Here is a 115,343-nt window from a genome sequence, read left to right as displayed (position 1 = left end):
CGTGCATGACAGCCTTGTCATAGAGGGCACGCAAAGGGACGGTGGCCGATTGGATAAAACCCAATACGCCGGCTTCGCACATCTGTTTGTAGAACAAGGCCGGGACATCCTCTTTCAATGGCAGCAGCGGGTTGTCGGTATTGTTGCGCCAGTTATCCTCCATGATCTGGCGGTTCTTTTTGGCCGTTTCGTTGTTTTCGGAAATGATGGCGGCACGGATGGAGTCGCCTTTGGCGGAACGGTCGACCGGCCAGCCGACATTCTTCCCGTTGATCAGCACCCAAGCCCCTTTTAGTTGTCCTTTCATGCGGTCGAACTCGCTTTGGGTAAGCGGTTCCTGTAAGACATGTCCGCGTTGTACACCCTTTGTTCCGGCGGTGTAGGAGGGAGTGACGAAATGCAGTTCCATCCCGTTTTCTCCCAACAGTTTGCCGAACCACGGTCCTCGGTTGAAGCCGACCGGCAGCGTGCCGGCCTCTTGTAGTTCTACTTCCAGTCCCCATTCCGTAAATTTCGAGGCAACCCATTCAACTGCATTATCGTATGCGTTCGAGCCGATCACACGGCCGCCGATGCGGTTGGTGAGTACATCTAAATGATCCATCACTTGATTATCCGTTTGACCGATTTCGATGATTTTGTTTACAGCTGCGTCCTGTGCCATGACCGAATGAACAGTCATGCAAGCCATCGAAGCCCAAATAAGTAAAGTCCGTTTCATATTGTGTGTTTTTATGGTAATGCAAATTAAGATATAAAAAGCGTCTGCTCCAAATCTCCGCAAAGGTAAAAGTAGGCTTCAGGCAGGAATGACAACGTGTGTAAGGTCCCATTGTTATCTTCATCACGTTGCCGTTTAGGTTTCTTAATAAGGTAAATGCGAGGTGTATTCTTAGATTATACTTACTTTTGTATTTGAAACAGAAATAGGAATATGATATTTTACTTTACTGGAACTGGAAACTCTCTTTGGGTGGCAAAGGCTCTGAGTGAGGCGCTGGGAGAACCGTTGGTTTCAATTGCAGATGAACTGCATAAGGAAAAGGATGGTTGGGTCTATCCGGTTCGTCCGGATGAAAAGATATTGTTTGTCTATCCTGTGCATTCCTGGGGACCGGCAGTGTCTGTTACCCATTTCATCTCTCGTCTGACTTTAAACGGATATACTGGACAATCGGTCTATTCCATTTCTACCTGTGGAGATGAATGCGGATATACAGATCGACTGATCGGGAAAGCTTTGGAAAAAAGAGCGATATCGCTAACGGCAGCATACTCTGTCATTATGCCGAACAACTATATCTTGCTGCCTGGTTTCGATGTAGACGACAAAGATGTGGAGGAACGGAAACTGCAGGATGCCCCGGCACGTGTGGCCGAGATTATCGAAGCGATCCGGGAGCATGGGCAGGACGCTTTGTATCATACAGGAAGCATGCCCGGTTTGAAAAGCTACTGGATTTATCCTCTTTTTGCCCATCTGGCTATCGGAAGTAATTCTTTCCGGGTGACGGATGCTTGTATTTCCTGTGGGTTATGTGAACGGATTTGTCCGACCGGAACGATCAGCATGCAGGCAGGGAAGCCTGTTTGGACGGATACCTGTGTGCAGTGTGTCGCTTGCATCCACCGCTGTCCGGTTCGTGCGATCGAATATGGAAAGGGAACGCTGAAAAAAGGGCGATATCATCACCCTGAGATTAAATAATAAACGAAACAGATAAAAATGAAACGATTAGTAGCGACAGCCCTGGTGGCCCTGATGTTGGCGAGTTGCCAGGAAGCACCGAAAGGTTATGTGATAAATGGAGAAGTGACCGGCAGGACGGAAGGGAAAGTCTATCTCAAGTCCTTCCGGAATAAGATGTTTTTTGATGTCGATACGGCAGAATTAAAAGAGGGAAAATTTACTTTTAAGGGAGAAGTGGATCAGCCTTTATTGTTTGGTCTGGCAACAGAAGATATGAATTATCCGGTTCAGTTCTTTGTCGAAAATACGAATATGGATGTGAGGATAAGTAATGACGGCGAAACGATTACGGTCCGTAATTCTCCTGTCAATACAATCTTTCAGGAGAATGCCGAGAAGGTTTTTGAAGAAGGGTATGACATAGACAGTCTGATCACCAAGTATCCGGCTTCGCCTGCCGCCGCTTTTTATCTGTATCGTTACTTCACTTACCAGTTGCCGCTGGATGAACTGAAAGCGACTCGTGCCAAGATTTCTTCCGAACTGGCCGGTTGTCCGTATGTAAAAGATTTGGATGGTATTATCAAGCAGTTGGAAAATGTGCAGATAGGGAAGGTGGCTCCTGAATTTTCGTTGCCAGATACGGCGGGAGTATCTGTTTCGCTTTCTGATTTCAGAGGTAAATATGTACTGTTGGATTTCTGGGCATCCTGGTGTCCTCCTTGTCGTCGCGAGAATCCGAATGTGGTAAAGGCGTTTAATGAATATAAAGATAAAAACTTTACGATTGTGGGGATTTCCCTGGATAAGGATAAAAGCAAGTGGATGAAAGCGATTGCCGACGATAATCTGGCTTGGACACATCTTTCCGATTTGAAATATTGGGATTCGGAAATTCCGGCTCTTTACGGGGTTCGTGGTATTCCGGCCAATGTCCTGCTAGATCCTGATGGAGTGATTGTCGCTAAAAACATAACTGGCGAGGATTTGCACAAAAAACTGAAAGAAGTAATCAAATAAACGATGTGGAAGTACGGTTTTCTGACTTTGTTCCTTCTTTTCTGTCTTTGTCTTTCGGCGACAGAAAAGAAGGATTTCGAAAAAGCGGAGCGTAAACAGTGTCCGATTGGCAAAAAGAATGGCAGCGGATTGAGTCTATTATCCGTTCTATGGAACTTTCCTTGCCGGATTACGATGCCGATTGCAAAGAAATAGAAGACCGTCTGGACCGGGGAGAATATGTGGAACATCACAGCAAGGTTTTCGAAGAATCCTATTCGCCGCATTATCGTATAATCAGCAGGCAAATATTTGAAAAGGAGTTACGGCCCTTGCTGTGAAAAAACGAGTTTACTCTTCGTCTTCCGGATCCTCGAAGTCAAACTCGAAATCAAATCCATCGTTCATCATCCCCAGATCGGTAAACTGCTCCAGTGCGCGACGGTCTTTCTTGGTCGGACGGCCTAAGCCGCGTGCACGGTCTACGAATCCGGATATGCGGTTCATTTCCAATATTTCGTATTGGTCGGGAGTAGTGACGTTTTCCAGATAATCAGGCACCAGTTTGGCTCCCATACGGCGTTCTGTTAAATCGAGTACCTTGAAGGAAAAGGTGATAGGTGGCTTTCGTACCTGAATCACTTCTCCGACTTTGATCATACGGGAAGGTTTTACATTGACTCCGTTTATCATCACCCTGTTTTTCTTGCAAGCCTCGGCTGCTATGGTACGTGTCTTGAATATGCGGGTGGCCCACATCCATTTGTCTATACGGACTTCATTCATAAACTGTAGACAAGGAACTATTATTTATTTATTATTGTATTGGTTCATTGTATTCTGTACGCCGGCCAGGCAGAAGCTTTTGATGATTTCTACCGCCCGTTTTATCTTTTCCGGCATTTCCTGGAGCTCTTCCGGTGGGAACTTGCCAAGCACATAGTTGATCTGTCCTCCACGAGGGAAATTACTGCCGATACCGAAACGAAGGCGGCTGTATTCTTGTGTGCCTAACAACTGTTGGATGTTTTTCAATCCGTTGTGTCCGGCATCGCTGCCTTTCGGTTTCAGGCGGAGTGTCCCGAAGGGGAGTGCCAGATCGTCCACTATGACTAACAGATTCTCTACCGGAATGTTTTCTTTCTGCAACCAGTAGCGGACGGCATTGCCGCTCAGGTTCATGAATGTGTTCGGCTTCAGTATGATCAACTCACAGTTCTTGATACGCATCCGTGCAATTGCACCGTAACGTTCTTCCGTGAAAGGAACTCCGGCATCTTCTACCAATGCATTTACAACGCGGAATCCGATGTTATGGCGGGTTCCTAAATATTCGGAACCGATATTTCCAAGTCCTGTTATCAGATATTTCATTGTTATGTTGTTTTTTAGTATATAACAAAGGGAAGAATACTCTGTTGAATATTCTCCCCTTACATTATTTAGGAATAATAATTTTATTATGCCTTAGCCTGAGCACCACGAGCGGCACGAGTCAACTGAACGGCGCAAACAACAGCGTTCTTGGCGTTCATCAGTTCAAGGCCTTCGAAGTGTAATGCACCAACCTGCATAGTCTTGCCTAATCCCAGGTGATCGACATTGATAAACAATTTCTCAGGAATTGCTGTGTAAAGGGCTTTTACTTTCAACTTTCTCATCTGCAAGTTCAGTTTACCACCGGCTTTAACACCTTCGGCGTGACCTTCCAGAACAACCGGAACTTCCATTACTACCGGTTTGTTTTCTGACACTTCCAAGAAGTCCATGTGCAGGATAGCGTCGGTTACAGGCTGGAACTGGATATCTTTAACGATAGCCATTGTCTTCTTGCCGTCAATCGTCAGTTCAACAACAAAAATTTCAGGGCTGTAAACCAAGTTACGAACACTGTCTTTTGTGATAGTGAAATGAGATACTTTTTCGCCGCCGTACAGTACAGCAGGAATTTCGTTGTTTTTACGCATAGCTTTCAAAGCTCTCTTCTGGTCTGCAGAAGTAGCGGCTACTTCTCTTGACTTTCCTTCTAATTGAAATGTCTTCATTTTGTTTTAATTTTTGTGTTACTCAAAATTAGATGTTTATGCTTTCTAATTTCCCATCACACGTACGGGGGTTAAAAGCGGTGCAAAGGTACGATTTATATTTATATCTGCAAAATCTTGTCTGCATGAATTTTCAGTTCCATAGGCATGAAACTGAAATTCCCTCGGCATGGAACGGAAGTTTCATAGGCATGGAATAGGAGTTTCATCGGTATGAAACTAAAAGTGCATGCCGGTTCAGAACCGGATTCCTTTTTGCCGGAGCAAGATTTCCGTATCGTCCCAAAGTTGTTTTTGCTGTGCATGATGCCGGATGCGTTCTGACACATTCCTCTTTTTGCAATTGGCATAGCAACAACCGTTTTTATCTTTCGCTTCATCCGAAAGAGCCAGATGGATGGCGGTCGCCGCGCCTTGGGCCGGTGTTTTGATAAAGGGGCGGAACAAGATATCGGTAAGCGGGTCGAACCAAGCTTGCATCGTGATCATGTTCGTACTGACGATTCCCGGGTCCGAGGCATTTATGGTGATGTCTTTGTCTTGCAGCCGTTCGGCAAACTCTTGGGTGAACAATAACAGCGCCAGTTTGGTATTGCTATAGACCGGAATGCGGAAAAAGCGTCCGTTCCTTCCTTTTTCAAAGAAGTCCGGTTCGATCCGGCCGATGGCATACGTGCAGGACACTGTATTTACAATACGGCATCCTGGTTGCATCAATGGTAATAACTGGCGGGTGAGCATGTAGGGAGCCACATAATTGACGCTTACGATTGTCTCCAACCCGTCTTCGGTTTTGCGTACCGGAGTTGTCAGGATGCCGGCATTGTTCATCAGGCGGCTGACGGGACGTCCTTCTTTTAATAACTGACCGGTGAAATTGTTTACGGATGAAAGGGATGCGAGATCGATTCTTCGCACTTCTATCTGGGTGTTACCGGTTTCTTGCCGGATCCGGGTGCATACGGGGACGGCTTTTTCCGGATCGAGGCAAGCCATAATCACCGGATAGCCTTCTTTTGCGAGGGCTGCCGTGATTACTTGTCCCATGCCTCCGTCGGCACCGGTTATGATGGCTAATCCTTTTTCCATTACTTATATTCTAATTTCTCTATTTCTTTGACAATGCTTTTGGGCAAGTTCTGAATATGTTTGTGGCATGCCATTTCGATGGAATACATGCGAGCGATGCAATAGTTGCTATGTCCGCAGTCACAACGGGCATGTTCGTCTTCCTTCATTTTGTTTACGAATGACGGATCGTTCAGCAAGGCACGTGCCATACTCACGAATTCGAAACCGTCGTTCAAGACCTCGTCTATCTTCTCGCGTGAGATCAGACCGCCTACATAGACAAGTGGCATTTTCAATGCCGCCCTGAATTTTAGGGCATCTTCCAGGAAGTAAGCCTCTTTGAACGGCTCAGACGGGATCATGAACCGTCCGGCCATTTTGACTCCGAGCGGTAGCCAGCCGAAAGGCATATAATGCGTCATCGTATGAATCGGCATGGAACCCCGCATCACATACATCGGGGCACGGCTGACGAAGCCACCGCTAAGGATCAAAGCGTGTGCTCCGCATTCGTTCTGCAGGGTACGAGCCACTTCAAGTGTCTCATCAAGCTCCATTCCTCCTTTGAAGCCGTCGCGCATATTCATCTTTACCAACACTGCCATATCCTGACCGGCAGCTTTCATCACTTCGTCCATGCACATTTTCATAAAGCGCATCCGGTTTTGCAAGCTACCGCCATATTCGTCTTTCCGATGATTGGTATAGGGAGAAAGAAACTGGCTGATCAGATAGCCGTGACCGGCATGTATTTCCACTGCATCCATTCCGGCTTCGCGCGCCAGATGAACTGCTTGTCCGAACGCTTTTGCCATAGCTGTGATTTCGGAAGGTTTCATTCCACGGACAAGGGTAGGGGAATAGATATTGAAACCGCTGGATGCGGAGATAGGCCTGCACCCGCAGATGTTTTTGTGAGACATGTTTCCGCAATGTCCGAGTTGTACGGAGGCAGCCGCCCCTTCTTTGTGGATGGCATCGGTGATGCGTTTTAATCCGGGGATGATATCTGGGCGCATCCAGAGCTGACGTTCGAAAGAAAGTCCGCTTTGCGTAACAGCCGCATAGGCCAAAGTCGTCATACCGATCCCGCCGGAGGCAACCGATTTATGGTAGTCATACAACATGTCGGAAGGCGCGTTTCCTGGGCACATGCTTTCAAATGCAGCCGCCCGTATTGTCCGGTTTCTCAGGGTCAACGGCCCGATTTTACCGGGAGTGAACAGTATAGATTCTTTTTCCATATCTATTATGAGTTAATCATTCAATATATAAAAGGAATAACCCGTTTACGGTTTTCCAGTTCGTTACCAAACATCGCTTTGTATTTATGGTAGATGGTGTTTGCGCGAGGTACAAGGTTTGCAAATGTCCACCAAGCGAAAACAGCTCCGCTTGCACTCCAGGTCAGGATTGCAAATCCGCACCATTCCACGATTTCGCCAAAGTAGTTGGCTGATGTCACATATTTGAACAGGCCTTTTTTAGGCAGATAATGGTTCGTGTCGCCAGGCTTTCTGAGGTGGCGGACAATATGGTCTGACTGGATATTGATTGCCATGCCGGTGAAGAACAAGATTGTCCCGACTATAAATTGAGGGCTGTGCAGCCAGCTTTTCGTATACATATCCTGCGGTGCTAAGTAGAAAATCCATTCTCCCTGCATATAACCGTTCAGGAGGTTAAAGGTGATTCCCATAAGCATGATGCCTGCCGGCATTTTACTTTTGCCTTTTATCAACAGAGGAAAAATAAAAGATCGTTGGAAATAATGCAGTTCGAAAAATAAGAATATCAGGAACGGTACTGTCTCGAACTGTCGTTCTGATCCGTTCCATAACAAAAACATGACGATAAAAACCGGCGCTTCCATGCAAATCCAAGCGATCTTGTTCGGTATCGGAACCCCCCATTTTTTATCGAACAACATTCCATAACCGGCTTCGACGAAATAAAGGGCTATGAAGACTATGGCGGCGATAGCTGCCATAACAATTAGAAATAAGGTGAAATGTTCAATTGTCATTTTCGTGTGTTGATAATTTATAACCTTTTCCGTGAACGTTTATAATCCTGATGGTAGGATCATCTTGCAATAGTTTGCGTAATTTGGTGATATAAACATCCATGCTGCGGGCGCTGAAATAGTTATCGCTTCTCCATATGATCTGCAGGGCGTGCATCCTGTCTACCATATTGTTTGCGTGTTGGCACAGCAACGTAAGCAAATCGGCCTCTTTGGTTGTCAGCTTGGTTGTTTTGCCTTCTATGGACAAGATCTGTTTTTGCAAGTCGAATTTGAATTTTCCGAAAATATAAGTCCTGACCTCTTTCTTGCGTTGGGGCTGGTAACGGCTTTGTACTGCTTTAATCCGGGCTTGTAAGATATCTGTGTCAAGAGGTTTGCGTATCACATCGTCTGCATGGAACGAAAACAGCAATGCTATTTCTTCTCTCGTCGGATGTTCACACAAGAAAACGACAGGGATGATATTTTCCGAACTTTTGATCATGGCTGCCAATGTCCGTGTTTCTTTCGTGTCTATATCGTGGTTGATAATACAGAGTGTGAAATTTCTGGAAAGGAATCCCTCATATGCCGCTTCTTCCTGATCGAATACTTGTGAGTTGTATCCAATAGCTTTTATATAGTCCTGGATGATAACTCCCTGATTATAGTCTTTGCTGAAAATGAGAATGTTAAAAAGATCGTTCATTATGTTATTAAATTGTTTTTTCGATGTTCCAGACAAAAGCACGTAATCCTTGCGCTTCCGTCTTCTGATCCATCTGATGAAGTATCTCCAGAAAATGGTCGACTTTTTCGTCATCGACCATTGCCAGGATTGCCGAGTTCAGTGTCGGCCAGGCGTGACTTCCATAATGGGGCTCGCCGGTCTTACTTCCACGTCCCTGTACTTCGTTCCAGTATGTGAAGCCCCGGATATTGTTTCGGTCCATCACATTCAGGATCATTTCGTAATATGCTTGATTAAATGATACAAATATAGCTTTCATATTAACTTATTCCTAATTATTATTTATTCTTTTTTAGAAGATATTCCATTTTTTGCCATCTTGCGGCGTCTGCGCCGGACTCCGTTTCCGGCAAATACACTGTATACGACCGGTACGATTACCAGGGTGATCAACGTTGATACCGAAAGTCCCCATGCTACTGTCATACCCATCGAACGCCACATTTCCGAGCCTTCGCCTGTTCCGACAGCCATCGGGATCATACCCAATACGGTAGTCAAAGTGGTCATCAATACAGGGCGGAGACGGGATTTTCCGGCAGTCACTACTGCGGTCAGGATTCCCATTCCTCTTTCCCGGCAGAGGATCGTGTAGTCGATCAGCACGATACCGTTCTTGACAACGATCCCCATCAGCATAATCAGGCCGATCAATGCCATAACGCCCAATGGGGTCTGTGTGATTGCCAGTCCCAAAATTATACCGGTGAAGGCGAAAGGAATGGAGAACATGATGACGAACGGGTCTGTCAGCGATTCGAACTGAGCAGCCATTACGATAAATACCAAAATGATGATCAGGATCATCAGGATTGTCAGGTCGAAGAAGGTGTCCATCTGGTCTTCGTATGTTCCTCCTAACTGCCAGCTGACATCCGAAGGTATATCCATTTCCTTCAGTTGATTCCGGGCAGCTGTTACGATATCGCTCATGGCTGCACCTTTTCCGACTACTGCCGATACGGTGATGACACGTTCACGGTCTTTGCGTTCAATGGTCGGAGGCGTCATTCGTTCTACTACTTTACCCAGGTCGCGGATACGGATTCCCTGACCGGCATTGTTATAAACCAGGATATTCTCGATGTCTTCAACCGACTGACGGAATTCTGGTGCGTAGCGTACTTTTATATCATACTCGTCACCGTCTTCGCGATATTTGGAAGCGATAGAGCCGTTGATACGGTTACGCAAAGCCATAGCAGCCGTTGTGATATTCAATCCGTTGATCGCCAGCTTTTCCCGGTCGAAATCAACTTGATATTCGGGTATGTAGTCCTCACGGCTGATGTTGACTTGTGAGCAACCTTTTACCTTACGCATCCTTTCGGCCAGTTCGGCGGCTACGGCATCGGTCCGGCCGAAATCGAAACCATAAATCTCGATGTCGACAGCGTTCTGTCCGCCCATACCTTCTTCCTGTCCGCCTTCGATCACCTTGAAGGTCTTGATCTCCGGATATTTTGCCAGGTCCTTACGCATCTCTTCACAGATTTCAACCATACCGCGTTCACGATCGCCGACACTCAGCATATTGATGTAATAGTCGATAATATGTGTTCCGTTATTACTCAATTGAGCCCAGGTATTATCGGAATCGGCTTGCCCCTCGGTGAAGTTACTGGTTTTTATTTCCGGATATTTCTGTCGGAACAGTTCGTCGATTTCAAGCGCCAGCTTACGGGTGATATCTTGGCGGGTCCCGACCGGTAACTCGATGTGAACACTGATCTGTGCGTTATCCTGAGTCGGGAAGAATTCCGTCTTGATAGTTGGAACCAATAGCATACTTCCCGCAAAGATCAAAGTCGCACCGAATATGACCGTTTTCCTGTGGCGTACTGCCCAATAAAGAAAACTGGAATAGCCACGGTCCAGCGCATCCAATGCCTTTTCGATCGGTGTGAAGAACAAGGTGTACAAGCGGCCTTTTTTAGGATTCTGCCTGAGTAGTAGAGAACTCAACATCGGAGTCAGGGTCAAAGCACCGACTGTCGAAACGATCATGATGATACTGACGATCCACCCCAACTGTTTGAACAGAATACCCGCCATACCTGTCACCATTGTCAGGGGTAGGAACACGGCCAACATGGTCAGGGTTGAGGCGATTACAGAGATGGCCACTTCGTTTGTAGCATGTACGGCCGCTTGTTTCGGGGCACTACCTCTTTCGATATGGGTAGTAATGTTTTCCAGCACCACAATCGCGTCATCCACAACCATACCGATAGCAATAGAGAGTGAACTCAGCGAGATAATATTCAGTGTATTGCCGGATGCAAGCAAGTAAGCGAACGAGGCTATCAACGAGATCGGAATGGTCAAAATAATGATAAATGTCGCTCTCCATCGTCCGAGGAATACGAACACCACTAACATAACGATAATGAAGGTGATGAAAATGGTTTCTTTCAGACTGTCGATTGTATTCAAAATGTTAGTGGAGGTATCCATGATTACCCCTAACTTGACATCTGAAGGAAGGCTTTTTTGAATTTCCGGCAACTTCTGATGAACCTTCTTGGCTATGTTCACCGAGTTGGCTCCCGATTGTTTTTGGATAACGATCATGCCGCCTTTTTTACCGTTATTGTAAGTCTCTTGGGCACGCTCTTCGATGCTGTCTTCAATGCGGGCAACATCACGCAGATAGATAGTCTTGTTATCTTTATGACCGATCACAAGATCGTCCATCTGATGCGCATCCGTAAATTCACCTTGTACACGGAGCGCATAGGCGTTGGAACCGATATCCACGCTGCCGCCTGGAGTGTTCCTGTTTTCCTGTGCGATGATAGCGGATATTCCTTCGATTGAAACTCCGTATGCTTCCAGTTTGTACGGATCACAATAGACTTGTATTTCACGTGCCGGCGTACCGGAAATGGAAACCGCTCCTACACCGCTGATACGTGCAAGCGGGTTCGATACCTTATCGTCCAGAATCTTGTACAGGGCGTTCGTGCTCTCTTCCGCCGTAACCGAAAGGATGATAATCGGTATATCGTTCGTCCCGAATTTGAAGATAATGGGATTGTCCACATCATCCGGCAGCATTGGCTCGGCAACGTCCAGTTTGTCGCGCACGTCGTTTGTCGCCACATCGATATCCGTACCATAGTCGAATTCTAGTGTGATGATCGAGATGTTTTCACGTGACTGTGACGTGATGTGTTTCAGGTCGCTGACACTGTTCAGCACGTTCTCCAACGGTTTGGAGACGTTCATTTCGATATCCGCAGCGCTGGCGCCGGCATAGGAGGTCATGACCATGATCGTGTTTGTCTCGATCTCTGGCAGCAGGTCCACTGATAATCTGGTTAATGAAAAAAGACCGAAGATCACGATTGCCACAAAGACAAGGGCAGTCGTAACCGGCTTTTTTACCGCTGTTGCATATAAGCTCATAATGTTTGTCTCTTACTTTTCGATTTCTACTTCCATTCCGTTGTTTAGGCGGCTTTGACCGGATATTACAACCTGGTCGCCACTGTTTACCCCTGAAATGACTTCATATTTGTTTCCCATACGGCGTCCTAACTCTACTTTCTCGTAGTAAACTTTACCGTCTTTGTATACATATATATAGCGGTCTCCTGCACCGGACTGTTTTACGATGGCGAGATCCGGAGCGACCACATGGTTTTGTGTCCCGAAACCGATCGTCACGCGGGCGAACATCCCCGGACGGACACGTTCGTCATTGTTGTCGATTTTGATTTCGACAGGGAATGTGCGTGTATTCGGATCGATAGTCGGGTAAACCAGGCTGACTTTTCCTTTGAAAACTTCGTCTCCATATACATCTAACCGGATGTCGACATCTTTTCCCTTTTTTACTTTCGTGAAAAGACTTTCGGATACGTTGATCAACAGTTTGACCGGACGAATCTGTTCTACGGTGAAGATCGGCGAACCTCCGCTATACATATCGCCGCTATCATAGTTGCGGGCAGTGACGATACCGGTGATCGGACTCAATAACTGTGTGTTTTCCTGCAAATTCTTGTAGGTCGCACGGCTTACGTCTAATTGTGTTTTCTGTGCATCCCAGGCTGATTTGGAAGCACCGCCTACTTTGTACAGTTCATCAATACGTTTGAACTCCAGTTCCTGGTTATCCAATTGTATTTTTGTCTGTTTGAGGTTTGTCTCATCCATCTTGACCAAGAGTTGACCTGCTTTTACATGATCGCCGACTTCTGCAAACAGTTTCTCTATGCGCACTGGGTTTTGTGGGGCGATGTTATTCGAAATATTGGCTTCTACTGTTGCTGTAAATTCACTGATCTGCTCCACATCTTGTGCGGAAACAGTTTCTATTCTCACAATGGCTTTGTTGCTGACGGTTTCCGTTTGTGCCGAATCTTTCTTTTCCCCTGAACAGGATAGCAACAAAGATAAAATGAAGAGTGATATAAAGTGTTGTCTTTTATTTGTTTCCATTTTGTGATATTTTTATTCAATGTCTATTTTTTGTTTTTTAAAACTCTTGCTGGCCTAATACCTTTTCCAAGTCAGCTTTTGCTACCATATAGTCGTAAATAGCTTGGTTGAAATTCAGTTTGGCCTGTGTCAATGCTAATTCCGAATCGTTCATTTCTAACAGAGTCCCGGCTCCTGTGTCGTATCGTTTCTGTGAGATCATATATCCCCGTTCGGCTTGCTCTACTCCCTTTTGTGAAGCGTCGAAACGTTTGACGCAGGTATTCATATTATCTATATACTGCTTGATTGCCAGTTGCAGGTTTCGCTGTGTATCCTCTCTTTGCAGGCTCAACTGTTCGATCGAATTTCTTGTTTGTTTGATCTTATAGAACTTGCTGCCGCCAGAGAAAATCGGAATGGAGAGTGAAACACCGACCATCGAGTAGGGGTTCCACATATAGTCTTTGAACTTGAAGTCGTTGTTCATGGCTGTCCACTGATATAGTCCAGTGAGCGACAGTGTCGGCAGATAATCGAACTTTTGCATGATCAGTGTCTTTTCCAGTTGCTTGGCTTGTAAATCCATCTGTTTCAAATCTGTATTATTAGCCAGGGTTGTGTCTGTGGAAAGAAAATCGCCGAATAGATCTTTTTCAAAGTCGGTCAATTGTCCTTCACATTCGATATTTATGTCCAGATCCATGCCTAATAATGCTTTCAATTGCCATTTGGCAAGAACTAGTGCGTTTTCTGCCTGCAACATATTGGGTTCGCTGTTCTTTACGGTAACATTGGCGCGTATCAGGTCATATTCGGCAACGGTTCCCTGTTCAAACTTATGCTTGATATCCAGGTAATTTTCCATTGCGTTGTCATAGCTTTCCTTAAATACGCGGTATGAATCGTTGGCAAGAAGCACGCCGTAATACCCTTTCTTTACCTGGTTGACCATAGCAATTTTGGAAGAACGTGCCTGTTCGATAGCCAATTCCACATCGACAGCCGAGATGCTTAGGCTTTTCCAAAGAGCGGCGTTGACAATCGGCATAGAGGCGTTGAAACCGAGATTCCAGTTATTATCACGTCCTACTTCGATCCCTTCATCCATATTCGGCATGTCTTCCATGCCTGGTATTTCGGTACTTCCCATGTCGAAGCCGTCCATATACATCACCTGTTTTTTCAAAGTTCGATTATAGTCGGCAGCAAAACTTACTTGGGGAAATAGGGCGGCATATGAACCTTTCTGTGCATATTTTTTTTTCTGGATTTCCTTGTTAGCCACTTTTACAATGGGATTTTCGCTCAGCGCGATCTCAAGAGCTTTCTCTATATCGAGAACGAGCGTGTCTTGAGCTTTTACGGTGGTGAAGGCCAGAGAGGGGAGTAACATTATCACTACCCACATCATCTTTTTGGTAATTATGATTTGTCTCATTTAAAATAAGTAAATTTGATTTTTAATAAAATCGTTTGTTCAATCTAATTGCTTCTGTTTATATTTCAACAAGTAACGATCTAAAATGGCAATGCCTTTTTCTGTAGAGATTCCCCGAAGGAAGGTATAAAGAATCGTATTGAACACTTCGGACACGGAATGGTTGGAAAGGGCTTTGGACGGACGGATCATTTTTGCCTGCTCTTTCGCCAGTAAAGCTACAATCTCAAAGTTAATATTCGGTTGAAAAACACCTTCTTTAGCCCCTCGTGACAGTAGTTTTATACATTTTTTCAAAAAGCGGGACTTTTCTTCTTCCGTTTTTTGTAATGCTTTCGGATAACGTTTCAGATCATCATAGAACTTCCGGTTAAACCAGCGAGGCCGTCTCATAAGTTCTTCATAAAAAAGCAAAGCGACTTCTAAGGCTGTTATCGGCTCGGATTCAAGTCGCTTCATGGATAGCCTCATTTTAGTATAACTCAGGTTTATACATTCTGTTAGCAGAGTCTCCTTATCTTCGAAGAGCTCATAAAGAGTCCGTTTGGATATACTCGCGTTATGAGCGATATCATCCATACTGACATTCTTGATCCCGTGTTCCGAAAATAAGTCGAATGCCGTTAACATTATTTGTTCTTTTATGACCATCGATTTTAATGATTACTTTTTATACGATCAGATATTGCAAAGGTCTGTCTAATTTGGAAAACTAAAAAGGTTTATTCTGTTACGGAATTAGTCGAAAACGAATAAAAGGAACCTTTCTTATTCCTGAAAAACCGTTATTCATTGGTAAAAAATGAAACATTTTTCTGTTTGTTGAAAAAATGTTTACCTTTGCAAGTACACGATTAGTAAATATGTAAAGATGGAAAAACTTCCTTTAATAGAATTGGCGGAACTGAATAAGAGTATTATTTTCCGTGATAGTTTTCAGGATATTTTTTCGATTGCGGATCTGGACGGAGGTATGGATATCGGAGATCCCGACTCGCCTGAGCGTTTTGCTCCGATGCGGTTAAATGCGCTTTTGATGGTGTTGACTTTTGAAGGGACACTTGAAATCCATCTGGATTATGTTTCTTACATTGTCAAACCGAACAGTTTCATAACGATCATGCCTACGCATGCACTCCAACTTGATAGGATCGGTAAAGATTTTAAAGGTCGCTTGCTGATTGCGTCTAAGGAGTTTTTGAACGATTGTAATCCTGGTGGAGGTAACCGGACTCAGGCTATAGCGAACTATATGGAGATCCGTAAGAATCCTTGTACGGAACTGGAACCGGAAGAAACAGCGAAACTGGCCGGTAGCATGCAGGTTATACGGGAGAAGATGAGGGAACGTACTCATTTTTATCAGAAGGAGTTAGTACAGAATGCCTTTATTGGTTTCTTGCTGGACTTAGGGAATATAATGTTAAGCAAGAAAGATCGTTTGATCCGACCGACCCTTTCTCGTAAAGAAGAGCTGTTCGAACAATTCCTGCAATTATTGTTTGAGCATTGTAAGGAGCAGCATGTGGTTACATTCTATGCTGAAAGGTTATTTATTACGCCACAATATCTGTCATTGATTCTGAAGGAGTTGACGGGTAAATCCGCTAATAAGTGGATAGATGATGCCCTGATTGTCGAAGCGAAAATTCTTTTGAAAGCGCCTCAGGCGACTGTCCAGCAGGTGGCGGATATACTTCATTTTTCCGACCAGTCGACTTTTGGAAAATTCTTTAAGAAACATATGGGAATTTCTCCGATGGAGTACCGTAAATCCTGAAGCGGGTGGTACTCCATTTTTCTCTTATCTTTTACTGAACTTATACCAGTTGATCAATTCGGAAATACCATAGATCAAGCAAGCAACTCCGAAAATCACAAATGTGTTGGCGGCTGCTCCGAATGGGTAGGCGAGGATCATGACCCCTGTTATTAAAATTAGGGATGGTATGATATAAAAAACATAGGAAACGGTACTCCATTTGCGGGCAGAAACCAGTGAAATCAGTTGCTGTGCACCTGCAAGAACCAGTAAAGCCCCTAAAACATACATTAATATGCTAACGAAAAATTGCGGCATGATTACCAACCATGCTCCGAACAGAATACTGCCTGCTCCGTCGATCGGAAACATTGGACTCGGCTCTCCTTCTACTTTTTCACGGGTGAAATAATTTAAGAGCGAGAATAAGCCGGGTATGATAAAACAGATACCGATCGTTATCACCAAGTAAGTAACAGCCGCTTCCGGCCAAAGAACCAATACAAGTCCCAATACGATCGCAAATATGCAACGCAGGACTGAACCATTTAAACTTTTCATCTTATATGTATTTTATACTTTTCTTTAATATAACAACGAAGATACACTATTTTCTTTGGAATGAAAATAAAAATAAATGATACGTTCTTTTTTCAATTGACAAAATGTTATCGCCCTGCTGTGAAAATCTATTTATCAAAAAACAGCTATTCCACTGGATTATAATCAGAAACAGTGCATAAAATCTCCTCAAACAAGGCAGATAAACAGCTCCACATCCCCGTTCCGGTTTCACGCAGACCCGGGTCTCCACCTCCTCCACACCCGGATCTCCCATACCCTTCCACCCGGGTCTGAAGAAACTTTTCAAGTTGTTTTCGGTAAAAAAGTAGCTTGTCTTCATGAAAAAACGAGCCTTTTTTATCTACTTTGTATCAGCTTTTGAACATATCTGTTGTTTTATAAAAGTCTGGTATATAATACTTTATTGCTTTTTGACCATGATGGTTATGATAGATGAATGATAGTTGAAAATAGGAACTGTCATGGAATAACATGCTGTTTTACAAGTATATGAATTTAATTATGATAGTATGATAGTTGTTTTTTAAACAAAACTTTTATATAGAGCTCTGTTTTCGTTACATCCGTTTGATGTACCTTTTTTAAGTTTGTTCGTTTCTATATGAAGAGGATCAGCTTCCTTTTGCTGTCAAAAGGACAAAAGATGTTTTTCTCTCTCCCCTTGTTATATGAATGAAATTATGTAACTTTGCAGTTTTGAAATGCGAGTGTGCAATTAAAAGATAATTAAAATATTACTATCGTGGCAGATACAAAGTACATCTTCGTTACGGGCGGCGTGGTCTCTTCATTGGGTAAGGGAATTATTGCCGCATCATTGGGTAAACTACTTCAGGCAAGAGGTTATAAAGTTACCATTCAGAAATTTGATCCCTATATCAATATCGATCCAGGTACGTTGAACCCATACGAACATGGGGAATGCTATGTTACCGTAGACGGACATGAAGCGGATTTGGATCTCGGACACTACGAGCGTTTCTTGAATGTTCAGACGACCCGTGCAAATAATATCACTACAGGCCGCATTTATCAGAGCGTTATTAACAAAGAACGTAAAGGGGATTACCTGGGAAAGACTGTGCAGGTGGTGCCTCATATCACGGACGAGATCAAGCGCAATGTGAAATTGCTGGGAAATAAATACAAATTTGATTTCGTGATCACTGAAATCGGAGGTACGGTCGGTGATATCGAATCTCTTCCGTTTATCGAAAGCGTGCGCCAGTTGAAATGGGAATTGGGAAAGAATTGTATATGCGTACATCTTACTTATGTACCTTATATCGCGGCTGCAAAAGAATACAAGACCAAACCGACACAGCATTCTGTAAAACAACTGCAGGAGCTGGGTATTCAGCCAGATGTTCTGGTATTGCGTACTGAACATGAGTTGAGTGCCAATTTGTTAAGTAAAGTGGCCCTTTTCTGTAATGTAGCACAGGATGCCGTCATACAGTCTATTGATGTTCCGACGATTTACGAAGTTCCGTTGGTATTGCAGCGCCAGAAGATGGACGAGGTGATCCTGCGTAAGGTAGGACTGGAAGTCGGACCGACACCCGAGATGAAGCCTTGGCATCAGTTCTTGCAACGTAAGGTTGATGCTACTGAAACTGTAAGGATCGGCTTAGTCGGTAAATATGTCGAACTGCAGGATGCTTATAAGTCGATCGACGAATCTCTGTTGCAGGCCGCTATTTATAATGATCGTAAGTTGGATTTGCATTTGTTCCATTCTGAAAAATTGAATGATGGTAATGCCGCCGAATTGTTGAAAGATATGGACGGAATCCTGATTGCTCCGGGATTTGGACAGCGTGGTATTGAAGGAAAATTTGCCGCATTGAAATATGCTCGTGAAAACGATGTCCCTTGCCTGGGTATTTGTTTGGGCATGCAGTGCATGGTGATTGAATTTGCCCGTAATGTAATGGGACTGGCGGAAGCCAACTCGACAGAAATGGAACCAAATACCCCATATAAAGTGATCGACCTGATGGAAGAGCAGAAGAACGTAACCAATATGGGCGGTTCTATGCGTCTGGGAGCATACGACTGTATATTGAAGAAAGGGTCTAAGGCTTATGAAGCGTATGGACAGACACACATCCAGGAGCGCCATCGACATCGTTTTGAATTTAATAGCGAATATCGCGATAAGTTCGAGGCAGCCGGCATGATGTGTGTAGGTGAAAATCCTGAATCGAACTTGGTTGAAGTCGTTGAGATTCCAGCATTGAAATGGTTTGTGGGGGTTCAGTTCCATCCGGAATATAACAGTACGGTCGTTAATCCTAATCCTCTTTTCGTTAGCTTTATAAAAGCTGCAGTTGAAAATAAAAAATAAAAATTATAGATGGATAAAAACACGATAATAGGTTTCCTGCTTATTGGAGTTGTCTTAATTGTATTTACCTGGTTGAACCAGCCTACGCCGGAGCAGATAGAAGCACAGCGCCGGATGCAGGATTCGATAGCCCGGATAGAATATGCAAAGCAGCTGGAACAGCAGAAAGAATTGAATAGAGAAGCAAAAGCGGACGACGAACTGGCCGGTTTGCCCGATTCTGTACGGCTTGCCCGTTTACAGAACACGTTTGGCGTTTTCGCCGATGCAATGATTGGAGAGGAGGGTTCCACTGTTTTGGAAAACGAGCTGATTGAAGTCCGTTTGGCCAATAAGGGAGGGCGTATTGGATATGTCCGCCTGAAAAAATACGATAATTATAAAGGTGAACCTTTAGTGCTTTTCGATGAAAAGGACTCGAAGTTCGATTTTACATTGGTTACGGCTGATAATCGCGTGGTAAATACCGGTGATTTGTATTTTACCCCTGTAAAAGGAAATGACCGGAACAGTATTACCATGCGTCTGAATACGGGCGAAGGCAGCCATCTGGATTTTATGTATACCTTAAAACCTGATGATTATATGTTGCAGTTCTCCATTAAGGGAACCGGCCTGAATGGTGTACTGTCGCCAGGTACGACTGCATTGGACTTGTTGTGGCAACAAAAAATAATCCAGCAGGAAAAGGGGCGTAAGTTTGAAGACCGTTATGCAACGGTATATTATAAATTTATGGCCGATGATGTGGAGTACCTGAGCGAAACCAAGAACGACAGCAAACAATTGTCTAACCGGTTGAAATGGGTTGCCTATAAAGACATGTATTTTTCTTCTATCCTGATCGCCGGAAACGAAGGATTCGAGTCGACAACTATCGATTCGAAGATGTTGCCTGAAGACGGTTCTTTCCTGAAAGAGTATAAGACGACGACTTCCGTACCTTTCGACTTGAAGGGTAACGAAGCGACGGATATGCGTTTCTATTTTGGTCCCAATCAGTTCTCTCTGTTGAAATCTTACGATGATGATGTAGAGAAAGCCGACCAACTGGATCTGGAAAAGATCGTTCCGCTGGGATGGGGTATTTTCCGTTGGGTGAACCAGTATTTCGTCATTCCGTTGTTTAATTTCCTCGGACAATTTATTCATAGCTACGGCTTGTTGATCTTCCTGCTGACGGTTATCGTAAAATTGATTCTGTTTCCGTTGACGTATAAGTCTTATATGTCATCGGCCAAAATGCGTGTATTGCGCCCGCAGGTAGAAGAGCTCAATGCTAAATACCCGGGACAGGATAAGGCGGTAGAGCGTCAGCGTGCGATCATGGAACTGTATAGCCGTGCCGGAGCGAGTCCGATGGCAGGATGTGTTCCGATGTTGTTACAGATGCCGATCCTGGTCGCTCTGTTCATGTTCTTTCCGTCGGCTATAGAATTGCGTCACCAGAGTTTCCTTTGGGCACACGACTTGTCTACTTATGATGCGATTGTAAGCTGGAATACATATATTCCTATTATTACACCGTACTTCGGAAATCATATCAGTTTGTTCTGTTTGTTGATGACCGTAACGAACATCATATATACGAAGTTCAATATGGATCAGACGAACACTGGACAGCAGCAGATGCCGGGCATGAAGGCGATGATGTACATGATGCCGCTGATGATGTTGGTATTCTTCAATCAGTATGCATCCGGTTTGACCTACTATTACTTCATCTCCACATTGATCACGATTTTGCAAACTGTAATTTTCCGTTATACGATTAACGAAGATAAGCTGTTGGCCAAGTTGGAAGAAAACAAGAAAAAGCCGATGAAGAAGTCTGGTTTCATGAAACGTTTGGAAGAAGCCCAGAAAGCTCAACAGGCCCAGTTGGAAAGACAGAAACAACAGCGGGAGAATAACCGTCGCCGTTGAGAAGTCGAATCTGATGGGATAAAAAGAATGCCGGTTGCTCTCCAAAGCAACCGGCATTCCTTTTTATGCGGATGCCGATTCATTAGTCGGTTGATACTCCCTATTTTTCAAGAAGGCCAATGCCTTTTCCATATCCTCTGGCGTGTCGATACCGATTGTTTCCTGCTGGGTAATTCCAACTTTAATCTTGTAGCCGTTTTCTAGCCAGCGCAGTTGTTCCAGGCTTTCAGCCAGTTCCAGAGGGGATTGGGGTAAATGGGTAATTTCTTTGAGTGTGTCGGCGCGGTAAGCATATAGCCCGATATGTTTGTAATAGGTATGATTCGGCAGCCATTCGGTATATTTCCTGCCTCTCATGTAAGGAATGATCGAACGGCTAAAGTACATAGCCTCATTCTTCTTGTTCAAAACTACTTTCGGTGAATTGGCGTTGAATAAGGTCGTTTCGAAATCATCATCCGGGCGAAATGGTTTTACCAGGGTGGCGATTTGGATGCTGTCATCGATGAAACATGCTTTTAGTATTTCGATCTGTTCCGGTTGGATAAAAGGTTCGTCGCCTTGTATGTTAACAACCACATCGTATCCATCTCCGATTTTACAATACGCTTCATAACAACGATCCGTACCGCTTTTGTGTTGGTCGGATGTCATGATGACATTGCCGCCGAAAGCTTGGACGGCTGCTTCTATACGGTTATCGTCCGTAGCTACGCAAACTGAATCAAGCACATTTTGGACTTGTTCGTATACCCGTTGGATCATCGGCTTGCCTGCCAAATCGGCAAGTGGCTTCCCCGGAAAGCGGGTAGAGGCGTAGCGTGCAGGAATTATTCCTATAAACTTCATGATCTATGAATTATAATTTATGATTTATGAAATTATCAATTGTTCACCGTTTTTCCTTCGCTTAACTGAACGACTTTTTCATGTTCTCCAACAATCCATACAATATCCCCCTCTTCAAAAACAGTTGAAGGAGATGGGTTTTTGATGGAAGAGGAACCTCGTTCGATACCGATGACCAGACAGGCAGACCTGTCCCGTATGCCTGATTCCAGAATTGTACGCCCGATCAGATGGGATCCTTCGGCGATGGTGAATTGTTCCATATTGACTTCATGCGTCGTCTGCTCCTTGTCGGTTTGGGCCTTTTTATATCGCTCGACCAGATATTGGCGGAAATGTTCAAGATCGACATCTGCACCGACTACTACCAATTTGTCAAATGGATAGAGACGTTCTTCTCCTCCGGGAATATTAATCCGCTGTTCTCCCCGAATGATCGTTACGATGTTGACATTGCATTTCTGGCGGAAGTTGAGTTCCTTCAAGGTTTTTCCCATGCTGGGGGAGTTCTGCTTTACTTCAAAATCGGCTAAATGAAGGTCGCGTTCCAACAGGTGGTTGGCAAACCGTTGGTTGATCGGAGCTTTCCGCTCGTTCTCCAATTCACGTGCGGAGAGGTTACTGAAAAAATGTCGTTCCATCAGGATGGATTGTCTTTTCAGCCGTTTGGATAAAATGACAATAACGATGACAGTTGCTGCGATCGCCAGTACGATACCGACTGTGGCATTCAACAAACGGGCGACGGGCAGCATGACTAGGCCGATACATAATATAATACGCAAAATGACCAATGAAACCAATGGTCCCCGGTTGTACTTGCTGTCCAGCCATAATTGTTGGAATTCGGCGGAATGGTTCTTCTTCATCATGATCGCACGCAGCATGGGAGCTATTAGTAGCAGGATCAGAACGAGTGAGATGCCCGCTCCCCGTATGCCCGGAAGTTCTTTCATGATAAAAGGAGCTATGAACTGAAGCCAGATAAAGATCAGGACAAGGGTAACGGCTGTATAAGTGCCGACTATGCGGATCAGCGCCTTCAACAGTTTATTCCAGGCGCTTTTCTGATGTATGGTATTGGAACCGGAAGAATAACGTTCGAGAAATTTCATCCATGACTTCGGTATGATCCGGTCGGCAACCCGGCATGCAGGTTCTGCCATACGAATCATGTAGGGCGTAAAGAAAGTCGTGACAACTGAAACCGCTACGACAATAGGATAGAGGAAATTATCGGTTACCCCTAATGACAGCCCCAACGATGCAATGATAAAAGCAAATTCGCCTATTTGAGCGAGAGAAAAACCAGATTGTATGGCAATCTTGACCGGTTGTCCAGAAAGCAAGACCCCGAAGCTGGCAAATAATATTTGTCCGGTCATTACGACCAACGTGAGAATCAGGATCGGAATTTTGTATTCCCACAGCAATGCCGGATCGATCAACATCCCGACAGAGACAAAGAATATAGCTCCAAAAAGATCTTTTACTGGTTTGATAATATGTTCGATATGTTCCGCATCAATGGTTTCTGCCAAGATAGATCCCATGACGAAAGCTCCCAAAGCGGAAGAAAAACCAGCTTTCGTGGCAATGATAACCATTCCGAGGCATAATCCCAGGCTGACGATCAACAAGGTCTCGTCATTCAGGAAAGTCCTGGCTTTTTTTAGAAAAGAGGGAATTAGATAAATGCCGATAACAAAACAGAAAAGCAAAAAGACTCCCAGTTTGATCACACTGTTGAGCAGTTCCATTCCCTCTACGTGTTTACTGACTGCCAATGTAGACAGTAAAACCATTAGTAAAACGGCAAACAGATCTTCGACAACAAGGATTCCGAAGACCACTCCGGCAAACCTCTGATTGCGTAGTCCCATATCGTCGAACGCTTTGAAAATAATGGTTGTAGACGACATGGAAAGCATTCCTCCGAGGAAAAGGCTGTTCATATGTCCCCAACCTAAAGATAATCCGGTAGTATAGCCAAGTGTCATCATGCCTATCACGATGGTAATAGCTCCGATCACAGCTGTTCCGCCGACTTTCATCAGCTTTTTGAAACTAAAGTCGAGTCCTAAAGCGAATAAGAGGAAGATTACGCCTATATCCGCCCAGATACGGATACTTTCTATATTCGTGACAGTCGGTATTTGAGTGATAGACGGACCGGCAAGAATTCCGGCTACGATATATCCGAGTACGACCGGTTGCTTTAACCATTTGAAAAGCAAGGTGACCAATCCCGCTGAAATCAGTATGACAGCAAGATCCGATATAAGAGAAGGTATTTGAGACATGCTTTCATTGTTTTTTCTGTTGGCAAAGTTATGTATTTATTTTAATTTTGCCGATCTAAAAAATTGCCAAAATGAAGAAGATGCATCCGATAGAAGCGTTGATAGAGCAGGGGGAACACCAACAACTTGATTTTAAATTCGAAGTGAGCGACAGTAAGAAGATTGCGCGTACGCTGAGTGCTTTTGCCAATACCGACGGTGGACGTCTCCTGATCGGTGTGAAAGATAACGGGAATATCTCCGGTGTCCGAAGCGAAGAAGAATATTATATGATTGAAGCGGCCTCCAAGATGTATACCCGCCCGGAAGTCCCCTTTGAGGCGACACGCTGGGAGGTGAACGGCAAAACGGTTCTTGAGGTGTACATCGCCCCCAGTTTGGATAAACCGCATACCGCTCCCGATAAGGATGATAAGTTTAAAGCCTACATAAGGGTCGCCGATGAAAATATTTTGGCAAATGAAGTGTTGGTGCTTGCCTGGCAGAAAAAGCATAAACCGGACGGGACTTTATTGAAGATAAGCAAACCTGTGGAACGTTTGTTTGCTTATCTGGATGATCATCCCCATATCAATATCAGCCAGTTTTGCCGGATCGGGCGGATCAATTATTATACCGCGAAAAACATTCTGAGCGATCTCCTGGCCATGAACACCTTGCAATACCTTGTAATAGACAAGCATATCTTATATCAACGCGTCCCTGCGTAGAAAGTGCCAAAACGGCCGTGTCTTAAAGGTTTTCCACATACACTTGTGCATTCTCAAAACGGACAACTTTGACCTTGTCCCCTTTCTCTATAAAGCCTGATTCGGAAATCCCGTCATAAAATACTCCGTCGACCGACACTTTCCCGGAAGGACGCAATACGGTTGCGGCTGTACCTTCTTTCCCGACTAACGAAGATAAATCAGGGGATGATATCGCATTTTCCAAATCTGTATTTAGCGCGACTTTCCGGAACATTCCCCGGTGTCCGATTTTATTAGACAGCCAGATCATCAGGCTGAAGCCTGTCACTAATCCGACCAGGACTGTCAATGTCGCTTTCCCGATCTCTTTTCCGCTGACTCCTTCGAAATCGAAATGATCGTTGTTCAGTAAGCCCATGACTAGGCCGCCGATAATCAATATGATACCGCTAATTCCGGCAACCCCGAATCCCGGAATGATGAAGATTTCCACTGCGAGCAATAGAATGCCGATGATAAAAACCAGAATCTCCCAGTTTGCCGCCAGCCCATCTATATAGAGTGGTGCAAAGTAGAGGATTGCCGCCAGCAGGGAGGCAGCAGAAGGGAAGCCCAGTCCTGGCGTTTGCATTTCAAAATAAATACCGCCGATGATAATAATGATCAAAATAGACTGAAAAATAGGATTCATCAAAAATCCTTTTAAATCGTCCTGCCAACTAGGGATATAACTTTTCATTTTGTAATCTTTATATCCCAAATATTGCGTGATTACTTCATCCGGATTTTCTGCTATACCGTCGCAATATCCCCACTTTTGAGCCTCCTGTGCTGTGAAAGTAAGGACTTTTCCTGTGTCTATCAGATTTGGAATGGCAACCCGTTCGTCTACCATCGCTTCGGCTATCAACGGGTCTCGTTTCCATTTGTATAAGGTGTCGTTTTTTTGGACGATTGTATCTTGTCCATGCGCTTCGGCTGTCGAACGCATCATGGAACGCATATAGGATTGGTATTTGTCTGGCATTGCTTCCCCTGTTGGGTTCACGACGGTGGCTGCCCCGATATTTGCACCTTTCCGCATATAAATTTTTTTACATGCGATGGAAATGAGCGCCCCAGCAGAAGCCGCATTGTTGTCGATGAAGACATAGACAGGGATGGGGTTGTACAAAATAGCCGTACGCATCGAGTCTGCAGCATCTACCTGGCCGCCGTATGTGTTCATATGGATCAGGACGGCGTCTGCACCCAAAGCGTAGGCTTCCGCTAAACCATTGCTAAGATACAGGCGTGTGGTGTTGCTTATCTCTTTTTTTATATCGATTTTATATATTAGCGGGTGCAAGGTGTCTGCCGCTGATATAAATGGAGCTATCAGAACCAATATGATAGCTAAAAAAAGTCCTAAATTTTTCTTCATTTTATATTATTCTCCATCTCTTTTACATGTTGTACGAATTTGTAACATACATGTTGTGAATTTTGTATTTTAGTTGTTGCAAAACTTGTAAATACTGCTCATTTTCAATACTGTTTGTTATAAATGTATTAAGTTACGATTTTTAATATTAATAATCATCAAACCGCATTGTATTTAAAATATTATTCCTACATTTGTAATGTCCTTCAATGGTGAAGGATAATGCCAAACCGGTATTAAACATATAAAAAAATAAGTAATATGAATGCGTTGCAATTTCAGAAAAAATTATTGAGCATGCAAGAAAACATGATGAATTTTGCATTAATGCTCACCGCAAATCGGGATGACGCCCAGGATTTGATGCAAGACACAACGCTGAAAGTTTTGGACAATCAGGAAAAGTTTGTAGATAATATTAATTTCAAAGGAAGGGTCTTAACTGTGATGCGTAATATCTTCATAAATAACTACCATAAAATCGTTCGTACACAGACTGTCGTTGACCAGGGTGTCGACCTGTATAATCTGGATGTAGTGAATGACTCAGGTTTTGATTCTCCTGACGGTGCTTATCAAATCAAAGAGATAACAAAAGCGATAAACAGCCTGAACGATGAGTTGAAAATCCCGTTCTCCATGTTTTTGAGTGGTTACAAGTATAATGAAATTGCAGAGAAGCTATGTGTACCTCTGGGAACGGTTAAAAGCCGTATCTTCTTCGCTCGTCAGGAATTGCAGAAAGTCTTGAAAGATTTTCATCGAAGTTGAGGTGAAGTTTAAAATAAATATGTGAAAAAATAAACGGGAGTATCCAAGGGGTGCTCCCGTTTATTTTTATTACTTTTGGCTCAAAATTTTAAACGGAAATGAGAAGTTTTGCAAGTGATAACAATTCGGGTGTTCATCCTTTGGTGATGGATGCCGTGATAAAGGCGAACGATAACCATGCTGTAGGATATGGTGACGATCCCTGGACAGCAGCAGCTACTGCGAAAATTAAAGAAGTGTTTGGCGAAATGGCATCGCCTTTTTTTGTTTTTAACGGAACAGGGGCGAATACTGTAGCTTTGCAGGCTGTGACACGTCCGTTCAATAGTATTTTGTGCGCTGAAACAGCTCATATCAATGTGGACGAGTGTGGTGCTCCTGCCCGTATGACTGGTTGTGCTATCGTGACGATTCCGGCTCCGGACGGAAAACTGACGCCGGAATTGATCAAACCTCGTCTGCATAATTTCGGTGTCTGCCATCATTCGCAACCGAAAGCTGTTTATATTTCACAGGTTTCCGAGTTGGGGACGATTTATACGATCGAGGAGGTCAAAGCGATTGCTGATCTGTTGCATTCTTATAACATGTATCTGCATATGGACGGTGCACGTTTGGCGAATGCCTGTGCTTATCTGAATTGTTCGATGCGGGAGGTGACCGTCGATGCCGGGGTGGATATCCTGAGTTTCGGGGGAACTAAGAATGGGATGATGATGGGAGAGGCTGTGGTTTCTTTCCGTCCTGAGATAACTGAGAATTTGCAGTATTTCAGAAAGCAATCTGCTCAATTGGCTTCCAAACTGCGTTATCTTTCCTGCCAGTTTATTCCTTATCTGGAAAATGACCTGTGGTTGGAAAACGCACGGAAAGCAAATAGTAGCGCTTATCGCTTGGCTGAAGCTTTGAAAAAATATCCGCAGATACGGTTTACCCAGAAAGTAGAATCCAACCAGCTTTTCTTTACCATTCCCACGGAACCGCTGAAGAAGTTGCAAGAAAAATATTTCTTCTATATGTGGAATGAGGAAATCAATGAAGCCCGATTTGTCACTTCGTGGGACACGACGGAAGAGGATATTGACGATATGATACGGACGTTGGACGTCGTGTTTGGTTGACGGCTACCCCTATGGGTTTCCTGATGAGGATTTATCTTGCCGGACTCATGGAAAGTTGTTACTTTTGTGGCCTAATCTATAAATCCGGCGATAAAATGAAACAGGCGGTTTGGTTGGCGGCGGCATTGATGATGTTGTTGCCATTGGGAAAAGTCTACTCGAAGGAGAGAAGCGAGCGCGAGAATAATACTTTGCGCATTATGAGTTATAACATCCGTAACGGTAGAGGAATGGACGATGTGACCGACTTTCGGCGTACGGCGGCAGTGATCAATAAAGTTTGTCCCGATGTCGTGGCAGTACAGGAGATCGACAGTGTGACAGGCCGTAGTGGAGGAAAAGACGTCTTGCAGGAAATTGCCGGCCTCACCCTGATGCATCATATGTATGCTCCGGCAATTGATTACGATGGAGGGAAATATGGTATCGGCATGTTGAGCAAGGAGAAGCCTCTTGGCTATCGTTATCTGCCCCTGCCTGGAAGGGAAGAAGCCCGTGCGCTGCTTGTCGTAGAATTTGAAAAGTATATTTATTGCTGTACGCACCTTTCGCTGACCGAGGAAGACCGGATGCTTTCCTTGCCGGTCATCAGACAGGTGGCGGCTTCGGCAAACAAGCCTTTCTTCATAGCCGGCGATATGAATGCGCATCCCGGTTCGGAGTTTATCCGGCAACTGCAGAACGATTTTGTGATCCTGACGGATACGAAGAAGCCGACTTTCCCGGCGAATAACCCCGACGAAACTATTGACTATATTGCGGCCTATGCGAAAGATACGACTGCCTTTACCCGCATCTCATCCCGTGTATGGGATGAGCCGGCCGCTTCCGACCACCGCCCGATCATCACGGATATTATCTTCAATCAGCCTGCGGGCAAGATATTCCGTACGGAGCCCTATCTGCAAAATCCTGTAGGAAATGGAATTACGGTCATGTGGCAGACTACCGTCCCGACTTATAGCTGGGTGGAATACGGAACCGATAAGGAACACCTGCAGAAGGCTCGTACGATCGTGGATGGGCAGGTGATCTGCAACGATCTGCAAAATAAAATCAGACTGGACGGACTGGAACCGGGAAAAACCTATTATTACCGGGTTTGTTCGCAGGAAATCATGCTCTATCATGCTTATAAGAAGGTGTTCGGCGAAACTGCCGTTTCCGATTTCCATACTTTTACCTTGCCTACTACGACGGACACCGATTTTACGGCCATTATATTCAACGACCTGCATAAACATTCCGAGACTTTGCAGGCACTGTATAAGCAGGTGAAGGATTTGAAATATGATTTTGTCGTTTTCAATGGTGACTGCATCGATGATCCGGCCAATCATGACGAGGCTACCTGTTTCCTCAGTGAGCTGAACGAAACGGTCGGAGCCGACCGGGTGCCTGTGTTCTATATCCGTGGCAACCATGAGATACGCAATGCCTATTCGATCGGCCTGCGCAGTCTTTTCGACTATGTGGGCGATAAAACCTACGGCGCTTTCAACTGGGGCGATACGCGTATCGTCATGCTGGATTGCGGTGAAGACAAACCGGATACGCATTGGGTCTATTATGGGCTGAATGATTTTTCAGACCTGCGTAAGGCACAGGTGGGTTTCCTCAAGGAAGAGTTGGCGTCCAGAGCCTTCAAGAAAGCCTCTAAGCGGGTGCTGATCCATCATGTTCCCATCTTTGGGAAAGGAGAGGACTATGATTCGTATAATCCTTGCCGGGACGAGTGGGGAGCGATCCTTGAGAAAGCACCGTTCGCTGTCAGTATCAATGCGCATACTCATCGTTTCGCTTATATCCCTGAAGGTGCTGACGGAAACAACTATCCTGTCGTAGTGGGTGGCGGTTACCGGATGGATGGAGCTACGGTGATGATTTTGCAGAAGAAAGGGAAGGAGATGACTCTTCGTGTGCTGAATGCTAAAGGAGAAACATTAAAAGAACTGAATTTATAATAGACGAATAGTAAAGATATGAAACTAAACCTGGAAGAGCAGGAAGAAACGATTGAACCGGTCGAAAAGACCGATCTGATTTATGGTATAGACGACCGTCCCCCTTTTAAGGAAGCCCTGTTTGCCGCTTTACAACATTTGCTGGCGATCTTTGTGGCGATCATTACGCCCCCGTTGATTATTGCCGGAGCCTTGAAGCTGGATCTCGAAACAACCGGTTTTCTGGTTTCGATGGCACTCTTTGCATCTGGCGTCTCGACATTCATACAGTGTCGCCGGATTGGTCCGGTAGGGGCGAAGTTGCTTTGTATCCAAGGAACGAGTTTTTCTTTCATCGGTCCGATCATAACGGCCGGACTGGCAGGAGGATTGCCCCTTATATTCGGGGCGTGTATTGCGGCAGCCCCGATCGAGATGGTAATCAGCCGGACATTCAAGTATATGCGTTCTATCATAACTCCACTGGTATCGGGCATCGTGGTGCTGCTGATCGGACTTAGCTTGATCAAGGTTGGAGTCGTTTCATGTGGCGGCGGCTATGGTGCGATGGATAACGGGACGTTCGGGAGCATCCGGAATATAGGGGTGGCGGCGACAGTGTTGCTGAGTGTCCTGTTCTTTAACCGTTGCAAGAACAAGTATCTTCGTATGAGTTCGATCGTATTGGGGTTGTGCATCGGTTATGCGCTGGCCTATTTTCTCGGCATGGTCGATATGGCGGCGGCTTCTTCGCAAAGCCTGATGGGATTCAATATCCCGATGCCTTTCAAATATGGGTTGGATCTGAATTTCTCCGCCTTTGTCGCTATCGGCCTGGTGTATCTGATTACGGCGATCGAAGCTACCGGCGATGTGACGGCCAACTCGATGATCTCAGGAAAGTCAATAGAAGGAGAGGACTATCTGAAGCGTGTTTCGGGCGGCGTGCTGGCGGATGGGGTGAACTCCTTTATTGCTGGGATTTTCAATTCTTTCCCCAATTCGATCTTTGCGCAGAATAACGGTATTATCCAGCTGACGGGAGTTGCCAGCCGGAATGTCGGATATTATATCGCCGGTATGTTGGTGCTGTTAGGGCTGTTCCCTGTTGTCGGTGTTGTCTTTTCCTTGATGCCTGACCCGGTGTTGGGTGGGGCGACCTTATTGATGTTCGGTACGGTTGCGGCTGCCGGCATACGGATTATCGCTTCGCAGGAAATCAATCGGAAGGCTACTTTGGTTTTGGCGGTCAGCCTCTCGCTTGGCTTGGGAGTGGAGCTGATGCCGGATATCCTGAATACGGCGCCGGAAGCTGTAAAGGGTATTTTTTCGTCCGGGATCACAACCGGTGGACTTGCCGCTATTTTTGCAAATGTATTGATACGAGTCAAAGAAGATAAAACAGAATAAAAATGGAATTACTAAAACAACGTATTCTGCAGGATGGCAGATGTTTTCCGGGAGGGATTTTAAAGGTTGACAGCTTTATTAACCATCAGATGGATCCCATGTTGCTTTATAAGGTGGCAGAAGAATTTATTTATCGTTTCCGAGATGCGGATATCAATAAGATCGTGACGATAGAAGCAAGTGGTATCGCTCCGGCGATTATGGTGGGATACATCATGCATCTGCCTGTCGTTTTTATCAAGAAAAAACAACCGAAGACGATGGAGAATATGTTGTCTACCGTTGTCCATTCGTTTACGAAAGACCGCGATTACACGGTGTGTATCAGTAACAACTTTCTGACTGCCGATGACCGTATCCTCTTTATTGACGACTTTCTGGCATATGGCAATGCCGCAATGGGCGTGCTCGACCTGGTGAAACAGTCTGGCGCCAAGCTGGAAGGAATGGGCTTTATCATCGAAAAAGCTTTCCAGAAGGGACGCGATGTGCTGAACGAAGCGGACGTGCGTGTAGAAAGCCTTGCCATTATCGACAGCCTGGAAAACTGCACGATCACCATCCGCTAATGATTTAAGCCGTTGGGAGATTACGGCAGCGTGAAACGCATGCATGCCGTATTCTTCATGATCGGTAAACTCAGTATCTTTTCAGGAGGCAGTTTCTCCAGCTGCACGATGATGGCACGGTTGAAGCCTCCATGCCCGATCGCCAGGATCCGCTTTCCCGGAAACTCCTTTTTCAGGAAGTCGACAAAATCTCCCGCTCTTTTGTATAGGGCTTCTATAGTCTCCACGCTTTCCGGCAGTGTCGTAAAATCCATCTCATCCGCTACTTTCCCGGTATATATGCCCCAATCCATTTCGCGAAGAAGAGGAGTCGCCACCGGCTGCAATCCTTTCTGCCGGGCGACGGCCATTGCTGTGTCGTAGCTACGTGCGAGGTCGCTGCACACGATCACGTCCAGCTCCTCCTTGTCCAGCGTTTCTGCTAATGCTTTGGCCTGCTGCTTGCCCAGTTCCGACAGATGGCCGGGGAGCTGGCCTTGCATAATATGCAATTTGTTTTCTTCCGTCTCGCCGTGGCGGCTCAGGATCAATTCTATCTGACTCATATCCGTTTTTTTATTTAGTGGTAAAGGTAAATAAAAAAAAGAGAACCAATTGCTTGATTCTCTTTTTACTGGTTGCGGAGGCAAGACTCGAACTTACGACCTTTGGGTTATGAGCCCAACGAGCTACCACTGCTCCACTCCGCGATATAGTTGCGATCATTCCCGATTGCGAGTGCAAAGGTACAAAAATATTCTTACAATCCAAATTTATTTACAAATAGTTTGTGAAATATTCTTGTACCCCGGTTCTCCGGCCTTAAGAAACAGCATTTTGATAGCTTATAAATCTTCTATCGAATCATGATTTTCTGTTTCGTATAGCCTCAGTTTGCTTTTCAACCGATTCACCTCCTGTTGCAGAGATTCTACCCGGCCCAGCAAATGATGGATGGCGTCGATCCCCTCTATGTTGATAGACAAGTCGTAATACATACGAGTATATCGTTCTACGTCATACAATTGGGAGGCGGGAAGGTAGCTTTCCCCTTCTACCGTGTCTATCTCTATCAGGCCACCTTTTTGTAATAGGTAGAGAAACGATGGTTCGATATGGCATATCCGGCAATATTCACTGACTATGATTAAATCTGTTTGCATAACAATCTCGTTTTTTAATTAAGACTTTGTATTTCGCGGAACAATTCTTTTTGTTTGTCCGTCAGGTTGGTCGGGATGTCGATGGAGTAGGTCACTATCATATCGCCGAACTTTCCTTCTTCCTTATAAACAGGGAATCCTTTTCCTCTCAACCGTACCTTTGTGTTGTTTTGGGTTCCCGGTTTGACTTTGAGCTTGGCTTTACTGTCCATTGTCTCGACAATCTGTTCGCCGCCGAGGATTGCCGTATATAGGTTTAAAGGAACAGTGACGTACAAGTCATCGCCCACTCGTTTGAACCGGCTGTCTTCCGGGATATGGAAGGTGATATACAAATCGCCTGCCGGCCCGCCATTTACACCCGGTCCGCCCTGTCCTCTCAGCTTGATGGTCTGTCCGTCGGCGATACCGGCCGGGATGGTGATACGCAGGTTTTTGCCGTTTACGGTGATGATCTGCTTGTGTGTCTTGGCAGCATCTGTCAAAGAGACCTGCAATTCTGTCGTGTAGTCTTGTCCGCGGAAACCGTGGCTGTGTCTGCCTCTGCCACCCATGCCGCCGAACATCTGTTCGAAGAAGTCGGAGAATTCGCTGCCGTCGCCGGAGCTGCTCCAGTAGGCTCCTCCGCCTTGCCCGTTTTGATATTGGCGATATTGCTGCTGTTGGGCTTCGAACTCGTCGGCGTGTTTCCAGTTTTCTCCATACTGGTCATATTTCTTCCGTTTCTCCGGGTCGCTGAGCACCTCATTGGCTTCATTTATTTCCTGAAATTTGCGGTGAGCGTCCGGATCATTCGGGTTCAAGTCGGGATGGTATTTCCGCGCAAGCTTTTTGTACGCCTTTTTGACGTCGTCCTGCGAAGCGCTTTTGTCTACTCCCAAAATTTTGTAATAATCTATATAGGCCATATTTATATATGTTATTAAGTCTGCTTCTTTTTCTGAATTTAATGCATATATAGAATAACAACAAATGTGCCAGAGAGTTCATGCCGGACTTAGCGCCTGTTTAAATTTTGTTCGACACTGTTTTGCTGTTTGTTTCCGAGGCTATTTATCTGTTTTCTTTATCGATGACAACACAAAGGTAGGGCCCCACGGCAGGCAGGAATACGCTTTCGGGAATATCGGCGAATATCGGTGAAGATAGGTGCAGAAATAGGTAGAATATAAATGCTATTATATTTTGAATATCAGCAATTATTGCTTATCTTTATAGGGCAATAAAACAATGGGATTATGATGCTGAATGAATTCGAAGTCAGGAGTTACGGGTGGCAGGAATTGGCGGTCCTTTACGGTCCGGATTTGATGCCGGCATCGGCTGGCAAACGGTTGTCCAAATGGGTGGGGGTCAATCCGGAGCTAAAGGCGGAGCTGCAGGGTAACGGTTGGAGGAAGGGGAAGAAGATGTTGACTCCCCTGCAGGTGAGGACGATCGTGCAATATCTGGGTGAACCTTGAAACAAGGGACTTCTGTGTGCGAAGTAAGGGACTTCGGCGTGTCAAACCACGAAGTTCGGGAGGTAAAAGACCGGACTTCCGGATGCGAAAGAAGGGATTTTTCTCGTACCAGTCGTATCTTTGCCTATGCCGGTTTAAAAAAAAGGTGCAAGGAAATACGGAAATAAGCCTATATATATTAATATATTTATTTTAAGATGTAGGATTACCACAAGTGACGGAAAACCTCTGTAAGGAGCTTGTAATGAATGGTTTATATTGTGCTATTGACTGCACCGTTTTTATTTGAGATGAAATGTCGGATGTAGAGCCTGTTGCTATTTCCTTCAATAACAGTCTTATAGCAGTCAATTTGACCGTTTCTCCCGGTTCCGGATCGAACGTTTGTTCACGGAAGTTCCATAGGAAAATAAACAGAGGTTTTTTTATGGGACTAATAAATTGGGGGAGGAGCTGAAAAAGAAAAACCTTCGATCCTGAAGAACCGAAGGTTTACTGAGTTGCGGAGGCAAGACTCGAACTTACGACCTTTGGGTTATGAGCCCAACGAGCTACCACTGCTCCACTCCGCGATGTAGTTGTAATCATTTCTGATTTCGAGTGCAAAGGTACGACTTATTTTTGATAAAACAAATTTTCCGGCAGTTTTCTTCATCTTAGGGTTAAAAGATATAGTTTGGAATAACTATCCGGAAATCAGTTCCGCTCTTTTAGAGAACGATTGGTTCATATCTCTATTATAAAGGTTTGTTTGGATAAAATGTAAGTATGTTTTTGGTAGTTATTATTTTTTCCGGTACTTTTGCGCACAGTTTTAATCAAAATGTGCAATACAAATGCCGATGACAGTTTCTAAGACACGTGAGATGTTGGTGGATGTGGCCAGACAATTGTTTGCCCGCATGGGGGTGGATAATACGACAATGAACGATATTGCACAGGCATCCAAAAAGGGAAGGCGGACGCTTTACACATACTTTAAAAGTAAAAACGAGATTTATCTGGCAGTAGTCGAGTCCGAGTTGGACCAACTGTACAAGATGCTGCAGGATGTAGCAGCGAAAGACTTGCCGGCGGACGAAAAGTTGATGACATTTCTTTATGCAAGATTGGATGCAATCAAGGCGCTGGTGTTCCGTAACGGGACATTGAAAGCTAATTTTTTTCGTGACATTTGGCGGGTGGAGAAGATCAGGAAAAACTTCGATATCCGTGAGACGGAATTGATACAGGGAATTCTGGAAGCTGGAGTGAAGGAAGGAATTTTCGCGATGCCCGATACCGAGATTACGGCGGTCGTTCTTCATCATGCCCTGAAGGGGTTGGAAGTTCCGTATATACGTGGAATCATGGGGGATAATATCAGCCAGCGGATTAAACGGAGAGATAATGTAATGAATTTGATATTCAATGGTATAAAGATAAAGTAACACAATACTGAGGAATGTTTATTAATGCAACAGGGTTTTATGTACCTGAAGAACGGGTAGATAACCAACATTTTTTAGAGTTAAACGGGCTAACCAGCGAGTGGATTGAACAGCGCACCGGGATTCGTTCCCGGTCTAAGGCAAAAGCCGAGGAAAATATTAATACGATGAGTATGGAGGCTGTTCGTAACGCCCTGCCTAAATTGCCGTATGATATTACGGATGTAGATTTGATTGTTTCCGCCTCTTATTCTCCGTACGATACGGTAGCGACTGCGGCTCATCTTGCCCAGCATGAATTCCATATTGAAAATGCGAAAGCGCTCTATCTTTCTTCCGCCTGCTCCTCATTCCTGAATGCGTTGGAAGTTGTGGAAGGGTATTTTGCTATGGGAAAAGCAACAAAAGCGTTGATCCTTTCCGCCGACAAGAATTCGGCCTACTATAATGAGACGAATCCGAAAGCCGGCCACCTTTGGGGCGATGCGGCTGCGGCCTTCTTCATCTCGAAGGAACGCGTTTCGGAAAAGGATTCCGAGATCGTGGAAGTATACACACAAGGACTTGGTTATCTGGGCAAGGCTCCGGATGCGGTTCATCTTCGTCCGTGCGACGGGGGAATCATGATGCCGGAAGGACGCGACGTCTTTATCCAAGCTTGTACCTATATGCCGAAGAACGTGCTCTATCTCTTGGAAAAGAATGGCTATACGTTGGACAACCTGACATATTTCATCGGCCATCAAGCCAATATGCGTATCATGTCCAATATTGCCAAACAGCTCAATCTGCCGGAAGAGAAATTCCTGCATAATATTGAAGAATTGGGAAATACCGGTTCGGTAAGCTCAGCATTGGTATATGCCCAAAATGATCATAGTTTCAAGAAAGGCGACCTGGTTGCCATTACCGTGTTCGGCGGTGGCTATTCTACGGGGGCTTGCTTGATTAAGTGTTGAATTTAAAACGGAATTAATATGAAATTATTAGAAGGTAAAGTGGCAATCGTTACGGGGGCCGCACGTGGTATTGGTAAGGCGATCGCATTGAAATTCGCCGCAGAGGGTGCAAATATCGCATTCACGGATTTGGTGATCGACGAAAACGGTCTGGCCACCCAGAAGGAAATCGAAGCATTGGGTGTTAAAGCAAAAGGCTATGCTTCCAATGCGGCCAATTTCGAAGAAACACACAATGTCGTTGCTGAAATCGTAAAAGATTTCGGTCGTGTGGATATCCTCGTAAACAATGCTGGTATCACGAAAGACGGTCTGATGATGCGTATGAGTGAAGGTCAGTGGGATGCCGTCATCGGTGTCAACCTGAAATCGGCTTTCAACTTTATCCACGCTTGTACTCCGGTGATGATGAAACAGCGTTCGGGCAGTATCATCAATATGGCTTCTGTGGTTGGTGTACATGGTAATGCAGGTCAGAGTAACTATTCGGCATCCAAAGCCGGTATGATCGGCCTGGCTAAGTCTATCGCGCAGGAACTGGGTTCACGCGGTATCCGTGCCAATGCAATCGCCCCGGGCTTCATTATTACTGATATGACAGCCGGTCTGCCGGAAGAAGTCAAGGCCGAATGGGCAAAGAAGATTCCTTTGCGCCGTGGCGGTACGCCTGAAGATGTGGCCAACATCGCTACATTCCTGGCTTCCGATATGTCTTCTTATGTATCAGGACAGGTGATCCAGGTTGATGGCGGTATGAATATGTAAAGAGATTTATGATTTATAATTTATGATTTATGTAGGTGACGTTTGTTTTGCAAAATCATAAATCCATAAATCATAAATCATAAATTTGAACTCATGGAGGTTATTTACGAAGACAATCATATCATTGCGGTAAATAAGACTTGCCGCGAGATTGTACAAGGAGATAAAACCGGTGATACTCCTCTTTCGGACATGCTGAAGGCATGGCTGAAAGAGAAGTATTGTAAACCCGGAAATGTCTTTGTCGGCGTTACGCATCGTCTGGACCGTCCGGTCAGTGGCGTCGTGTTATTTGCCAAGACGAGCAAGGCGCTCGCCCGTCTGAACGAGATGTTCCGGGTCGGCGAAGTAAAGAAGACCTATTGGGCGATCGTGAAGAACTGTCCGCCGGCAGAAGAGGGAGAGCTGGTGAACTGGCTGGTTCGCAACGAGAAGCAAAATAAGAGCTATGCTTATGACACGGAACGGACGAATGCCAAGAAAGCAGTCCTGCATTATAAAGTGATTGCCCGCTCGGACAACTATTATCTGTTGGCTATAGACCTGAAGACAGGCCGTCATCACCAAATCCGTTGCCAGCTTGCCAAGATGGGATGCCCAATCAAAGGCGACTTGAAATATGGTTTTCCCCGCTCCAATCCGGACGGCGGCATCAGCCTGCATTCCCGCAGTGCCGAATTCATCCATCCCGTATCGAAACAGCCGGTCAGCATTGTCGCTCCTGTGCCTGCTGATTCTCTTTGGAAAGCGATGGAGCAGATGAAGAGGTGAAAGTTGTTTTGACTTTCAGCCGATTTATTAACCGGATGCGAAGCCTCTCTTTCATCTTTCACCTTTTAGCTGTTTTAGCTGTTCTTTTGATTTGCTTCGTGTCACGATATAAACCCCTAAGAATACTAATGCGATCGCGATACTTTTCATCAATCCGAACGTGTCCAGGCCGACTATGACCGTGATGATGGATGCGATGATCGGTTGGACATAATTGTACATGGTCGCAACCGTTGGGCGTAGAATCCGTTGGCCGATCGGGACGAGAAGGTAGGCGAAGAACGTTCCTCCCAATACGACAACCGCGATGTTCAGGTAGATATCCAGGGGCAGGGTGGCGAAGTCGATGCTTGCGACACTGTTGTAGGAGAAAGGGATCGTACAGATTGCCGAGTAGGTGAACATCCATTTCATCAGCGTCACGGGCGAGTACCGTCCGATCAATCCTTTGTAGACAACTACATAAATAGAAAAACTGCATTGTGCGATCAGGCAGAGGATATCTCCCCACACGTTATTGCTGCCGTTTCCTGTTACCGCCGCTTGCTGTCCGCTCAGAATAAGCGTCAGGGCACCTGCTGCCCCGACAAAGATACCGAGGATCTTCGTTCCCGTAATCGGTTCCTTCAGGTAAAAAGCAGCGATGATCATGGTGATGATGGGGGTGGAGGTGGCAACGATCGTTGCGTCTATGGGTGAAGTCTGCGACACGCCAAAGATATAAGTACCTTGGTTGAATACGATTCCGAAGAGGGCCGCGAAAAACAGGTGTTTCAGGTCTTCATGAGGGACGTGTTCCTTGCGGGTAAAGATCGATGCGATCCAGAATACTATTGCCGCACCCAACATCCGGAAAGTTGTTAGTGAGATTGCATTTATTAATCCGCTGGATAAGACAATCTTGGAAGAGGGAGACATGCATCCCCACAATACGTTTGCCATCAGCATAGCCAAATGTCCTTTGTAAGCTTCTGATTTCATGATAACCTGTTTGTTTTGGGGGTACAAAAGTAGAAAATCTGCCAAATCTGCCAAAAAAGGTCCGCCAGATTTTGTGTTTTGTTCGGTTTGTAGGCGACAGGATTTATGCAGACAGGCATCCGTTTTTGAGATGGATGCCTATGCAATTCGATCTCTTTCCTGGGAATATAGGATAGTTTCGCATAATAGTTTTATCTTTGTATGTAGTAGAAACAATAATGGTAAGATTCTTATGAAACCGACTCGTATTATCGAAATTTGTGCAAACTCCGCACAAAGCTGTGTGGAAGCAGAAGCCGGAGGTGCAAAACGTGTGGAACTTTGTGCCGGCATCCCGGAAGGGGGAACGACACCCAGCTACGGGGAGATCCGGATGGCGCAGGCACTCACTTCGTCTATTGATATAAATGTGATTATCCGTCCGCGTGGAGGCGACTTCCTCTATACGCCGGCAGAGATTCAGTCGATGTTGCTGGATATCGAACTGTGCAAGCAGTTGAAGGTGCACGGCGTAGTCTTTGGTTGCTTGACGAAAGACGGGGATATCGATGTCCCTTTGATGCGCCGGTTGATCGAGACGGCCAAACCGTTGTCTGTCACCTGTCATCGCGCCTTTGATGTTTGCCGCGATCCCTTTGCCGCATTGGAGCAGTTGATTGAGTTGGGCTGTGACCGTATCCTGACTTCCGGCCAGCAGTCCGATGCCGTGAAAGGGATTCCTCTCATTGCCGAACTGGTGAAACGTGCGGCAGGCCGCATCATCATCATGCCGGGGTGCGGAGTTCGGGAGAATAACATCGCCCGCATCGAAGCGGAAACCGGGGCGAAGGAGTTTCATACATCCGCTCGAAGCATCGTCTACAGCAAGATGGAATATCGGAACGAGAATGTCCCGATGGGCAGCAGCATCGTTTCCTCCGAGTTCGAGACGGTCGAAACGGACCGCAAGAAGGTGGCTTCTTACCTGTAAAAGAACCAATTTATGGCAAGGCTGCGAAAGCAACTTTGTTTTTGAAACGAGTAAACAATAAAAAAAGAAAGAACAATGGAAGAACCTAAAAGACTTTACCGTTCGAATAACGGGATGATAGCAGGTGTTTGTGCGGGTATTGCCGATTATTTCGGCTGGGATCCTACATTAGTGCGTATCGGATATATATTATTGAGTATCTTTACGGTATTTTCCGGGGTGATCGCTTACCTGATCCTTTGGATGGTTATACCTAAACAACCTATAAATAAAGGATGAACTTTGAATTATCTTCCCCATTCAGTCCGACAGGAGATCAGCCGGAAGCGATTGCGGCCCTGTCCGACGGTATAAAGAGTGGTGTGCCTTTCCAGACCTTGTTGGGAGTGACAGGGTCCGGAAAGACTTTCACTATCGCCAATGTGATCAAGGAAGTGCGGAAGCCGACTTTGATCCTGAGTCATAACAAAACCCTCGCAGCCCAGTTATACAGCGAGTTTAAGGCATTTTTTCCAAATAATGCCGTCGAGTATTTCGTCTCTTATTATGACTATTACCAGCCGGAGGCTTACCTGCCGACGACGGACACCTACATAGAAAAGGATTTGCAGATCAACGACGAGATCGATAAACTACGTCTGCGTGCAACCGCTTCACTGTTGTCGGGGCGGAAGGATGTTATTGTCGTTTCGTCTGTCTCCTGCCTGTATGGTATGGCGGATCCGACAGCCTTTGCCGAGAAAGTGGTGCATCTGGAGAAGGGGATGCGGATAGACAGGGATAAACTGCTGCGCCGTTTCGTGGATGCCCTTTATGTCAATAATAAGATAGAGTTCAACAGGGGCTGCTTTCGTGTAAACGGGGATACGGTCGATATCTTTCCGGCTATCGAAACTTTTGATGGGGCAGCCTACCGTATTGAGTTCTGGGACGATGAGGTGGATCGCATTTCTTCGTTCGACCCGCAGACCGGGCAGGAGATAGACGAGCAGGATGAACTGAACATTTATCCGACCAACCTTTTCGTGACCACCCAGGAACGTATCAATACCGCTATCGGGCAGATCGATGTTGATCTGGGGACGCAGGTGAATTTCTTGCGGGAAATCGGCAAGCCTTACGAGGCGAAACGTTTGTACGAGCGTGTCACGTTTGATCTGGAAATGATACGCGAGTTGGGGCATTGCTCCGGTATCGAGAACTATTCCCGCTATTTTGACGGTCGCCAGGCGGGTGAACGGCCTTTCTGTTTGCTCGATTATTTCCCGAAAGACTTTCTGTTGGTGGTTGACGAGAGCCACGTGACGATCCCGCAGATACGGGCGATGTACGGAGGCGATTATTCCCGTAAGAAGAATCTGGTGGATTATGGTTTCCGTCTGCCGGCAGCGATGGATAACCGTCCGTTGACGTTCGATGAGTTCGAGTCGCTGACTCCGTTGGCGATTTACGTGAGTGCGACACCGGCCGACTATGAACTGGAAAAGAGCGAAGGGATCGTGGTGGACCAAGTGATCCGTCCGACAGGCTTGCTCGATCCGGTTATCGAGGTGCGTCCGACGTTGAACCAGATCGACGATCTGATGGAGGAGATCACACAACGTGCTGCTGTGGACGAACGTGTTTTGGTGACGACATTGACGAAGCGTATGGCGGAGGAACTGACTGCTTATCTGACGCGCATGGGAATCCGCTGCAACTATATCCATAGCGATGTCGATACGTTGGAACGCATTCAGATCATGGATGATTTGCGGAAAGGGTTGTTCGACGTGCTGATCGGCGTCAACTTGCTGCGTGAAGGACTTGATTTGCCGGAAGTCTCTTTGGTCGCTATCTTGGATGCCGATAAGGAAGGTTTCCTGCGCTCGCATCGTTCGCTGACGCAGACGGCTGGACGTGCTGCCCGAAATGTGAATGGGAAGGTGATATTCTATGCTGACAAGATAACGGACAGTATGCGCCTGACAATGGACGAAACAGCCCGTAGGCGTGAAAAACAGCTCGCTTATAATGAGAAACATGGCATTACGCCTAAGCAGGTTATCAAAAACAGCGTTTCCCTGGTTGCGGAGAAACAACAACCGGTTACAGGCGAACCGTATGCTTATGTGGAACCGGAACCCAGCTTGGTTGCAGACCCGGTAGTTCAGTATATGAATCGCAAACAGCTTGAGAAAGCGATCGAACGGACGAAGAAGCAGATGATGGAGGCGGCCAAGAAGCTGGACTTTATCGAAGCAGCTCAGTTTCGTGATGAACTGGTGAAGCTGGAAGACCTGTTAGTGACAAAAAAGGATTGAAATTGGATCAAGAGATGAAACGGACGCTATTTTGTTTGTTCTTTTTTGCTTTTCTTTCCCTACCTGGAAAAGCTCAGAGGGATAAGGCTATTTACGAACGCTATTGTACGGCAGTGAAGGAGAAAGCGGCTTTGCCGACAGGTGACCTGATGGTAGAAACCGCCCGTTTTTTCTTGGGAACTCCTTATGTAGCAGGGACGTTGGAGGAAGAGCTTGAAACATTGGTGATAAACCTGCATGGCTTGGATTGTATGACTTTGGTAGAGAATACGGCTGCTTTGGCCTGGTCTGTCAAGCATCGTCTTGCTTATGATGGGTATGTTTCTGTTTTGAAAGATATGCGTTATCGGAATTCCGGCTGTGCGACACTCGATTATACGGATCGTCTCCATTATACGGCTGACTGGATATATGAAAACGAAAAGAGAGGGTATCTGAAGGATGTTACGAAAGAGATCGGTGGGCAGTCGCTTAAGCTTGACCTGTCCTTTATGTCTACACATCCAGATAGTTACAAGCAGTTGAAAGGAAATCCAGGACGTATCGCAGTAATGGCGGCTAAGGAAAAAGAAATTAGTGCCCGCCCGCATTATTATATTCCGCAGGATGAAATCAATGCGTATGCCGGCCAAATCAGGAATGGCGATATCGTCTGTTTTGTCACGACTGTGAAAGGGCTGGATATCTCGCACGTCGGCATTGTCTGCCGGGAAAGGGATATGCTTACTTTTATCCATGCCTCGACCGTCCAGAAGCGGGTGATCGTGAACGAAGAACCTTTGCAGGAATACGTGCAGGGTATCAAACGCAATTGTGGTATTATGATTGTCCGTCCACAGTTCTGAACTTACTGGAAGAGTTCGAATGCGAACTTGAATCCGATCCCGTCATATTTCAATTTATCGAACCCGATGAAGGCGGCGACGTTGAAGATATGGTTACCGAAACCGTATCCGATTTCAGTGTAGCTGGGTTTGACTGGCATCCATAGCTGACTGAGGTAAAAACGTTCGGAGATGATGTGCTTGGTTGCTTCTGGTTTGAATAGCTGAAAGAGCATGAATGGACTTTCGTACATGGCATGTGCTTGGACATATTTGTCGGATGCGTTGAACCATACGCTTCCTAGCTGGTGGAAGACACCTCCGAAATCGTCTCCTCCCCATGATTCGGGGAAGTTGTGCCGTGTGAAATACCGGTAGTCGGCAAAGTAGGTTGACTTCTGAGCAGTATAAAGCCCTCCGCTGATATGGTAGTTGAACCGGCGTGACAGGCCCAGGTAAATGCTTTGGTGGATATCGGCCTCCACACGTCCGTAATTACCGCTGCTTTTCCATACGCCTGGTATGGCCCGCCCGAACTCGATGGAGATGGTCGGGTAGTAGGAGTAGAGGTACTCTTTACGGTAACCGTCCATCCAGTAGTATTGTCTGGGAGTATAGGAAAAGCCGATCGTGGGGATGAAATCGTGATAGTTTTCGTTGATGATCTCCGTGACACCGTCTCCCGGATCTATCGCGCTTTTCCGGGTTGGTATGCGGCGGTGGTAAGAGATGCCGGTGGTCATTTGGAAACCGTTGAACAACTCGATCTGATTCTTGAGCTCTATGTAATAGTGCTTGAAGTATTCCAAATCCAGGTTTTCGAAGTTGAAAGTGGAGTCTTTCAGCTGTTCGTTGATTTCGTTCATGATCTTGGAAGAATATCCTTGGTTGGTGTTTCCGAGACTGAGGCTCAGGGCTCCTTGTTTCTCAGGAAGATATTCCCAATCTCCCTCGAATTTGAAGAACAACTCTTTTCGTTTGAATACAAAACCGACCTCAGGCCGGAAACGCAGTTGGCGATCTTTCTTGAAGGTCTTGCTGAAGCGGAGCTGTTGCCTGTAAGTAATACCGTTTCGTCCGGAATAGCCCAACTGGAAAGGATTCAGGATGCCGGAGTATTTCAGACGGGTCGTTTTATAATCCATATTGATGGTGTTGGTCAGGCGTTCTGTTATTTTCAGGTATTTCCGAATGTTGCTTGTGTCGTTGGCTTGGGTTGTTCTGATGCTTGTTTTTTCATATTTTGTTTCTTCTTCCTGGGTCAGTGGGATGTCTCTTTTGTTTTTCCAGTAGCTGCTGTCGCTGATGATTGGGATCGTATCAGATGATAACTGGTAATATCCGGTCAAATCGAGGGAGTGGTGTTTTTTGTCTTCATAGTCTTCTTCAACCCATTCAACGGCTTCGTATTTGAATGAAGTATGATAGTAGCTGGCGATGGCATTTCCCAGCACATGATACCGGAGAAATAGGTCTGCCTTTTGTGGCAGGATGAAATGGCGGTAATCCCGTCCGAATGTCATGACTAGGTTGAATTCGGCAAAGGAGAAACGCCCGTTTAAGTCGATCTTGTCAATGTGCCAGTCTTTGTCGGTGATGTACAGATCTCCGCAAATGAGTTTTTGGCTCCATAGCTTTGGCATGAAGCGTATCTGGTAGATTTTCAGATCGCCGGTCGTTTCGATGCTTTTCAGGTTGAAGTTGTAGTATTTGAATGCTTCATGAGCTACTGGCATGATGATCCCTTCGTTGTAGATGGTTGGCGAATAGACGTTCAGGTTCAGAAATGTCAAGACTTCCTGCTGTTTTGCGCCGTTGGGGATGCTGTTTCCGTTTATCGCTTCGAAGCTGTGCAGGTAGTTGTTCGGAGCGTTGAACTTGGAGTGGCTGACCATCTCGAAGATCATATCCTTGTTCTTCCTATCTACCGGAAAAAGATGATGGGCGAAACGCATTAGAATGTTTTGTTTGAGTATTTCCGTCTTGCCTTTGATATAGATTTCGGCCTCGTACCGTGAGACGACTGTTTTGTATTTGTCGGCCTGCTCGATTACCTTCCTCATAATAGAATCCCCTTGCTGGGATGATACCGTTTTGGGGGACCGACCCAGCAATAAAAGGTTCCCATAACTACCATCAGGGTCAGCTAAGGCATTTACTGCGGTAAAAAGCAGAATGATAATATAAAAATACTTTTTCAACAAATTATCGTCTCTTTCTTTACAAACGTAACGAATAAAATCGAATTTTTATTCATTTATCGTATTAAACTTATTCTGCTTTTAAAAGAAAAGTATTACATTTGTGCTTCATAAGTATGTTATATAGCAGTCGTGGTTAAACAACAAAAAGAAGAGGTCGATCTATCGGCCAGTTTGGCAGAAGTGTGGAGAGTCCTGACCGAAAAGGAGCGGGATGTTCTCCGTAATAATTCGACGATCCAGCATTTCAAACGTAATGAGTTGATATATTGCGAGGGCGACGAACCGAGAGACATGATGTGCTTATTAAAAGGCAAGGTTAAAATCTTTAAAGAAGGTGTTGGCGGACGAAGCCAGATCATTCGAATGATTAAACCGGTGCAGTACTTTGGCTACCGGGCAAACTTTGCTCAGGAAAATTACCTGACGAATGCATCCGCTTTTGAAGCTTCGACGGTATGTCTGATTCCGATGACTATCGTTACGGATCTTTTAATGGGGAATGCGAACCTTGCCATGTTTTTTATCCGCCAGCTTTCTCTCGATTTAGGAATTGCTGACGAACGTACAGTCAACCTTACTCAGAAACATATCCGGGGTCGTTTGGCGGAATCTTTGTTATTCCTGAAAGACAGTTATGGTTTGGAGGAAGATGGAGCGACATTGAGTATCTATCTTTCTCGAGAAGATTTGGCTAATCTTTCGAATATGACGACATCTAATGCAATCCGTACATTGTCTACATTTGTAGCTGAGCGTATTATTGCAATCGACGGTCGAAAGATCAAGTTGATAGACGAGGACAAGCTCAAAAAAATAAGTAAGATGGGATAGCAGAATAAATTGAGAATTGAAAATGGATAATTGAAAAGTGGAAGAGCCCGTTAAGGTTCCTGTTTTTCAATTATCCATTTTTTGTATTATAATTTTCAATTCTCGACTTTCCAATTTCAATTTCCAACCGCTTCCCGTATTCGAACCAACTTTGTCAGCAGTCCTTCCAATAAGTCGAGTTGCAGCATGTTCGCACCGTCTGATTTGGCTTTAGAGGGTTCCGGATGGGTTTCGATGAATAATCCGTCAGCTCCGACGGCAATGGCTGCTTTGGCTATCGTTTCGATCAGGGTAGGGAGTCCTCCTGTCACACCTGAAGTTTGGTTGGGTTGTTGCAAGGAGTGGGTAACGTCCATGATAACGGGATAGCCGAACTGCTGCATTTGAGGAATACCCCGATAATCGACAACCAGGTCCGTATATCCGAATGTAGTGCCTCTTTCCGTAATCATGACGTTGTCATTTCCGGCATCGGCTACTTTTTGTACGGCAAATTGCATGGCTCCCGGCGAGAGGAACTGTCCTTTTTTGATATTGACAATTTTCCTTGTCTTGGCAGCAGCTACCAGCAGGTCCGTCTGCCGGCAGAGGAAAGCAGGGATTTGCAGGATATCCACATACTCGGCAGCCATTGCAGCTTCAGCTGTTTCGTGAATATCGGTTACAGTCGGAATACCGAACGTGTCGCCTACCCTGCGGAGTATTTTCAGTGCTTTCTCATCGCCAATGCCTGTGAAAGAATCCAGCCGAGAACGGTTGGCTTTCCGGTATGATCCTTTGAATATATATGGGATATTCAGCTTATTCGTGATACCGACTACTTTCTCTGCAATACGCAATGCCATATCTTCTCCTTCGATTGCGCAGGGACCTGCCATCAGAAAGAAATTGTCTCTATTCTTTAAATCATTAACTGTTATCATAATATGATTGTTTTGTTTCAAAATTGGGTAGATTTGAATTGTAAATGCTGATTTGTCAGTCTAAATATTCTTATAATTTCAATAACTCCAATGTCTTCTCTATCTTTTCTTCTGTCGGCAATGTAGCATCTATCCAATGGATGGTGTTTCCCCGGCGCTCCATGCCTCTGAACCAGGTCATTTGCCGTTTGGCAAACTGGTGTATGGCGATCTCCAGTTGGGAAACCATATCTTCATAAGACAGTTTGCCTATTATATATAAAGTAAGATATTTATATTCCAGTCCGTAGTAGATCAGATCTTCCGGCTTAACTCCCGAGTCGATGATCTTCCGCACCTCGTTGACCATCCCTTCGTCCAGGCGGACACGCAAGCGGCGGGAGATCTTTTCGCGTCGTAGCTCCCGGTCTATGTCGATACCGATGATCAGGCTGTTGATTGGATCATATTCATTGACATCCGGAGCTTCGTTCTTATAATACTCTTCGATTTCAATGGCCCGGATGGCCCGTTGGGCGGTATCCACATCTGTCTTATTATGGAGGACCTTGTAGCCGGCAAGTATCTGCTCCAATTCCGGGAGCGATTTATCTTTCAACGACTCGCGCAGCCCAGGGTTCTGGGGAACATCCAAGAGTCTATATCCTTTCAGTACGGCTTCAATGTACATACCTGTACCACCGCATAGAATCGGCAGTTTCCCTTTTTTCCGGATTGTTTCATAAGCTCGGAAGAAATCATGCTGGTATTCGAATACGTTATATTTATATCCCGGATCGCAGATGTCGATCAGATGGTAAGGAATCGTTTTTCCATTTACTGTATAGTCGGCCAGGTCCTTTCCTGTCCCGATATCCATTGAACGGTAAATCTGTCTGGAATCGGCGCTGATGATTTCCGTGTTCAGTCGGGCAGCGAGTGCAGCGGCAAATGTTGTTTTACCGGATGCTGTCGGCCCTAAAACAGTGATAAGTTGATAGGTATCCATAGTGATACAAAGATACAAAAAAAAGCCGCAACCCGAAGGATGCGGCTTTCAAACTATATAATCTTGATTGATTAGCAGTTTACAGATGCCATATGAGCGATCAGGTCAAGAACCTTGTTAGAATAACCGATTTCGTTATCATACCAAGAAACAACCTTTACGAATGTATCTGTTAAAGCGATACCAGCTTTAGCATCGAAGATAGAAGTACGAGTGTCACCTAAAAAGTCAGAAGAAACTACTGCATCTTCAGTATAACCCAGTACGCCTTTCAGTTCGCCTTCAGAAGCTTCCTTCATTGCAGCACAGATTTCAGCGTAAGTAGCCGGTTTAGCCAAGTTAACTGTCAAGTCAACAACAGAAACGTCCAGAGTCGGAACACGCATTGACATACCAGTCAGTTTACCGTTCAGTTCAGGAATAACTTTACCTACAGCCTTAGCAGCACCTGTAGAAGAAGGGATGATGTTGCCAGAAGCAGCGCGGCCACCTCTCCAGTCCTTCATAGACGGACCATCAACAGTCTTCTGAGTAGCAGTTGTAGAGTGAACAGTTGTCATCAAACCGTCTGTGATCCCCCACTTGTCATTCAGAACCTTTGCGATAGGAGCCAAGCAGTTAGTAGTACAAGAAGCGTTAGAAACGAACTGAGTACCTTTAACATATGATTTTTCGTTTACACCGCAAACGAACATAGGAGTTGCATCCTTGGAAGGAGCAGACATAACTACATATTTAGCGCCAGCTTCGATATGAGCCTGAGCCTTTTCCTGAGTCAGGAACAAACCAGTAGATTCTACTACGTATTCAGCACCTACTGCATCCCACTTCAAATCAGCCGGATTGCGTTCTGCTGTTACGCGGATTTCCTTACCGTTTACGATCAGCTTGCTGTTTTCAACGTCAGCTTCGATAGTTCCGTCGAACTGACCGTGCATTGTGTCGTATTTCAGCATGTATGCCAAGTAATCAACCGGGCAAAGGTCGTTAATACCTACGATCTGAATATCGCTTCTCTTTTGAGCAGCACGGAAAACGAAACGTCCGATACGGCCGAAACCGTTAATACCTACTTTAATCATTGTAATAAAACTTTTATGGGTTTATTAAAAATATTACTTATCTCCAATTTAACTTAACAGCCGCAAGGAAAATATATTCGTAGCACACTGTTTTTAACGACTGCAAATTTAGTCATTTTTTTTATTGTACAGGAATTAGGACAAGAAAAATATGCCCTCTAACATAAATTAATTGTTGCAGCTTATTTCTTTTTCTTGAAAAGTTTCTTTATTATCCACGCCTGGACTTTCTGGATGCCCCAAGCTGTCAATAATGGGCGTGCAACATCCCATGCAACAGGTAATAAGCCTTGTGCCACAGAAAGATAGTCGGCAAATCCAAACGACATGGATGGCACTTCTGAAGTATGTACAGGCTGGTTGCTTTCCGTTCCTTTGGATTTGGTTTTTGTGTTAGGGAATAAGAGAGCGGAGACACCTGAAAGTAACAACGTGCCGGCGTTCTCTTGTATGTGAGAGAAATCAGCATTCAATTTCTGTTCCTGTATCGTACATTCCTGTTGGATGCGGCGACGGTCAGAAATCAGTTTCTCCAGTGGTGTCGGTTGCGGATTGTTCATTGTCTATCGCGTTTGTTTTATCATCATTTGTTGTCAATGCGGAGATCACAACGTTTAATACTTTATTGCTGATTCTGCCTTTGTTCATGACAATAATACCGATCAGCAGCAGATAGAGCACGGCTACCACGCCGAATCCCGAACCTACCGAACCGAACAGATCCCCCAAGAAAAAACCTAATGCGAGGAAAATGAACAGAATCGCAAAGAAAGCCAGAAATAATAAAATAACACCATACGAGAGAACAGTAATAACCTTTCCTGTTCTCTCATATGTGTTTAATTTTAGGAGTTCGAGCTTCAACTCCACGTAAGCCGAAAGATCTTTTTTCAGTTCACGGAAGATTTCACCTGCGTCTTTCTCCATACAAAATTATTCTGCTACGATTTCTTCTGTAGTTTTTGCAATTTCAGCTTTTCCTTCTTTGTATTTAGCAAGAGCTGAATTGAAGCCTTCTTTTACTTTACCAACTACACCATTCAATTCTTCCAGTAGTTGTTCTCTTTTATCTGTTGCTGCCAGATAACCAACTGCGGCGCCAACGGCTGCACCAACTACTAATCCCAGTAATAATTTAGAATCTACGTTTTTCATAACTCTTTCTTTTTATAATGTTGCTACTAAGATAACGAATATACTTGAATGATGGTTTATTTGGACCTTAACTTTTAGGGTTAATTAATGTTATTGTTTCTGGACTTTCACCGCAGCCCAATTATTCTTCTCTGTGTGCGATAACAATGCCAATCCGTTATGTTTGCATTCTTCTTCGATGGCCGGAATGTCTTGTACATAGAAGCCGCTCATGTAAAGGAAGGCTCCTGGTTTCATACATTCGCTGTAATGGCGGATATCATTCAGCAGGATATTCCGGTTGATATTCGCAAACACGATGTCGAAGGTTCCGAATGCAGGGATCTGTTCGGCTCCCCCAAGGGCGACCTGGATATCGTTCGTGTTGTTTAGACGTATGTTTTCGAGTGCATTATTGTAGGCCCATTCGTCAATGTCGATGGCCACCACGCGTCCGGCTCCTTTCATATGGGCAAGGATGGCCAGTACGGCTGTTCCGCAACCCATGTCGAGTAGTTCTTTGCTGGTGAGGTCTAATTTGAGTATTTCGCTGATCATCAGGAAAGTTGTCTCGTGGTTGCCGGTTCCGAATGCCATCTTCGGGTCGATGATGATATTATAGGCATAACCCGGCTCATGTTCGTGGAAGGAGGCGCGGATGATGCAATCCTTGCCGATGCGGATCGGCTTGAAATAGTTCTTTTCCCATTCCTCGTTCCAGTCCTTGCTTTCCACCAATGTTTCGGTAAAATGGATATCCACGTTTTCCAGTGGAAATTCGGCAAGTTTGTCCTGCAATCCTTTTACATTATATAATTGGTCGGAAATATACCCTTGTAACCCATTTTCGTTTTCGGCAAAACTTTCAAAACCGATTTCTCCTAGCTCGGCAGCCAGCACGTCGTTGATAATGGAAGTCTCGACAGGGGAGGTGTATGTGAATGTAAGTTCGTAATAATTCATATCGTTCTTTCTTTATAGATTCCTTCTATAGACAAAAGTATATATTTTATCTTGATGTTTCACATTTCATTCGATACATTCTTTATTTATGTGTAAGAATTAGTAAAATATCCAGTAGCCTTATAAAAAACCCTTTTGGTACACCCATATACCAAAAGGGTTTTACTTCCTGATTTTTGATAATCAGATGTCTCTTACTACCATCCTGGATTTTGAATCAATGTTGGAGTGCGAGACAATTCATCTTGCATAATCGGCCAAAAATAAGAACGAGGGCTATAGAATACACGTCCGTCATTTACCGCAATGCGTTTCATCTTATACCGTTTCCCGTCCACTTCAATTTTTCCATTTTGATCTTCTACAGGCTTCATGCCGTGTGAACAACGTTGGCTTTTAGCATACGGCCAACTCTCTGGTCCAATATAGTTTTTTTCTTTGGCTAACTCAATAGGATCATCTGATTCCATATATAAGCGTGTTGCCCAATAGCGCCAATTCTCATAGAATAATTCTACACGACGTTCGCGTTGGATATATTCTTGCATCAAGTTTGCATCAGTTAGGACAGCTGGAGGCATCGGAGCCATGAAAGAACGTTCCCTTACAGAATTGACTAAATCATAGATTTCTTGTGTGGGGCCACTTACTTTGTTCACAGCTTCTGCATAAATATAAATGAATGTCGGCAGACGCCAAATAGCAGGTCCGTTGATCACATGTCCACCTTTGTTTCTATCCCATCCGTCTTTGAACAGTTTTCTCAAATAATAACCAGAGTGAGAAGAGGCTTCCAAATAACTACTGCTCACGGCATCTTTGCCTTCGGCTGTATTCAATTGTTTACCACCATACCAAGAACCATGATAACGGATATCACGATAGAAACGCGGATCACGTTTTACGCTTTCATAAGGATTTTCGTCATCATAACCATCTATTTTAGCTCGGCTATCATAAATAGGGTAGCCATATCCGTCAGGGCTTATGTATTCATATTCGTCGACTTGTTCCTGCAGAGGACGTTGACGGGCATGACCATTTTGGGAAGGAGGCAAGACGTCACCAGACCAGCCCGTATCTTTATCACGAGTGGTAAACCAAACCCATTCCTGTTGAATCGCATCCATGTTGTAAAACATTTGCCATAGTCGCTCTTGTACTTTTCCATTGTTTGTATTGGCATTGCCATCAACGTCTTTAAAGTCATCTGCATCCATTGTTGCCGGTGCATATAATTTATACCGAATAGCTCCATTGACATCTTTCGCTTCCAATACATCTTTTGCTGCATCGCGAGCTGCTTCCCAGCGTTTTGGATCATAAGTAGTGTATTCATCTTTGAAAGCTCGTGTGTCGTTTGGCAACGTCCCGCCATTCCACATAGGGGTTGCAGCCATCCAACGGACAATCGCCTTCAATCCTAAACAAGCTCCCTTGTCGACACGACCAAAATATTCACCTCCGTAAGAGGCGTCTACCTTTTCATAAGCGGCATCGGCATCGGCACAAATCTTTTCGACCATACTATGAAAAGACTCTTTTACATACGCCATATCTTCACCTGGAACGACAACATGATCCATATATACTCCTTCACCATAAGCTCGGATTACGAGATAGTGCAAGTATGCACGGAAAAATAATGTTTCACCTAAGCGACGTTCTAAGTCGCCTTCCCGACCGTCTTTGGGGTTATCTGGAGTATTGTATTTTTTTACACCTTCCAAAATGATATTGGCACGTCGGATACCATTATATAAGTTCCACCAGTATTGTCCGCAACTACTGTTGTTTGGCATACCTTGTGAAGGTCCATAATTCCCAATGTTGAATTGATGCGGAATGGCTTGTTCATGGCTGGAAGCCGTACATTCGTCTGTCAATCCTGCAGAGCCGAAGTGATTCATGAAAATCAGCGGTCTATTTGCGAACTTTGCTCTTGCATACAAATCGGTCACCAAGTTATCGACTTGTTCATAACGAGTAAATACATCTACCTCATTTTTCTTATCATCAGGCATTCTGTCCAAGAAGTCGTCACAAGATGAAAGAGACAGGAGTAATACTCCAATTCCTATGATTGATTTTTGTAATTTCATTTTCAAAAGATTTAAATAATTAATATGTAATTTCGACACCAAAATTATAGACTCTCTGGATCGGATACCAGTCACCGGAGCCTTCTTTCGTTTCAGGATCCATGTCGACATCATCCAAACTGTCGAATGTTAGTAAGTTTAAACCTTGTACATAAAAGCGTACATTTTGCAAACCTGCAAAACGAATTATGTTTTTGGGTAACGAATACCCCACTTCTAAGTTTTTCAACCGGATATAATTTGCATTGTACAAGAATAAACTGCTGTTCCCATTTTTGTTGTTTTCATAAGCTCCGTATGTTAAGCGTGGGTAAGTTGCCACATCTTTTGTAGCTTCTGTCCAACGGTTCAAGTGCATGTGTTTCACTTTACCATATTGATCTTGTTCGTAGGATGGAAAATCCCAAACTGCGGCTCCATTCAACAATATGCTGGAGTTTAAAGAGCCTTGAAACATTACGCTGATGTCGAAGCCTTTATATTGTATTCCAAAAGGAATACCAAATTGTATTTCCGGTGTACGTGGAAATCCCATATGTGTTCGGTCGCCATAGTCATCGATTTTACCGTCTTGATTCAAATCTTTATATACGACATCACCCGGATGTAATTCGCCCCAAGGCTGGAAACCACGACCGTCATTCATTGCATTCAATTTATCCGCTTCTGCTTGATCATATACAAAGTGATCGACTACATATACAAAATGTTCTCCTAATCGCCGGCCGGTTTTTTGGCGATATTCATTTCCATAATCAACTTCATTCATGAATTTGATCTTATTACGGGCGAATGTGAAATTGGGTTTGATATAATAACGGAAATCTTTACCGATTGTGGAGTTCCAACCTAACTCGAAATCAATACCCTGATTGTCCACAATTCCAGAGTTTACAAATGGAGCGTCTTTTCCTACTATGTCTGGATATCCCATCTTGTCGCCATCGCTTAGTGTTGTGATAATATCGTATCGATGTTCTCTAAAGTAGTCGGCAGCAATAGTTAACTTCCCATTGAATAGGGTCGCATCGAAACCGACATTCGTTTTACGAGCTTTTTCCCAAGTTAAATTGGGGTTGGCGAAGTTCCCTTCTTTCAGCCCATCGTATCCAGAGCCAAACTCATTAAAGCCGAAACTGTAGCCATCACCTCCTTGGAAGAATTGAAGGTAGGCAAAACGATCATCGTTATTATCTGAAATTTTATCGCTTCCTACAAGACCGAAAGAGGCTCTCAACTTTAAATTATCCAACCACTTCTCAGTTCCTTTCATGAATGCTTCTCGAGAAATCACCCAACCGATAGATCCTGCCGGGAACACACCGTATCGATTACCCGGAGCAAAATTTTCAGATCCGTTGTAGCCAATATTGAATTCAGTCAAATACTTGTTGTCATATGCATACGTTGCGCGCCCACTAATACCTTGATACCGATATTCTACTCGATTATCATAGGCTCGTGATGAGCGGTTGAATAGTACCATAGCGGAAACATTGTGTCGATCGAACTCACGTTGATAGTCCAATTTTAATTGATAGTAAGTTTTGTTTTCCGCGGCATTGTGACTAAAACCATTACTAATCGTTTCGTCTGTACTATACCAAGGGTTACCTAAGCGATAAGCTCCTGCATAAGGTTCCGTAGAATGCAAATAATAAGAGCCATATACGCTTTCATCCGGTTGGAAAGTAGCATATCTACCATAGTTCGCATAACCATCTTGACGTGTTTCCAGCACACGCCGTATCCAACGACCTTCTTTTGCGTCATACGAGATACTACCTTCAACTTTTAATCCTTTTGTAATGAAATCCAATTTGTGACCGATTGAAAACGTTCCATTCAAAAACGTTTTTTTCTCATTCAAATATCCGGTACGGCTTAATTCACCTAAGATATTGTAACGATGTTGCTGGTCACCATAGAGCATACCTTTCGGATTGTTTAAGGCATACGTTTCATTGGCCGCATTACCATTGTCTTGTAGTGTAATAGGTAAATGAGGTGGTTGCGTATTTGCAATAGACACTACCCGGCTAGCGGTTGTACCTGGGGCATTACGGTCGGTAATGCGTGCACCCAAGTCGACCTTAACATAAAAGTTCTTTGTAATATCCACATCTACATTCGCACGAAAATTATAACGCTGAAATACAGCTTGTGTGCTATAATCCGCCATGTCCGTATGTTTGTAGTTACCGTCTTGCTTATAATAATTTGCCATTACATAGTAACGGGCGCGTTCGGAGCCGCCTCGGACAGACAAACTATAATCCTGCTGAATACCTGGTTTGAAAGCATAATCAAAATAATCCCAATTATATCCTTTCCCATTTTTGAAATCTTCGATAACATTTGTAGAGAATAGATCTGGAGAAGATGGATCTACCCCCATATTCATGCGAGCTTCGTTGTAAAGTTCAGCATATTGAGCTGAACCTAAATATTCAGGGAACTTAGCAGGAGAGTTTGTTCCGACTGATGCTTTGAAACTCACGGATGGTTTTTCGGACGCTTGTCCACGCTTAGTTGTGATTACGACTACACCGTTTGCTCCACGAATTCCATATGCAGCCGTTGCTGAAGCGTCTTTCAAAATAGTAAATGTTTCAATTTCTTCTGGTGCTAAATAAGCCATATCATCGCGTTCCACACCGTCAATGATGAAGATCGGTGTCTGGTCTCCATATGTAGAGGCTCCGCGGATGCGCAAGTCTGCTCCATCGACACCCGGCTCGCCTCCACTGAATTGATTTGCCATCAGACCCGGCATACGTCCGGCCAAGGCATTTGTTAAATTAGCTGTCGGACTTTGTTTCAAATCTTTTGTGGTAATCGTTGCTACAGATCCAGTGATAGTTGCTTTCCGTTGTGTTGTATATCCTACAACAACGACTTCTTCCAATGCCTTGGCATCTTCAACCATTTTGACATTTACAATTCGTTCTCCTTTCAGTGAAACTTCTTTGGGTTGATATCCCACATACGAAAAGACTAAAGTTGCTTTCGAATAAGGAGCTACGATTTCAAAATTGCCGTCCATGTCGGTTATTACTCCTGTCATGGTTCCTTTGACCATGACATTCACTCCTGGTAACGGACCGACATTATCTGAAACCTGTCCTTTTACTTTGAAACCTTCTTGATTTACACCGTCCAATTTGGTTTTGGTTGTGCCGACCAAGGGAACTACTTTTTTGTCATCTACGCCATTGCTCCCCATATTGACTTTACCATCCACCGCAAAAGCACAGGTAGTCAAACAAAAAAGTAACCCACAAGTTACTTTCGAAACTCGAGACAACGAGTTCTTTCTTCCTATTGGAAGATTACAATTCTGTTTTTGCATCTTTTCATGTATTGCTTTAATTGTTAACTAAATAAATTATATACCAAGTGAAAACTTGATATCGGAATTTTTAAAAACACATTTTATATCATAGGCCTTTTTGTTTTAATTAAAAAAATCTTGCCGTAGTTCTTGGAGAACTGAGTACAATTATATAATGCAAAAGTATTATAAATAAATATTTATCAAAAACACATCTAAATATTTCAATACAAGATGATCTTTCCTTGTTATAGTATCTTATATCGGCTGTAAAGTTAAACAAAAAACATGAACATAAAAATAAATATTATTAAGATTAATATATTTAACAGTAAATAAACAATCAAGATTTTGGTTTTGCAGAAAATCAGTTCTTGCCACCTCAACGGGCAATTTATATAACAGTTTTTGGTTCTTTATCAATTTAGGAACCCTTAATTTACTTATATTCTGCTATTCGGCTACATGAAGAAACATGTCATTTTCTGTTTTCAAAATTCATTTAAACCTCTTCATATATTGAACTTTGATTGTTGGGCGTTACCTCTAAATTGACGAAGAACCAAATCCTTATTAAAGAAATGTGATATTTGATCGCAATTTTAGCAAGATCAGTTTTTCTCTCTGATTTTCTATTGAACCAACAATATAATAATCTCTTTTACCCTCTCCTAATTGTACTCAGTTCTCCAAGAACTATGGTAAGAGTTTTTTCAGAATAGAAGAATCTGGTCTCACTCATTAGGTATTTCTGTTTGGCTAAAATTTATTTGGACAGAAAGAAATTAGAGGTTTATGAAACTCTTGTAGATATAAGCCTGAGGGGAGTTTAGGGAAAAGTATTGAAAGATACTGATGCAATACAGGGAAATCACACCGAAAACCCATCAAGTGTAAAATCATCTCTATAAAGATTTTGCAAAATAACCATCATGTAATCATAGTTTCTCTTTAGATGTTGTTGGGAGTGGCTTGTAGTGTTTTTATCAAAATCATAAGATATAAAATCATTTTTAGAAATGGTGTCTGTGAAGAAATCGTTTCCTTTGAAAACAAAGTCATGCTATTAACAGATTAAATCGCAACGATATGAAAAAGACAGCTTTATTGCTTCTGGTCGCTTTGGTCTTAGGATGGGCGGGATGTTCGTCCGATTCGACCGTCGAAGTGAAGAACCTCCGGTTGGAGATGAAAGAAAATCCATTGGGAATCAATGTGACGCAACCCCGCTTTTCCTGGCAGATTGCTTCCGGCAAACCGGACTTGAAACAGACGGCCTATCAGATACAGGTGGCCGCTTCTCCTGAACAATTGGAATCCGGTGACGGACTTTTGTGGGATTCGGGTGTGGTCCGTTCGGACGAGTCGGTACTGGTTCCGTATGCCGGGAAAGCCCTGGAATCGGGAAAACCTTACTATTGGCGTGTGAAATTGACGACCAACCAGGGGGATACTCCCTGGAGCGATGCCGGCAGCTGGTCAATGGCCTTGCTCGATGATTCGGAATGGAAAGCGACCTGGATCGGCGAAGATTCCCTCTCCAATCCGGGTGAGGAGGTAGGAGTGGCCGGCGGAAACAATAAAACACGCTTGGCCGCCCGATATCTGCGTAAAGAGTTTACGACGGATAGGGCGGTGGAAAGAGCCGTCTTGTATATTTCCGGCCTTGGCTCGTATGAGGCTTACCTGAACGGAAAGAAAGTCAGCGAGGACGTGTTTGCCCCGATGCCGTCCCTGTATTATAAACGTATATATTATAATGTATATGATGTGACAGCTTTGATGGCTTCCGACAAGAATACATTGGGAGTGATTTTGGGGAACGGCCGTTTCTTCTCTATGCGTAATCCGGGAATGAAAACATTCGGCTTGCCTCGTTTGCTTGCGCAACTTCGGATCGAATATGCAGACGGGTCGCAGGCGACGGTCGTCAGTGATACGTCTTGGAAAATCACCTCGAAAGGACCGATCGTCGCAAATAACGAGTTTGATGGCGAAGAATATGATGCCCGCCTCGAGATGGAAGGTTGGAACACGAACGGTTTCGACGACGGCGCATGGAAAACTCCCGATGTGATGGAGGCTCCTGCGGGCAAACTGACAGCACAGCAGAACCCGAATATCCGCGTACAGGAAACGTTGAAGCCGGTAGCCGTTTTTGATCGTCCCGATGGAAAGTATATCCTGGACATGGGGCAGAACATGGTCGGTTGGCTCTCTGTTAACCTGAAAGGAAAGAAGGGCAAACCCATATCGATGAAGTTTGCCGAATTGTTGCAGAAAGACGGCTCGCTCTATCTGGCCAATCTGCGTACTGCGCAGGTGACCGACATTTATACTCCGGCTGAAGACGGTGATTTTAGTTGGCAACCCCGTTTCGTTTATCATGGTTTCCGTTTTGTGGAAGTTTCGGGACTCGATTATAAACCGGAACTGTCCGCGTTTACCGGACATGTCATTTATGACGAGATGGCGACAACCGGGCGTTTTGAAACATCCAACCCGCTGGTCAACCAGATCCATAAGAACTCTTATTGGGGAATCCGTAGTAATTATCGCGGGATGCCGACCGACTGCCCGCAACGTGACGAACGTCTCGGCTGGTTGGGCGACCGTGCGACAGGCGCTTACGGCGAAGCCTTTATTTTCAATAATGCCCAGCTGTATAACAAATGGTTGCAGGATATCGAGGACTCCATGAGCCCGGAAGGAAGCATCTCGGATGTCTCCCCGAATTACTGGACGATCTATGCCGATGATGTGACCTGGCCGTCCGCCTTCTTCTATGTGGCGGATATGCTGTACCGCCAGTTCGGCGACGACAGCGCGATCCGTGCCCATTATCCGGCCATGAAACGCTGGATGGCGCATATGGAAGAGGCGACCATGAAGGACTATATCATGACGAAAGACCAGTATGGCGACTGGTGCATGCCTCCCGAATCGCAAGAACTGATCCATTCCAAGGATCCTGCCCGCAAGACGGACGGCGCTATTCTCAGCACGACTGTCTATTATGATTTGCTGAACAAGATGATCGGTTTCGCCCGTATCTGCGGACAGGATGCCGATATCTCCGGCTACGAATCCTTGGCCGCTAAAATAAAGGCGGCTTATAATGCCAAATTCTTTAATAAGGAAACGGCGGAGTATGGCAATAATACGGTTACGGCCAACATTCTCTCATTGCGTCTCGGACTTGTGCCGGAAGGATATGAAGGGAAAGTTTTCAGTAATATTGTGAAAAAGACAGAGGAGGATTTTAACGGACATGTAAGTACCGGAGTCTTGGGAATCCAGCATCTGATGCGCGGACTGACCGAGTACGGGCGGGTCGATATGGCCTATAAGATCCTGACGAACGAGACTTATCCGAGTTGGGGATATATGATTAAGAACGGTGCGACAACCATCTGGGAACTTTGGAACGGCGATACGGCTGATCCGGCCATGAACTCCGCCAACCATGTGATGTTGCTTGGTGACCTGCTGATCTGGTACTACGAAGACCTGGCCGGCATCAAATGCGCTCCCGATGCAGTCGGTTTCAAGAAACTGGTGATGGAACCTGTTTTCCCCGATGGCCTTGACGAAGTTTCCGCCTCGTACGGTTCGGTCTATGGAGAGATCAAGAGCGCATGGACTAAGAAGGGAGGCGACTTTAGCTGGGATATCACTTTGCCGGGCAATACGTCGGCGATCGTCCGGATTCCGAAGAAATACAATGTGACGGTCGGTAACTTGCCGGGTGTGCGCAGAGTTTCGGCAACGGAAGGATATATGGAAGTCGAGATCGGTTCGGGAAGCTATCATTTTGGAAAATAGTTTCGAAAAGATTTGGATGATATATCAAGAAACCGTAATTTTGCACTCTGAATTCTGCAGGAGGTAAACAAGTGATGCTTAGAAGTGTATCCACCTCCGGGACATAACCTGTTTAAATATAAAAAAGACAGATGTACGTAATCGTAGAAATTAACGGACAGCAGTTCAAGGCTGAAGAAGGAAAGAAGTTGTTCGTTCATCACATTCAGAACGCTGAAAGCGGTGCTGTTGTGGAATTTGAAAAAGTGTTGTTAGTTGACAACAATGGTGAAGTTAAAGTAGGTGTTCCTACCGTAGAAGGCGCAAAGGTAGTATGTGAAGTGCTGTCTCCGCTGGTGAAAGGTGATAAAGTGCTGATCTTCCATAAGAAGAGAAGAAAAGGTTATCGTAAGTTGAACGGTCACCGTCAGCAGTTCACTGAAGTGAGTGTAAAAGAAATTGTTGCTTAACGTTTAAAGGAGAAAAGAAGAAATGGCACATAAGAAAGGTGTAGGTAGTTCTAAGAACGGCCGTGAATCACAAAGTAAGAGATTAGGTGTTAAGCTTTTCGGTGGCGAAGTTGCTAAAGCTGGCAACATCATCGTTCGTCAGAGAGGAACAGTTCATCATCCGGGTGAGAACGTTGGTATCGGTAAAGATCATACGTTGTATGCATTGGTTGATGGCGTGGTAACTTTCCGTAGAGGCAAGGAAAACCGTTCTTTCGTTTCTGTAAAAAAAGTGGTAGCAGAAGCATAAGTATTGGTTTTATATAGAAAATAAGAAAAAGGATATTCGCTTGGCGGATATCCTTTTTTTGTATCTTTGTCAACATCATGACTCGTAGGAATTTTATCATACTTTATATCGGAATACTGTTGTTTTTTCTGGCTCTAACATCGTGTGGCAGTAAAAAACAATGTGTAGTTTTACCTTCTGATTTCAAGGGACCGAAGGAGCTTTCCCGTCTCTATGGTGTCCGCCTGACTCCGAACGATAATATATTTTTATACAATGAAGGAGCCAGATGGCTTGGCGTCCCTCATCGGATGGGTGGATTGACAAAGAAAGGAGTGGATTGCTCCGGTTTTGTGGCGATTGTTTTTCGTGAAGTCTATGGAAAGCAGTTGGCACGTTCTTCGGCTGATATGCTGAAGCATAATTGCAAGAAAGTCAGCCGTGCCAACCTGAAGGAAGGTGATCTGGTCTTTTTCCGGACGGGCAAAGGAAGGAAGAAAGTGCCTAACCATGTCGGGATCTATCTGAAAAATGGTAAGTTTATCCATACCAGCACATCGAACGGTGTGATCGTCAGTAGCCTGAGTGAACCTTACTATGTCCGGACATGGCTTACCGGTGGCCGGGTGAAGAATTTGTGATTTCCTGTGAATCACTCGATTATTTTATGTAAAGACGACTATAAAATAGATGAAACCGGGTGGTTTTTATTGTCCGGCAAGGCACTTTAGTTGCCGGACATCCCCTTGTTGCCCCCTTTTACACCCGGATGTACCGGCTCCCTACACCCGGATGTAAAGAATGGCAACATGGGGGTGTTTACGGAATTATGTGCTTGTTTCTGCCGAAAAAAGAGAGGGCTTTTGTGGAACGAAGAACCGTATTTCGCCAATTTAATATCTATTGTACCTGTTTTTACATTTGTTTGTTCAATTGTTCTATATGCTTTTTGAAAGGAAAAAGATATCAATGGGTTGATTTTCAGTTATATGATAAAAATACCATGTTTTAGGAGTGATAGAAGAGTGATAGAGGAAAACGTCCTGTATCATTACCTGTAACGATTGAATATCAACAGATACAACCTCTGTAGTGATAGAGTGATAGATGATTTGCAGAAAACTTTGCATGTTAATCACTATCTTGGAAAATTTTGATGCGGTTGCCCTGTTTATGCGTCGATGATAAATCATAAATCATAAATCTTGATTATCTTTGCAACTCAAATAAAAAAACATCATTAAAGTATGTTGACGCTTAAAGTAATTACGGAAGAAACAGATCGGGTGATTCGCGGTCTGGAAAAGAAACACTTTAAAGGTGCACAGGAAAGCATTGCAAAAGTGATCGAATTGAACGATAAAAGACGTGGTGCGCAAAATCAATTAGATAAAAATCTGGCAGAGGTGAACCAGACTTCGAAAACCATCGGCATGCTGATGAAAGAAGGTAAAAAAGAGGAAGCCGAAATTGCTAAGCAACGTGTTGCTGAGATCAAGGAAGTCAACAAGGCTATCCAGGCCGAAATGGATCAGGCGGCCGAAGATATGCAGAACTTGCTCTATACAATCCCGAATGTTCCTTACGACGAAGTGCCCGAAGGTGTGGGAGCTGACGATAATAAGGTTGAAAAGATGGGCGGTATGGAAACGGAACTGCCGAAAGACGCACTGCCCCATTGGGAATTGGCAAAGAAATATGACCTGATCGATTTTGACTTGGGAGTGAAGATCACGGGTGCCGGTTTCCCGGTTTACAAGGGACAAGGTGCGCAGTTGCAGCGTGCGCTGATTAACTTCTTCCTGGATGAAGCCCGTAAATCCGGTTATACGGAAATCATGCCGCCGACAGTTGTGAATGCTGCTTCCGGTTATGGTACGGGCCAGTTGCCTGACAAGGAAGGGCAGATGTATCATTGCGAAGTGGATGATCTTTATCTGATCCCGACAGCCGAAGTCCCGGTTACTAATATCTACCGTGATGTTATCCTCGATGAAAAGCAGTTGCCGATCAAGAACTGCGCCTATACGCAATGTTTCCGTCGCGAAGCCGGCTCTTATGGAAAAGATGTGCGCGGACTGAACCGTTTGCATGAGTTCTCTAAAGTGGAATTGGTTCGCATTGATAAACCGGAACACTCCAAACAGTCTCATCAAGAAATGTTGGATCACGTAGAAGGCCTGCTCCAGAAATTGGAACTTCCGTATCGTATCTTACGTCTTTGTGGTGGCGATATGAGTTTCACGGCTGCCCTTTGTTTTGATTTTGAAGTTTATTCAGAAGCCCAAAAGCGCTGGTTGGAAGTAAGTTCGGTTTCTAACTTCGATAATTACCAGGCAAACCGTCTGAAATGCCGTTATCGTGACGAGAATAAAAAGACACAGCTCTGCCATACGTTGAATGGTAGCGCATTGGCTTTGCCGCGTATCGTCGCAGCCTTGCTCGAAAACAACCAGACTCCCGAAGGCATCCGCATTCCGAAGGCGTTGGTTCCGTATACGGGATTTGATATGATTAAGTAAATAAGTATAGAAAAACTATAGGGTGGTAAAAAAAACGGTCGGCATCTGTTTGACAACGGATGTCGACCGTTTTTGGTAGCGACAAGCATCTATTTTCAAAACACCGGTGATTCGATTTTAAAACATATATGCTTTGCAATCAAAACATCGGTGTTTTGATAGATAAGGAATTGTACCAAATCAGATGAACAGATTTACATTCGCCTCTTCTGCCCGTTCGAGATAAGAAGCCACGCCGCCCAGTGTAACATTGTCCATCAGTTCTTCTTTTTGCACGCCCATGACATCCATGCTCATGGTGCAGGCAATCATTTCCACGCCATTGTCTATGGCTTGTTGGATCAGGCTTTCCAGGCTGTCGATTCGCTTTCGCTTCATGATGAGGCGCATCATCCAGCTACCGGCACCTCCCATGTTCATTTTAGACAGTTTGAGTTTGCCACTGTGTGTCGGAAGCATCCAGCCGAACATCTTGCCGAAAATATCTTTGGTGACTGTTGGTTTATGCTGTTTCTTGATCACATTCAGTCCCCAAAAAGTAAAAAACATGGTTACTTTCTTGCCGGTCGAAGCCGCTCCATTGGCAATGACAAAGGAAGCTAACGCCTTGTCCAGGTCGTCGCTGAAGACGATCAGTGTCTTGTTGTCGGCATTGTTTCGAGAAATCTCGCAGGAAGCTGTTTTCTCCTGTTTGCGGATGGTGGCGGCGACCACCCCGTTTTTGTTTTCCAACGCAACCAGCTCTGCACCTGTCATCTTGCACCAGGAAGTGACATCCTTGCCGAAAGCCTGGTCGGTGGCAGTTATCTGAAGTTGTTCGCCGATCTTCAACGCCTCGTAGTTCTTTTTCAATTGCATCACAGGTCCGGGACACATCAGTCCGCAAGCATCTACTTTCAACAGATTGATCTGGGAATCGGAGTTTCCATAGCTTGTGCTTTCCGGTATTTCCGGCTTGTGGGAAACGATCTCTTTTATCGGTGCGGTCGCTACGCTCCATGTTTTGTATCCTCCGGATAGGTTGCGCACATGCTTGAAGCCATTTTGTACCAAGATGCGATAGGCCAGGTAACCACGCAGTCCGACTGCACAGGTTACGACGATCGGTTTCTCCTTTGGCAGTTCGTCTAAATGTTCTCGCAATTCATCTACCGGTATGTTTATAAATCCGGGAATCGTGCCTAATTTATATTCGTCGTGTGTACGGACATCGATTCGAATCGTATCGGCCGGAAGTTCTGCGAGCTCGCGCCATTGGATGATCTGGGACTTTTTGTTCAAAATATTTTCTGCAACGAATCCGGCCATATTCACGGGATCTTTAGCTGACGAATAGGGAGGTGCATAGGCATGTTCCAATTCCGCCAGGTCGTGGACTGTACCGCCTCGCTGTATCACTTGTGCCAGCATCTCGATACGTTTGTCTACACCGTTGAAGCCGACAATCTGGGCGCCTAACAATTTCCCGTTTTCCGGAGCGAACAATATTTTGATGGACAGGGGAACGGCTCCCGGATAATATCCGGCATGAGAGGCCCCATGTGTGTAGGAAGAGATATAGGGTATATTGTTCTGTTGTAATAACTTTGCATTCGCACCGGCTGCGGCAACTGTCAGGTCGAATACTTTCGCAATGGAAGTTCCGATTGATCCCGGATATTTCTTTTTGTTGCCGAATACGATATTGTCTGCCACGATGCGTCCCTGCTTGTTTACCGGCCCTGCCAGCGGAATAAGGGCCGGCTGTCCGGTTACGAGATGGCGTACTTCGACTGCGTCGCCGAGGGCATATATATCGGCATCGGAAGTTTGCATATAATCGTTTACGGCGATGCCGCCCCGTTCTCCGATGGCGAGTCCCGCATCTTTTGCCAGTTTGGTTTCCGGGCGTACCCCGATGCTCAGCAAAACCATGTCGGTAGCGATCTGTTTGCCGCTGCGGAGGTGTACGGTCACACCACCGTCTTTTTCTTCAAAGCGGCTGACACCATCTTCTAAGTGCAGTCCGACTCCCTTATCGGTCAGTTGCCGGTGCACGATTGCTGCCATCGAGAAGTCCAAAGGAGCCATCACTTGGTTGGCCATTTCCACTACGTCGACCTGGATACCTAAGTCGTGCAGATTTTCCGCCATTTCCAGTCCGATAAAGCCTCCACCCACAACAATAGCACGTTTCGGATTTTCGGTATTGACATAATTCTTGATCGTATCGGTGTCCGGCACATTGCGGAGCGTGAATATCTTCTTGCTTCCGATCCCTTCAATACCAGGCCGGAGCGGTTCGGCTCCCGGTGAAAGTACCAGTTTGTCGTATGTTTCGGTGTATGTCTCGCCTGTGGATAGGTTCTTGATTTCCACTTCTTTTTTATCCGGACGGATAGCGGTTACCTCCTGTTCCGTGCGAATGTCAATCCGGAAACGGTCTGTGAAACCTTTTGCTGTCTGTACGAACAGCTTTTCTCGGTTGTTGATCGTGTCACCGATATAATAAGGTAGGCCACAGTTTGCATACGATACATATTTTCCTCGTTCGAACAAGATGATATTGGCTTTTTCATCCATTCTGCGCAGACGTGCTGCAACGGTAGCTCCTCCGGCTACTCCTCCTATAATCAGGTAGTTCATGTTGTAAAAATATTATTTGTATTATACATATTTGTTAATGGAAAATATTTGGATAAAAAAAGGTTCAACCTTTTTCCATACAAGTTTTCAGTTTCTCAAACAATCCGTCGAAACACAGTTCTGCATTCATCATCTGCTGTATTTTTTCTTTTCCGCCAGGAGTGAGGGAGAAGCACATCTGCCGTTTGTCGTTTTTGTTGATGTTGCGGCGGATATAACCTTTATTCTCTACGGCTGTGATCACTTTCGAAACGCGTGAGTTGGACAGACCTATATATTCGCAGATCATACCTGCGGATTTCGTTTCTCCGTCTTTCAGGCAGCAGAGTAACATGGCCTCATTGATCGTAATATCGTGTACCTCCGCAAAGGTTTTCTCGAACTGGTATAAAGCTTTGTATATATCTTTGATTGCACAAATTGATTCCATATTCTTATATGTTGTTGATGGGTACAAAGATATATAATATTTTCAATATAAATAATGTTTAGTGGAAAATATTTTGTCTGGTGATAAAAAGAGAGTGTGTTTTGTGGAATAAAAGGATGCATGCTATTATCTGAAAGCATGCATCCTTTTGAAATAATTTTTTGCCGGATGAGACAGAGTCTTGTTTGTTTAATCTCTGTTGGAGAAATATTTCATGAACTGCGAGCGTTCATACATCGCAGGATTGGAGATGTTGGCATAGTTTAGTTTGCCTTTAAACTGGTCAAGCGACTGATAATGCGCTTGGTGCATCCATTCTTCAATACAGGTAAGCACCTGTGAGATAATTTCTGCTCCATGTGTATAGACGGCGCTACACATCTGTATGGCGTCGGCTCCTGCAAGCAAGCATTTGATGACATCTTCCCAATCGTGCACTCCAGTAGAGGAAGCGATGCTGATTCCGGGTATCTTACCTGAAACGATTGCTGTCCAGCGAAGCGTGTCACTCAGGTCGGAATGGTTACTGAAAACGTTACCTGAGACAATTTGCATATTGTTGATGTCGATATCCGGTTGGTAAAAACGGTTGAAGAGGACGATTCCGTCCGCCCCGTTAACTGTCAGCGTATGGGCTACAGCTGGAATATTACCGACCATTTTGCTCATCTTGATCATGACAGGGATCGAAACAGTTTCTTTCACTTTACGGATAATGCTGACATACAAGTCACGCATGTTTTCACTGTTGTATGTGAGGTCTGTTTCCAAGAAGAACACGTTTAGTTCCAAGGCATCAGCACCTGCTAATTCGATCTGGCGGGCAAATTCGATCCATGCATCCGATTTATAGCAGTTGATACTTGCGATAACCGGAATGGTGCATAATTCTTTCGTCTTCTGGATCAGTTCCAGATAATCGTTTATCTGATTCGCCTTTACATAACCGCGTATGTAATCGGCTGCTTCGGGATAGTCCGAATCCTGCATCAGTATATCGCTTTGCATTTCAATCTGCTCTTCGAAGAGTGATTTCAGTACGATCGCACCTGCACCGGCTTTTTCAAATTCCTTGTTTCGTTCCGCGTTGTTTGTCAAACCGGAACTTCCGACGATAAGCGGGTTACGGAGTGTCAGTCCCGCATATTGTGTTTTAATGTCAATCATGTCAGATTCAATTATGTTCAACGATTACAAAAATAGAGAATTATTTTCTACCTTATCTGTTCTTGCTCTTTAAAATGGTTAAAACTCAATATTCCCGTTCTCCGAAAATGCTGGTTCCTATGCGTATCATCGTACTACCTTCGCGGATGGCGATCGGATAGTCGTGGCTCATTCCCATTGATAATTCGCAAAAATATTCGTCACCCTTGAATACCGAGTTTTTCAGTTCAGTGAAAAGTTCATGGATATTATGAAACTCATTTTTGATCAGAGATGTGTCGTCGGTGTTGGTCGCCATCCCCATCAGTCCGCATATCCGGATGTAGGGAAGGGCTTCGGGCAACAGATTGTATAGCAGTTCACGGCATTCGTCAGGACTGAAGCCGTGCTTGGCTTCTTCTTGCGCGATATGTATCTCCAACAGGACACGGATGATACGATCATGTTTAGCCGCTTGCTTGTTGACTTCCTGCAAAAGTTTTAACGAGTCGATACTGTGTATCGTGTGGATGAACGGGGCAATGTCTTTTACCTTGTTGCTTTGCAATGGGCCGATAAAATGCCATTCGATGTCACTGGGCAATACTTTTTGTTTAGCTGTCAATTCTTGGGCCCTGCTTTCACCAAATACACGTTGTCCCGCATTGTAGGCTTCCTGCAATGCCTCGACGGGATGGAACTTGGAGACCGCTACCAACGTGACACCTGCCGGCAGCGATGCTTTCAGTCTTGTTATATTTTCAGTGATGTTCATGCTTCTCTTGTTTCCGCCTGTTTTTTCTGTTCGGCAATCAGTTCTTCCTCTGATTTCTTTTCCGCAGGGACACTGTTGGCGTCAAAAGGAAAGACATCCATCAGTTGGGTTTCTGTAACGGAGGCGATGGTATAGTCGGCAAGCGTTCCCTTCATTCCGTCTTCCAATACGGCGATGGCATCTTTCAGGTTAGACGCCTGTGCCAGCATCTGTGCAGCTGTTTTCTTTTCGGCTCCGCTTTTTTCATCGAGGGTGATGAAGTAAACCTTGATCTTATAGAAACGGTCGCCATTTTCGTTGAAGAACAATTCTGACAAACGGGCGCGTTTGATGTCTGTTACAGTAAATTCCCCGGATACGAAGGGGCGGATTTCTTCGATGATGCGGGCTTCCGCTTCCGTGAACGACAGGGCGTCGACCAAATAGGGTTCCGTCACTTTCTTTTGTGCTCCATTCTCCATGATCTTCTCGAAGGAGACTTTGCATTCAAACCAGTTATGCATATATTTATATGTTTTATAATGTCTGTATTTTTATTTCAAACCAAGGTACAAATATAACGGCTATTCGGGAATTAAACAACCGGAACGGATTTCTTTGTCAATTATTGGACCGTAGTGAACTTTTTGCCACATGCTCCGGTTATATAAGCGTAGTGTGTTTTTTCATGGTATTAGATTTTTAGATTAGTAATAGGTTGTTTTGTCTGGTTCGAGAGGAATAGGACAAAAGTTCTAAAATATCAGAGCCGGAAGTGTAGGAATTCCCCATACATTCCGGCTCTTTTACGTTTCAAAACCCATCGTTTCTTCAATTTCAAGGCAACATGTGTTTTCCCCCTACTGCTTGTTTATAAGATTCGACGTATCTGTCAAAGGTAAAACAATTATTTTTCTGGAGCTAATTTGTAGTATAATATTCAATAAAGATTTTGAAATAAAGGGAGCTAGAAAGGAAATGTGCAACTCGTAATTGGGTGAAAAGGGAAATATTCACTTTATCGGAGGAAAGAATAAAGCATACAAAACCTGCCGCACGCTGGTGGTACAGCGTGCAGAGGTATTGGATTATTTAGTATGCAGATCATCTTGCCCCGTCGGGCATGCCGTATTGACTGATAATAAATTACCTCAAAAACAATTTATTAAGGTTACATAGATTAACATTCAGACAATTAAGGCCATGAAGGTCCGATTACTTAATATATCTATATTTCCTCCAGTCCGGGAATGTGTTCCGCAGGAAATCACGCAGAGTCTGGCGGTTTACTCCGAATTTTTCGGCGATTTCGTTCATCGAGCATTTCTCATTGATCATTTTCTTGATGACATTTTCTTTTCCGGACAACCTGACTTGCATGGTCTTTTTGCCTTTCGGACGACCGAGTTTCGTGCCTTCCGCTTTTTTACGCGCAAGTGCTTCGCGGGTACGTTGTGAAATCAGATTGCGTTCGATTTCTGCACTTAGGCTAAAGGCGAAGGCCAGAATTTTACTATTGATATTATTCCCTAATTCATAGCGTTCTTTGACTGTAAGGACGATAATATCCCGTTCCATACATTGGTGAAGGAAACTCATGACTTGCATCAAATTACGTCCAAGCCTTGATAGTTCTGTTGTTACAAGCGTGTCTCCTTTACGAATTTGTTTTAATAATCTGCCAAGTTGGCGATCCGATACACTTGTTGTTCCGCTGATTGTTTCGTCTACCCAACGTTCGATACGGAAACCTTTCGCTTTTGAATAGTTTTCAATCTCGAAGCGTTGATTTTCAGTACTTTGTTTATCCGTACTGACTCTTACATAACCGTATATCATACTATCTGAATATTAAATGAATAACTAAAGATACTTCAGAAATAGAAATGAAGGAGGGGATTAGTATTTACCAACTTTTTTTATTGTCGTGTGATTATAAGAGTGCATTCCCTCTACAAAGGTGGATATAATAATTTAAACGAAACAGCCTCTGAAAGTAAAAATTAAATTAAATTTTACGCAGTGAAAGGGGAAAGGAGTACATTTGCCGGAAAGAATAGTAGGATATGAAGAAATTATTGTCGCTGCCGCCTAACTTGGTTGGCAGTTTTCACGAGATAGCTAATGCCGATCCGGCAGACTGGTTTTGTACGTCTGATCCTATAGGTGCCCGTCTGGGATCGGGTGGAGGAACAACTTGGTTACTTGAGGCTTGCCGCCGGGATGACGATACTGCTGGAACGTTGTCGACAGGAGAATGGCTGGCGCGTGAAAAGCGGATTTTATTGCATGCCGGAGGGCAGAGCCGACGTTTACCGGGATATGCACCTTCGGGCAAGATATTGACACCGATTCCGGTGTTCCGGTGGGCGAGGGGACAGAAATTATCTCAGAACCTCCTTTCGCTTCAACTTCCGTTGTATGAGGAGATCATGCGCAAGGCGCCGGATTCGCTGCATACGCTGATTGCCAGTGGCGATGTTTATCTGCGTAACAGCGAGCCGTTGCAAGAGATTCCTGAGGCTGATGTTGTCTGTTATGGTTTGTGGGTGGATCCTGCACTCGCCACTCGCCACGGGGTCTTCGTGTCGGACCGCAAATCTCCTGACCAGCTCGATTTCATGCTTCAAAAACCCACTCTCGATGAGTTGGGACGGCTGGCGGGGACGCATCTCTTCCTGATGGATATAGGTGTCTGGCTGCTCAGTGACCGGGCGGTGGAACTCCTGATGAAGCATTCCTACGAATCGGATGGGAAACAGATGAAGGAATATGACCTGTATTCTGAGTTTGGTCTTGCTCTTGGGGGGCATCCACGTATAACTGACGAAGAACTGAATGCGTTGACTGTCGCTATCTTGCCTTTGCCGGGTGGTGAGTTCTATCATTATGGTACAAGCCGGGAGCTGATTTCTTCGACGTTGTCGGTGCAGAATCTTGTGCGTGACCAGCGGGCGATCATGCAGCGTAAGGTGAAACCACATCCTGCCATGTTTGTTCAGAATGCCGAAGTTTTTTGTTCGCTGACCTCTGATAATTCAGAACTGTGGGTCGAAAACAGTTTTGTCGGGAAACGATGGACGCTTGCCGATCGGCATGTGATTACGGGTGTTCCGGTGAACGATTGGGAGTTACACGTTCCTTCCGGTGTGTGCATTGATGTCGTGCCTGTCGGTGATGAAGGATGGGTGGCACGCCCGTATGGTTTCAATGATACTTTCAAAGGAAATACGGCGAATGAATCTACTCTTTTTATGGGGCGTCCCATAGTGGAATGGTCTGCGGAGCGGGGTATCAATTTGCCGGTCTGTGCCGACATACAGAATGCGGCCTTATTCCCTGTCTGCCGGAGTATGGACGAGTTGGGGGCTGTGTTACGTTGGATGGTATCTGAACCTTATCTGGATGAAGGACGCAAGGTGTGGGAAGTAACTGAAAAGATGTCTGCAAACAGGCTTTCTGATTGTGCAAATCTCCGCCGCCTGTTTGCCCAGCGCGAAGCGTTCAGGAAGAAAAACTGGTCGATGCTTGCTGCCAATCATGACAAAAGTATTTTCTATCAGTTGGATCTGGCGGATGCTGCCTCCGAATTTGTTGCCGGAGGAATTATGTTGCCTAAGGGTTTACCAGCGGATGCTCCGCTGATGAAGCGTGTGCATGACCATATGTTTCGTGCCTGTGTGCTGCAACTTTCAGGAGATGAACGGGGCATGGTGGAACAGCAGCAGGCATTCTCGTTGTTGCGTGAAGGTTTGATCAATACGATTGCTGATGAGAAACAGATGCCTCGTCTTAATGTCTATCGCGATCAGATTGTTTGGGGGCGCAGTCCCGTGCGTATCGACTTGGCTGGAGGATGGACGGATACCCCCCCTTACTGCATGTATGCCGGTGGTAATGTCGTGAACGTGGCGATCGAGTTGAACGGTCAACCACCTTTGCAGGTTTATGTGAAACCGACTCGTGAGTTTCGTATCATTCTTCGTTCCATCGATATCGGGGCGATGGAGTGCATTTCGACTTGGGACGAACTGCGTGATTTCAACAAGGTCGGCTCTCCTTTCTCCATCCCGAAAGCGGCGTTGGCTTTGGCCGGGTTTATACCCGAATTCTCAGCAGGCTGCTATGTTTCGTTGGAAGAGCAACTGAAAGCATTCGGATGCGGGTTGGAAGTGACGTTGTTGGCTGCGATTCCTGCCGGTTCTGGCCTGGGAACCAGTTCGATTCTTGCGGCTACGGTATTGGGTGCATTGTCGGATTTTTGTGGCTTGGCGTGGGATAAGAACGAGATTGGTAACCGGACGCTGATCCTTGAGCAGTTGCTCACGACCGGAGGAGGCTGGCAAGATCAGTATGGAGGGGTGTTACATGGATTGAAACTATTGCAGACGGGTGAGGGTTTCCACCAGAATCCGTCGGTGCGCTGGCTTCCGGAATATCTTTTTACCGAACCGGAGTATCGTGTCTGCCACTTGCTTTACTACACGGGAATTACCCGTACGGCGAAGGATATTCTTGCTGAAATCGTACGTGGAATGTTCTTGAACAGTGGTTCCCATCTTCGTCTGCTTTCTGAAATGAAAGTGCATGCATTGGATATGTACGAGGCAATCCTTAGGGGTGATTTCGCTTCATACGGGCGATTGGTCGGTAAGAGTTGGGAACAAAACAAGGCACTTGATGCCGGGACAAATCCGCCTGCTGTGGAACGGCTCATTTCTCGCATCAAGGATTATGCATTAGGCTATAAACTTCCTGGTGCTGGCGGAGGTGGCTATCTTTATATCGTAGCCAAAGACCCGGAAGCCTCTTTGCAGATCCGCCGCCTTCTCACGGCAGATCCGCAGAATGACAATGCCCGTTTTGTCGAAATGAGCTTGTCGGATAAGGGATTGCAGGTGAGTAGATCGTAATCCGAAAATCGCAATCCGGATTCTGGATTGCGATTTTCGGATTACGTTTCAGATCTCGGCGACGGAGGGATTGCATATTCCTTGATGATCAGATATCCGCATCCCCCGATGAAAGCGAGGAAGATGAATGCTACCAAAATCAGTAATTTCTTGGGAGAGGAAGCTTTGAGAGGAACAGTTGCCGGTTCGATAATGGTGTAGACCGGTGTCTGTTCCTGTACTCGGAGTTTATCCTGTTCGAGCTTTTGCGCTAACGTGTTATATACATTGAACGTAAGAGTCATTTCGTTGCGTAAACGCTCTTGCTCGGTGCGGTAACTGGCGGAGATAATGTTCTTGTTACCGTCTTCAAAAGCTGCATAAGCCTGCTGTGCTTTGTAATAGGCACTGCGGGATTCTTTTAGCACTTTTTCTGTAAATTCCAGATCTTTCTTTGCTTTCTGCGTCCGGTAATGTGTGATATAGGTCTGTAACTTTATCACGATACTGTGCGCCACGTCTGCTGAGATCAGCGGGTCTTGCATGCTGACACCGAGAGTAACGACTTGTGTTTTTTTATCGACATAGACGGTGATGCGCTGGCGTAGGTTTTTCAGTACATCCTCTTGCTTGTGGGTGAGTTGGAAGGGATTGAGATCTCCATCGTTCTCTTCGTTACCGGAGAAGAACGAACGGAGGGCTGCTATTCCTTTTAGGGGCGCTTTCATAAGGATGCTCCACCAAGCGAAGCGCTGATGGCCGGCTATGTAATCATATAGAGTAGTCGTGTACTTTTTCTCCTTGTCGGTTACCTTTTCGGGAAAGAGCTCCAACAGAAAAGGTGTACTGTGCACAATATCAGGATAGAGGTTGGGTGACAAAGCATCCTGGCCGGAGGCTGAACCGAGGTCTATTCCTGCCATGGCTGCCAGTCCGCCGAGGTTGCTCATCTTGCTTGTGGCATCGGTGGTTTCGGGAGCCAGTTTCACCGTTGTGGTGAATTCTTTGGGTATGCTGAAAGCAATGATGAGTCCCGCCACTGTTGCAATTCCGCAGCATTTTATGAAGAAACGTCGTTTTTTCCACAGGTAGCCGGAGAGGGCGATCAAATCGATCTCCGATTGTGGAGACGATGGGGTATGATTGTTTTTGTCCATTTATTTACTTTAAAAGATTGATCATTGATGTTATCATTGCTGCCATTGAGGTGACGGAACTGCCGACACTCATGATTTCTGCCAGGCTTGCTCGGCGGTCGCGTTGTGTCTTGGCGGGGACTACGATTTCGCAGCCAGGCTCGACTTTGGGGTAACGTTTGAAGAAAATCATTTTACGTTGTGTGGTCGCCACTTTTCCGTTCATGTAGATAACGATGGGATATTTGCGGGCAATGTCGTTGTAGCCGCCAGCCTGTGAGAGACAGTCACGGACGTCCATTCCTTTTGTATAGGTCACACTGTTAGGATAGGTAACGGAACCGCTCACCTTCACCGTACTTTGCTGTTGGGGGATGTAAAGCACATCTCCGTCGCGTAACACTAGGTCGTCGGCACTTCCCGGATGGGCGAGCGCTTTTTGTAGGTCGATGCCTACGGGATACTCCTTCAGGTTGGCAAGCGAAACGGAGATCGAGTCACGACTTTGCTTGCTATTGTTACTCAATTGTAAGAGAGTTTCGATTTGGCGCAACTCATCTGTCGTCAGTTTACGTTTTAGACTGGCTCCCCGCACATAGGCGTCTGGAGTGATGCCGCCCGATTGTGCAATCAGTTCGCTTAAACGCGTATTCTTTTTCTTTAAAGTATAGTTGCCGGCAAAAGTAATCTCGCCTCCGACTTTCACTACTTGTTGCTTTTGGTAACCAGGTGAGAAACGGACGAATACTTCGTCGAATGGTTCGAGGGTGAAAAGCGTATCGCCGGAGGTTACTGCCAGTCCTTCGTCGAGGGTGAAGTTAAATGTCTCGGCTGTCTGGTTACTGCTCCGGGTGGCGGACGGATCTTTGAGCCGTCGTGCCACTTCTACGTTGATGATTGAGGCTGCTTCGCGCAGGCCGCCGGCGAGGACGATAACATCCTCTACTGTCAGATTCTTGCGGAAGGGCAATACGGTATCGGGAGCGTTGACTGCTCCGCTCACTTTGACGGTATAAGGTTCATGGAGGTCAAACAGGGAAGGGATATATAGTTGGTCCTCCTTCTGTAGTTCGATGTCAGGAACCTTCCCGTTCAAAATGTCTACAATATTGATGGCGATAACCGAACTGGTGAAGTCTGGGTTGAGCCTTGTGATCTGTGCGCGTCCTACAAATTCGTCTCCTTTAAGTCCCGAAGCCTGTTCTATCAATTGTTTGACAGTATGTACGTCCGGACTCAACTCATATTCGCCAGGACGCCAGACTGCACCGGAAATGATAATTCGGTTATCGTAGTAGGGGATGACTGAATCCACCATCAGCGAATCGCCGTCTTGCAGCACAAATGTTTGGAATTGTTCTTCGTTAACTGTGGCAATCTTGTAGCGGTCGCCGGCTTTGCGTTTCACTCGTATACTGCCAGTGTAGGCATCTCCTGTAAAACCACCTGCCATGTCGAGCAGGTCGGCAAGTGTCTCTCCTCGTCGAAGTTCGTATGTACGGTCTCTTTTCACTTTACCACCGGCGGTGACAAGCTGTTCGTAGGGACCGATAATGATCATGTCGTTGTCTTCCAGACGTATATTCGTTTCATATTTACCATTCAGCAGATAGTCGTATACATCGAGGCTGGCGATCTCTTTGCTGTTCCGGTATACTTTTATGTTTCTCAGTGATCCGATATCGTTTACTCCTCCTGCTGCATAAAGGGCGTTGAAAAGCGTGGCGAGAGATGAGAGTGTATAGGTCCCGGGTGCGACGGCTTCGCCGACAATATTGACTTTAATGCTGCGAATTTGCCCCAGTCCGACAGAAACGAATGTGTTAGGTTGACTGCCGTCAAGCGTTGCCATGATTTTACCCAATTCCTGCCGGATGCGATTCTCTGCCGCCTCGATAGTCAGTCCGCTTAGGGATACGGGACCGACATTGGGGATCAAGATCGTTCCGTCGGGAGAAATACTGAGTTTCAAGTTCAGTTCCGAATCTCCCCATACATTGATCAGCAACTCGTCTCCTGCTGATAGAACATAATTTTTAGGCGTCGGCATATTCAGATCCGGTTCGAATGTCAAATTCTTATCGGAAAAGATCTCACGCCCAAAAACAATATTTTCCAAAGGCTGCTTCGGTTTATGTTCGTCGCGTTGCTCCGTCAGTGGGAGTAGTGCTTGCTGAGTAGGATGGGAACGGTCGGATACGGTATTTTCTGTAGCAGGCTTAATGATTTGGTTGATACCGGTTTGTTCTGTCCTGTGTTTGGCTATTTCTCTTTGTATTTGTTCCTCTGTCATCCCGGCAGCACGGGCTTTATCAATTAATTCCTGTGGGATTTGTGCCTGTATGGCAATTGATATTAGCAGGAGCAGGAATCCAATGATACATTGTGGCAGATACCGTTGTCTTGTCCTTTGACGACCTAACGGCTTTCGATGGCATAATACAGCTTGTTTTTTGTCAAGATTTTTCATATTACTTTTTCTATTGTTTGAACGATTCGTTGGCTTGCAGTTCCGTCTCCATAGGGGTTTACTGCTTGGCTCATACGGTTATAATAGGTATTGTCATCCAGTAAGTGGGACACTTCAGTTACAATCCGGGCGTAATCTGTTCCTACTAACTTCACTGTTCCTGCGTCAAGTGCTTCCGGCCGTTCTGTTGTGTCACGCATGACAAGCACCGGTTTTCCCAAACCCGGAGCCTCTTCTTGTATGCCTCCGCTATCGGTTAGGACAAGTGTCGACTTCTCCATTAGATAGACGAAAGGAAGATACTCCAAAGGCTCTATAAAGAACAGGTTAGGGAGATAAGCATTTCCGAATATTTCGTGAATGGGCTTCCTTACATTTGGGTTCAAGTGCATAGGGTAGACAAAGTCTACCTCCGCATACTGCTCTGCCAGAGTCTTTATTGCCCGGCATATTTGGATAAATCCATCGCCGAAGTTTTCCCGGCGATGACCTGTTATTAAAACCAGTTTGCGGCTGTTTTGTTCGGCAAGTGGAGTTGTTTCATAACCTGCAGACATCAGTTCGGTGTCAAGTTGCTTAAGTAGGGTATTCATTTCTTCCGGCCAAGGACTGTAGATGTTGTGCGTGCGTAACCCTGCTTCTACATGACCGACCGGTATTTGTTGGTAGAAGGCCGCGAGTGCTGAAGCTGTCGAAGTTGTGGTATCTCCATGGACCAGGACGATATCTGGTTTCGCTTCCTGCAGAACTCCTCTCATTCCTGTCAGTACCCGGGCTGTTATATCGTATAGGTCCTGTCCTTGCCTCATTATGTTGAGATCGTAATCGGGTCGGATATTAAAAAGCTTTAGGACTTGGTCCAGCATTTTCCTGTGTTGTCCGGTAACACAGACGATGGTTTCAAATTTATTTTTTTTCTGTTGGAAAGCTTTTACTAATGGTGCCATTTTAATTGCTTCAGGACGGGTTCCGAAGACGAGCATTATTTTCTTCATGTTGTTTCTGTTTAGATTTTTCCAGTCTTGACCAGTATCAAGAATTTGATTAAATGTATTTGTCGTTTGATGCGCGAAGGTTGTTTCAATAGGCGGTATGCAAATTCGAGATTGTGCTTTATCCACCATTCGGGTGCTCGTTTCACGTTCCCTGTATAGACGTCGAAACTTCCTCCTAATCCTTGGTAAATTGCGGGATGTGCCTGATACATTTTTTCCATCAATAACTCTTGTTTGGGTGATCCCATTGCAACGAATATGACATCCGGCTGTTTTGTCTTGATGTCTTCGATCAGTTCTTCCTGTTCTGTCTCTGTTTGTATGTATCCGTTACGGTACCCCGTTATCTGTATTCCGGGAAAGTCTTCTTTCAATCGGGAGATGGTCTTCTCTATTACGGGCTGTTTACTCCCGACCAAGTAGAAGGTTTTTTCTTTTTGATACAGAGCTGTTATAATCTTCAACCACAGTTCGCATCCCGCGATCTTGACGGCATCCACGGCTCCGTGCTGCCGCACTGCCATAACTGCTCCTATGCCATCGCAATATCCAATATTCCTGTTCACAATATTTTGTATTTGCTCGTTCGCATGCAGTATCTTCTCCGCATTTATCGCTACTAATATCCCTTTATGTTCCTCCACATATTCCAGCAAACTGGAATCTGAGGGAAAGGGGTGGACTTTTATTCCGTTTAGTTGTATTCTGTTGTCGTTCATGATTGTTGCATTAATTGTCCGAATTTTTTGGTCTGAATACCTTCTTTGATTATTCTGGCAGGATTACCGGCTACGATGCAGTTGGCAGGTATATCTTTTGTAACGACAGATCCGCTTCCGACAATTACGTTATCGTTAACTTTTACTCCACACATGATGATCGCATTTACGCCAATAAAGCAACGTTTACCAATGTAGGTGTCGGCTTTAGCAGGTTTGGAAAAGTCATGAGCTAAAATAACAGCTCCAGATGCAATGAAGCTTTCTTCTCCAATGTGTACTCCTTTGGGATTACTTTTATCGAGTTTGGCACCAAATGAGAGTTTTGCGCTTTTATCAATATTCATTTGATAGATTCGTGTATAAATAAAATGCATCCCGAAGGTGATACAGTCTCTGATTATTTCTCTGATTTTTACTATCATAGTTGCTGTTTTAAACTGGTGATGTCAATCCATTTACTCATTTGATCTGTCAGTTCTGGGGTAATATTACTGATGACGTCTGGAGTAAAAGTCATTTCTCCAAAGATAGGGGATCCGTTGATAAGATATAAATCTACTCTAACGAAAGGAAAGGGTTCAGATAAACGTGAAGCAATTGATATCATTTCTTCTAATGCGCTTGGACGAGGAATTATATCTGATATCGGACAGCGAGAATTTACAAATTCAGGATAGGCATTCCAATCCATGTCATAAACCATAACCGAATAATTATGTGTGTTTTCTTCCCTGTCTGAATAAATAACGACATATTTAGGAACTCCATTAAAGCAAAAAAATTTGTAATCGATGAGTGATTGTTCGCTTTTTTTTGTCTGCTCCATAAATTTTTCTGCAATAATAAGAGGTTCTATCTGTGTATAATGCAATTGTCCGGTTAATTCTCCATATGGAAATTTTAACCATTTATTTAATTTATGATTTGTCTCTTTTATATTTAGGATATTTTTATCCTTTACTATAATATTTGTTGCACAGCTATTTGTCGTTTTTAATACAAAGGATTTAGGCAATAGGCTATAGTCGATTTCTATAGCTGAATTGTATATACCATAAATTTTGTTTACATATTGTTCTCCGCATCTATCAATCACATATTCTCTTACTCTGTATTTGTCGGCTAATTTACTCCACATAGAAGTGTCAGAATAAAGTGATAGCCATAGAATTTTTTCCATAAATGACTGTGGCTTCTTTAAATTGGGGAACTTTTTATAATCTTTACAATATCTGATCTTCCAAATTATATTGGGAAATTTCTTTAATAAAGGGGAGAATGGAGTTGCAGCTTTTATAAGAACTGACTTGATAAAAATATTCATATGAATTTTTATTGATTAATATATGTTGAATTATAGATTGAATTTAGAAAAATGTAGTTCTATTTTTCTAATGATTGATATAGATGATCCAATTGTTTTTCTATTGCTGGAGGATAGAATTTTTCTGCTTTCTTTCCAGATTGATGTCCCATTTCTGAAAGATATTCTGGATGATCGATTAAAAATAGGATTGCTTCGTAAAGTTGTTTCTTATTTCCAGGTTCAATAAGAATACCGTTAACATTGTTTTCAACAAGATCTGTAATACCTCCAACTGGTGTTGCAATTATGGGCAGTTGGTAGGACATGGCTTCAAGAATGGATATACCAAATGATTCAAAAATAGAAGGATGGACAAATATGTCAGCAGTTCGGAATAATTTTTCTTTTCTTTCATTGTCTACCCATCCATGGTATTTGATAAAAGAAGAAAGTTGATGTTGCTGTATGAATTCATTCATAGTTTTTGTATCTCCTGTACCTCCAATATGGTAGATAATTTTGTTTTGCAACATTTCTTTGTTTTTCGCAAAACATTCTAATACATCAAATATTCCTTTTCTACTATCTATGGCTCCAATGAAAAGAAGATGGAGCTTTTGGTCGTTCTTTTTAATGGGACCAACACTGGGCTTATAGGTGACATTGGGAAGGAGAAAAATATTATTATTGAGTTTTTGTTCTTTTAAATAATCGATAAAATAATTAGAAACAGTCACCAATACATCTGCTTTATGGCAGACAAATCGAACAAAAGATCGGTGATTCTCGTAGAATTGTTCAAATTTTGCTCCATGTATATGTAAAATGACTTTTTTTCTGAAAACTTTAGCACAAAATACATAAATCGATTGACGATAAAAATCAGTAAATGATGCTGTATGTATATGCACAATTCGGATTGGCTTGAATATACAATAATAGCAACATCGTAATAAGGCAGATATGCTTAATGCTGTTTTCTTAAACAGATTTCCTTCTTGATGTGAAGCAATGAAATTAAATTTCTTGAACATCTTTGAATAAGATTGTATGAGGATTGCAATCCCTCCTTTGCCGTTTGTGTCAGTTCCTATAGTTAGGATATTTTTACTTTTATTGGATATCATGATTAAAATAAAGATGATTACTAATTACCCAGTAAACTCCTAACAGTGGAGCTAATTGAGTTGAAAAAAAAGCATGTCCTGCTGTATAGGCGATTCCTAACCATAGTATACTTCCTATACTTGTTATAAATGATAAAGAATTCCGACTTCTTTTTATAAAAAAAGGTCGGATGAACTGGAATACTAAAAAAAGTTGTGCAAGGATGATAAGCCCTCCCAGAACAAATCCGAAGGATAATATGATATCGTAAAAATCAGATTCTATATTTTTTACTTTTTCTTCTGGGTCGTATATGCTTGCTACAGCAAATCGTCCTCCTGAAATACCCTTACCCAAAAGAACCTCTGTTAAGTTGAATTCAGAAATAACTTGTTTACCGGTATTGATCAATTGCTCTCTTGATGATACTAACGAATTAGCTGAAAAGCGTTCAAGTGTAAAATTATCATATTGAATAATAGTTTCATATGTTATGATAGCAGAATATACGATAGCGATTGACATACAAAATATTATAAGTATCCGGGTTTGCCATCGGAGCCGAATAAGGCTGTCTTTGAAAAAAAAGAAATAGCCTAAGAAAAGTCCCCAATCTGTCAGAATTCCAATAATACCGACACGAGAACCGATAAGAATTGTTCCGACTGATGCAATAAATGTCAGTAAAAAATAAAATACATTCCGTTTGTAAAAGGAATACCAAATACAAAGTAATACAGCTAGAACCATATATACTCCCAATGCATTGCCGTCTGCGTAATATCCAGAGTATCCGAATCCAAATTTATCACTGTATGAAAGAATCCCGGTTTGTGTAATCATAGAGAATATATTAATTGCACCTATAAGTGAAGTTGTATAAACAACAAGTCTGATTAATTTCTCAAGGCTGAATATTTTACGGTAATAATAAAAATAAAAAAGGATGCAGAAGGTGTAGACAAACTTGAATAGATAGTCTATGTCCATTGCTGCATCTATATATTTTCCTGTAAAAGACCAAATAGCAAATGCCATTGAAATTAGGATTGTAATAATCCAAAATAAGAGAGTTAATAATGTGCTTAAATTTTTTAGTAAAAACTTCATAGTTAGGCATAATATGAATCCTCTAAAAGCTATTCCGATTGGTAAATGCACTCCTTTAAATTCCTGGATGTATCCATTTGCTGAGTCAAAAAAAATAGAAATGAAAAATAATATAAAAGGAAGTACTTGTATATAGAAGTTGTCTATGCTTATGGAGATAGGCTTAGCTATTGTAAATGTTTTCATATTCTTCCGTTATGTGTTTAATTGTAAACCTCTTGGCATTTGCAATGCCTCGTAAAATTAATTTTTCCCTATATTTATCATCTGAGATAAGTTTTTGAAATCCTTTTCTAATGGAGCTTACATCATAAGGATTGATATAGTGAGCTGTATTTGCTGCTATTTCTGGGATAGAAGTTATTTTACTGGTTAGTAAAACTCTTCCAGTAGCATTGGCCTCTATTATAGGCATTCCAAAACCTTCATATAAAGAAGGAAAACTGACGATGTCACATTCTTGGTATAATCTAATGATATTTTGAAAGGGAATATCCAAATAATTTTTATATTGGATATGATTCTTTTTTAATTGCTCTATATGTTCTTGTTTTAAAATCCCTACAATGATTAGTGTACAGGGTATATTGCGTAATGCTTTTATTGTGCGTAGCAGATTTTTGCGCATGCCTGTTCCAATATGGAGGATATGAGGATTTTCTTTTCGGAATTCTTTTGGGTGAAAATGAATAACTTCATTATAGGGATTATAGACAATGCTGATTTTATTTTTTACTCTTGGAGTTATCTGTTTGATTTCATTCGCTGTATATTGGGAAATACAGGTGATATGTTTGGCAAAATGATTAGGCAGAATGAACCAGAACCATTTTCTAATAAATCGCTTTAGGAAAGATGATGATTGTAATAGAGTTCCTGTATCATGCCAAGTGAGAATTACATTACCTTTTAAAAATAGAGAGATATAAGCTATTTCAGGTGAAAAAATGTGATTGATATCTCCTTGGTGTTTTTGAGCGAACCTAATATTTCGAATGATTCCTTTCCAGGTATTTCCGTGTTCAGGCAAAGTAATAACTTTTAATCCTGATATTCGGGATGCAAGCGAATATGCCAGTTCTTCTATACTGTTAAGTCCTGTCGACTTTTTACGTAAAAATAAGGCCTTTGAACACATTGTTATGATTTTGTAGTTTGAATGGTACGAATTGCTTTTTTGTAAATAAGAGAACGCTCAGCCGTCTTTAGTCCGACTGTCAATAGTACGATGGTGGTTGAACTTACAGTAATAATACATATAAGTATAAATCCGGTGAATGTGTCAGGAATATATTGGGACAGCCCTGTCGGAATAATAGCTGCAAGTATGAAGACTAAGAGACTTCGACCAATCACTTCTATGATGAAGTTGGAAATATGCATAGGTATTAATGCATTAAGTATCCATATTCGTGCTATTAAAGCAATGAGTTCTGTCAGGATAGATATATACATGACTGTATAAGGTGGATATCCGGATTTTAATACAATATAGGATATTGGTATATCCAGCAATGTAATCCCTAAAATTATGGTTTGAAATAGTTTTATTTTTCCTTTTGCTTGTATAGCAGTGGCTACAGGTCCAGTTATACTGTTTATTAAAGTTACAATCAATACCAATCGTAAAAACATGACAGTATATTCTGGTACAATACCTAGCCAAAGATGTAATATATAAGGAGTTTTGATAAGTACAGGTAATGTTAAATACAGTAAGAGGAAAAATGAATAACGGGAACTATTATGTACTAATACCATCATTGAATTTGTATCTCCCATTGCATATCGTTTAGTTATTTGCGGTTTCATTGCAATTTGGAAGTTTGATACAAAATTATAAATTCCGGCATTTACTTGATAGGCTACACCACGTGCAGCGTTTACTGCAGGTCCGAAAAATAGATTGATTAGTATATTTATTCCTTGCATTTTGAGTGAATATCCGATGTTACCTAAAAAGCTCCATCCGGCAAAGCTTAACATTTTATGTAGTAATTGTTTATCTATGTCATTTCGAAACTTACATTCTTTAAAATACTTTTTGCAATATAAAGTATACATGATGCTTATCAATAAAGTGACGAAAGACATTAAGATTGCATATAAAATTAGTTTATCTGACGCTGAGCCCTTCAACAAAAAAACAATCGCTAATTGTAATATAACTTCAAGTATACTTACATAGGCATATACTTTCATATGTTCATGGGCTACTATACTGGCATTATAGGGAACGCTGAATATTTTAATAATGAATGTCAGGATTGAGAATTGGAACACCCAATTTGCAGCAATTATTCTTGAAGTTGGTATATTCATTTTATGATTGAGAAACCATAGACCTACTGTTTCTGCTAATATAAGTAGGAAAAAAATAATAATCAGGTGAATGATAAGAGATGTGGAAAAAACTTTTTGCAGTTGTTGTCCATCATTTTTCCCTAATTCGTAGGTGAGAAACCGTTGAGAAACATCAATCATTCCCACATTTAGAAACTGGAACATTAATACAATGCCACCTACTACGTTGTATATGCCATAATCATCAATTCCCAAAACATTTAAAACGACTCTGGATGTGTAAAGTGATACTAATAGGATGACTAGTGTCCTGAAATATAAGAATAATGTATTTTGAGCTATCCGTTTGTTCGTATTGTGAGACATACTTTTTATTCTATAATTTCTTAAACACCCCGCAAAAATCCAATATCACTTTTTCTTCGTTGTGAGGTAATGTTTTGAATTCTTTGTGGGAGACGAGGAAGGCGACGATGTCGGCGCGGGTGTAGGCGGATTTGTAGTCGGTCAGTTTGAAGACTGGATGTTCGTGAACGTTGGGTTCGACGATTAGGATGTCGGTATCGGCTGAACGTTGGAGAACTTTCGAGGTGATGTATTTGGCTGGTGATTCGCGCAAGTCGTCGATATCAGGCTTAAAAGAAAGGCCCATCAGAGCTACTACTGGTTTACGATGATGCTCAAGGAAGAAGCGGAGGATGGCGTTTTCGATTTTTTCGGCGCACCAGAATGCTTTGTAATTATTGATTTCGCGTGCTTTCGAGATAAGTTGCGACTCGTAGGGAAATTCGGATGTCAGGAAATAAGGATCTACGGCGATGCAATGTCCTCCCACGCCCGAACCTGGTTGCAGAATGTTGACACGCGGATGTTTGTTGGCGAGTTCGATCAGTTCCCAAACGTTGATACCTGCCTTGTCGCAGATCAGCGACAGTTCGTTGGCAAAAGCTATTTGGACGTCACGTGACGAATTTTCCGTCAGTTTGCACATCTCCGCTGTCCGAGCGTTTGTCCGGTGGAGTGTCCCTCTGACGAAGTGGCGATAGAATTGTATCGCCTTTTCAGTTGATTCGGAGTTGATTCCTCCGATGACCCGGTCGTTCTGCATCAGTTCGTAGATGACATTGCCTGGTAAAACGCGCTCCGGACAATAAGCGATATATATTTTTCCTTCCAGTTCCGGACGCAAAGCGTAGAGCAGATTTGCCATCTTTTCGGTGGTCCCGACAGGTGAAGTCGATTCAATGACGAAAAGGTCCCCTTTCTTAAGAAAAGGTGCGACCATACGTGTAGCGGCTTCGACATATGAAATGTCCGGTTCATGATTTCCTTTGAACGGAGTTGGTACGACGATCAGGTATACATCGCTTTCTTCCGGAACATCCGATGCTTTCAGCTTACCGAATTCCATGACTTTCGAACACAACTCCTGTAATCCAGGTTCCACAATATGGATAATACCTCGGTTTGTCATTTCCACTACTTTCGGATTTACGTCGACTCCGATAACTTGAATGCCGCTTCCGGCTGTGATAATAGCTGTAGGTAGGCCGATATAGCCCAATCCCATAAAACATGCTTTCATTATTTGTATTTTTTCTAAATTCGTTTAACCCACTCTTTTCCGTTTAAAAATTCTTTTTTGTTTCCGGCCTTTTCAAACCAAATGCTTAATATCACCCAGATCACGATGTCGCCGGCAAATACGATATTGATATTCACGAACGACACGAGTAAGATATTGAGACTACTGAATAGACTGGCGATTACGACGATACTGATCATCGCCTTGTGTGCGCTCATCCCCATATCGAGGAACTTATGGTGGATGTGATTACGGTCCGGTTTGAATAGTGACCGATGGCTGCGTGCCCGTACGATCATTACGCGCACAACATCGAACATCGGTACGATCAGTGTCGAGAAGGCGACCACGATGGCACCGGCGGAATAGTGTGCAACATCCGGATTGTAAGATGCATAGCGGATGGCGAGGAATACCAGAATATAGCCCAATGTCAAGCTCCCCGTGTCACCCATGAATATTTTCCTCCCGTGATCAGCCTGTCCGAAGACGTTGTAATAGAAGAAAGGCACCAGCACTCCAAGAGTCGCGAACGACAGCAGGGCGTATATCCACATTCCGTTAATCAAGAATAGACTGCCAAGCACGAGTAATGCCGAGCCAGTCAGCCCTGAAGCCAATCCGTCGATTCCGTCGATCAGGTTGATGGCATTGGTGATAAATACAATTACGAGGATAGTAAGCGGAATACCGATCCATGATGCCAGTTCGTGTATTCCGAATAACCCGTAGAGATTGTTGATCCATAGTCCCGACAATGGCAGGAGCAAGGCTGCCACAAGCTGTACCATGAACTTCTTTGTATAACGCATTCCCACTAGATCGTCTTTCAGCCCGGCGAGGTAGAGCAAGATCACCCCGCAGACCAACAGGTAGAATTCTGAAAGAGTATGTGTGAGTAACCATAGCGGTATTTGCTGTCTGTGCATATATTCCGCGCAATAGAGTGCGGAAACAAATGAGAGGGAGAACAGGATTGACGGGGCGAAAGACAATCCTCCCAGCCTCGGGATAGCTTCTTTATGTACCTTCCGACTGTCCGGAATGTCGAAAAGTCGCTTTTTCAGCGCGACGACCAAAATCCTCGGAATAATGATCATCGACATCAGGGCAGAGATCGTGAAGGCCAATAGAATCAATAGGTATATCATATAACAAATTTCGGTTTATATGTGACAAAGTTCGTCAGTCACATTAGATATGTTCTGGCGATTGTCCACTATTCTTATAGTTTGAGAAGTAACAAGAGGCAGGAATAAAACGTTTTGTCTTTTGATTGTAATTGTGGTATTTTAGAAACCGTTTCCTAAAAATAATGGAGAAAATACGGAGGGATGGGATTTGTATAATACGGAAAAGAACAAGAGGTATGGGTTATGATTCAACCTATGCCCGCAAGTCATTTCCTAAGCAGAATGCATTATAGTATGTTAATAAGGAAAAGAATATTTAGCGAGTGCTAAAATGCTGTTTTCGGCAGTGGTGAAAGAGCATTATATGGCCTTCTATCGCCTCAGTGTGTGAAGGTCGGTATTCAATGAAGCATTCTTTCGCATGAACCATCTGTCTGGCAGTTATCCGACTTCTTTTTCATGCCAATCCATTTTTAATTTCATGCCAGTCTATTCGCAAATGCATGCCAGTGCATATAAAACTCCATGCATGTTACTTAATGGATGGAGTTTATCGGCTTGCATTTGTCCTGTAATTATAACCGGAGACATCGGTTTGACGTTTTGGAAGATGTGTCAAATTGACATTACCGGACGCGGATGACGCAGAATACCGATATTTGACACCCTCAGGGAATTTATTTTTTTCTCAACAACTTTTTGCCTAACCACTTTCTTACCGGTTCGTCGTAAAGTTTCAGGCAGAGGTAAGCCAAGGCGATACTGCCGGCGTAGACCACTATTGCCATAGGCCAGATTTCTGCGAAGGTATAGAGTTCGTTGTCGATTAGCCAAGCATAGAATAGGTACATGATCGGGTAGTGGACGGCGTAGAGTGGATAGGATATATCACCTAAGAATTTACATATTTGCGTCGAACGTTTGTCCGTAGTTTTGCCGGAGGCTCCAAGCCAGACAAGGACGGGGAAAATGAGGATGATACAAGCTGCCTCGAATAGTCCGTTGAGGCTGATAGGAGCAGTGTCTACTTTTATGTAAGGCACACAGAAGAGGATCAGTAGAACGATCGAGCAAATCCAGAAAGCACCTTTCATTTGGAACGGTTTAAACTTGCGGGATAATAACATTCCTAACGAGAAAGGAAAGAGCATACGTAGAGAACCTCCGAGGAAATTCACGCCGTCAAGCGTCCAGCCTACACCGATCATGTCATATCCCGAAACATCGAATAGAGTGAATCCGGCAAGCCCTGTCCCCAAAAGAACGACGAGTACGGTCAAGGCTTTAGTGGAAAGGCGGTGAATGAAAACCGCGTAAAGGATGTTGCCAATATATTCGAAAAAGAGCGACCAGCTTGGACCGTTGAGCGGGAACATTTCGCCATTGCCGCGTACTTCATATCTCGCACCGGGTAGGGCGGGAATGAAAAACATCGCACAGAGCGTGGATAGCATCACTGCTGAGATTGCCACATGTTTACCGTCCCATTGGACACTGCCTTGTATGAGGAAAGCGATCGCTCCCAATATCACTCCCATGATAATCATCGGATGGAGACGGATTAGGCGACGTTTGAAAAAGTTACCGGTAGTCATGGTCTTTCCCAAACGGTCGTCATAGGCGTAACCGATCACAAAACCTGAAAGGATGAAGAAAAAATCGACGGCCAGGTAGCCGTGATTGATCGTTGTGATAGGTGTTCCTCCGGCAGCAAACGAAAGACCTTCGAAAATGTGATAAAAGACAACTAGTAAGGCTGCTACCCCTCGCAGTCCGTCAAGAAGTTCGTAATGGGGTTTGGTATCCGCAAATGCGGCTGAAGAGATTGTTGTATCTGACATTGATATTGAATTAGATATTTGTAATATGTGGCAAAAGTATTCGTTTTTGGGGATAAAAAAATTTGTCCTATGTCAAATTCGATTATCCGTTTGCCCGGAGCCTGCTGAGTGTAGAAAGTCTGATACCCAGGTAGGAAGCTATATATCCTAAGTTCACTCGCCGATATGCGTCCGGAAATTGTTCCTTGAACGCTTCGTATCGTTCCCTTGCCGACAAGGTCAAATGGTCTTTGTGGCTGCGATGCAAACGCCTGTATTCGTTTTGATGAATGATTCTTCCCCAGTTGCACAGTTCGATGTTAGTTTCAAAAAGATGTGTCAGAGTAGCCAGCGATATCCGGTAGGCTTCCACCTCTTCCAGCGTTTCAACGTATTCTTCGCTTATCTTTCCGTAATACAGTTCATCCATACTGAACACAATGCTTCCTTCTCCGGCAAACGATGTCGTAACCTCCTCTCCGTCTACTAGCCAGAAGGAACGTGTTATTCCCTTCTCGATGAAAAAGGCGGATTTGCAATATGTGTCTGCTTTTATCAGCTGATACTTTTTAGGGAAGCGGCAGCAAGTTACGTTCTCTTTCAATACTTGAACGGTATCGTCGGAGATAGGAAACAAAGAGTTTATTTTATTTAATATATTTGTCATGATGTTACTTTGGCATTGTCTGTCAATCACAAAGATACGCAAAACTGGTAAAAGACAGTTGGCAACCGCGCAGTAATTATTTTACTACCTGGTTGCCAACCGCCAATAGAGTTATTACACTGTTCTTACAGCCATTCGCTCATGAATGCATCCATCTCGTCTGCATGTGCTTCGAGGCTTTGGAGCAATTTGAACTGAGCCTTCGTGCGGATCAGGTTGTGCTTCGGACTGCGTATCTTGTAGTATGTGTCACCGTTGATGTAATCGGTTAGGAAACGGACTGTCTGCATGTAAGTCAGTAAGCGGCCGCCGTACGGGAGCAGTTTGATTTCCATCGAAGTCAGGAATGATTTGGCTTTCTCCATATAGCCGCGTGTGTAAGCTTTAAAGATATCTATGTTGACATTGACATTGTCCAGGTTTTCGTCATCTTCGGCACCAGTATTGGCTCCTGTGCGAATGAAGTCGCCGATATCAGAAAGGACGAAGCCCGGCATGACCGTGTCGAGGTCGATCACGCACAAGACCTTGTTGGTTTCGGTATCGAACATCATATTGTTGACCTTTGTGTCGCAATGGTTCGTGCGTTTTTTTAGTTTGCCTTCGCGATAAAGACGTTCTTGGATACACATAGCTTCGGCGCGTTTTTCAATTTCCTCGATCAAGTCTTTCACTTCGTCCAGACGGCCGGCTGCATTATTCTTTACTGCATCGTGGAACTGCTCCAGACGAAATTCCATATTATGGAAGTTCGGGATGGTTTCACCCAGTGTGCCTTCCGGAATGTCGGCCAGCATGGATTGGAAGTCGCCGAAAGCCTTGCCTGCTTCGTAAGACAGTTCCGGGGTGACCTCTTCGTAGCTTTTGCTGTTTGGGATGAACAGGCAAACACGCCAATAGTTGTCTCCGTCGAAATAATACAGTTTGTTATCTTTTGTCGGAAGGAAAGTCAAGACTTTGCGGTCAATATCATTTTCACCTTTTTCTTCCAGTTTCTTACGGATATGCGAAGTAACAATCTGGATATTGTTCTGCAACATATCCACATTTGTGAAGATCAGGTGGTTGATGCGTTGCAGCACGTATTTGATTTCGCCTTTTTCGTTTGTTACTTTCAGCGTATCGTTAATGTGTCCGTTTCCGAATGGTTCGGCGGAAACTACCTTTTCTGTGAGCTGGAACTGATCCAGGATGTTTAGTAATTGTTCTTTCGTTTTTGCCATGGCATTATTTAATTGATATAATTGATAATTGACAATTGACAATGAAATAAGGGTATAGATTCACTCCAATTATCAGTTACGCACAAAAATAAGAATATCTTTTGTAAATAAAAAGGAAGTTGCTTTCTTTAATGGGAGTCTCCTGATAAAAAAGAAAGACCGTCCTTTTCAGAACAGCCTTTCTCTATTTGTTATCTAAACCAATTATCAATTGGTTTTATTTCTTGTTACGGTTACCATAGCGGCTCATGAACTTATCAACACGTCCGGCAGTATCGACCAATTTGGCCTTACCTGTATAGAACGGGTGAGAAGAGCTTGAGATTTCGATCTTTACCAACGGATAAGTAACACCGTCAATCTCAATTGTTTCTTTTGCATTGATAGTTGAACGAGTGATAAATACGTCCTCGTTTGACATGTCCTTGAATACTACAGGACGATAGTTGTCAGGATGAATTCCTTTTTTCATTGCTTTGTTATCTTATTTTTTAATTTATATTCTCTTATACTTGAGTTTGGTAACCGGTATTTTGGGTTGCAAAGGTATGGATTAGAGTTGAACAAACAAAGAATTTTGGATTATTTTTTCAATCAGACCTACTTTTGTGTTATTTTATATGCTTAAAAGCATAATGTTCTCGGATAGTTATTATCTTTGTGGAAGATTTTTAATCATTAACGTAATAACATATACAACAATGGTAAATTACAAAGATTTAGGTTTGGTGAACACAAGAGAAATGTTCGCAAAAGCCATCAAAGGCGGATACGCAATTCCGGCTTTCAACTTTAACAACATGGAACAGATGCAGGCCATTATCAAGGCTGCTGTTGAAACAAAGTCTCCGGTAATCCTGCAGGTTTCTAAGGGTGCTCGCCAATATGCAAATGCAACTCTGTTGCGCTACATGGCTCAGGGAGCTGTTGAATATGCTAAGGAATTAGGCTGTCCGAATCCTCAGATCGTTCTGCACTTGGATCACGGTGATACGTTCGAAACTTGCAAAAGCTGTATCGATTCAGGATTCTCTTCTGTTATGATCGATGGTTCTCATCTTCCTTATGAAGAAAACGTTGCCCTGACTAAGAAAGTTGTTGATTATGCTCATCAGTTCGATGTAACTGTAGAAGGTGAATTAGGGGTATTGGCAGGTGTTGAAGATGAAGTTTCTTCTGACCACCACACTTATACCGATCCTGAAGAAGTTATCGATTTCGCTCACCGTACAGGTTGTGATTCTTTGGCTATCTCTATCGGTACTTCTCATGGTGCATACAAGTTTACTCCGGAACAGTGCCATATTGATCCTAAGACTGGCAAGATGGTGCCTCCTCCATTGGCTTTCAATGTATTGGATGCTGTAATGGAAAAACTCCCAGGATTCCCTATCGTTCTTCACGGATCTTCATCTGTTCCTGAAGAAGAAGTTGAAACTATCAACAAATACGGTGGTGCATTGAAAGCTGCTATTGGTATTCCGGAAGAAGAATTGCGTAAAGCAGCCAAGTCGGCTGTTTGCAAGATCAACATCGATTCGGATTCTCGTCTGGCTATGACTGCTGCCGTACGTAAGGTATTCGCAGAAAAACCGGCAGAATTCGACCCACGTAAATATCTGGGCCCGGCTCGTGATAATATGGAAAAGCTATATAAGCACAAAATTATCAACGTACTCGGTTCTAACGATAAACTCTAATCTTTTTTTACAGAACGATATATGAAGGGGTGCTTGTCGGTACCCCTTTTTATTTGTGTTTTTGTAACGTATAAACATGAGTAAGAATAGATAAAAATGAAAAAAAATTGGATTTTGGGGATGGCCGTTTGTGGTATATTGTCTGTATCGGATTCGGCGTATGGACAATCAATTAAAGACATTTTGAATTCTGCTGCCGTAAAAGACGCCGTGACTACTGTGACCGGAGGAAAAAAGCTGACAGTGGAAAATTTAGCCGGTACGTGGACGTATGTGAATCCTGCCATCCAGTTGGAAGGCGATAATGCTTTGAAGAATGTGACGGCAAGTGTGGCCTCTTCGGAGATGGAAAAGAAGCTGAAGGATTATTGTGCGAAAATCGGAATCATCGAAGGGGCATTCAATTATACGTTTAATACCGACAGCACATTCACCAGTGTCCTGAAAGGCTGTACTTTGAAGGGTACTTATTCTTTTAATGCGGACGATAAGACGATGGAACTGCACTATGGCAAGATCGGGAAATCGAAGTTGACGACGATGACGGCTTATGTCGTTGTCACCAATGACCAACTTTCTTTGCTCTTCAATGCCGATAAATTACTGGATTTCCTGACAAAACTGTCTGCTGTCTCTAAAAATACGACCTTACAAGCACTCAATAAGTTGGCGAGCCAGTATGATGGGATGATGATGGGGTTCGAGTTGAAAAAATAAATAATGTGCCAATATGCCAATGGGAAAATGCTCATATCATTAGTATATTGGTGCATTGGCACATTATAGCCCTTGCCTGTAGTCGTCTACGATATCCAGTAGCTTTGCGCCATAGTTTTCGACGATCTTTTTCCCGATACCGGGGATTTTGAGGAGATCACGTCCGCTGGCGGGTAAGGTGTTGGCTACCCCGATCAGGGCCTTTTGTTGCAGGATGGTATAAGTTGGAAGTCCTTTTTCGGTTGCCACCTCATAGCGCCAGCGTTTCAGGTTGGCATATAGTTCTGGATGTTTGATGTCTGTCGATATTTCCAGTTTAGCCGGCTCTGATGATTTTTCGGAACGTTTGCGTGTGGTCGGAACAGACGGTTGTTCGATGCTTGCTTTGGCCTTAGCCGACAGATAGCCGGAAATTGTGAATCCATCTTGACAACCTTGCAAGGTTGACAGTTTGATACGAAGGTCTTCGTTCCACTTGTCTAACGCATTCTTGATTGTTTTGCGTGTTTCTTTATTGTCTATTTCCACATTCGATGCTTCCTGCAATGGGGTGCAAAGGCGATCTATTTGCTCCAGAAAGTAAGCCACGCCTTTCCGGACACGCTCTTGGATCGTTTCGTCTTTCAGATAATCGGTATTGCCTGTTATCAGCCGTTTCAATTGCTGGATGAATCGTTCTCCGACATCTGTGACCGTGGAACGGAATGCGTCGCGTGTGTTGGAATACTGCACGCTCAGTTCCGGATATAATTTTTGCAGATTCCCGTACACGACAAAGGCGGCATATTGTATGCGCTGCTGAAGATTGTTGAAGTCAAACAGTTCACATATCAGTTCCGTGAAATAAAGTTGCTGTGCGGCCTGCATTTGCTCTTCACGCGGCTGGCGACTGTCGACCGATGAAGTGAATTCCTGTATCCGGTAATCATTGATCATGGCGTTGCGGGTGATCTGACTGCTCAACACAAGACCTTCCAACGTTTTGCAACGGCTGAGTGCGACATATACCTGTCCGTGCGAAAAAGCGGCAGAAGCATCAATGATGGCATGCTCGAAAGTCAATCCCTGGCTCTTGTGTATGGTGATCGCCCAAGCTGTTTTTAACGGATATTGACTGAAGGTGCCGGTAATGGTTTCGGTGATTTCCTTTGTTTCGGGATCAATCGTGTATTTCACATTGTTCCAGATTTCCTTTTCGACGACGATCTCGTTTCCTTCTCGGTCGACTACGGTTATCTTGTTGGGGTTGATAAATACGATCTTTCCGATCTTCCCGTTATAATATCGTTTTTCGGAAGACGAATCGTTTTTGACGAACATGACTTGCGCGCCGCATTTCAAGATTAACTTGTCGTCGGTCGGATAAGAATATTCGGGAAAGTCGTTATTGATCTCAGCTGAAAAAGTGTAAGGCTGTCCGGGAAGTTCCGCCAGTTTTCGGTTGTTGATCTGCTGTGCCTGGTAGTTATGTGTCGTGAGTGTGATATAACCCGATTGTTCGTCCGGTCTGAAGTTGGGAATGTACCGCTGGTTCAGACGTTGCAAGGTCTCGTCGTCGAAGCGGTTCTCACGGATATTATTCAACAGGTTGATGAAATTTGTGTCGCTTTGGCGGTAGACATGTGTCAGCTCAATACAGAAATAATTGCTTTCCGACAGTGCCTTGCTGTCGAAAAAGAAGGTGGACGGATAGTGCTCTTTCAGCAGATTCCATTCATCATCTTTGGCGACAGGCGCTAATTGTTGTAAGTCTCCTATGAGCAATAACTGGACACCTCCGAAAGGTTTACTGTGATCTTTATAACGACGCAGGACGTCGCTGATAGCGTCCAGCAAGTCTGCGCGCACCATGCTGACCTCATCGATCACCAGCAAGTCCATACTGCGAATAATATTGATTTTGTCCTTGCGGAATTGGTTCTTGAAATCTGTTTTGCCTCCCCGGTATTCCGGTGAAGACGGAATGTAAGGCCCGAACGGCAATTGGAAAAAGGAGTGGATAGTGACGCCTCCAGCATTGATAGCAGCTACTCCTGTCGGTGCAACAACGATCATTCGTTTAGGTGAAACCTCTTTAAGCCTTTTTAAAAAGGTAGTTTTGCCCGTTCCGGCTTTTCCTGTCAGAAAGAGGTTGGTTCCGGTGTTCTGCAGCAAGTTGAAGGCGAGGTCAAACTGTTGGTTTGTTTGCATGGCGATTTGTGATATTGTTAATAGTCACAAATATATAGAAAATATTATAATTGGCAATGTTTTTGATACGGATTATGAGGTTGCGACCCTCATAATCCTTATACAATCAATGCGGCGATGAACTGGATAAAAAGAATCAGGAACACCATCGCAATTGGATAGACCGTCGCATAGGCGATGCTGGGAGCAGAACTGTCGCTCATCGAATCGGCGGCGGCAAGTCCTGGCGTACTGGTCATTCCTCCTGCGATCGTCCCGATCAAGTCTAAGATGTGGATTTTGAATACGAAATAGCCGAACAAGACAGCCACGATCATCGGTACTATTGTGATTGCCATACCGATTCCGAATAATGTCCAGCCGCTTTCTTGGAATGTCGATACCAGGTTGACACCGGCGGATGTTCCGACCTCGGCGAGGAACAGAAGTAGGCCGATCTGACGGAGTAACTGGTTGGCGGAACCTGACATGGACCAGATGATCGGTCCCGTTTTGCCAATTGCACTCAGGATAAGTGCGACAATCAGGATGCCACCTGTCAGCCCGGGTGAGAAAGAGAAGGAGTCCGAAAACGAAATGTTCAGTTTTCCGAACAATACTCCGAGGACAATACCGGCTGCAATCGGGAAAAAGTCCGTGTCGGAAAGTTTTTTCTCGTCATTACCGAACACCTGTCCCAATTCCTTTATGTCTTCTTTTTCTCCAGCAACCATTAACTTGTCGCCGAATTTCAACATTAATTCCGGTTCGGGTGAGAGGTCGATACCGCTTCGGCGTACACGAGTAACGGTACAATTGAACGTGCGTTGCAGATTCAGGTATCCTAAACTTTTATTAATGACGTTCTTGTTCGTCACCAATAGAGATTGCAATTCCTGAGTGCTGCCAAAAGGAAGGTCGTTCTCTACACGTTCACCGACAAGAAGTGCCAGTTGTTCCAAAGACTTGTCGTTACCGACAGCCTTGATCATATCTCCTTCATGCAAGATGGTTTGCGCTACCGGTATGCTTGTCCGGTCTTTATGTTTTATACGGGAAATGACGGCTCCCGTCATGGAACGAAGTTGTAACTGGGCCAGTGTTTTTCCGAATATATTGGCGTGGGTGATACGGAAAGTCGCCGTATGCAACGGGGGATATTTCCCTTTTCGCTGTACTTCGAGTGCCTTGGCTTCGGCGATAAGGTCTTTGCGCAACAATTTCGGCAATAATTTTATAAAAAGTATCACACCGATCACTCCGAACGGATAGGCGATGCCATAGGCGATGGAAGCGGAGGAGGAGTGCGTGCTGTCGATCGCGACGGCAAGACCTGGCGTACTGGTCAGCGCCCCAGCGATCAGTCCGACGAGGCTCGGCGTATCGATTCCGACCACATATTTAAGTATCAAACCGGTAAGGCTGGCAGATCCGACAATCAGAAGCGTTAGTATGATCAATGTTTTCCCTTTCGAACGGAAGGAGTCGAAGAATCCCGGACCCGCTTGTATGCCGATGGTGAAAATGAACAATACCAAACCGAAATTTCCCAGTTCCTTAGGAATGATTACCCCGAAGTGCCCGAATAGGAGAGCGATAAAGATAACGGCTGATACGTCGAGAGAGAGGCCTTTGATCTGTATTCTGCCCAATATGAATCCTAAGGCGATAATCAGGAACAAGGCAAAATAAGACGATTGAAGCAATGTTTCAAGCATGTCAAATAGTTTTGTTGTGAAGATTTATGTTTGCAAAATTACACTTTTCTGCCTGTATAGACAATCCCTTGGCGAGATTTCTGTTACCTTTGCAGCCGAAATCAAACATAAGCAAGGATATCCGGACGTGAACAGATACTTTATATATTTAGGTTATAACGGTAAAAAGTTTTGTGGCTGGCAGATACAGCCGAATGGAATCACTGTGCAGCAATCTATCGAGGAAGCTTTGGCTACGTTGTTGCGCCAACCGGTTCCGATCGTGGGAGCGGGGCGGACGGATGCTGGTGTGCATGCCCGCCTGATGGTGGCTCATTTCGACTGGCAGGAACCGATTGCCGACCTCGCTTTCTTAGCGGAGAAGCTGAACCGTTTGCTTCCCAAAGATATCGCGGTCTACCGTATTGTACCTGTACGTCCCGATGCGCATGCCCGGTTCGATGCCATTTCGCGTACCTATAAATATTATGTCACGACGCGGAAAGATCCGTTCAATTACGAGTTGGTCTATAAGATTCCGGGAAAACTCGATTTCGAGGCGATGAATAAGGCTTGCCCAGTTCTGTTTGACTACATAGATTTCACCAGTTTCAGCAAGCTGCATACGGACGTGAAGACGAACAACTGTCGCATCTATAAGGCTGGTTGGGAGAGGGAAGGCGATGTATGGGTTTTTACCATACAGGCGGACCGTTTCCTGCGCAATATGGTGCGTGCCATTGTCGGTACTTTACTCGAAGTGGGCAGAGGAAAACTGACGGTCGACGGTTTCCGCCAGGTGATCGAAGCCAAAGACCGTGGACGTGCCGGGACTTCCGCTCCCGGACACGCTCTCTATCTGGTCGACATCACTTATCCCGAAGAACTTTTTCAGTTGGCAGTCGGCTGTTGACTGTTGTGTTTTTCCGGTCTAAAAAATATTATTCAGAAACTTTCAACTTTCAACTGTTATGTGGCTCGGATTAGCCTTCATCTCCGCCTTCCTTTTAGGTTGTTATGAAGTAAACAAAAAAATTTCGCTAGATGGTAATGCCGTTATTCCGGTTTTGTTTTTCAATACATTGATAAGCAGTCTTATCTTTGTCCCTTTCATTTTTCTTTCGTTTTTTACGGATGTGCTCGACGGGACGATGTTGTATGTGCCGCGTGTCTCCTTAGAGACACATGTGGCAGTGTTTATAAAGGCCGTGATCGTCTTGTCATCGTGGATATTCGGCTATTTTGCCTTGAAGCATTTACCGCTGACCATTACCGGGCCTATCAAAGCGACGCAGCCAGTCGTGACGCTGGTGGGAGCCATGCTTGTCTTTGGTGAGCGGCTGAACCTGTACCAATGGATCGGGGTGATTCTTTCCATTGCCTCTTTCTACCTCCTTTCCTCATCCGGGAAAAAAGAGGGAATCCGTTTTACGCATAATAAATGGATCTTCTTTACCGTCTTGTCTATCCTTACCGGAGCGGCGAGCGGCTTGTATGACAAACACCTGATGGGAAGTCTGGATGTGATGACGGTGCAGGTCTGGTTCAATGTCTACCAGTGCCTTATGATGTTGCCGATCCTCTTGTTTCTTTGGTATCCGCGCCGGAAAAGCACGACACCTTTTGTCTGGCACTGGAACATTATCTTTATATCCGTCTTCCTCTGCGTGGCGGACTGGATTTACTTTTATGCCTTGACTTTTCCCGGTTCGATGATCTCTATCGTCTCGATGGTCCGCCGTAGTAATGTCTTGGTTACCTTCCTTGCCGGTGCTTTGTTCTTCCATGAAAAGAACTTGAAAAGCAAGGCAATCGACCTGTTTTTAGTATTATTAGGAATGATATTCCTGTATCTCGGTACGCGCTAAGGCATATTCTATTACTTTTGTAGATGAAAATTGTAGATTAAGATATGAAACGATTATTTCTTTCTATATTGCTTTGTGTATTTGTGTGGGGGATGAAGGCGCAGGAGATGGATGCGGTCTTTGTCGCCATGCCTGACCAATATGTACCCCAGCTGGAAAATGCCTGGCGTAAGGATTTGATAGATTTGTATAATTCAGGAAAGGAAGCGAAGCTGAAAAACACCATGAACGGCTTTTCCACCTTGAAGAAGCTGACGGACGATTACCTGTTGTTGCAGGTGACGGAGCGCAGCACGGTAGAGATGAAGCTCTTGCCGCTGGTCAACGATACCTATGTCGTTTGTATGATCACGACCGTATACGGTCCTGTTCCCGACAGCCAGGTCGAGTTTTTCACGACAGACTGGAAGCTGTTGGACTCTGCTGATTTGTATACTCCGGTTCCGGTAGAATGGTTCATTAAAGACGATGCCGACAAGAACCGCACCGCCTTTATCGAAGCAACTGCTCGTCTGGATATGGACTTACGGAAATATTCGCTTAGCCCCGACGACCAGACGTTGACGGTCGAATACACGACCCCCAAATATTTGACGAAAACCGAACGCAAGCAGGTGGAACCTTTCCTGAAGAACACTCCAAAGGTCTATATCTGGGAAAAGTTCCACTTTAAATAAAAGGGGGGGGATATAAATCTACCAGTCGTATCCCGGAGCAATGGTCGAACTTTTGATTACGATCTTCGCTTCGGAGTCGAGTATGATATGTATCTCATTGTTGTCTTGTTTCAGTTCAAAATCGTAGAACAGGCCGTCCGGCCGTTCGATTGCCGTGATATCTTCTATTTTATATTGGTTGTAGGCGGAGCTTTGCAACGCATCCATAACGGCGACAGGAACGTCGCGGGCGGTGATTTCCCAATGTGTGGAGACCCATTGCTCCTTCGTGTCGAACCATACTTCTTTGTGCAGATTCTTTTCTTGTATATCCACTTCCGTCCCGTTAGTCTCTTTTTCGGATTTCAGGATCGTTGCGGCCGGATACTTCTGTTTCAAGAAGTTCCGGATAGGAGTTGCGACGTTTTCGGCAGGTGTTTTTTGTTTTTGCCGGTTGTTGCTGCATGCGGCGAACAGTGTGAGGCTGCATAAGTACAATAGCAAGACGGATAATTTAGTTTTCATGACTTGTTGTTTTTTATTGTTACTATTCGTGGCGAGTTCCCGATCGAACTCTGTCTCGAAAGAAACAATTCTTTTGTCTTCATGGTTGTCCGCCACGATAATAATATGCCTTTTTTATTTTTTTCGTTTTTCTCATGTTATGTTTTCGTTTCTTTGTCGTCATAATAGTAGAAATGGAACTCGAAACGTTTAAAATAACCGTGCTGCCGCTTCGGGAGAAGTTGATCAATATTTCCTGGCGGATGATGGAGGACAGGTCGGATGCAGAAGACATCGTGCAGGAGACTTTTCTGAAATTGTGGCAGATTCGCGAGAAGCTGGATGGTTATAACAGTGTCGAGGCGCTGGCTGTACAAGTGGCCAAGAACCTGGCGCTGGACAAACTGAAACAGCATCGGCCGGAAGGGACGGATATAGCCTTGCTTTCTCTTGATTCGGGAACAAGGAACCCGGCGGAAGAATTGGAGCAGCACGATACGGTTGCCCGTATCCGTTGGCTGATAAGTAAGTTGCCTTCGCTACAGCAAACCATTATCCGGATGAAAGATGTCGAAGGATATGAATTGGCGGAGATAGCGGAGATCACAGGCACTCAGGTCGAAGCGGTTCGGGTGAATCTTTCGAGAGCCCGGAAAAAGATACGGGAACAGTTAATGAAGGAGTTATGATTTATAATTTGTGATTTATGGGAAAGAGGAATCTACATATGATAGAGGAGTTGCTGGAACGGTATTTCGAAGGTGAGACTTCTGCCGCGGAAGAAAAGCAGATCCGTGCCTTTTTCGCTTCGGGAGAGGTGCCGGAGCATCTGGCTGCCTATGCTCCTCTGTTCGCTTATTTCGACGAAGAAATAGAACGTGATGCGGAAGCGCAAGTTGGCGAACCGGATTTGGACCCCGAACCGGTATCCGTTCCGTTCCGCTCTGCGAACCGGAAGCGTGCAGCCCTTTACCTCTTTTCCGGCGTGGCAGCTTGTGTACTGGCTCTGTTGGGAGTTACCCGCCTGCTGTATCCCGCTGATCCCTGTTTCTGTTCCGACAGCTATGTCGTGATAAACGGCCGTTGCTATACCGATATCCATAAAGTTCGTTCATTGGCGATCGAAGCGTTGCAGGAAGTGGCCACTCCTGCCGATGATTACTTCCCGGAGATGGATAAGGATGAGGCAGACCGCCGAATAATAGATAACCAGTTAAAAGAATTAGGTAGTCTTTTTAGTGAAGACGAATAAAAGAATATCAAGATGAAACAGTTGAGGTATAGGCTATTAATAATGTTGGCTGCTTTGATGCTGTTGCCGACCGGTGTGGGAGCTGCCGAAGCGCAGAAAGACCTGAAGATACAGGATGTCTTTACCCGTTACGGTAAAAAGAGGAATGTCACGATGGTGGAGCTTTCCAATGAAATGCTGGAAACATACGGTATGACGCGCTACAAGAGCATCACGATCAAGGACGATCCGGAAGCTCTTCGCTTTACCCGCCAATGTCTGGAAGCCGATCAGCGAGGAGCACGCAAGATCAAGGAGGTGACCGACGACGGGGGAGTGGTCTCCGCTTATTACCAGCTTCCGGGCAAAGACCCGGACGTGAATCGTTTTGTCCTGTTCAAAGTCAACTCCAAAGGGACGATCACATTGGTCTATATCGAAGGAGAATTGGACAGCGACGACCTGATCACCCTTTTATTTACCAAAAAAGATTTATAAACAGATAAACAAGAAAAGATATGAAAAGATTTTTACTGATCATAGCCGCATGCTTTCCTGCCATCGGATTGCTGGCTGCAGATGTTGAACCGATGCCGGCCGATACGGTCATCCGGTTGGAAAACAAACGTATCGTAGTGAAGGACAACGGCGAACGGATGAAAGTGAAAGTGTATGAACTGACCGAAGAAGGCGATTCGATAGACCGTGAAATGATCTTCGAGGGGCATTACCGGGACGGACAGAGTTACGAACGGCGCAAACATATCAAGTCGATCAATATCCCGATCCCTTCTTGGGACAAAGATTTTGATCCGCACTGGGCAGGCTTCGGCATGGGCTTCGCCAACTTCTCCGGTAGTGACGGGATCAACGACGTAGACGGTGTTTCGCTTCGTAGCGGTAATTCGTTGGAATATAATTTGAATTTTATGGAGTTCAGTTTCCCCTTCTCCCGTTATAGATGGGTGGTCGTGACCGGGGCCGGTATGCGCTGGAGCCGTTATCGGCTGGATATGAATGCTCATTTTCAGGAAGTGGACGGTGTGACGCAGTTGGTTCCTGCTCCCGAAGGCATCGTTTATAATGCCAGCAAGTTGAATATCACCAGCTTGACGATTCCGGTCCTGCTTGAATGGCAGTCGCCTAAACATCGTCGCAAGGCTCCGCGTTTCTTTATCTCAGGTGGGGTGGTAGGTGTGGTCAAAACTATTTCTTCTTCCAAAATCGTCTATCATGATGCGGATGGCGAAAAACGTAAGAAAAAGATGGACCGTGGCATGAACCTTCGTCCTGTAACAATGGATTTTCTTTTTCAGGCAGGTGTCGGTTGCATCGGTTTCTATGCCAAATATTCTCCTTTCGGCCTGTTTGAGAAGGACAAAGGCCCGAAGGTGCATCCAGTTTCTTTGGGATTGCAGTTGCATATTTAATCTTGTTGGGCATCATTCTTTAGGGTAAGGATTAATCATATTGGATGGTTTGAACCATAACATAGCATAAACTATTTCGAAAGTCATGGTAAACTAATCCAAGACATACATCATATTATTCATATGTAGTACTACCTATCACGAATACGTAGTACTACATATCGTCTATAGGTAGTACTACATATAGACAATAGATAGTGACTACCAACAGATACTTTGCTATATGTAATTAGTTAGTTCTTGGGGTGTTTTGACTTAGTTGATGGCATGAAACGGCTTAATTTACCAGTTGTCAGAGGTTCGGTTTCAGATGGTGTCGGTAAGGTGTCGGTATCTTTTGCATTTTTCCATATAAAATTCATTTACGGCTCATAGTATTGCCAATATTGAATGTGGATTATAGAACCGCGTTTCTGATATATAGTATGAAAAGAAAGACTTGGGTGTTCGGGATTCAACAATTTGGCCTTCCAGCTTGTTCTATCTCCGTTATTAACAAATAAAACACAGATGATTATGGCTGGAATAATGAACACTTTGTGGGACGAAAGTTCCGAACTGGAGGATGAAATGCTGACGCCGCATCCGATCTTGTCCGATGATTACACGGCTCATGACATGACAAAATTGGACGAAACGATTGAAAAGGCGGAAGAAAACGAGAAGATTATTGAAGAATCGTTGAAAACGTCTCAGGATAAGTAATTTGTTCCCGGCTGTTTCGTAAGTTTGCGGACAGCCGGTTTTTTCGCTTTATGTAGCACTCTTTAATAGTTGGTGATAGGAAATTATTATCATACCTTATATACATATTGAAAATAAATCCCTATTTTTGTGCTCTAAAACATTAAAATAAACCCAACAAAGATGGCTGCAACAAAACGTATTAAACGTGCATTGGTATCGGTATACCATAAAGATGGATTAGATGAAATTTTGAAGAAGCTCCACCGCGAAGGTGTTAGTTTTGTGTCGACGGGTGGTACTCAGAAGTTTATAGAAGAGCTGGGACTCCCGTGTGATGCAGTAGAGGACCTGACCGGCTATCCTTCTATCCTGGGCGGACGTGTGAAGACGCTTCACCCGAAAGTGTTCGGTGGTATTTTGAACCGTCGTGATAATGAAGGTGACCAGGCCCAGATTGCCCAATATGAAATTCCTGAAATAGACTTGGTGATTGTCGACCTGTATCCGTTCGAGGAAACAGTTGCTTCCGGTGCGGAAGAACAGGCAATTATCGAAAAGATAGATATAGGCGGTATTTCTCTTATCCGTGCCGCTGCAAAGAACTTTAAAGATGTAGTGATTGTAGCATCTAAAGCCCAGTATCAGCCGTTGATGCAATTGCTGAACGAAAAAGGGGCTGAAACTTCTATCGAAGACCGCAAATGGTTTGCCAAAGAAGCGTTTGCCGTTTCTTCAGGCTATGATTCTGCAATCTTCAATTATTTCGATGACCGCCAAGGCTCGCATTTCCGTGCTGCCGTGGATGATCCGATGCACCTGCGCTACGGTGAAAACCCGCACCAGGCTGCCAAGTTCTATGGCAAATTCGATAATATGTTTGACCAGTTGCATGGTAAGGAAATCTCTTACAACAACCTGCTCGACATTGACTCTGCTGTAAACCTGATTGACGAATTCGACGAACTGACGTTCGCCATCCTAAAACATAACAATGCCTGTGGTATCGCATCTCGCGGTAACGTGGTGGATGCCTGGAAAGATGCTTTGGCTGGTGACCCGGTGTCTGCCTTCGGCGGAATCTTGATTACGAACACGACTGTAAACAAGGAAGTGGCGGAAGAAATCAATAAGATTTTCTTTGAGGTGATCATCGCTCCGGCTTATGATGCCGATGCCCTTGAAGTCTTGAAACAAAAGAAAAATCGTATCATATTGGTCCGCAAGGAATGCAAGACTTGTCCGATGCAGTTTCGTTCATTGTTGAACGGCGTGTTGATGCAGGAAAAAGACCTTAGCATTCAAGGAGAAGCCGATCTGGAACCGATGACGGAAAAGAAACCGACGGCTCCAGAAGTGGAAGACTTGTTGTTCGCCAACAAGATCGTGAAGAACAGCAAGTCTAACGCGATCACACTGGTGAAGAACAAACAGCTTTGTGCAAGCGGTATCGGACAAACTTCACGTGTGGACTCTCTGAAGCAAGCTATTGAGAAGGCCGTTTCATTCAATTTCGACCTGAATGGCGCTGTTATGGCTTCGGATGCGTTTTTCCCGTTTGCCGACTGTGTGGAAATTGCCGACAAAGCCGGTATCACCGCCGTTATCCAGCCGGGAGGTTCTATTAACGACAAGCTGTCCGTTGATTATTGCAACGAACATGGTTTGGCTATGGTCAAGACGGGTATTCGTCATTTTAAACACTAATTGGAATATTTATGATTTATGATTTATAGTTGATTGGGTTTTCAGTCTGTTTGTGAGTCATAAGTTTATAGGTTATAAATCATAAATGATAAATCAGAATTCAAAAAATGGGATTATTTTCTTTCACACAAGAATTGGCAATGGACTTGGGGACTGCCAATACCATTATTACCTGCAACGATAAGATGGTAGTGGATGAGCCTTCCGTAATCGCTCTGGATGCTCGTTCGGAAAAGGTGCTGGCGGTAGGGCGCCAGGCACGTGAGATGTACGAAAAGACCAATCCGAATATTCGTACGATCCGTCCGCTCCGCGAAGGTGTCATTGCCGACTTCTACGCTGCCGAGCAGATGATGCGTGGATTGATCAAAATGGCCAGCGGACGCAAACGCTGGTTTGCTCCTTCGCTCCGTATGGTGATCGGTATCCCGTCGGGTAGTACGGAAGTGGAAATCCGTGCCGTCCGCGACTCTGCCGAACATGCCGGTGGCCGTGAGGTATATATGGTTTTCGAACCGATGGCAGCCGCTATCGGGGTCGGCATGGATGTGCTTGCTCCGGAAGGAAACATGATTGTAGACATAGGTGGCGGTACGACCGAGATCGCGGTGATTTCGTTGGGGGGGATCGTTTCCAACAAGTCTATCAAGATGGCGGGCGACGACTTGACGAACGATATTGTGGAATATATGCGCCGCCAGCATAATATACGCGTCAGCGAACGTATGGCGGAGCGTATCAAGATCAATGTCGGCTCCGCTTTAAGTATCCTCGAGGACGCTCCTGAAGATTTTGAAGTCTGCGGTCCGAACCAGATGACGGCTCTGCCGATGAAAGTGCCTGTTTCCTACCAGGAAATCGCACATTGTTTGGACAAGTCGATTTCAAAGATTGAAGCCGCCGTTCTGAGCGCGTTGGAACAGACGCCTCCTGAATTGTATGCCGATATCGTAAAAAACGGCATCTATCTGGCCGGTGGCGGCGCTTTGCTGCGTGGTATCGACAAACGTTTGCGCGACAAGATGGGGATCGAATTTCACGTGGCAGACGATCCTTTGCATGCAGTAGCAAGAGGTACGGGGATTGCGTTGAAGAATATCGACAAGTTTAATTTCCTTATCCGGTAAATATAAGTTGAAAGTTGAGAGTTGAAAGTTGAAAGTAAACAAGTGGTGTACTTGCTGAATATTCAACTTTCAACTTTCAACTTTCAATTTTCAACTGATTATGCGTAAACTCCTGGATTTTTTAGTCAGAAAGAGGCATTGGTTCCTATTCATTTTGCTAGAGATCATATCGTTGACGTTGGTTTATCGCAATAATGCATATCAACGGAACATTATGTTCAGTTCGGCAAATGTGATAACCGGACATATTACTTCTGTTTCCGGCTTTGTTACTTCCTACCTGAACCTGCGTGATATAAATCGGGAGCTTCTGGAGCGTAACGGACAACTTGAAATGGAGTTGCTAGAGTTGCAGGACCAGTTGGAGATGATGCGGGCCGACACTGCTCTGTTTGTCGGTTTTGCACCTGACTCGACCGGACAGTTTCCGTATAGTTTTGTGATGGCGGATGTCGTGAACAACAGTGTTACGTATTTATCCAATTATATTACGGTGAACAAAGGCCGTAAGGATGGAGTGGAGCCGGACATGGGAGTTGTGTCTGAACGGGGTGTCGTGGGAATTGTGTCGACGGTTTCCGACCATTTTTCCGTTGTAATCCCTCTGTTGAATCCGAAGTTCAAACTGAGCTGCAAGGTGTTGGGGAGTAGTTATTTCGGAACGTTGAGCTGGAACGGGCGTAATGCGCGTTTTGCCAATCTGGACGAGTTGCCGCGCCACGTGGAGTTTGAGAAAGGAGATACGATCGTGACGAGCGGTTATTCCGCCATTTTCCCGTCTGGGATTATTGTGGGTAAAGTCGTGAATTTCGAGAAACAGCATGATGATAACTTTTATTCGCTTGAAGTGGAATTGGCTACTGATTTCCAGGCCTTGAACAATGTGCGTATCATAAAGAACTATCGTCAGGCAGAGCAAAAAAATACAGAACGGGAGGCGAAAAAGAATGATTAACAATATACTGCGGGGCTTCATTTATTTTGTGGTGCTGGTGTTGGTTCAGGTTTTGATCCTGAACAATATCCATTTCCTGCGTGTGGCAACGCCGTTCTTGTATCTTTATTTCATACTGAAAATGCCAGTGGGGAGCTCACGGACGAATGTGGTGTTTTTCTCTTTTCTGATCGGGTTGACGATTGATGTTTTTTCAAATACGCCGGGAATGCATGCGTTTGCTTGTACGCTGGCCGGTTTTATCCGTCACTCGTTAATTCAGTTATTGATGGGAAAAGACCTGCCGGAAGGGATTAATCCCTCTTACAAAACGTTCGGATATGGCGGTTTTTTCCGCTATACACTGCTTTTTGTCGTGATTCATCATGTGGCGTTGTTTTTGATTGAGTCGTTGACATTATTCGATCCGCTGTTCCTGGCGATCCGCATCGCGGCGAGTGTGGTGACGACAACCTTGTTAATTTGTACAATAGAAGCATTCAATATAGGGTCCCAGAAAAGTGGAGATTAATACGAAGTATACTCTTGAGAACAGGCGTTTCGTGATTGGTGGCGCCGTTGTTCTGTTGGTTCTCATCTTTATCATTCGTTTGTTCTTTCTGCAAGTAGTGGACAGCGACTATAAAGCGTGGGCAGACAGCAATGCGTTTCTGAAAAAGACACTGATCCCTTCCAGGGGTATCATTTATGATCGCAACGGGAAGCTGCTGGTTTATAACCAGCCTTCTTATGAAGTCATGTTGGTTATGCGTGAGATTCAACCGTTCGATACGCTTGATTTCTGCAATATCCTCGGTATTACAAAAGAGCTGTTTGTAAAACGTATAGCTGAAATTAAGAACAGGCGGTTGAATCCCGGCTATTCTTCCTATGTCCCGCAGGTGTTCATGAATCACCTCTCCGCACAGGAATGCGGTGTTTTGCAGGAAAAACTGTATAAATTTCCGGGTTTTTATATTCAGAACCGTACAATCCGGGAATATGAATATCCTTATGGAGCCCATCTGTTGGGTAATATTGGGGAGGTGAACCAGGGGGATATCGAGAAAGATCCTTATTATGTGCAGGGAGATAATGCCGGACGTTCAGGTGTGGAATTGTCTTACGAAGAGGCTTTGCGAGGCGTTAAGGGTGTGGAGATTCTGTTGCGTGATGCGCATGGACGTATAAAAGGGCGGTATGAAGAAGGTCGCCACGATGTGGCTCCCGTGTCTGGTAAGAACCTGACGCTTTCGATCGATATGGATTTGCAGGCTTTGGGTGAGAAGCTGATGCAGAACAAGAGGGGTAGCATTGTCATGATCGAGCCGGAAACCGGGGAGGTTCTGTGTCTGGTTTCTTCGCCTTCTTATGATCCAAACTTGTTGGTCGGTCGCCAGCGGGGAAAGAACCATATCATGCTGTCGAAAAATTCGGACAAGCCTTTGCTGGATCGTGCCATCATGGGGCGTTATCCGCCGGGATCGACATTCAAGCCGACACAGGCGTTGACTTTCCTTCAGGAGGAAGTGATTACGACAGAAACCTTGTATACTTGTGCACATGGATATACAGGGGCCCGGAACGGCAAACCGGCCTGCCACGGCCATGCTTCTCCTCTGAATGTGACTTATGCGCTGGCTACTTCCTGCAACTCCTTTTTTTGTTGGGGGTTGCGTGATATGATCGATAGCCGTCGGCGTTATTCGAGTGTGGGAGAGGCGTTTGAAGTTTGGAAGAATTACTTGGTATCTATGGGATACGGTTATAAGTTGGGCATTGACCTGCCTGGGGAAAATAGAGGCTTTTTGCCGAATAGCGAGTATTATAATAAATATCACGGTAAACGTTGGAGTTCCAGTACCGTCATTTCTATTGCGATCGGGCAGGGTGAAGTGTTGGCTACGCCATTGCAGATTTGTAATTTGGCGGCAACCATCGCTAACCGGGGATATTTTATTACTCCGCATGTCGTGAAGGAGGTACAGGACACCCCGCTGGATTCCCTTTATACGGATAAACGGTACACGATGGTGGAACGCAAAAATTATGAAATCGTAGCCGAAGGTATGAGGAATGCCGTTATAGGCGGAACTTGTCGGGGAGCGGCTATAACGGATATCGAAGTCTGCGGCAAGACTGGTACGGCCGAAAATCCGCATGGGAAAGATCACTCAGCTTTTATCGGTTTTGCTCCTTATCGGAATCCGAAGGTGGCCATCTGCGTGTATGTGGAGAATGGTGGTTTCGGTGCGACCTACGGCGTGCCGATCGGCAAATTGATGATGGAGAAGTATCTGAAAGGCGAAATCTCGGAGGAGAACAAGTTGCTGGAAGAGACGATGTCGAATGCGGTTGTATCGCCAAACGTTTTATCTTTACCGAATCGTGAGTTATAGGAAGACGGAAATATGGAAGACGGTTGACTGGTTGACGATTATCCTTTATGTGGTGTTGGTCGTTGCCGGCTGGTTCAGCATCTGTGGTGCTAGTTATGAATTCGATAACGTGGGGTTATTTGACCCGTCGGGCCGTCCCGGTTCGCAGTTGATGTGGATGGGATTGTCGGTAGGGTTGATCTTTGTGCTCTTGATGCTTGAGAGTGAGTTTTTTGATGTTTTTGCCTATCTGATATATGCCGGTTTCATCGTGTTGCTGATTGCTACGATTTTTCTGGCTCCGAACATAAAAGGTTCCCATTCGTGGCTTGTTTTGGGACCTGTCAGGTTGCAGCCGGCTGAGTTTGCCAAGTTTGCGACGGCACTTGCTGTCGCGAAGCTGATGAATACCTATGGTTTCAAGCTGACTGTTCCTAAAAACTTTATAGCCGTCTTGTCGCTAATATTTCTGCCGATGATTTGCATCCTGCTGCAGCAAGAGACAGGTTCGGCACTGGTCTACTTGGCTTTCTTCTTGATGTTATATCGGGAGGGGATGTCGGGATATATTCTTTTGTCGGGAGTCTGCGCGGTTGTCTTTTTTGTCACTAGCATGAAGTTTTCGGATGTGACGGTGGGAGATACGGCGGTGGGAGAGTTGCTTGTCTCTTCTCTGATCCTGTTGATCACGGTTATCCTGATACAGATAGAAAGGAAAGATACCCGTGCAATACAGGTGATATTGGGGACTGCGGGTGTTGCTTGTTTAGGAGGGTATGCCGCTTCTTTTTTTATGCCGGTCGATTATTCCCTGATATCGATCGGGGTGATTTTGCTGGTTGCCTGTTATCTGGTTTTTCTTTCTATCCGCAACTGGGCGTGGCATTATGTGTTGATCGCAGTCTTTGCATTGGGATCATTGGCTTTTATGTATTCGGTGGATTATGTGTTTACCGATATCCTGGAACCGCATCAACAGATACGTATCAAGGTTTCATTGGGATTGGAAGATGATCCGAGCGGTGCCGGCTATAATGTGAATCAGTCGAAGATCGCGATCGGTTCTGGTGGACTTACCGGAAAAGGCTTTCTGAACGGTACGCAGACCAAACTGAAGTATGTTCCAGAGCAGGATACCGACTTTATCTTTTGTACGGTAGGTGAAGAACAAGGGTTCATCGGGGCTTCTGCGGTCTTATTGTTGTTCGGATTTCTGATCCTGCGCCTGATTGTGTTGGCGGAGCGGCAAAGTTCCACTTTCAACCGGGTGTACGGCTATAGTGTCGCTTCTATCTTTTTCTTCCATTTGGCCATTAATATAGGGATGGTGACGGGGCTTACACCTGTGATCGGCATTCCGTTGCCTTTCTTTAGCTACGGCGGTTCTTCCCTTTGGGGATTCACGATCCTGCTTTTTATCTTCCTTCGCTTGGATGCATCCAGGAGGGAACGGTAGGGCTAAGGGCTGCTCACTTGGCCGGGCGAACCGAGAAACCGATTTCTTGTATTCCTTTCAAAGCATCGTCGCGCATCCCTTGGCGGAAACTGAACGTATATTGTCCGGCATGCGGAAACTTATATTGCGAATGAATGGGAAAACTGCTTTGGTATAAGGAAATGCCATGTCCGTGCCATTTGCCGAATTCGTCGGCAAGCATGCATTCGATGGTGTCCCGGCGGAGCGGGCCGATCGGCTGCTCTTCACTGCAGAAAAGCCATAAGTTCTGATAGGGGTACAAGTTATTGTTCCTTACTTCCAGTGTCAGGTCGTAAGGAACAGATATATCTTTCACCTCGAAGGTGAAATAGTATTCCTTGTCCTTTTCCCACGTGATATTGTTGATCGCCTGGTATTGGTCGTACAAGGCTGGGTTTTCGCAGGAAAAGAACAGAGAACAAGTCAGTGCGGCAATGACTCCTTTAAGCTTCCGGCTTTGTGTCCGGCTTGCTTTCCGGTTTGGCAGCAGGCTTAGCTTGTTGCTGAGGTTTGTCATTATTCGGTTGCTTATCGTTATTTACTCGGTTCGGACGCGGTCTGTTACGGTTGTTTTCGCGGTTCTCCCGTTCGCGGTTGTTCTCCCGGTTTCCGCTGTTACGGTTGCGGTTTCCGTTTCTGTTCCCGTTTCCTTTGCCGTTTTTATTTTCGTTGCCGGTGTTGCCGTTCGCTTTTTCTCCGTTGAAAGGTTTGCTGTTCCCTTCGTTGCCGGTGTTGGCAGCGGCTTCTTTCGGCAGGTTTTCCTTGTTGCCGTTTCCGTTGCGTTTCTTTTTCTTCTTTTTCAGGGAAGCATCGAAACGGGTAACACTGTCTTGCCCCAGGATATCCTGCGCATCGCGTTTGGGCGGTTGCGGCTTGGTATCGGCTTCGAGCGTGACAGGCTTCATGCCTTTCTTGTTCATGTTGATCACATCGAAGGCGCGGTTGGCTGAGATTGTAATCAGGTTGGCCGCGAACGATTTATCGGTAGAGTAGGTGATTTCCCGTTTGAAGATATCCGTTTTAAAGTGATAATAGGTATTGTCCTTTGTTTCCAGCACCACTTCACGGGACGGTAAGCGTTTTTGCGCTTCCACATAGGCGTCCACTTCATAGTTGATGCAGCATTTCAGCTTGGCGCATTGGCCGGCCAATTTCTGGGGATTCATGGATATATCCTGATAGCGGGCGGCTCCGGTGGCTACAGATACGAAACTCGTCATCCAGCTTGAACAGCACAACTCGCGCCCACAGGGGCCGATACCTCCGATGCGTCCGGCTTCCTGGCGGGCACCAATCTGTTTCATTTCGATGCGGACACGGAATGCTTCGGCGAGTACTTTGATCAACTGGCGGAAGTCGACACGCTCGTCGGCAATGTAATAAAAGATCGCCTTATTGCCGTCACCCTGGTATTCCACATCCCCGATCTTCATATTCAGTCCCAAATCGGCAGCGATCTGGCGCGAACGGATCATTGTGGCGTGTTCCTTGGCCTTCGCCTCTTCGTATTTCTCGATATCGGTCGGTTTGGCTTTACGATACACCTTTTTAGGTTCATTGCCTTCGCCAGTGCGGACATTGTTCTTTTTCATCTGGAGAAGGACGAGCTTGCCGGTCAGTGTCACAGTCCCGATGTCATGCCCTGGGCTGGCTTCCACTGCGACTAAATCTCCTTTTTCCAGAGGTATCTTGGAACTGTTGAGGTAATACCCTTTGCGGGTATTTTTAAACTGCACTTCCACGTAATCGGTAGCGTTTGCCGCATCGGGCACGTCGCAAAGCCAGTCGTAGGTGTTCAGTTTATTATTTTGTATCTTGCTGCATCCTTTTTTACCCATGCAGCAACTTCCTGTATTTAATTTAAAATCCATTTGTCTGGTATATATAATGTATTTATAGTGCGTACAATTACGCAAAAATAGTCAAAATATTTGGTTCGTAGCAAATGAAGAATGAATTATAAAGAGAAAGGGCAAAACAGAATGTTCCGTTTTGCCCTTTTTGGTATTATTTGTCCATGCTGATTTATTTGACCAGACCGTGACTTTTAAATACTTTGTGAATTGCTTCTAATGCGTAGTCGAGCTGTTCAATTGTGTGAGTCGCCATCAGTGAGAAGCGGATCAGCGTATCTTCAGGCGCAACAGCCGGAGATACGACTGGATTTACGAAAATACCGGCTTCGAACAATTCCTTTACGATCAGGAATGTCAGGTCGTTGTTACGGATAAACAATGGAATGATCGGTGTTGAGGTATGGCCGATTTCGCACCCCATATTACGAAATCCATCCAAGGCATAGTGGGTAAGTTTCCACAGGTGTTCGATGCGTTCCGGTTCGCTCAGCATAATATCGAGTGCTGCGCCGGCCGCAGCTGTAGCTGCTGGAGTATTACTTGCACTGAATATATAAGAGCGGGAGTTATGGCGGAGATAGTTGATCGTCTCTTTGTCCGAAGCGATGAAACCGCCGATGGAAGCAAGCGACTTACTGAATGTACCCATAATCAGGTCTACATCGTCTGTTACTCCGAAATGATTACAGGTTCCACGACCGTGATCGCCCAGAACACCCAAACCGTGGGCTTCGTCTACCATTATGCTTGCGTTATACTTTTTGGCTAACGCAACGATTTCCGGTAATTTGGCAATGTCACCTTCCATACTGAATACACCGTCGATAACGATCAGCTTTACCTTGTCGGGTTCGCATTTCTGGAGTTGCTTTTCTAAGGACTCCATATCATTATGCTTATATTTCAGTTTGGTAGAGAAGGAAAGACGGTGTCCTTCGATGATGGATGCATGGTCTAGCTCGTCCCAAATGATATAGTCTTCACGTCCTGTCAGGCAGGATACAACACCCAAGTTTACCTGAAATCCCGTAGAATAAACAATGGCATCTTCTTTTCCGACAAATTCGGCCAGACGTTTTTCCAACTGAATGTGCAAATCCAACGTCCCGTTCAGGAAACGCGAACCGGCACAACCTGTACCATATTTCTTAATGGCATCAATTGCCGCCTCTTTTACTTTCGGGTGGTTTGTCAGGCCTAAATAGGCGTTAGAACCAAACATCAGGACCTTTTTACCGCTGATCATTACTTCTGTATCCTGATCACTTTCAATCATTCTGAAGTATGGATAAATTCCTGCGGCCATAGCCCGCTGAGGTGCATCGTACTTTGATAGTTTCTCTTGTAAAAGTTTCATATTATAATTAACAGAGAATGATTTTCTCGCTACGTTGTTATTCTAAAAGAACCCAG

103 protein-coding genes and 2 tRNA genes (1 of these 105 running past the window's edge) are annotated in these 115,343 nt (G+C 44.5%); 44 read left to right on the top strand and 61 right to left on the bottom strand.

What is annotated here, in order from left to right; genetic code table 11:
• Positions 1 to 721, bottom strand: the beginning of a protein-coding gene (locus BHV83_RS07890; protein WP_122205756.1) for a M28 family metallopeptidase. Its footprint begins 824 nt before the window's first position; 721 of the gene's 1,545 nt are visible here — the first part of the coding sequence; it begins with the start codon at positions 719 to 721; the stop codon falls past the left edge of the window.
• Positions 722 to 934: 213 nt separating this feature from the next.
• Between BHV83_RS07890 and BHV83_RS07885 the strand changes: the two genes are divergently transcribed.
• From BHV83_RS07885 to BHV83_RS07875, 3 genes are all read left to right on the top strand, one after another.
• The gene (locus tag BHV83_RS07885) at positions 935 to 1,708 is read left to right on the top strand and encodes an EFR1 family ferrodoxin (protein WP_122205755.1); all 774 of its coding nucleotides are present in this window, start codon (positions 935 to 937) and stop codon (positions 1,706 to 1,708) included.
• Positions 1,709 to 1,726: 18 nt separating this feature from the next.
• Positions 1,727 to 2,710: a TlpA disulfide reductase family protein gene (locus tag BHV83_RS07880; RefSeq protein ID WP_005641190.1), complete on the top strand. Its 984-nt coding sequence runs from the start codon at positions 1,727 to 1,729 to the stop codon at positions 2,708 to 2,710.
• Between the two features lie 98 nt (positions 2,711 to 2,808).
• On the top strand, positions 2,809 to 3,030 hold the full coding sequence (locus BHV83_RS07875; RefSeq protein ID WP_229101557.1) for a hypothetical protein: 222 nt from the start codon (positions 2,809 to 2,811) through the stop codon (positions 3,028 to 3,030).
• Between the two features lie 10 nt (positions 3,031 to 3,040).
• Here BHV83_RS07875 and BHV83_RS07870 read toward each other — a convergent pair whose 3' ends face one another.
• The 12 genes from BHV83_RS07870 to BHV83_RS07815 all read right to left on the bottom strand — a co-directional run bounded on the left by BHV83_RS07870 (position 3,041) and on the right by BHV83_RS07815 (position 15,084).
• Positions 3,041 to 3,475, bottom strand: a complete 435-nt coding sequence (locus BHV83_RS07870; RefSeq protein WP_286757261.1) for an RNA-binding S4 domain-containing protein — start codon at positions 3,473 to 3,475, stop codon at positions 3,041 to 3,043.
• A 24-nt stretch (positions 3,476 to 3,499) separates the two neighbouring features.
• Complete coding sequence (pth, locus tag BHV83_RS07865) at positions 3,500 to 4,063, bottom strand: aminoacyl-tRNA hydrolase (protein WP_005641182.1); 564 nt, start codon at positions 4,061 to 4,063, stop codon at positions 3,500 to 3,502.
• An 86-nt stretch (positions 4,064 to 4,149) separates the two neighbouring features.
• Positions 4,150 to 4,734 carry a 50S ribosomal protein L25/general stress protein Ctc gene (locus BHV83_RS07860; RefSeq protein ID WP_005641179.1) on the bottom strand — a complete coding sequence of 195 codons (585 nt, stop codon included), beginning with the start codon at positions 4,732 to 4,734 and terminating at the stop codon, positions 4,150 to 4,152.
• A gap of 237 nt (positions 4,735 to 4,971) precedes the next feature.
• Positions 4,972 to 5,823: an SDR family oxidoreductase gene (locus tag BHV83_RS07855; RefSeq protein ID WP_155162580.1), complete on the bottom strand. Its 852-nt coding sequence runs from the start codon at positions 5,821 to 5,823 to the stop codon at positions 4,972 to 4,974.
• Positions 5,823 to 7,049, bottom strand: a complete 1,227-nt coding sequence (locus BHV83_RS07850; protein WP_005641172.1) for an NADH:flavin oxidoreductase — start codon at positions 7,047 to 7,049, stop codon at positions 5,823 to 5,825. Before BHV83_RS07850 ends, BHV83_RS07855 begins: the two co-directional genes overlap by 1 nt.
• Before the next feature lie 20 nt (positions 7,050 to 7,069).
• Positions 7,070 to 7,831 (bottom strand): DUF1295 domain-containing protein, encoded by a 762-nt coding sequence (locus BHV83_RS07845; protein ID WP_173022579.1) that lies wholly within the window; start codon positions 7,829 to 7,831, stop codon positions 7,070 to 7,072.
• Positions 7,821 to 8,522: a response regulator transcription factor gene (locus BHV83_RS07840; RefSeq protein ID WP_005647926.1), complete on the bottom strand. Its 702-nt coding sequence runs from the start codon at positions 8,520 to 8,522 to the stop codon at positions 7,821 to 7,823. The genes BHV83_RS07845 and BHV83_RS07840 overlap by 11 nt, the downstream gene beginning before the upstream one ends.
• Positions 8,523 to 8,529: 7 nt before the next feature.
• A complete protein-coding gene (locus BHV83_RS07835) occupies positions 8,530 to 8,823 on the bottom strand; it encodes a PG0541 family transporter-associated protein (protein WP_005641168.1) in 294 nt (97 codons plus the stop codon).
• A 23-nt stretch (positions 8,824 to 8,846) separates the two neighbouring features.
• The gene (locus BHV83_RS07830) at positions 8,847 to 11,975 is read right to left on the bottom strand and encodes an efflux RND transporter permease subunit (protein WP_286757253.1); all 3,129 of its coding nucleotides are present in this window, start codon (positions 11,973 to 11,975) and stop codon (positions 8,847 to 8,849) included.
• A gap of 12 nt (positions 11,976 to 11,987) precedes the next feature.
• Positions 11,988 to 13,013 carry an efflux RND transporter periplasmic adaptor subunit gene (locus tag BHV83_RS07825; protein ID WP_005641164.1) on the bottom strand — a complete coding sequence of 342 codons (1,026 nt, stop codon included), beginning with the start codon at positions 13,011 to 13,013 and terminating at the stop codon, positions 11,988 to 11,990.
• 37 nt (positions 13,014 to 13,050) lie between these two features.
• Entirely contained in the window at positions 13,051 to 14,433 is a 1,383-nt protein-coding gene (locus tag BHV83_RS07820; RefSeq protein WP_286757251.1) for a TolC family protein, read from the bottom strand.
• A 39-nt stretch (positions 14,434 to 14,472) separates the two neighbouring features.
• Positions 14,473 to 15,084 carry a TetR/AcrR family transcriptional regulator gene (locus BHV83_RS07815; protein ID WP_005641161.1) on the bottom strand — a complete coding sequence of 204 codons (612 nt, stop codon included), beginning with the start codon at positions 15,082 to 15,084 and terminating at the stop codon, positions 14,473 to 14,475.
• A 220-nt stretch (positions 15,085 to 15,304) separates the two neighbouring features.
• Here BHV83_RS07815 and BHV83_RS07805 point away from each other — a divergent pair, with 220 nt between their 5' ends.
• A complete protein-coding gene (locus BHV83_RS07805) occupies positions 15,305 to 16,213 on the top strand; it encodes a helix-turn-helix domain-containing protein (protein ID WP_119215428.1) in 909 nt (302 codons plus the stop codon).
• Between the two features lie 24 nt (positions 16,214 to 16,237).
• On the opposite strand, the gene BHV83_RS07800 is transcribed toward BHV83_RS07805, so the two are convergent.
• Positions 16,238 to 16,756, bottom strand: coding sequence for an HdeD family acid-resistance protein (locus tag BHV83_RS07800; RefSeq protein ID WP_122342671.1), 519 nt, complete (start codon positions 16,754 to 16,756; stop codon positions 16,238 to 16,240).
• Between the two features lie 766 nt (positions 16,757 to 17,522).
• Between BHV83_RS07800 and pyrG the strand changes: the two genes are divergently transcribed.
• Positions 17,523 to 19,130: a CTP synthase gene (pyrG, locus tag BHV83_RS07795; protein WP_005651232.1), complete on the top strand. Its 1,608-nt coding sequence runs from the start codon at positions 17,523 to 17,525 to the stop codon at positions 19,128 to 19,130.
• A gap of 9 nt (positions 19,131 to 19,139) precedes the next feature.
• Positions 19,140 to 21,056, top strand: a complete 1,917-nt coding sequence (gene yidC, locus BHV83_RS07790; RefSeq protein ID WP_005651237.1) for a membrane protein insertase YidC — start codon at positions 19,140 to 19,142, stop codon at positions 21,054 to 21,056.
• 63 nt (positions 21,057 to 21,119) lie between these two features.
• Here yidC and kdsB read toward each other — a convergent pair whose 3' ends face one another.
• Together kdsB and BHV83_RS07780 are read right to left on the bottom strand one after the other, a co-directional pair.
• Positions 21,120 to 21,905 carry a 3-deoxy-manno-octulosonate cytidylyltransferase gene (gene kdsB / locus BHV83_RS07785; RefSeq protein ID WP_005651239.1) on the bottom strand — a complete coding sequence of 262 codons (786 nt, stop codon included), beginning with the start codon at positions 21,903 to 21,905 and terminating at the stop codon, positions 21,120 to 21,122.
• Between the two features lie 35 nt (positions 21,906 to 21,940).
• Entirely contained in the window at positions 21,941 to 24,208 is a 2,268-nt protein-coding gene (locus BHV83_RS07780; RefSeq protein WP_005641143.1) for a monovalent cation:proton antiporter family protein, read from the bottom strand.
• Positions 24,209 to 24,279: 71 nt separating this feature from the next.
• Here BHV83_RS07780 and BHV83_RS07775 point away from each other — a divergent pair, with 71 nt between their 5' ends.
• A complete protein-coding gene (locus tag BHV83_RS07775) occupies positions 24,280 to 24,918 on the top strand; it encodes an AlbA family DNA-binding domain-containing protein (protein ID WP_122205752.1) in 639 nt (212 codons plus the stop codon).
• A 22-nt stretch (positions 24,919 to 24,940) separates the two neighbouring features.
• On the opposite strand, the gene BHV83_RS07770 is transcribed toward BHV83_RS07775, so the two are convergent.
• Positions 24,941 to 26,323, bottom strand: coding sequence for an NfeD family protein (locus BHV83_RS07770; protein WP_122205751.1), 1,383 nt, complete (start codon positions 26,321 to 26,323; stop codon positions 24,941 to 24,943).
• A gap of 261 nt (positions 26,324 to 26,584) precedes the next feature.
• On the opposite strand from BHV83_RS07770, the gene BHV83_RS07765 reads away from it, so the two are divergent.
• The 5 genes from BHV83_RS07765 (at position 26,585) to xpt (ending at position 32,137) form a co-directional block, all read left to right on the top strand.
• Positions 26,585 to 27,094 carry an RNA polymerase sigma factor gene (locus BHV83_RS07765; RefSeq protein ID WP_286757243.1) on the top strand — a complete coding sequence of 170 codons (510 nt, stop codon included), beginning with the start codon at positions 26,585 to 26,587 and terminating at the stop codon, positions 27,092 to 27,094.
• Positions 27,095 to 27,192: 98 nt separating this feature from the next.
• Positions 27,193 to 28,215 carry a threonine aldolase family protein gene (locus tag BHV83_RS07760; RefSeq protein ID WP_005641139.1) on the top strand — a complete coding sequence of 341 codons (1,023 nt, stop codon included), beginning with the start codon at positions 27,193 to 27,195 and terminating at the stop codon, positions 28,213 to 28,215.
• A 95-nt stretch (positions 28,216 to 28,310) separates the two neighbouring features.
• Positions 28,311 to 30,179: an endonuclease/exonuclease/phosphatase family protein gene (locus BHV83_RS07755; protein WP_502687958.1), complete on the top strand. Its 1,869-nt coding sequence runs from the start codon at positions 28,311 to 28,313 to the stop codon at positions 30,177 to 30,179.
• 18 nt (positions 30,180 to 30,197) lie between these two features.
• The gene (locus tag BHV83_RS07750; protein ID WP_286757240.1) at positions 30,198 to 31,568 is read left to right on the top strand and encodes a nucleobase:cation symporter-2 family protein; all 1,371 of its coding nucleotides are present in this window, start codon (positions 30,198 to 30,200) and stop codon (positions 31,566 to 31,568) included.
• A 2-nt stretch (positions 31,569 to 31,570) separates the two neighbouring features.
• On the top strand, positions 31,571 to 32,137 hold the full coding sequence (gene xpt / locus BHV83_RS07745) for a xanthine phosphoribosyltransferase (protein ID WP_005641135.1): 567 nt from the start codon (positions 31,571 to 31,573) through the stop codon (positions 32,135 to 32,137).
• A 20-nt stretch (positions 32,138 to 32,157) separates the two neighbouring features.
• Here the strand turns inward: xpt and BHV83_RS07740 are convergent, their stop codons facing one another.
• From BHV83_RS07740 to BHV83_RS07725, 4 genes are all read right to left on the bottom strand, one after another.
• Positions 32,158 to 32,682: a histidine phosphatase family protein gene (locus BHV83_RS07740; RefSeq protein WP_022322384.1), complete on the bottom strand. Its 525-nt coding sequence runs from the start codon at positions 32,680 to 32,682 to the stop codon at positions 32,158 to 32,160.
• A 69-nt stretch (positions 32,683 to 32,751) separates the two neighbouring features.
• Positions 32,752 to 32,826: transfer RNA gene (locus BHV83_RS07735), tRNA-Met, on the bottom strand.
• Between the two features lie 135 nt (positions 32,827 to 32,961).
• On the bottom strand, positions 32,962 to 33,279 hold the full coding sequence (locus BHV83_RS07730; protein WP_008150563.1) for a chaperone modulator CbpM: 318 nt from the start codon (positions 33,277 to 33,279) through the stop codon (positions 32,962 to 32,964).
• Positions 33,280 to 33,293: 14 nt separating this feature from the next.
• Positions 33,294 to 34,187, bottom strand: coding sequence for a DnaJ C-terminal domain-containing protein (locus tag BHV83_RS07725; RefSeq protein WP_022322383.1), 894 nt, complete (start codon positions 34,185 to 34,187; stop codon positions 33,294 to 33,296).
• 330 nt (positions 34,188 to 34,517) lie between these two features.
• Here BHV83_RS07725 and BHV83_RS07720 point away from each other — a divergent pair, with 330 nt between their 5' ends.
• Positions 34,518 to 34,742 (top strand): DUF4248 domain-containing protein, encoded by a 225-nt coding sequence (locus tag BHV83_RS07720; protein ID WP_005641125.1) that lies wholly within the window; start codon positions 34,518 to 34,520, stop codon positions 34,740 to 34,742.
• A gap of 500 nt (positions 34,743 to 35,242) precedes the next feature.
• Here BHV83_RS07720 and BHV83_RS07715 read toward each other — a convergent pair.
• Positions 35,243 to 35,314 (bottom strand) — tRNA-Met (locus BHV83_RS07715).
• Between the two features lie 264 nt (positions 35,315 to 35,578).
• On the opposite strand from BHV83_RS07715, the gene BHV83_RS07710 reads away from it, so the two are divergent.
• The 4 genes from BHV83_RS07710 (at position 35,579) to BHV83_RS07695 (ending at position 38,667) form a co-directional block, all read left to right on the top strand.
• On the top strand, positions 35,579 to 36,172 hold the full coding sequence (locus tag BHV83_RS07710; RefSeq protein ID WP_005641117.1) for a TetR/AcrR family transcriptional regulator: 594 nt from the start codon (positions 35,579 to 35,581) through the stop codon (positions 36,170 to 36,172).
• A 14-nt stretch (positions 36,173 to 36,186) separates the two neighbouring features.
• On the top strand, positions 36,187 to 37,131 hold the full coding sequence (locus tag BHV83_RS07705) for a 3-oxoacyl-ACP synthase III family protein (protein ID WP_286757233.1): 945 nt from the start codon (positions 36,187 to 36,189) through the stop codon (positions 37,129 to 37,131).
• 18 nt (positions 37,132 to 37,149) lie between these two features.
• Positions 37,150 to 37,896 carry a 3-oxoacyl-[acyl-carrier-protein] reductase gene (gene fabG, locus BHV83_RS07700; protein WP_005647896.1) on the top strand — a complete coding sequence of 249 codons (747 nt, stop codon included), beginning with the start codon at positions 37,150 to 37,152 and terminating at the stop codon, positions 37,894 to 37,896.
• A gap of 93 nt (positions 37,897 to 37,989) precedes the next feature.
• Positions 37,990 to 38,667, top strand: coding sequence for an RluA family pseudouridine synthase (locus BHV83_RS07695; RefSeq protein ID WP_005641111.1), 678 nt, complete (start codon positions 37,990 to 37,992; stop codon positions 38,665 to 38,667).
• Between the two features lie 51 nt (positions 38,668 to 38,718).
• Here the strand turns inward: BHV83_RS07695 and BHV83_RS07690 are convergent, their stop codons facing one another.
• Positions 38,719 to 39,648, bottom strand: coding sequence for a DMT family transporter (locus tag BHV83_RS07690; RefSeq protein WP_036658899.1), 930 nt, complete (start codon positions 39,646 to 39,648; stop codon positions 38,719 to 38,721).
• A 232-nt stretch (positions 39,649 to 39,880) separates the two neighbouring features.
• On the opposite strand from BHV83_RS07690, the gene BHV83_RS07685 reads away from it, so the two are divergent.
• The 4 genes from BHV83_RS07685 to BHV83_RS07670 all read left to right on the top strand — a co-directional run bounded on the left by BHV83_RS07685 (position 39,881) and on the right by BHV83_RS07670 (position 43,766).
• Complete coding sequence (locus tag BHV83_RS07685; RefSeq protein WP_286757228.1) at positions 39,881 to 40,618, top strand: copper homeostasis protein CutC; 738 nt, start codon at positions 39,881 to 39,883, stop codon at positions 40,616 to 40,618.
• Positions 40,619 to 40,693: 75 nt separating this feature from the next.
• A complete protein-coding gene (locus BHV83_RS07680) occupies positions 40,694 to 40,897 on the top strand; it encodes a PspC domain-containing protein (protein ID WP_005641105.1) in 204 nt (67 codons plus the stop codon).
• Positions 40,894 to 42,921 carry an excinuclease ABC subunit UvrB gene (uvrB, locus tag BHV83_RS07675; protein ID WP_005641103.1) on the top strand — a complete coding sequence of 676 codons (2,028 nt, stop codon included), beginning with the start codon at positions 40,894 to 40,896 and terminating at the stop codon, positions 42,919 to 42,921. The genes BHV83_RS07680 and uvrB overlap by 4 nt, the downstream gene beginning before the upstream one ends.
• Positions 42,922 to 42,935: 14 nt before the next feature.
• Positions 42,936 to 43,766: an N-acetylmuramoyl-L-alanine amidase-like domain-containing protein gene (locus tag BHV83_RS07670; RefSeq protein WP_286757224.1), complete on the top strand. Its 831-nt coding sequence runs from the start codon at positions 42,936 to 42,938 to the stop codon at positions 43,764 to 43,766.
• A gap of 2 nt (positions 43,767 to 43,768) precedes the next feature.
• Here BHV83_RS07670 and BHV83_RS07665 read toward each other — a convergent pair whose 3' ends face one another.
• Entirely contained in the window at positions 43,769 to 45,949 is a 2,181-nt protein-coding gene (locus BHV83_RS07665; protein ID WP_286757222.1) for a DUF5686 family protein, read from the bottom strand.
• 129 nt (positions 45,950 to 46,078) lie between these two features.
• Between BHV83_RS07665 and BHV83_RS07660 the strand changes: the two genes are divergently transcribed.
• Positions 46,079 to 46,780 (top strand): Crp/Fnr family transcriptional regulator, encoded by a 702-nt coding sequence (locus tag BHV83_RS07660; protein ID WP_005641096.1) that lies wholly within the window; start codon positions 46,079 to 46,081, stop codon positions 46,778 to 46,780.
• Between the two features lie 116 nt (positions 46,781 to 46,896).
• On the opposite strand, the gene kdsA is transcribed toward BHV83_RS07660, so the two are convergent.
• From kdsA to BHV83_RS07615, 9 genes are all read right to left on the bottom strand, one after another.
• Positions 46,897 to 47,703 carry a 3-deoxy-8-phosphooctulonate synthase gene (kdsA, locus tag BHV83_RS07655; RefSeq protein ID WP_005641092.1) on the bottom strand — a complete coding sequence of 269 codons (807 nt, stop codon included), beginning with the start codon at positions 47,701 to 47,703 and terminating at the stop codon, positions 46,897 to 46,899.
• A 70-nt stretch (positions 47,704 to 47,773) separates the two neighbouring features.
• The gene (miaA, locus tag BHV83_RS07650) at positions 47,774 to 48,691 is read right to left on the bottom strand and encodes a tRNA (adenosine(37)-N6)-dimethylallyltransferase MiaA (protein ID WP_046452007.1); all 918 of its coding nucleotides are present in this window, start codon (positions 48,689 to 48,691) and stop codon (positions 47,774 to 47,776) included.
• Positions 48,692 to 48,762: 71 nt separating this feature from the next.
• A complete protein-coding gene (gene gap, locus BHV83_RS07645; RefSeq protein WP_005641086.1) occupies positions 48,763 to 49,773 on the bottom strand; it encodes a type I glyceraldehyde-3-phosphate dehydrogenase in 1,011 nt (336 codons plus the stop codon).
• Between the two features lie 182 nt (positions 49,774 to 49,955).
• Positions 49,956 to 50,333, bottom strand: a complete 378-nt coding sequence (locus BHV83_RS07640) for a hypothetical protein (RefSeq protein ID WP_122115325.1) — start codon at positions 50,331 to 50,333, stop codon at positions 49,956 to 49,958.
• Positions 50,290 to 50,700 (bottom strand): phage holin family protein, encoded by a 411-nt coding sequence (locus BHV83_RS07635; protein WP_122115326.1) that lies wholly within the window; start codon positions 50,698 to 50,700, stop codon positions 50,290 to 50,292. Before BHV83_RS07635 ends, BHV83_RS07640 begins: the two co-directional genes overlap by 44 nt.
• Positions 50,701 to 50,706: 6 nt before the next feature.
• Positions 50,707 to 50,928, bottom strand: coding sequence for a YtxH domain-containing protein (locus tag BHV83_RS07630; RefSeq protein WP_005641080.1), 222 nt, complete (start codon positions 50,926 to 50,928; stop codon positions 50,707 to 50,709).
• Between the two features lie 90 nt (positions 50,929 to 51,018).
• Positions 51,019 to 51,870, bottom strand: coding sequence for a 50S ribosomal protein L11 methyltransferase (gene prmA, locus BHV83_RS07625; RefSeq protein WP_005641079.1), 852 nt, complete (start codon positions 51,868 to 51,870; stop codon positions 51,019 to 51,021).
• A 197-nt stretch (positions 51,871 to 52,067) separates the two neighbouring features.
• Positions 52,068 to 53,972, bottom strand: a complete 1,905-nt coding sequence (locus BHV83_RS07620; RefSeq protein ID WP_286757212.1) for a RagB/SusD family nutrient uptake outer membrane protein — start codon at positions 53,970 to 53,972, stop codon at positions 52,068 to 52,070.
• 19 nt (positions 53,973 to 53,991) lie between these two features.
• Positions 53,992 to 57,324 (bottom strand): SusC/RagA family TonB-linked outer membrane protein, encoded by a 3,333-nt coding sequence (locus tag BHV83_RS07615; RefSeq protein WP_122342677.1) that lies wholly within the window; start codon positions 57,322 to 57,324, stop codon positions 53,992 to 53,994.
• Between the two features lie 1,071 nt (positions 57,325 to 58,395).
• Here BHV83_RS07615 and BHV83_RS07610 point away from each other — a divergent pair.
• The 5 genes from BHV83_RS07610 to serS all read left to right on the top strand — a co-directional run bounded on the left by BHV83_RS07610 (position 58,396) and on the right by serS (position 64,370).
• Complete coding sequence (locus BHV83_RS07610; protein ID WP_055284787.1) at positions 58,396 to 61,131, top strand: alpha-L-rhamnosidase; 2,736 nt, start codon at positions 58,396 to 58,398, stop codon at positions 61,129 to 61,131.
• A 131-nt stretch (positions 61,132 to 61,262) separates the two neighbouring features.
• Positions 61,263 to 61,580: a 50S ribosomal protein L21 gene (rplU, locus tag BHV83_RS07605; RefSeq protein WP_005641072.1), complete on the top strand. Its 318-nt coding sequence runs from the start codon at positions 61,263 to 61,265 to the stop codon at positions 61,578 to 61,580.
• A gap of 22 nt (positions 61,581 to 61,602) precedes the next feature.
• The gene (rpmA, locus tag BHV83_RS07600) at positions 61,603 to 61,869 is read left to right on the top strand and encodes a 50S ribosomal protein L27 (protein WP_005641071.1); all 267 of its coding nucleotides are present in this window, start codon (positions 61,603 to 61,605) and stop codon (positions 61,867 to 61,869) included.
• 77 nt (positions 61,870 to 61,946) lie between these two features.
• On the top strand, positions 61,947 to 62,489 hold the full coding sequence (locus tag BHV83_RS07595; protein WP_005641070.1) for a C40 family peptidase: 543 nt from the start codon (positions 61,947 to 61,949) through the stop codon (positions 62,487 to 62,489).
• A gap of 606 nt (positions 62,490 to 63,095) precedes the next feature.
• Positions 63,096 to 64,370, top strand: a complete 1,275-nt coding sequence (gene serS / locus BHV83_RS07590; protein WP_005641068.1) for a serine--tRNA ligase — start codon at positions 63,096 to 63,098, stop codon at positions 64,368 to 64,370.
• A 180-nt stretch (positions 64,371 to 64,550) separates the two neighbouring features.
• Here the strand turns inward: serS and BHV83_RS07585 are convergent, their stop codons facing one another.
• The 6 genes from BHV83_RS07585 to BHV83_RS07560 form a co-directional block, all read right to left on the bottom strand.
• A complete protein-coding gene (locus BHV83_RS07585; protein WP_286757202.1) occupies positions 64,551 to 66,995 on the bottom strand; it encodes an FAD-dependent oxidoreductase in 2,445 nt (814 codons plus the stop codon).
• A gap of 64 nt (positions 66,996 to 67,059) precedes the next feature.
• A complete protein-coding gene (locus BHV83_RS07580; protein ID WP_005641062.1) occupies positions 67,060 to 67,425 on the bottom strand; it encodes a MarR family winged helix-turn-helix transcriptional regulator in 366 nt (121 codons plus the stop codon).
• A gap of 189 nt (positions 67,426 to 67,614) precedes the next feature.
• On the bottom strand, positions 67,615 to 68,592 hold the full coding sequence (locus BHV83_RS07575; protein WP_005641059.1) for a dihydroorotate dehydrogenase-like protein: 978 nt from the start codon (positions 68,590 to 68,592) through the stop codon (positions 67,615 to 67,617).
• 85 nt (positions 68,593 to 68,677) lie between these two features.
• Positions 68,678 to 69,346 (bottom strand): YggS family pyridoxal phosphate-dependent enzyme, encoded by a 669-nt coding sequence (locus tag BHV83_RS07570; protein WP_005641057.1) that lies wholly within the window; start codon positions 69,344 to 69,346, stop codon positions 68,678 to 68,680.
• Positions 69,343 to 69,849 (bottom strand): DUF4494 domain-containing protein, encoded by a 507-nt coding sequence (locus tag BHV83_RS07565; protein WP_005647850.1) that lies wholly within the window; start codon positions 69,847 to 69,849, stop codon positions 69,343 to 69,345. The genes BHV83_RS07570 and BHV83_RS07565 overlap by 4 nt, the downstream gene beginning before the upstream one ends.
• Before the next feature lie 691 nt (positions 69,850 to 70,540).
• Entirely contained in the window at positions 70,541 to 71,164 is a 624-nt protein-coding gene (locus BHV83_RS07560) for a master DNA invertase Mpi family serine-type recombinase (protein WP_005647849.1), read from the bottom strand.
• 227 nt (positions 71,165 to 71,391) lie between these two features.
• Between BHV83_RS07560 and BHV83_RS07555 the strand changes: the two genes are divergently transcribed.
• Positions 71,392 to 74,238 carry a bifunctional fucokinase/fucose-1-phosphate guanylyltransferase gene (locus tag BHV83_RS07555; RefSeq protein WP_122205746.1) on the top strand — a complete coding sequence of 949 codons (2,847 nt, stop codon included), beginning with the start codon at positions 71,392 to 71,394 and terminating at the stop codon, positions 74,236 to 74,238.
• Positions 74,239 to 74,279: 41 nt separating this feature from the next.
• On the opposite strand, the gene BHV83_RS07550 is transcribed toward BHV83_RS07555, so the two are convergent.
• The 16 genes from BHV83_RS07550 to BHV83_RS07475 form a co-directional block, all read right to left on the bottom strand.
• The gene (locus BHV83_RS07550) at positions 74,280 to 75,374 is read right to left on the bottom strand and encodes a Wzz/FepE/Etk N-terminal domain-containing protein (protein WP_005641042.1); all 1,095 of its coding nucleotides are present in this window, start codon (positions 75,372 to 75,374) and stop codon (positions 74,280 to 74,282) included.
• Positions 75,375 to 75,378: 4 nt separating this feature from the next.
• A complete protein-coding gene (locus BHV83_RS07545) occupies positions 75,379 to 77,823 on the bottom strand; it encodes an SLBB domain-containing protein (protein ID WP_005641041.1) in 2,445 nt (814 codons plus the stop codon).
• Positions 77,820 to 78,818 carry a non-hydrolyzing UDP-N-acetylglucosamine 2-epimerase gene (wecB, locus tag BHV83_RS07540; RefSeq protein WP_005641040.1) on the bottom strand — a complete coding sequence of 333 codons (999 nt, stop codon included), beginning with the start codon at positions 78,816 to 78,818 and terminating at the stop codon, positions 77,820 to 77,822. The genes BHV83_RS07545 and wecB overlap by 4 nt, the downstream gene beginning before the upstream one ends.
• 11 nt (positions 78,819 to 78,829) lie before the next feature.
• Positions 78,830 to 79,537: a WecB/TagA/CpsF family glycosyltransferase gene (locus tag BHV83_RS07535; RefSeq protein ID WP_005641038.1), complete on the bottom strand. Its 708-nt coding sequence runs from the start codon at positions 79,535 to 79,537 to the stop codon at positions 78,830 to 78,832.
• Positions 79,534 to 79,962, bottom strand: a complete 429-nt coding sequence (locus BHV83_RS07530) for an acyltransferase (protein WP_005641036.1) — start codon at positions 79,960 to 79,962, stop codon at positions 79,534 to 79,536. The genes BHV83_RS07535 and BHV83_RS07530 overlap by 4 nt, the downstream gene beginning before the upstream one ends.
• Positions 79,959 to 80,864 carry an ATP-grasp fold amidoligase family protein gene (locus BHV83_RS07525; RefSeq protein WP_005651250.1) on the bottom strand — a complete coding sequence of 302 codons (906 nt, stop codon included), beginning with the start codon at positions 80,862 to 80,864 and terminating at the stop codon, positions 79,959 to 79,961. Before BHV83_RS07525 ends, BHV83_RS07530 begins: the two co-directional genes overlap by 4 nt.
• 59 nt (positions 80,865 to 80,923) lie before the next feature.
• Positions 80,924 to 81,880, bottom strand: coding sequence for a glycosyltransferase family 4 protein (locus tag BHV83_RS07520; protein ID WP_232305430.1), 957 nt, complete (start codon positions 81,878 to 81,880; stop codon positions 80,924 to 80,926).
• Between the two features lie 79 nt (positions 81,881 to 81,959).
• Positions 81,960 to 83,249 (bottom strand): O-antigen ligase family protein, encoded by a 1,290-nt coding sequence (locus BHV83_RS07515; RefSeq protein WP_005641032.1) that lies wholly within the window; start codon positions 83,247 to 83,249, stop codon positions 81,960 to 81,962.
• Positions 83,227 to 84,201 (bottom strand): glycosyltransferase family 4 protein, encoded by a 975-nt coding sequence (locus BHV83_RS07510; protein WP_005641031.1) that lies wholly within the window; start codon positions 84,199 to 84,201, stop codon positions 83,227 to 83,229. Before BHV83_RS07510 ends, BHV83_RS07515 begins: the two co-directional genes overlap by 23 nt.
• Before the next feature lie 2 nt (positions 84,202 to 84,203).
• Positions 84,204 to 85,622 (bottom strand): MATE family efflux transporter, encoded by a 1,419-nt coding sequence (locus BHV83_RS07505; protein ID WP_227945706.1) that lies wholly within the window; start codon positions 85,620 to 85,622, stop codon positions 84,204 to 84,206.
• 121 nt (positions 85,623 to 85,743) lie between these two features.
• Positions 85,744 to 86,952: a UDP-N-acetyl-D-mannosamine dehydrogenase gene (gene wecC / locus BHV83_RS07500; RefSeq protein ID WP_122205744.1), complete on the bottom strand. Its 1,209-nt coding sequence runs from the start codon at positions 86,950 to 86,952 to the stop codon at positions 85,744 to 85,746.
• A gap of 14 nt (positions 86,953 to 86,966) precedes the next feature.
• Positions 86,967 to 88,103, bottom strand: a complete 1,137-nt coding sequence (locus BHV83_RS07495; protein WP_005641028.1) for an MraY family glycosyltransferase — start codon at positions 88,101 to 88,103, stop codon at positions 86,967 to 86,969.
• A gap of 659 nt (positions 88,104 to 88,762) precedes the next feature.
• The gene (locus tag BHV83_RS07490; RefSeq protein WP_005641023.1) at positions 88,763 to 89,926 is read right to left on the bottom strand and encodes an acyltransferase family protein; all 1,164 of its coding nucleotides are present in this window, start codon (positions 89,924 to 89,926) and stop codon (positions 88,763 to 88,765) included.
• Positions 89,927 to 90,008: 82 nt separating this feature from the next.
• On the bottom strand, positions 90,009 to 90,572 hold the full coding sequence (locus BHV83_RS07485; protein WP_005641021.1) for a Crp/Fnr family transcriptional regulator: 564 nt from the start codon (positions 90,570 to 90,572) through the stop codon (positions 90,009 to 90,011).
• A gap of 125 nt (positions 90,573 to 90,697) precedes the next feature.
• Entirely contained in the window at positions 90,698 to 91,795 is a 1,098-nt protein-coding gene (locus BHV83_RS07480) for a phosphotransferase enzyme family protein (protein ID WP_286757183.1), read from the bottom strand.
• A 217-nt stretch (positions 91,796 to 92,012) separates the two neighbouring features.
• The gene (locus BHV83_RS07475) at positions 92,013 to 92,267 is read right to left on the bottom strand and encodes a type B 50S ribosomal protein L31 (protein WP_005641016.1); all 255 of its coding nucleotides are present in this window, start codon (positions 92,265 to 92,267) and stop codon (positions 92,013 to 92,015) included.
• 229 nt (positions 92,268 to 92,496) lie between these two features.
• On the opposite strand from BHV83_RS07475, the gene BHV83_RS07470 reads away from it, so the two are divergent.
• Entirely contained in the window at positions 92,497 to 93,495 is a 999-nt protein-coding gene (locus BHV83_RS07470; RefSeq protein ID WP_005641014.1) for a class II fructose-bisphosphate aldolase, read from the top strand.
• A 96-nt stretch (positions 93,496 to 93,591) separates the two neighbouring features.
• Entirely contained in the window at positions 93,592 to 94,212 is a 621-nt protein-coding gene (locus BHV83_RS07465; protein ID WP_122205742.1) for a DUF4923 family protein, read from the top strand.
• A 63-nt stretch (positions 94,213 to 94,275) separates the two neighbouring features.
• On the opposite strand, the gene BHV83_RS07460 is transcribed toward BHV83_RS07465, so the two are convergent.
• Both BHV83_RS07460 and BHV83_RS07455 read right to left on the bottom strand, forming a co-directional pair.
• Complete coding sequence (locus BHV83_RS07460) at positions 94,276 to 96,402, bottom strand: HRDC domain-containing protein (protein WP_122205741.1); 2,127 nt, start codon at positions 96,400 to 96,402, stop codon at positions 94,276 to 94,278.
• A gap of 98 nt (positions 96,403 to 96,500) precedes the next feature.
• Positions 96,501 to 98,099: an aspartate:alanine exchanger family transporter gene (locus tag BHV83_RS07455; protein ID WP_122205740.1), complete on the bottom strand. Its 1,599-nt coding sequence runs from the start codon at positions 98,097 to 98,099 to the stop codon at positions 96,501 to 96,503.
• Positions 98,100 to 98,226: 127 nt separating this feature from the next.
• Here BHV83_RS07455 and truA point away from each other — a divergent pair, with 127 nt between their 5' ends.
• The 3 genes from truA to BHV83_RS07440 are packed head-to-tail and all read left to right on the top strand — an operon-like array spanning position 98,227 to position 100,623.
• Positions 98,227 to 98,991: a tRNA pseudouridine(38-40) synthase TruA gene (truA, locus tag BHV83_RS07450; protein WP_122205764.1), complete on the top strand. Its 765-nt coding sequence runs from the start codon at positions 98,227 to 98,229 to the stop codon at positions 98,989 to 98,991.
• Positions 98,992 to 99,049: 58 nt separating this feature from the next.
• Positions 99,050 to 99,946 (top strand): DMT family transporter, encoded by an 897-nt coding sequence (locus tag BHV83_RS07445; RefSeq protein ID WP_005641003.1) that lies wholly within the window; start codon positions 99,050 to 99,052, stop codon positions 99,944 to 99,946.
• A gap of 44 nt (positions 99,947 to 99,990) precedes the next feature.
• On the top strand, positions 99,991 to 100,623 hold the full coding sequence (locus BHV83_RS07440) for a DUF3256 family protein (RefSeq protein ID WP_122205739.1): 633 nt from the start codon (positions 99,991 to 99,993) through the stop codon (positions 100,621 to 100,623).
• A gap of 18 nt (positions 100,624 to 100,641) precedes the next feature.
• Here the strand turns inward: BHV83_RS07440 and BHV83_RS07435 are convergent, their stop codons facing one another.
• Entirely contained in the window at positions 100,642 to 101,127 is a 486-nt protein-coding gene (locus tag BHV83_RS07435) for a PepSY-like domain-containing protein (RefSeq protein WP_122205763.1), read from the bottom strand.
• 173 nt (positions 101,128 to 101,300) lie between these two features.
• Between BHV83_RS07435 and BHV83_RS07430 the strand changes: the two genes are divergently transcribed.
• The 11 genes from BHV83_RS07430 (at position 101,301) to rodA (ending at position 112,053) form a co-directional block, all read left to right on the top strand.
• Entirely contained in the window at positions 101,301 to 101,795 is a 495-nt protein-coding gene (locus tag BHV83_RS07430) for a GFO_1088 family ECF-type sigma factor (protein ID WP_005647806.1), read from the top strand.
• A 17-nt stretch (positions 101,796 to 101,812) separates the two neighbouring features.
• The gene (locus BHV83_RS07425; protein WP_119216518.1) at positions 101,813 to 102,358 is read left to right on the top strand and encodes a PG0215 family putative anti-sigma factor; all 546 of its coding nucleotides are present in this window, start codon (positions 101,813 to 101,815) and stop codon (positions 102,356 to 102,358) included.
• A 12-nt stretch (positions 102,359 to 102,370) separates the two neighbouring features.
• Positions 102,371 to 102,835 carry a DUF6108 family protein gene (locus BHV83_RS07420; protein WP_005640994.1) on the top strand — a complete coding sequence of 155 codons (465 nt, stop codon included), beginning with the start codon at positions 102,371 to 102,373 and terminating at the stop codon, positions 102,833 to 102,835.
• A 20-nt stretch (positions 102,836 to 102,855) separates the two neighbouring features.
• On the top strand, positions 102,856 to 103,767 hold the full coding sequence (locus tag BHV83_RS07415) for a PorT family protein (protein WP_286757171.1): 912 nt from the start codon (positions 102,856 to 102,858) through the stop codon (positions 103,765 to 103,767).
• 516 nt (positions 103,768 to 104,283) lie between these two features.
• The gene (locus BHV83_RS07410; protein WP_005651262.1) at positions 104,284 to 104,472 is read left to right on the top strand and encodes a hypothetical protein; all 189 of its coding nucleotides are present in this window, start codon (positions 104,284 to 104,286) and stop codon (positions 104,470 to 104,472) included.
• Between the two features lie 162 nt (positions 104,473 to 104,634).
• Positions 104,635 to 106,158, top strand: coding sequence for a bifunctional phosphoribosylaminoimidazolecarboxamide formyltransferase/IMP cyclohydrolase (purH, locus tag BHV83_RS07405; protein ID WP_005640988.1), 1,524 nt, complete (start codon positions 104,635 to 104,637; stop codon positions 106,156 to 106,158).
• A gap of 107 nt (positions 106,159 to 106,265) precedes the next feature.
• A complete protein-coding gene (locus BHV83_RS07400; protein ID WP_005640987.1) occupies positions 106,266 to 107,285 on the top strand; it encodes a rod shape-determining protein in 1,020 nt (339 codons plus the stop codon).
• Positions 107,286 to 107,385: 100 nt separating this feature from the next.
• Positions 107,386 to 108,240 carry a rod shape-determining protein MreC gene (gene mreC, locus BHV83_RS07395; protein WP_005640985.1) on the top strand — a complete coding sequence of 285 codons (855 nt, stop codon included), beginning with the start codon at positions 107,386 to 107,388 and terminating at the stop codon, positions 108,238 to 108,240.
• On the top strand, positions 108,233 to 108,751 hold the full coding sequence (gene mreD, locus BHV83_RS07390; protein ID WP_005640984.1) for a rod shape-determining protein MreD: 519 nt from the start codon (positions 108,233 to 108,235) through the stop codon (positions 108,749 to 108,751). The genes mreC and mreD overlap by 8 nt, the downstream gene beginning before the upstream one ends.
• Entirely contained in the window at positions 108,741 to 110,618 is a 1,878-nt protein-coding gene (gene mrdA, locus BHV83_RS07385) for a penicillin-binding protein 2 (protein ID WP_005640981.1), read from the top strand. The genes mreD and mrdA overlap by 11 nt, the downstream gene beginning before the upstream one ends.
• The gene (rodA, locus tag BHV83_RS07380) at positions 110,608 to 112,053 is read left to right on the top strand and encodes a rod shape-determining protein RodA (RefSeq protein WP_374938854.1); all 1,446 of its coding nucleotides are present in this window, start codon (positions 110,608 to 110,610) and stop codon (positions 112,051 to 112,053) included. The genes mrdA and rodA overlap by 11 nt, the downstream gene beginning before the upstream one ends.
• Positions 112,054 to 112,066: 13 nt before the next feature.
• Here rodA and BHV83_RS07375 read toward each other — a convergent pair whose 3' ends face one another.
• The 3 genes from BHV83_RS07375 to spt form a co-directional block, all read right to left on the bottom strand.
• Positions 112,067 to 112,591: a gliding motility lipoprotein GldH gene (locus BHV83_RS07375; RefSeq protein WP_036724653.1), complete on the bottom strand. Its 525-nt coding sequence runs from the start codon at positions 112,589 to 112,591 to the stop codon at positions 112,067 to 112,069.
• Positions 112,518 to 113,945 carry a PSP1 domain-containing protein gene (locus BHV83_RS07370; RefSeq protein ID WP_005651267.1) on the bottom strand — a complete coding sequence of 476 codons (1,428 nt, stop codon included), beginning with the start codon at positions 113,943 to 113,945 and terminating at the stop codon, positions 112,518 to 112,520. The genes BHV83_RS07375 and BHV83_RS07370 overlap by 74 nt, the downstream gene beginning before the upstream one ends.
• Positions 113,946 to 114,099: 154 nt before the next feature.
• Positions 114,100 to 115,287, bottom strand: a complete 1,188-nt coding sequence (spt, locus tag BHV83_RS07365; protein WP_005640975.1) for a serine palmitoyltransferase — start codon at positions 115,285 to 115,287, stop codon at positions 114,100 to 114,102.
• Between the last annotated feature and the right edge of the window lie 56 nt (positions 115,288 to 115,343).

The sequence above is a fragment of the Parabacteroides sp. merdae-related_45_40 genome (assembly GCF_001915675.1).
This window is presented reverse-complemented; position numbering and strand designations above follow the sequence as displayed.

Excerpts from the sequence above, each read along its gene's own strand:
- BHV83_RS07885 (WP_122205755.1), top strand. The coding sequence starts at position 935 with ATGATATTTTACTTTACTGGAACTGGAAACTCTCTTTGGGTGGCAAAG.
- BHV83_RS07880 (WP_005641190.1), top strand. The coding sequence starts at position 1,727 with ATGAAACGATTAGTAGCGACAGCCCTGGTGGCCCTGATGTTGGCGAGT.
- BHV83_RS07870 (WP_286757261.1), bottom strand. The coding sequence starts at position 3,475 with ATGAATGAAGTCCGTATAGACAAATGGATGTGGGCCACCCGCATATTC.
- pth (WP_005641182.1), bottom strand. The coding sequence starts at position 4,063 with ATGAAATATCTGATAACAGGACTTGGAAATATCGGTTCCGAATATTTA.
- BHV83_RS07860 (WP_005641179.1), bottom strand. The coding sequence starts at position 4,734 with ATGAAGACATTTCAATTAGAAGGAAAGTCAAGAGAAGTAGCCGCTACT.
- BHV83_RS07855 (WP_155162580.1), bottom strand. The coding sequence starts at position 5,823 with ATGGAAAAAGGATTAGCCATCATAACCGGTGCCGACGGAGGCATGGGA.
- BHV83_RS07850 (WP_005641172.1), bottom strand. The coding sequence starts at position 7,049 with ATGGAAAAAGAATCTATACTGTTCACTCCCGGTAAAATCGGGCCGTTG.
- BHV83_RS07845 (WP_173022579.1), bottom strand. The coding sequence starts at position 7,831 with ATGACAATTGAACATTTCACCTTATTTCTAATTGTTATGGCAGCTATC.
- BHV83_RS07840 (WP_005647926.1), bottom strand. The coding sequence starts at position 8,522 with ATGAACGATCTTTTTAACATTCTCATTTTCAGCAAAGACTATAATCAG.
- BHV83_RS07835 (WP_005641168.1), bottom strand. The coding sequence starts at position 8,823 with ATGAAAGCTATATTTGTATCATTTAATCAAGCATATTACGAAATGATC.
- BHV83_RS07830 (WP_286757253.1), bottom strand. The coding sequence starts at position 11,975 with ATGAGCTTATATGCAACAGCGGTAAAAAAGCCGGTTACGACTGCCCTT.
- BHV83_RS07825 (WP_005641164.1), bottom strand. The coding sequence starts at position 13,013 with ATGGAAACAAATAAAAGACAACACTTTATATCACTCTTCATTTTATCT.
- BHV83_RS07820 (WP_286757251.1), bottom strand. The coding sequence starts at position 14,433 with ATGAGACAAATCATAATTACCAAAAAGATGATGTGGGTAGTGATAATG.
- BHV83_RS07815 (WP_005641161.1), bottom strand. The coding sequence starts at position 15,084 with ATGGTCATAAAAGAACAAATAATGTTAACGGCATTCGACTTATTTTCG.
- BHV83_RS07805 (WP_119215428.1), top strand. The coding sequence starts at position 15,305 with ATGGAAAAACTTCCTTTAATAGAATTGGCGGAACTGAATAAGAGTATT.
- BHV83_RS07800 (WP_122342671.1), bottom strand. The coding sequence starts at position 16,756 with ATGAAAAGTTTAAATGGTTCAGTCCTGCGTTGCATATTTGCGATCGTA.
- yidC (WP_005651237.1), top strand. The coding sequence starts at position 19,140 with ATGGATAAAAACACGATAATAGGTTTCCTGCTTATTGGAGTTGTCTTA.
- kdsB (WP_005651239.1), bottom strand. The coding sequence starts at position 21,905 with ATGAAGTTTATAGGAATAATTCCTGCACGCTACGCCTCTACCCGCTTT.
- BHV83_RS07780 (WP_005641143.1), bottom strand. The coding sequence starts at position 24,208 with ATGTCTCAAATACCTTCTCTTATATCGGATCTTGCTGTCATACTGATT.
- BHV83_RS07775 (WP_122205752.1), top strand. The coding sequence starts at position 24,280 with ATGAAGAAGATGCATCCGATAGAAGCGTTGATAGAGCAGGGGGAACAC.
- BHV83_RS07770 (WP_122205751.1), bottom strand. The coding sequence starts at position 26,323 with ATGAAGAAAAATTTAGGACTTTTTTTAGCTATCATATTGGTTCTGATA.
- BHV83_RS07765 (WP_286757243.1), top strand. The coding sequence starts at position 26,585 with ATGAATGCGTTGCAATTTCAGAAAAAATTATTGAGCATGCAAGAAAAC.
- BHV83_RS07760 (WP_005641139.1), top strand. The coding sequence starts at position 27,193 with ATGAGAAGTTTTGCAAGTGATAACAATTCGGGTGTTCATCCTTTGGTG.
- BHV83_RS07755 (WP_502687958.1), top strand. The coding sequence starts at position 28,311 with ATGAAACAGGCGGTTTGGTTGGCGGCGGCATTGATGATGTTGTTGCCA.
- BHV83_RS07750 (WP_286757240.1), top strand. The coding sequence starts at position 30,198 with ATGAAACTAAACCTGGAAGAGCAGGAAGAAACGATTGAACCGGTCGAA.
- xpt (WP_005641135.1), top strand. The coding sequence starts at position 31,571 with ATGGAATTACTAAAACAACGTATTCTGCAGGATGGCAGATGTTTTCCG.
- BHV83_RS07740 (WP_022322384.1), bottom strand. The coding sequence starts at position 32,682 with ATGAGTCAGATAGAATTGATCCTGAGCCGCCACGGCGAGACGGAAGAA.
- BHV83_RS07730 (WP_008150563.1), bottom strand. The coding sequence starts at position 33,279 with ATGCAAACAGATTTAATCATAGTCAGTGAATATTGCCGGATATGCCAT.
- BHV83_RS07725 (WP_022322383.1), bottom strand. The coding sequence starts at position 34,187 with ATGGCCTATATAGATTATTACAAAATTTTGGGAGTAGACAAAAGCGCT.
- BHV83_RS07720 (WP_005641125.1), top strand. The coding sequence starts at position 34,518 with ATGATGCTGAATGAATTCGAAGTCAGGAGTTACGGGTGGCAGGAATTG.
- BHV83_RS07710 (WP_005641117.1), top strand. The coding sequence starts at position 35,579 with ATGCCGATGACAGTTTCTAAGACACGTGAGATGTTGGTGGATGTGGCC.
- BHV83_RS07705 (WP_286757233.1), top strand. The coding sequence starts at position 36,187 with ATGTTTATTAATGCAACAGGGTTTTATGTACCTGAAGAACGGGTAGAT.
- fabG (WP_005647896.1), top strand. The coding sequence starts at position 37,150 with ATGAAATTATTAGAAGGTAAAGTGGCAATCGTTACGGGGGCCGCACGT.
- BHV83_RS07695 (WP_005641111.1), top strand. The coding sequence starts at position 37,990 with ATGGAGGTTATTTACGAAGACAATCATATCATTGCGGTAAATAAGACT.
- BHV83_RS07690 (WP_036658899.1), bottom strand. The coding sequence starts at position 39,648 with ATGAAATCAGAAGCTTACAAAGGACATTTGGCTATGCTGATGGCAAAC.
- BHV83_RS07685 (WP_286757228.1), top strand. The coding sequence starts at position 39,881 with ATGAAACCGACTCGTATTATCGAAATTTGTGCAAACTCCGCACAAAGC.
- BHV83_RS07680 (WP_005641105.1), top strand. The coding sequence starts at position 40,694 with ATGGAAGAACCTAAAAGACTTTACCGTTCGAATAACGGGATGATAGCA.
- uvrB (WP_005641103.1), top strand. The coding sequence starts at position 40,894 with ATGAACTTTGAATTATCTTCCCCATTCAGTCCGACAGGAGATCAGCCG.
- BHV83_RS07670 (WP_286757224.1), top strand. The coding sequence starts at position 42,936 with ATGAAACGGACGCTATTTTGTTTGTTCTTTTTTGCTTTTCTTTCCCTA.
- kdsA (WP_005641092.1), bottom strand. The coding sequence starts at position 47,703 with ATGATAACAGTTAATGATTTAAAGAATAGAGACAATTTCTTTCTGATG.
- miaA (WP_046452007.1), bottom strand. The coding sequence starts at position 48,691 with ATGGATACCTATCAACTTATCACTGTTTTAGGGCCGACAGCATCCGGT.
- gap (WP_005641086.1), bottom strand. The coding sequence starts at position 49,773 with ATGATTAAAGTAGGTATTAACGGTTTCGGCCGTATCGGACGTTTCGTT.
- BHV83_RS07640 (WP_122115325.1), bottom strand. The coding sequence starts at position 50,333 with ATGAACAATCCGCAACCGACACCACTGGAGAAACTGATTTCTGACCGT.
- BHV83_RS07635 (WP_122115326.1), bottom strand. The coding sequence starts at position 50,700 with ATGGAGAAAGACGCAGGTGAAATCTTCCGTGAACTGAAAAAAGATCTT.
- BHV83_RS07630 (WP_005641080.1), bottom strand. The coding sequence starts at position 50,928 with ATGAAAAACGTAGATTCTAAATTATTACTGGGATTAGTAGTTGGTGCA.
- prmA (WP_005641079.1), bottom strand. The coding sequence starts at position 51,870 with ATGAATTATTACGAACTTACATTCACATACACCTCCCCTGTCGAGACT.
- BHV83_RS07620 (WP_286757212.1), bottom strand. The coding sequence starts at position 53,972 with ATGAAATTACAAAAATCAATCATAGGAATTGGAGTATTACTCCTGTCT.
- BHV83_RS07615 (WP_122342677.1), bottom strand. The coding sequence starts at position 57,324 with ATGCAAAAACAGAATTGTAATCTTCCAATAGGAAGAAAGAACTCGTTG.
- BHV83_RS07610 (WP_055284787.1), top strand. The coding sequence starts at position 58,396 with ATGAAAAAGACAGCTTTATTGCTTCTGGTCGCTTTGGTCTTAGGATGG.
- rplU (WP_005641072.1), top strand. The coding sequence starts at position 61,263 with ATGTACGTAATCGTAGAAATTAACGGACAGCAGTTCAAGGCTGAAGAA.
- rpmA (WP_005641071.1), top strand. The coding sequence starts at position 61,603 with ATGGCACATAAGAAAGGTGTAGGTAGTTCTAAGAACGGCCGTGAATCA.
- BHV83_RS07595 (WP_005641070.1), top strand. The coding sequence starts at position 61,947 with ATGACTCGTAGGAATTTTATCATACTTTATATCGGAATACTGTTGTTT.
- serS (WP_005641068.1), top strand. The coding sequence starts at position 63,096 with ATGTTGACGCTTAAAGTAATTACGGAAGAAACAGATCGGGTGATTCGC.
- BHV83_RS07585 (WP_286757202.1), bottom strand. The coding sequence starts at position 66,995 with ATGAACTACCTGATTATAGGAGGAGTAGCCGGAGGAGCTACCGTTGCA.
- BHV83_RS07580 (WP_005641062.1), bottom strand. The coding sequence starts at position 67,425 with ATGGAATCAATTTGTGCAATCAAAGATATATACAAAGCTTTATACCAG.
- BHV83_RS07575 (WP_005641059.1), bottom strand. The coding sequence starts at position 68,592 with ATGATTGACATTAAAACACAATATGCGGGACTGACACTCCGTAACCCG.
- BHV83_RS07570 (WP_005641057.1), bottom strand. The coding sequence starts at position 69,346 with ATGAACATCACTGAAAATATAACAAGACTGAAAGCATCGCTGCCGGCA.
- BHV83_RS07565 (WP_005647850.1), bottom strand. The coding sequence starts at position 69,849 with ATGCATAACTGGTTTGAATGCAAAGTCTCCTTCGAGAAGATCATGGAG.
- BHV83_RS07560 (WP_005647849.1), bottom strand. The coding sequence starts at position 71,164 with ATGATATACGGTTATGTAAGAGTCAGTACGGATAAACAAAGTACTGAA.
- BHV83_RS07555 (WP_122205746.1), top strand. The coding sequence starts at position 71,392 with ATGAAGAAATTATTGTCGCTGCCGCCTAACTTGGTTGGCAGTTTTCAC.
- BHV83_RS07550 (WP_005641042.1), bottom strand. The coding sequence starts at position 75,374 with ATGGACAAAAACAATCATACCCCATCGTCTCCACAATCGGAGATCGAT.
- BHV83_RS07545 (WP_005641041.1), bottom strand. The coding sequence starts at position 77,823 with ATGAAAAATCTTGACAAAAAACAAGCTGTATTATGCCATCGAAAGCCG.
- wecB (WP_005641040.1), bottom strand. The coding sequence starts at position 78,818 with ATGAAGAAAATAATGCTCGTCTTCGGAACCCGTCCTGAAGCAATTAAA.
- BHV83_RS07535 (WP_005641038.1), bottom strand. The coding sequence starts at position 79,537 with ATGAACGACAACAGAATACAACTAAACGGAATAAAAGTCCACCCCTTT.
- BHV83_RS07530 (WP_005641036.1), bottom strand. The coding sequence starts at position 79,962 with ATGATAGTAAAAATCAGAGAAATAATCAGAGACTGTATCACCTTCGGG.
- BHV83_RS07525 (WP_005651250.1), bottom strand. The coding sequence starts at position 80,864 with ATGAATATTTTTATCAAGTCAGTTCTTATAAAAGCTGCAACTCCATTC.
- BHV83_RS07520 (WP_232305430.1), bottom strand. The coding sequence starts at position 81,880 with ATGTTCAAGAAATTTAATTTCATTGCTTCACATCAAGAAGGAAATCTG.
- BHV83_RS07515 (WP_005641032.1), bottom strand. The coding sequence starts at position 83,249 with ATGAAAACATTTACAATAGCTAAGCCTATCTCCATAAGCATAGACAAC.
- BHV83_RS07510 (WP_005641031.1), bottom strand. The coding sequence starts at position 84,201 with ATGTGTTCAAAGGCCTTATTTTTACGTAAAAAGTCGACAGGACTTAAC.
- wecC (WP_122205744.1), bottom strand. The coding sequence starts at position 86,952 with ATGAAAGCATGTTTTATGGGATTGGGCTATATCGGCCTACCTACAGCT.
- BHV83_RS07495 (WP_005641028.1), bottom strand. The coding sequence starts at position 88,103 with ATGATATACCTATTGATTCTATTGGCCTTCACGATCTCTGCCCTGATG.
- BHV83_RS07490 (WP_005641023.1), bottom strand. The coding sequence starts at position 89,926 with ATGTCAGATACAACAATCTCTTCAGCCGCATTTGCGGATACCAAACCC.
- BHV83_RS07485 (WP_005641021.1), bottom strand. The coding sequence starts at position 90,572 with ATGACAAATATATTAAATAAAATAAACTCTTTGTTTCCTATCTCCGAC.
- BHV83_RS07480 (WP_286757183.1), bottom strand. The coding sequence starts at position 91,795 with ATGGCAAAAACGAAAGAACAATTACTAAACATCCTGGATCAGTTCCAG.
- BHV83_RS07475 (WP_005641016.1), bottom strand. The coding sequence starts at position 92,267 with ATGAAAAAAGGAATTCATCCTGACAACTATCGTCCTGTAGTATTCAAG.
- BHV83_RS07470 (WP_005641014.1), top strand. The coding sequence starts at position 92,497 with ATGGTAAATTACAAAGATTTAGGTTTGGTGAACACAAGAGAAATGTTC.
- BHV83_RS07465 (WP_122205742.1), top strand. The coding sequence starts at position 93,592 with ATGAAAAAAAATTGGATTTTGGGGATGGCCGTTTGTGGTATATTGTCT.
- BHV83_RS07460 (WP_122205741.1), bottom strand. The coding sequence starts at position 96,402 with ATGCAAACAAACCAACAGTTTGACCTCGCCTTCAACTTGCTGCAGAAC.
- BHV83_RS07455 (WP_122205740.1), bottom strand. The coding sequence starts at position 98,099 with ATGCTTGAAACATTGCTTCAATCGTCTTATTTTGCCTTGTTCCTGATT.
- BHV83_RS07445 (WP_005641003.1), top strand. The coding sequence starts at position 99,050 with ATGTGGCTCGGATTAGCCTTCATCTCCGCCTTCCTTTTAGGTTGTTAT.
- BHV83_RS07440 (WP_122205739.1), top strand. The coding sequence starts at position 99,991 with ATGAAACGATTATTTCTTTCTATATTGCTTTGTGTATTTGTGTGGGGG.
- BHV83_RS07435 (WP_122205763.1), bottom strand. The coding sequence starts at position 101,127 with ATGAAAACTAAATTATCCGTCTTGCTATTGTACTTATGCAGCCTCACA.
- BHV83_RS07430 (WP_005647806.1), top strand. The coding sequence starts at position 101,301 with ATGGAACTCGAAACGTTTAAAATAACCGTGCTGCCGCTTCGGGAGAAG.
- BHV83_RS07425 (WP_119216518.1), top strand. The coding sequence starts at position 101,813 with ATGGGAAAGAGGAATCTACATATGATAGAGGAGTTGCTGGAACGGTAT.
- BHV83_RS07420 (WP_005640994.1), top strand. The coding sequence starts at position 102,371 with ATGAAACAGTTGAGGTATAGGCTATTAATAATGTTGGCTGCTTTGATG.
- BHV83_RS07415 (WP_286757171.1), top strand. The coding sequence starts at position 102,856 with ATGAAAAGATTTTTACTGATCATAGCCGCATGCTTTCCTGCCATCGGA.
- BHV83_RS07410 (WP_005651262.1), top strand. The coding sequence starts at position 104,284 with ATGGCTGGAATAATGAACACTTTGTGGGACGAAAGTTCCGAACTGGAG.
- purH (WP_005640988.1), top strand. The coding sequence starts at position 104,635 with ATGGCTGCAACAAAACGTATTAAACGTGCATTGGTATCGGTATACCAT.
- BHV83_RS07400 (WP_005640987.1), top strand. The coding sequence starts at position 106,266 with ATGGGATTATTTTCTTTCACACAAGAATTGGCAATGGACTTGGGGACT.
- mreC (WP_005640985.1), top strand. The coding sequence starts at position 107,386 with ATGCGTAAACTCCTGGATTTTTTAGTCAGAAAGAGGCATTGGTTCCTA.
- mreD (WP_005640984.1), top strand. The coding sequence starts at position 108,233 with ATGATTAACAATATACTGCGGGGCTTCATTTATTTTGTGGTGCTGGTG.
- BHV83_RS07375 (WP_036724653.1), bottom strand. The coding sequence starts at position 112,591 with ATGACAAACCTCAGCAACAAGCTAAGCCTGCTGCCAAACCGGAAAGCA.
- BHV83_RS07370 (WP_005651267.1), bottom strand. The coding sequence starts at position 113,945 with ATGGATTTTAAATTAAATACAGGAAGTTGCTGCATGGGTAAAAAAGGA.
- spt (WP_005640975.1), bottom strand. The coding sequence starts at position 115,287 with ATGAAACTTTTACAAGAGAAACTATCAAAGTACGATGCACCTCAGCGG.